This window comes from Methylocystis sp. (genome assembly GCF_050246715.1).
Classification (GTDB): Bacteria; Pseudomonadota; Alphaproteobacteria; order Rhizobiales; family Beijerinckiaceae; genus Methylocystis.
The window spans coordinates 166,187-259,234 of record NZ_JBFWVN010000001.1; the positions used below are offsets into that span (position 1 = coordinate 166,187).

Here is a 93,048-nt window from a genome sequence, read left to right on the forward strand (position 1 = left end):
GGCTCAGAGACCTTTCGCAGCAGCGGGTCCGGAAGCGTGATGATCGGCAGAATGGCCATTAATGTTCGCCGTGGCTCTTTGCGTTTCCGAGTGCGTTTCCAAGAGATAGGCGCGCTTGGAGCGTGCGTCAAACGCAATCGGGAGGCCTTCGCCTAGTTACGACGGCCGTGCCTTTCTATCCAGTCGCGCAACTCGCGGAAAGGGGAGCTCATCGCTGAATTTCGCGCCTTGAGCGTGACAGTGGTCCCTCCCCGCTCGACCGTGATTGTATAGGACATGCTGTCGGGATGCGGCTCGGCGGGCGAGGGAGGCTCGCCCGCCTTGACCGCGGCGTCGATCATTTTGCCGAGATCGCGCGCCGCTTCCGGCGGCAGCGCCTTCGCGTCAACCACGAGGGGCGGCTGCCGCAGGCGTATGCCCGCCGCCAGACCGCCATGCTTGGACAAGGAAACGATCATCGTTCTCCCGCGAAAATCGCGTCAGCGCGCCGCCGACGGCGCCCGGTTCAATTGCGCGTCGAAACGCGCCGCGGCTTGGCGCTGTTCACCTCCCGAGAGAGCGCCGACACCTGTTCCGCGAGCGCCGCGACCTGCCGCGAAAGCGCGGCGAGCGAATCCTCCTCGCGTTGCGCCTGGCCGTTGCCCCGACGCGCCCGTGGCGGGGTCTCCATGCGCGCAACGACCGGAGGGACGCGAACCCCGACTTCCTGCCAAGCGGAAGCAACCGCCTGCTGTTCCCGGCTCCCTGCCCCGTAGAGACGGTCCGCCATCATGAAGGTCAGTTCGGCGAAGCCTCTGAAGTCGGTCGTCGGGCTCGACGCCTTCAGCGATTCATACCAGATGTGCCCGGGCGCTTCCCAGGCGTAGCCGCCGATCTCTGTCGCGACGATGTAAAAGGCCTTGTTGGGAATGCCCGAGTTGATGTGAACGCCGCCGAAGTCGCCTTCTTCCGTATCTGGCAGGTCGTCATATCGGCTCATGTGGTCGGGCTGAGGATCCTTTCCGAATATGTCGTTGTCATAGGCGCTCCCCGGATTCTTGAGCGAGCGGAGCGCGTCGCCGGCGATCGCCGGCGTAAAAATGTCGGCGCCGATCAGCCAGTCGGCGTCCTCGGCGGACTGATTCAAGCTCCATTGCTTCACGAGCGAGCCGAACACGTCGGAGACCGACTCATTCAGCGCGCCGGACTGCCGGTGATAGACCAGCCCGGCGCTGGTCTCGGTGACGCCATGGGTCAGCTCATGGCCGATCACGTCGAGCGAGCCGGTGAAATCGCTGAACAGCATGCCGTCGCCGTCGCCGAAGACCATCTCGCTCCCATCCCAGAACGCATTGTTGTAGTCCCGGTCGTAATGGACGAAGCCATTAAGTCGCATGCCTCGGCCGTCAATCGAGTCTCGTCTGTAGACCTCTTTATAGAAATCGCGCGTCGCGCCGAGACCGTCGAACACTCGGTTAACGGCTGCGTCGGATGACGCCTGCCCTTCCTCGGTGCGCGCGACTCGCGCTCCGGACAGATTGGTCGAATTGCGGCAATCATAAACCGTGCGCTGCGCTGCGCCCATGTTTGAAAGCGTCAGATTCGCGCGAATCGATCTCTGGCCGCGCAAACGGGTTGTCGTCAGCAGGGTGCGCATGGCGATCTGGCGCAACTCCTTTTTGTCGCTCTCGACAAGCCGCAAAAGAATATGTGGCGGAACGATGCAGTTGATGCAGGAACAACGCATAGAAATAACTCCTCTGTAAAAACGCTCCGCCGCCGCAGCGCCCAACGAACGCGATAGAACAACGCGGTCAGCATAAAAAGGTTTCGCGATCGTCCAAACCGCATCTTTGCCTAGGCCGCCAAAGGCGGATAACATGCAGGCGCAAAAAGCGATCGCCGCCGCGCGGAGGCGGCGCGCCACTGGGAGCGCGCGCCATGGCTTTGCTGATATTTCTGGGGCTCATTGCCGCCGTCGGCTTCTGGCTGGTCGGCGTTTACAACGGCCTTGTGTCGCTGCGCCAGCGCAGCAAACAGGCCTTCTCCGACGTCAATGTGCAGCTCAAGCAGCGCCACGACCTCGTGCCCAATCTCGTCGAGACGGTGAAGGGCTACGCCACCCATGAGAAAAGCACCCTCGAAGACGTGGTCAAGGCGCGCAACGCCGCCGTGTCGGCGCAGGGTCCGGCGCAGCAGGGCGCCGCCGAAGGCGTGTTGACCGGAGCGCTCTCGCGGCTGATCGCGCTCTCAGAATCCTACCCCGATCTGAAGGCCAATCAGAACTTCCAGCAGCTGCAGAGCGAATTGTCGGACATTGAGAACAAGATTTCCGCGGCGCGGCGGTTCCTCAACAACACCGTCGCCGAATACAACGCCACGCGGGAAGGCTTTCCTGGCTTCCTCATCGCGCAGCGCTTCGGCTTCGAGCCGCTCGACTATTTCGAACTCGACGAGACCCAGCAGCGCGCGATCGAAACCGCCCCGAAGGTGGAGTTTTAGGCGCGCGCGAATGGCTGACTCTCATTCCCGATGGCCGCGGGCTCGATCGGGATTACAGATTCAGCGGAACCCAGTTCAAGCGCTTGCTTGATTCCCGATCGCGCGCTTCTCGCGCGTCGGGGATGACAGCGACGATTTTGGCGGAAAAGACAATGTTCAAAGCCTACGGCCTTTACTCCTACATTCGCGCCAATGAGCTGCGCTCGGCCTTTTTGCTCGCCGGCTTCGTCGTCCTGCTGCTGGCGCTGATGTTCTCCTTCGCGCTCATCGTCGAAGCGATGAGCGTTCATCCCGGCGCGCCGTTCCGCTACATTTTCATGCTCGCCGTCGACGATTTGAAGCGCGGCTGGCCGATCGGCGTCATCGCGGCCGGCGTCTGGTTCGCCATCGCCTATCTCTTCCACCAGAAGATGATCGACTTCGCCACCGGCGCCGCGAATCTATCTCGCGCCGAGTCGCCGCGAATTTATAATCTGCTCGAAAACCTGTGCATCTCGCGCGGCGTGCCGATCCCGGCGCTGCAGATCATCGAGAGCGACGCGCTCAACGCTTACGCCTCGGGGCTGAAAGAGGGACAATATAAGATCGCTGTGACCCGCGGCCTGACGCGCGAGCTGACCGACGCCGAACTGGAAGCGGTGCTCGCGCATGAACTGACCCACATTCGCAACCGCGACGCCCAGCTTCTCGTGATCGCGGTGATTTTCGCCGGCATTTTCGCCTTCGTCGCCGATCTGACGATTCGCCGCTGGGATTTCCCGTTCGGCTTCTCGCCGCATCGTCCAGAGCGCGACAATGGACGACGAGGAAACGGCGGCGCCGCGCTCGCCATTCTCCTCGCGCTTGTCATCATCGCGCTGAGCTGGGGCGCCTCGGTGCTGATCCGCTTCGCGCTGTCGCGTTCGCGCGAATACCTCGCCGACGCCGGCAGCGCCGAACTGACCAAAAACCCCGACGCGATGATTTCGGCGCTGCGTAAGATCGAGGCGCATGCGGCGATTCCGGCGATGCCGTCGCGCATGCAGTATTTCTTCATCGAATCGCCGGCGCTTCATCCGGGGTCGGGCTGGTTCGCGACTCATCCAAGCGTCGACGCGCGCATCGCGGCCTTGATCGAATTCGCGGGCGGCCGGGATACGTCGGTTGAACTCGGACAGGCGCCGTCAGAAACGATCGACGCGTCGCGCCAAGCCGGAGCCTCCTTCCTGCCCAAGGACGGGCGTGCGCCGCTGTCGCCGCCCCGCGGTCCATGGGGCAGCGCCAGGCGCTGATCGGCGCGCCGGAATCTTTCGTTCGTCTCCGCCAAACTAACACTGCACTTCGTAATTACAATAAATCCAGAATACAGCCTGGATCATTACACGGATTCCAAAACATATGATTTTTACCAGTGCTGAACATGCGATACGCTATGCGCGTCCTTGGCGGCGTTTAGCAATAGAAGAACTGTAAGGAACTTCTCGCGAGCCGCCGATTTCGTCGACTAAATTTCGCGGAAGAGGCGCGGGCATGAGCATCACGGTTATCTTCGGTTCCGACGGCGGCGCGACGAAGGGGGTAGCTTCCAAAATTTCGAAAAAGTGCCAGGGGCGGTCGATCGACATTAAGGACGCGACGACGGACGACTTCGAGAATTGCCATCTGCTGATTCTCGGTTCGCCGACCTATGGCGACGGCACGCTGCAGACGGATTGGGAAGAGAACATCGACAAGCTGCGCGGCGCCAATCTGAAGGGCAAGAAAGTCGCCCTGTTCGGCACCGGCGACCAACAGACCTATCCGCTCTCCTTCGTGGACGCGACGGGCATCCTCTACGACGAAGTGTCGGCGCTCGGCGCAATGGTAATCGGCTTCACCGAAACCGCCGGCTACGACTATGTCGGCTCCACCGCCGAGCGGGACGGCAAGTTCGTGGGCCTCGCCCTCGACCAAGACACCCAATCCGGCATGACAGAAAAAAGAGTGACCGCATGGCTGAGCCAGTTACTTTGATCTGCGACGGCGTTCCGCCCCTCTCGTCCGCGCCCTATCGATCCGTCGAAACCGCGCCGATGCTGCGGCTCATTCACCACAATATCTACGAATATGGGAGAGGCGTTCGCAGCCTGTTTCTGATGACCGTCACTCGACCGGAGCTGGCGCTGGCGCTCGGCAGGCTGGATGCGCATGGCATCCCGCGCTTCGTCCAGGACCTCAGCCCGGTCAAGGCCAATCTCTTCTTTGGCCGGCCCGCCTTCGTCGCCGTGGCGCGCGCCATCGTCACCCGTCCGCTCAATGCGCTCGCCGCGGAGGAAGACTTCATGCTCGGCACGCTGCTCGGCTATGACCGCGAACAGCAGTGCCATCGCTTTCTCACGCGCTCCGGACGGGGCATGCCGGACGAAATGCCTCTGGCGGCCGAATAAGGCGATGGCCGGCGCCAAGCGCGCGGCATGCACCGACGTTTAAACGAGGCGCGCCTTCAGGAATTCGATCGCCTTCGCGCGCGACTCGCGCGCTTCGGGAAGAAAGCTCATCAACTGCCAGGCGTGAGGCACACAGGGCCACATTTCGAGACTTGCGTCCACGCCCGCCTGCCGTGCGCGCGCCACGAGTCGAGTCGAGTCGTCCCGCAGCGCTTCGTCGGCGCCAGCGTGAACGAGCATCGGCGGGAGGCCGGAAAGATCGGCGTAGATCGGCGACGCAAGCGGATTTCTTGCGCTCTCGCGTCCAAGCGCGGCTCTCGCGCCGAGCAATATGTCCTTGCGCGTGAACCAAGGGTCGCGCGCTTCGTTCTCGCGAATTGAGGCGCCGGTCGCGGCGAGATCGACCCAGGGCGAGGACAGCGCCGCGGCAGCGGGTGGCGGCAAACCTTCATCGCGGATACGCAGCATCAACGAGACCGCGAGGCCGCCGCCGGCGGAGTCGCCGACAATGACGAAAGGCCCCGGCCGCGCCTCTGCGAAGGTTTTGTAAGCGCGCAACACATCTTCGAGCGCGGCGGGAAAGACATGCTCGGGGGCAAGTCGATAGGCCGGCGTGAAGACATCGAAGCCGGCGCGGGCGAATTCGCGGGCGGCATAGCGAAAGAGTCGCGGCGAACCAATCAGGAAGGCGCCGCCGTGAAGATAGAACAGCGTTGCGACTGCCCCGCCTGAAGCCTCGAGCCAATCGCCGGGAATTTGCGGCGCAAAGGGCGCGCGCCGTTCGGGAGACAATCTTTCAAGGAGCGCTTGCAGGACGCGCGCCGGCGCCGTCAGCGACTGGACATGCGGCTTGATGAAACGGCGAAGGAAGGCGACGGTTCGCTGCGTCGCCGCGCTCGCGACCTCACTCATTTGTCCGCGGCGGGCTTGCGCGGATCGGACGCGTTCGAGAGATAGTCGAGCGAAGGATCGTTCAAGCCAGCTTCGCGCGACTTGTCGCGCCACTCCCGCGCCTCGGCGAGATTGGCCTCTACCCCGAGCCCTTGCGCGAGGATATGCGCGAGGCGGTTTTGCGCCACGGCGTTGCCCTTCGCCGCCGCTTTGCGAAACCATTGCGCCGCGGCGGCGCGGTCGCGCGGCACGCCGACGCCATTGAACTGCAAAACCGCGAATTCGACCATCGCCGGCGCGAAGTCGAGTTCGGCGCCCCGCTTGAACCAGTCAGCAGCGACACGCTCGTCCTTGGCGACGCCTCTGCCGGTCTTGTAGAGAACGCCAAGCGCATAAAGCGAATCCGCGTTTCCCATTTCTGCGGCGCGCCGGAAATAGTCCGCTGCTTTTCCGAAGTCTGACGGCGCGCCCTCGTTCTCGAGCGCAAGCTCTCCCAGAAGATGCAAAGCTGCAGGGCGATCCTGCGCCGCCGCCTTTTCGAGATAGGCGCGCGCGACGGCGCGGTTCTTCGGAGCGCCGGCGCCATTGAGCGCCGCTGCGCCATAGAGATAGGCCGCTTCCCCATCGCCGGCGTCGGCGCCCCGTTTGAACCATTGCATCGCGAGAGACAGATCACGCGCCACGCCGGCGCCTTCGAGATAAAGCTGCCCCATCAGCGTCAGCGCCGCGGCGTCCCTGGGGTTGGCGTCGATCCGCTTCTTCGCCTCCTTCATCGCGACCGAATAATCGCCGCGCTGGTAGGCGCCGAAGGCGAGATCTGGCGCCGGCGGCGCGTCATTGGCGGCGCGGGCTGCGGGCGGGAGAACGAAGACGCAACATGCGACAAGCGCTGTCATTGCAAGCAAAGCGAAGCAATCCAGCACACGCCGTTCGGCTGCTGGATTGCTTCGGCGCTTCGCGCCTCGCAATGACGCATTCCCTTCCGTGGGGCGAGGACGGCTTGCGGTCATTTGCCTTCTCCGTTGAGCCGCGCCTGCGCCTCAGCCACAGCCGCCGCCGGACCGCGCGCGTCGCTCCAGACGGCGTCGTCGAGCAGAATGAAGTCGGCGCCAGCCTGAACGAGCGGCGCGATGGCGGCGAGCGTAGCGGCGCGGGCGACGCAGGGCGTGTTGAACAGCTCCGCCCACCAGGCGACGCGCTCGATCAGCGCGGCGGTGTCGCGATCCGAAAACATCACATAATCGGCGCCTGCTTCGCCCACGCGCATGGCGTCGTCGCGCGTTTCAACTTCGCCGGCGCCGACAATATAGCGCGGCGAGAGTTTCTTGATCGCTTCGGCGAGCGCATCGCCGCAGCCGGAAACATGCGCGCCGTCGGCGCCGGCGCGCAGCGCGACATTGGGGGAAGCCGCGACAAGAACGGCGACATCCTTTTCCTGCGCCGCCGGCGCCAGCGCGCGAACGATCGTCTCATTCGCGCGGTCGTCCGCGCCCGCAAAACGAATGAGCAGACTCGCGATATCGCCAGCGGCGAGCGCTTCATTGAGCGCAGGCGCAAAACCCGCCGCTTCCGTGAGCGGCGGCGTGGCGAGAGAAAGCCGTGGCGCGACGTCGTCCATCAGGCCTTCAGCCTGTCGAGCCAGGCTTGCGCTGCGGCGCGCACATTGTCAGGCGCCGTTCCTCCAAAGCTCCTGCGGCTCTGCGCCGACTTCTCGACTCCGAGCACGTCGAACACTTCGGCGTTGATGCGGGGCTCGACGGTTCGCAGCTCCTCCAGCGTCAACTCTTCGAGCCCAACGCCGCGCGTTTCGGCGAGCGCCACGATGCGGCCGGTGACGTGATGCGCCTCGCGAAACGGCAGCGACAGCGTCCGCACCAGCCAGTCGGCGAGATCGGTCGCGGTGGCGTAGCCGGCGCCGGCCGCGTCCTGCATCCGCGCGCGGTCGACGCGCATATCGCGGACCATGCCGGCGACGGCGGCGATGCAGAGCGACAACGTGTCGAGCGCGTCGAAGGCGCCCTCCTTATCCTCCTGCATGTCCTTCGAATAGGCGAGCGGCAGTCCCTTCATGACGACAAGCAGCGCCACGAGCGCGCCAATCACGCGGCCCGATTTGCCGCGCGCGAGTTCGGCGGCGTCAGGGTTGCGCTTTTGCGGCATGATCGACGAGCCGGTGGTGAATTTGTCGGAAAGCGCGATAAAGCCGAATTGCGGCGTGGTCCACAGCACGAGCTCTTCGGCAAAGCGCGACAGATGAGTGGCGCAGATCGCCGCTGCGCTTAGCGTCTCCAGAACGAAGTCGCGATCGGAGACGCTGTCGAGCGAATTCGCGGTCGGCCGGTCGAAGCCGAGCGCTTGCGCCGTCATCGCGCGGTCGATCGGGAAACTCGTGCCGGCGAGCGCCGCCGCGCCGAGCGGACATTCGTTGAGCCGCGCGCGGGCGTCGCGGAAACGTCCCCTGTCGCGCGCGATCATTTCGACATAGGCGAGAAGATGATGGCCGAGCGTCACCGGCTGCGCCGATTGGAGATGGGTGAAGCCCGGCATCACGCTCGCCGCCTCTTCCAACGCGCGGTTCGCGAGCGCGAGTTGCAGATCGGCGAGTTCACGATCAAGCGCATCGATTTCATCGCGGATATACAGGCGGAAATCGGTCGCGACCTGATCGTTGCGCGAACGCGCCGTGTGCAGGCGGCCCGCCGCCGGCCCGATCAGCTCTGCAAGCCGTGACTCGACATTCATGTGAATATCTTCGAGGGCGCGCGAAAATTCGAACCGCTCGCTCTCGATGTCCGCTTTGATTCGCTCCAGCCCTTCAATAATCTTCGCCGCATCCTCGCGCGTAACGATGCCGGTTTCGGCGAGCATGGCGACATGAGCGAGCGAGCCGCGGACGTCCTGCAGGCCGAGGCGCTTGTCGAAGTCGATCGAAACATTGATCGCCTCCAGAAGCTTGTCGGTTGCGCTTTCGAAGCGCCCGCCCCATATCTTGCTCTTCATTTTTAGCCCCGGAGCCTGCGCCCGATGTCGAAACCGCCGCACCCCCCGCGATCATTCCTGCTTGTCGTGAAGGCGGCCTTGATCACGATAGCGGCGAGCGTGGCGTTTCTATACGTGATCGGCAGCATGGGCGGCAAGAAACCGCCGGAAGCGGCAGTCGACGAAGGCGCGGGCCAGGGCGGAATGATTGAGCCAACCGCGGCGCCCGCGACCGGCGACGACCCCGCCTGCGCCGCCTCGGCCAAGATCGCTCCCGATCTAAAGGATCTCGCCAAGGGCGAGGTTGCGGCAATGAACATCGCCGCAAAGCCGCAACAGCTCCCTGACTACGCCTTCAAGGGGCCGGACGGCGCCCCAATCAAGCTCAGCGCCTTCAAGGGCAAGACGACGCTCCTCAATATTTGGGCGACCTGGTGCGTCCCCTGCCGCGCAGAAATGCCCGCGCTCGACAAGCTGCAAGAGTCGTTCACGGGAAACAATTTTGAAGTCGTCGCCATTAACGTCGATACGACGCGTCTTGAGAGGCCGAAGGCTTTCCTCGCCGAAGCGGGCGTCAAATCGCTGACCTATTACGGCGATCCCAAGGCTGACATTTTCTTCGAGATGAAGCAGTCCGGCAAAGCGCTGGGCCTGCCGACCACGATGCTGATCGGCCCCGACGGGTGCCAGATCGGGCTGATGAACGGTCCCGCCGCCTGGGACAGCGCGGACGCCAAGGCGCTGATCTCCCGCGCTGTGGAGACGACCCAAAACTAATCGCCAAGTCTGGCGGCCCAGTCTAATCGCCATGTCTGTGTCCGCTCGACGGGCGGGCGCGCCGGCTTAGCGTCGAGAGCGGAAGCGGCTCTTTTCTGAAAGGAGATCGGCGAATGCATGTATCGATCGACCAGGCTCACAAGGCGATTGACGCGGCGCGCCGCAAGGCGATCGAACTCAAAACCCAGATGTGCATCGCCGTCGTCGATTCCGGCGGCGTTCTAAAGGCGTTCGAGCGGATGGACGACGCTTGGGTCGGCAGCATCGACATCGCAATGAAAAAGGCCAAGACCGCCGTCTTCTTCGGCATGCCTACCGGTCAGATCGGCAAACTGTCGCAACCCGGCGGTCCGCTCTACGGCATCGAGCACTCGAATGACGGGCTGATCACCTTTCCGGGCGGCCTCCCGATCGTCGACGCCGACGGCGTCATGATCGGCGCCATCGGCGTCAGCGGTTCAGCAGTCGAAAACGATCACGCCGTCGCGCAGGCTGGCGTCGACACGCTCGGCGTCTGCGACCTTCCCGAACATCCTTGGCGCACCTGAGCCGCGCTCTAAGCTTTTGGAATCGATCACATTGGCTGCATTTGGGCGATTCCGCCCAAATGCAGCTTGATCTAGTGACGCCGCTTCTTCGACTTTTTCCGCTTCTCGCCCGATTCCATGGTCGCGCCCGGCTGTTGCTCAGGTTCGGCGGGCGTTGCGGCCGGGGCGGCGCCTTGGTCAGTCGGCGGGGCGGCCTCGGTTTCGGGCGGCGGCGCGGCATTCGCGGCGTCGGGAGGCGTTCCGCTTTCTTCTACGGGCGGCGCGTCGGGCGCAGCCGGCGGCGGCGGCGAACGCGAGGCGGCGAGCCACCATGAGGCGGCGGCGAGGGTTAAAATGGCGAGCGCCACCAGAAAGGCGATCGCCCCGCCGCCAGCGCCGCCGCGTCGTGGCGGCGGCCGATCAGCATCGGATGCGTCCTTCGGCGGCGACTCGCTCCTCGACGCGCGCGCGAGCCCCGGCGGAGAGGGAGAATGGGGTTGTTCGCCGCGATACTGACTCCATACCCACGCGGCAGGCGGGGACCTGCCGTTGTGCTCATTTTGAGAATCCGACATCAGTCCGCCCTCCAAAGACGCATCGTCCGCGCCACCCCTGCGCGCGCATGTTGACTCGCCGCCGCGCCATCGACAAGTGCGGTTGCAAGCGCGTCGCCCGGCGGACGCGACACAAGGGCGAGAACTGCGCTATCTTGACTGAGCCTCACCTTTACCAGAGCGAGATTGGGCATGACCATCAAAGCTGGAGATCGACTTCCCGACGTGAAGCTCACCGTCATGAGCAAGAACGGACCAGAGCCGGTCAACACAAAGGATTATTTCGCGGGACGCAGAGTGGCGCTCTTTAGCGTCCCCGGGGCCTATACGCCGACCTGCCACAAGAAACATCTGCCGGGGTTCATCGCCAAGGCGGATGAAATCAAGTCGAAGGGCGTGGACGCCGTCGCGGTCACCGCGGTCAATGATATTTTCGCGCTCGACGCCTGGGTGAAGGAATCAGGCGGCGGCGGCAAGATCGAGGCGCTCGCCGACGGCTCGGCGACCTTCGCCAAAGCTCTTGGACTGGAGCTCGATCTCACCGAGCCAGGGCTTGGCGTGCGCGGCAAGCGTTATTCGGCGCTGATTGACGACGGCGTCGTCAAATGGATCAATGTCGAGGAAAATTCCGGCGAAGCCACCGTTTCGACCGCCGAAGCGACGCTTGCCAAATTATAGGTATCCAATCGCAAAGGGCGCTGTCTTGCCCGATCGAACGCCACATTCATCGATAAGGCTCGCCAAACCTGCCTTTCGCGACCGAACCACAGAGACGATGCGCTCCTCAAGCGCCGTGGAGCGCGCGTCATGAACGCGCGTACAGATTTTCGCTTTGTTGCGGTCGCCGGGCGTTTCCGATGACTCGAGGCGTTCGCGGCGACGACGTCGAAGCGTTAAGAGCGCTTCTGCTGGCGCTGGAGAACGTTCAGCGCTCGCCTCCAGAGCCGATTTTCCTCGCCGTCGGCGAGTTGGCGCAGCTCCTGCAAATATCACGGTCAGAGATCATCGAGCGTCTCGATAGGCTCGCCGGCCTGAATTTCATCGAAGGGCCCGGCGCCTATCGCGAAAGCGACTGGCTGTTTCGTCGCCTGACGCGCCGCGGCGAGGCCTTAGCGGAATTGATCCGCGACCCCGACGATTGGCGCGAGGCGCTCGAGACCTATGGTCCGTTCTTGGCGCGCTGATCCCATCTGGCCCGAGCGCGCCGCCACTTTGCCGCGGCTTCCCGACGTTGCGCCTTGATGAGTTGGCTGAGTTCGGTGCGCCACAGATTGAACCGGTCGTTCGGCGCGAGCGCCATGTAGCGCTCGGCGATCTGCGTGATGACGATATCGGGCTTCACGCGCTCGACGAGCCGCCAGTCAACATTGGCCGACCAGACAAAGATGAGTTCGCTCGCCGTTTCGGCGAGCTGCGCCGTCAGACGGTCATGTCCGACGCCGGCGAAGGAATCGCCGAAAAGCAGAATTCGCACTTTGTTGGGCGCTTCTTCATTCCTGTAGACGACATGCGCGCCAACATGGATGTCGCCGCCGTGAAGCGGATTTTCGAGGATACGCGCGACGGCGTTGGCGTAGATTCGTTGCGCGTGGGCGATCCAGTCGATTTCGCGAATTTCCTCCCACCGCGGCGGATCGACTTTGCCGCCGAGATCCATGATTTTGTGAAGCGTGTTGCAAGGCCGCTGGGCCAATCCCTGGTTCGGCGCCAGCTCAAGCGAGTCGCACAAAAGACGATAGGCGAGCAGACTGCCTTCCGGCGTCCAATGGGTGTCGCTGCGCCAGTAGAGTTCGACTTCATCGCGGCGCTCGCGCATCGGCCAGACAAGATCGACCCATCCGGCGGCGCGCGCGTCGCCGTGAAAGAGCTGTTGCAGGCGGATCGCCCGCGCGAGATCGACATTGACGAGCGGCGTGGCCTGCTTGTGCCCGTAGATCGTCAGCTTTTCCGGCGCGACGAGATGGGCGTAGCCGACGCCAAGCGCGTCGCAACGACGCTTGCGTTCGAGAATGGCGTCGCGCCATCGGCGCAGGTTTGTGTCCGGCAGATGCCCGCCGTTACGTTCATAAAGCGTCGTGACGAAATTCGATCCGCCGGTGAGGAACAGCCATCCATCGCGGCCTTCGTGAATGATGAGTTCGGTCACGGCGCACAATTCGCGTTCGGCTCGGCCTCGGCTCCGGGCGCGGGCTTGCGCGCATAAAGTATCGTCGCGGCGGCGAGTTCGAAAAGCTTCTCGCGCGGCAATTCCCGCGCCCAAGGCTTTTCAAGCAGCGGGCCGGGATAGGCGATCAGATCTTCGACGCGCGTGCGCAGGAACTGCTTGCGCGCGCGCGGCGGGAGACCTTGCGCCCAGGATCGCAATTGCCAGGCGATCGCCCAGACCGGGTGCGTGGGATTGGTGACCTCCTGCCGTTCGATGGTCAACCGCCCTTCGAAAAGCGTTCGCAGTCCCTCATGCGTCATGTTGAAATAGTGATGCGGATAGCCGTGCAAAGGTTGAAGAAAGGGCACGCAGCATTTCAGCCATCCGCCCGGCTTGAGCACGCGCGCGATTTCGGCCGCGCAGCGAAACGGATCCTTCACATGCTCCAGAACGGCGATCGAGATGACGCCGTCGAAGGCCCCATCCTTGAACGGCAGGCGATGCGCCGCGCCGACGACGTCGGTCGTCGCATAATCCATCATCTCGAAATTCACGACATTGCTGTAATAGACGGGCCGGTAGCCAGCGCCGACGTCGAGGATCAAGCCGTCGGCGAGGCCTTCGATCAATCCGACGGTTTCGTCGTCATAGCCGTTCTCGCTGATCGGCATGTCATCATCGCCAGCGTCCGCGCCAGGCGCCGCCCCATCGGCAAATATGAATTTGCCCGAATTCGATAGCGGCGTATCGGGATCGAGCAGCAGCGGCCGCACTGCGGCAAGTTTTCGCGCGCGTATGGCAGTTATGCCGCTCGCGCGCCGCTGCCGGCGCCTCTGGGCGCAACCGAGCTGATCGAAATGCGCGCGGCCCGAGGCGAATTGACCAAGCTCGATCGCCTGCCGCACGTCCGCGTTCACCGCCAGATAGCGCGCCTCGTCGAAATTCTCTGGCGTCGCGGGCTCGTCGTCGGCGACCTTCTGCCGGCGGCCCTCAATATGGCCGAATTTCTTGAAATGGCTCCAGCCCGATCTCATTTTGCCGGCGCGAACCGACTCGGCCACATCGGGGTTGACGGCGAGATAGGCTTGTTCATTGAAAGTATGCGGCGTCGGCGTTTCTTGCAACGCCACCGACTCGAAGGGATTTTTCATATAGACGGCGAGATGCTACTCAATAGTCGGCCCGCCAAATTGTTACCACAAGCGGCGGAGGGCGGAAACACGCATTGGAAGATCGGCCAGGGAGCATTGACTCGAATCGCAGCCGGCGCGATGGCGGCGTTCTTCCGATCAACCCAGTTTCGGAACCATTCATGAATTCCAGCGACCAGAGCGATCAAGGAGGAGAGGCGCCGATAACCGTCGAGACCTTCTATCGGTACGGCTACGGGGGTCGCCAGATGCTCGCCATACGCGCGCCCTTTGCGATGGGCGCCGACGGCGCCGACATTATCGGACGCGCCATCGAAACGGACGGATGCCGCTACGTCATCGCCGCGATCGCACGCCAGATCTCCGGCCCGATCCAACGAGGCGAGCCGTTCGGCGTCGAACTGCGCGGCGCCGACGCGCGCGATGAGTCTGCGGCCTGAAGGATGGCTAAGATTTTGGGTCTTGGGCACAGTCATATCGTGGCCATCGCCAAAGGATGTTACGATCTGCAGCATGAGGGATTTAAGCTCGGCGGCGCGCCGCTCGTTTCGAGATTCGTCTATCTCTACGATCCAGAACTCACGCCGACGCTTGGGGAGGAGAACGCCTCTTCGCGCCTCAATCCTCGCCTTCGCGGGATCATCAAAGAGGAGAGGCCTGACGGCATCGTATTGTCGGTCGGCGGCAATGAGCATATTGCTCTTTCGGTAACGCAGACGAACGAGCGTTTCGACTTCATTCTTGGCGCGGAGCCCGAACTCGATCTCGAGCCCGGCGCGGCGGTCTTGCCCGAAGCCGCGGTCCGCGAGACGTTGCGGGAAAAAATGACGCCGACCCTTGCAACCATCGAAGCGATCCGGAACGAAACTGACGCGCCCATCGTTTGCATCGAGCCGCCGCCGCCCCTGCCGAATTCGCGCGTCGTGCAATGTCCGCAGGAATTTTTCCGCAGATCGTTTGATCCGCGCCGACTCTCTGGAGACATCTTTCGCTATAAGATGTGGCGTGCGCAATCCGCGCTCTATCGTGAAATCTGCATGAAAGAGCAAATTCTTTTTGCAGCCGTTCCAGCCGAGTTCATAAGCCCGTCCGGCATGTTGGCGGAGTTCGTTTGGGGCGCTGACGCCTCTCACGCGAATGCGCTGTTCGGCCGGCGGATGATCCAAGCCGCCGTGGAGCTTTTTGAGCCTCGACTCGGCGATGGACGGCAATGAAGACGCATCCCTATTCGAAACGTCCCGACTACGCGCTTTGGCGTCGTGCGGTCGCTGACGTCGCTCCAGGCGAACTTGATCCGGTCGTGGCGGCGCCCTTCCGATTCGGCGTTCGCGAAAAAGTCGCGACGGCAGGGAGCTGCTTCGCCCAGCACATTGGCCGCTATCTGAAGTCGAGCGGCTACAACTATCTCGTCACCGAGCCGCCGCACGCCTTTGTCAGTCCCCAGGCGGCCGACGCGCTCAACTATGGGCTCTATACCGCACGCTACGGCAACATCTACACGAGCCGACAACTGCTGCAGCTCTTCCAGCGGGCGTACGGACGATTTACGCCGAAGGAAAACTACTGGCCAGAACGCGCCGGGCATGTGATCGACCCGTTTCGGCCGCAAATTCAACCGGGGGGGTTCAATTCCGCCCGTGAACTCGATTATGACCGGGAACGCCACTTTGCGGCGGTGCGCAAAGCTTTCGAAACGCTCGATGTCTTTGTGTTCACGCTCGGGCTGACGGAGCTTTGGCGTTCGCGCCAGGATGGCGCGGCGTTTCCGCTCTGTCCGGGGGTTACGGGCGGCGACTACTCGCCTGAGCGACATGAGTTCGTCAATCTTGGCGTCGACGAGGTCGTGGCCGACATGACCGATTTCGTCCGCAGCCTGCGCGCCGTCAATCCTGCCGCGCGAGTCATTTTGACTGTTTCGCCCGTACCCCTCGCCGCCACCGCCGAGGCGCGTCATGTGGTGGCGGCGACCATGTATTCGAAATCAGCGCTGCGCGTCGCTTGCGACGTGCTTTCGCGCTCGCTCAGTCAGGTCGCCTATTTTCCTTCTTACGAGATTGTCGCCGGCGGCTATGCGCCGACGGATTATTTCGCGGCGGACCGGCGTAGCGTCACCCAGGAAGGCGTGGCGCATGTCATGCGGGTGTTCGAGCGGCATTTCATCAAGCGCAGCGTCGCCGGCGAAGCGCTGCGCGGCGCATTGCGCGCGCTTGGCCCCATGCGGTCCGCGTCGATCGAAGACCCGATCGCAGCCGCGATGCGGCTCATGTGCGACGAAGAGGCTCTATCCCTGGAGCGAGTTGAAGCGGAGTCGAGGGACGAGGCGCCGTCGGAAGCCGAGTCGGCGGCTCGGGACGAGTCAGGAGAGGATCCTGCCTCGCAAGCACCGCTCGCCGACAAGCCCGAGCGTGAAGCTGATCCCTCCGACCCAGTAAATCATCGACTTGTTGATTAGCTCGGGGTCGTAGCTCGCGTAGTAGGCGGACCTCAGCCATTCGACGAGCTGCGTCAGAGGATTATACGCCATGTATTCCCGAAGAGACGAGGGAATCATGTTCGGCGGCAAATAGGCCCCGGATATCAAGTAAAGGCCAAGCATGGCGAGGAGGAAAAACAACATAAAGTATTGTCCGACCAGCGCGCACATCATCACGTTGAAAAATCCGAGCCCAATCCCCAAAAACACGGCGGCGACGATCGCTTTCGACGCTTCGGCCGTGTCAGGCGGCAGGATGTCGACGTCGAACAGACTGATCGCAAACATGAACAGCGCAAGCACGATCACGGCGTTGAGCGTTTCGAGGATGCAGCGACTAAAAATGAGGTGGAGCGGCTGAATCACCGGTATGTTCAACAACTGACGATTCTGCGGAATGGCCATCGACAACAGCCGCGCGGGATAGAAGCACAAAATATACGGCACGATGCCGGTCGCCACAAATACTGTAGGGCTGTCGCCTACAGGCGCGATCGATATTCTGAGCAGGTAGACCAGCGTAATGACGCTCATGTGCGACAAGGGCCAACCGATCGCGATCAAATAGCCGATATGGCTGGTTCCGAAACGCGTGCGCATGTCTTGGACTAGGACGGCGCGCATGATGCGGCGAAACTCTACGAGCCGTCCGCGAAGCCTCGAACAGCGCGCGTCCAAAAGCGAGTTAACGGCCAGGCTCATCACTTTGCTGCTCCATCGTCCGTGCAAAGCGAGAAATTTCTCAGGAGATCGGCGGAATAATGACGCCGAGGCGCAAACCGCGCCGCATGGCAATATGCGATCAGCATATTGGTTAATCGGTCGCTTGCGGCAGGCCGCAGTTTGCTCGCTTAGTCGCTAAAGGAGTCGAAATTGTGATACGTTGGCGCCGCAGCATGAAGCCGTGTTCCTGCGCGCGCCCTCATTAACAACGACGATCAGTTGGTCAACGCGGGGCTTTCGCGATAGAGCGACGGGAAGAGCCGCTTGAGATTGTCGATCTTCGGCAAATCATTATAGACGATATAAGGCTGCGTGGGATGGCGGACGAGATAGTCCTGATGATAGGCCTCCGCCGGATAGAATGCCTTCAGCGGTTCGAGCGTGGTGACGATCGGCGCTGAAAAGACCTTCGCGTCGGCGAGCTGCGAGATATAGTCGCGCGCGACCTTTTCCTCTTCGGCGTTCGCGACGAAAATCGCCGAGCGATATTGCGCGCCAATATCCGGTCCCTGGCGGTTGAGCTGCGTCGGATCATGCGCGACGGAAAAATAGACGCGCAGCAATTCGCCAAGACTCACCTTCCTCGGGTCGTAAGTGATTTCGACGGATTCGGCGTGGCCGGCGTCACCCTGCGAAACCTTGTCGTAATGCGCCGTCTCCCTGGCGCCGCCGGCATAGCCGGAAATCGCGCGCGAGACGCCCTTGACGCGCTGAAACACGCCCTGCACGCCCCAGAAGCAGCCGCCGGCGACGACGAGCTTTTGTGCGCCTTCGCGCGACGTCGGCGGATCGTAGAACGGAGCGGGCAGAACGATCGCATGTTCAGCGGCGCCGGCGCGCAGGGGCGTGAGAATGATCAGCGCGGCGGCGACAATGGCGGCGAATCTCATGGCGATTTCTCCTAGGCTTGTCCGCGCCCGACGAAACGCAGCGCGACGCCGTTCATGCAATAGCGCAGGCCAGTCGGCTTCGGCCCGTCGGTGAAGACATGGCCGAGATGCGCGTCGCAGCGCTTGCAGGAGACCGCGACCCGCCTCATGCCGAATGACATGTCGGCGCTTTCAACGACATTGGCCTTCGAAATCGGCGCGAAGAAGCTCGGCCAACCGGTGCCGGAATCATATTTGGTCTTTGAATCGAACAACGCCGTGTCGCAACCAACGCATCGATAGAGTCCCTCGGCGTGATTGTCCCAATAGGGGCCCGTAAAGGCGCGCTCGGTGCCGTCCCTTCGAGTCACCTCGAAGGCGAGCGGCGAGAGTTGCGCGCGCCATTCCGCCTCGGTCTTGACCATCTTTTCGACGCGCGACGGGCCGAGGCTTTTGCCGTTTGCGTCGAAAGTTTCGATCTCGACCTTATCGGCCGCGGCGTGCGCGTTCCGCCCAAAGGCCAGAAAGACGACGCTCGTCAATAGGCTGCGACGGTTCACAGTCGGGCTCCTGCGTTCTCGCCATTAATTCGTTCGCGCGTGCAAAAAAGTTACGTCGCCCGGAAAAATTCGAGTCACCTGCGTCCAAAGAGCTTTTCGATGTCGGCGAGCTTCAGCTCGATATAGGTCGGCCGGCCGTGATTGCACTGGCCGGCGCCTGGCGTCGCCTCCATCTCACGCAGCAGCGCGTTCATCTCCGGCGCCGTCAGCCGCCTGCCGGCGCGCACCGAATGATGGCAGGCGCAGGTCGCCAGCACATGATCGAGCCGGCGCGACAGCCCGCGCGAATCGCCTTCTTCGCTAAGAAGATCGGCGATATTCTCGACGAGCCGCTTGCAATCGATCTCGCCGAGCAGCGCCGGCGTCTCGCGCACCAGCACGGCGCCGGGGCCGAAGGGCTCGAGCGCGAGACCAAGCGCGGCAAGCTCGTCGAGCGCCGGCGCCAGCGCATTCATCCGCGACTCGTCGAGTTCGACCACGGCGGGGATCAGCAGGATTTGCCGCGCGACGCCGGTTTCCTCGCGCTGGCGTTTCAGCTTCTCGTAAACGATGCGCTCATGCGCGGCGTGCTGGTCGACGATGACGAGCCCATCCTGAGTCTGCGCGATGATATACGTTTCATGCAGCTGGGCGCGCGCCGCGCCGAGCGGCGACTCGGCTTCCGGCGAGGGCGCGTCATGGGCGCGCGCATCGGCCATCGGCGGGCCGGCGTCGAAAGCGGCCTGCGGCGTTTCTTCGAAGCCGGAAGGCGCATAGGGCGAACGCGATACGCTCCAATTCGCGGGCGGCGGCGCGCGATAGCGCATGCCATTGGCGCCCGCCAAGGCGTCGATCGCCGCGCGCGCGTTCGTATTGGCGCTGCGGCCGCTCTTCTCGGCGAGCGCCTGTTTCAACGCGCCGACGACGAGGCCGCGCACCAGTCCCGGATCGGCGAAGCGCACCTCCGCCTTCGCCGGATGCACATTGACGTCGACGATGCGCGGATCGCAGTCGATAAAGAGCGCCGCGACAGGATGGCGGTCGGCGCTGAGATAATCGAGATAGGCGGCGCGAATGGCGCCGGCGAAAAGCTTGTCGCGCACCGGCCGTCGATTGACATAGACAAACTGCATCTGGGCGTTGCCGCGACTGTAGGTCGGCAGACCGGCGAGGCCAAAAAGGCGTACGCCGTCGCGCGAAGCGTCGAGTTCGAAGGCGTTCGCCGCAAATTCTTCGCCGAGAATTTGCAAAATGCGCCGCGCCTGATCGGTTCCGCAGGCGGGATAATCGAAGAGCGCGCCGCTGTCGGCGGAAAGCGCAAAGCGCGCCTGCGGATTGGCCATGGCGAGACGCTTGACGACATCGACGATCGCCGAGGTCTCGGTGCGCTCGGTCTTCAAGAATTTCAGCCGCGCCGGCGTCGCCGAAAAGAGCGCACGCGCTTCGATTTTTGTGCCGCGCGGCCAGGCGCAGGCGGAAAGACCGCGCTTGTCGCCGGCTTCGACCCGGATGGAACAGCCGTGCGCGGTGCCCAACGCGCGGGTTTCGATGGTCAGGTCGGCCACGGCGGCAATCGAGGGCAGCGCCTCGCCGCGAAAGCCGAGCGTCGCGATATTGGTCAGATCGCCGTCGGGGATTTTCGACGTGGCGTGGCGCTCAACGGCGAGCGCGAGGTCGCGTTCATCCATGCCGCATCCGTCGTCGATGACGCGGATCAGCCTCTTTCCGCCCGCTTCGATCGCGACGTCAATGCGCGTCGCCCCGGCGTCGAGCGCATTTTCGACCAGCTCCTTGACCGCCGACGCCGGCCGCTCGACCACCTCGCCGGCGGCGATGCGATCGACGAGAATGGGATCGAGGCGGCGAATGGGCATGGGTGAATCGGCTGAGAGAGACTGTTTCGGAGAGTATACTCCATCGCGGCGATTTGCCCCGATCGCTATGGTGGAAATCTAGCTTGCAATTTGTACCATTGGGCGGTACTCTGACTCATCGTCGGGATCTTCAGAATGATATTGAATTTTCGGGACGATTGGTTGCGCGACTTCTTTATCAACGACGTTCGATCGAAGAGAATTCCTCCAGAGCTTGCGGGCCGTTTATTCCGTAAGATTCAGATGATCGATGACGCAACAACGGATCAAGATTTGCGGGTTCCGCCGAGCAATCATTTCGAAAGATTGCGCGGGGAGCTAGAAGGTTGGCATTCAATCCGCGTCAACAAGCAATGGCGGCTTATTTTCCAATGGGATGGCGCGAAGGGCGAAGCAAGAGGCGTCTATCTCGACGATCATAGCTATCGGTGAGGCGAGAATGTTGATCACGAAGCGCAAGCCGGCGAGCGTCGGCGAAATACTGACCGAAGAATTCATGACGCCAATGGGACTCACTCAGGCCGCGCTCGCCGATGCGATGGGCGTGCAGCGCAAGCATGTCAATGAACTCTGCAACGACCGCCGAAGCGTGACTGCGGCTACGGCGCTTATTCTTGCGCGGGTCTTCGCCAACAGCCCGGAATTCTGGCTGAATGTGCAGCGGCGCAGCGATTTGTGGGAGGCGATGCATTCGCCCAAAGAGCGTGAGCGTATCGCCCGCGCGAAGCCGCTGAAATCGGTCGCTTGATATCCCCATGACGGCTAAGGCCAGGAAGAAGTTTCGCAGCAGGATCGCGGAAGCCGCGTATGAGACGGCAAGCGGCCTCAATCGCATCGGCCTCATCGACGCCAGGACGATGCGCGAATTCGACGCCGCGTGCCTCACCACGATCGAACCGCTGACCGGCAAGCAAATCCTCGCGCTGCGCGGGCGCGAAGGCGTGTTCGCCCGCGTGTTGAACGCAAAGCCGAAACTGGTGAGCGAATGGGAGCGCAGTGAAACGAAGCCAAGCGGTTCATCGCTCAAGCTGTTCTCAATCGCGAAAGCGCATGGTCATGCGGCGATAAGTTGATTGCAACAGCTCGACTTTTGGCAAGGCGCGCGGCGAGCCGTTTTTACTCCGGCGTCCATTCGATTGCGGCAAGATCGCGCGCGCCGTCGATGATGCGCACGATCTGTGCGCCATATTCGGTGACGCGGTAAAGCGCCAGCCAGCGCTCGATCACCCATGCCCGCGCGTCCGGCGCGATCTCGGGACGCGCCTGTCCGATTTGCGGATGCTGTTTAAGACTCGAGCAACTTTCCTCGATGCGGTCATAGATCGCGTCGGCAAGCGCCTCGCTATTCCTTGCGGCAATGTAAAGCCAGATATCCAAAAGGTCTTCGCGCGCGCGGCGCGTGTAGTGAATTTTGGCCACTCAGTCAGTCTTTTGCGGCGGCTCGGCGCGCGCGCGCTTCCTTCTTCAATTCGGAAAAGTCCAGTTCGCCAGCGTCGCCGCTGTCGACGCCTTGTCGCCATGCTTCCCGCAACAGCCTTAGTTTTTCAGCCTCCTGCCGCTCGGCCTTCTCCATTATCCGCAGCGCTTCGCGGACAACCTCGCTCGATGAGCTGTAGCGCCCACCCGCCACCTTCGCCTTGACGAATTCCGCCAGTTCGTCGGTCAAGGACACGTTCATATTCATGGGAGATGCCTCCTTCGTAAGCCATTTTGGCAAAAATGCCTAATATTAGCAATTATTGCTATTTTTAGGCATTTCGAGGCAAGGGATCCGCGGGTCCGCGCCGCCGATCCTCACGCGAGCGGCGCCAGCACCAGCGCCAGATTCTCCACCGCCACGACGCGCGCCCTGGCGCCGGGCGCGAGGCTTTCGACGCTGGCGTCTTCGGCAAGCCGCGCCTGCCATTCGACGCCCGACCAGAAGATGACGCCGCGGGTTTTCGTCACTTCATGCGTCGTCGTCACCTCGCGGCCGATCAGATCGCTGCTTTTATCTTCTTCGATGTCGGCGTTCTGAAACCGCTGCAGCGGCTTTCTGCCGACGATGGCGATCAAGAGACTTACGCCGGCGACGATCGCCGTGGTTTCGATGAGCGACGGCCGCCAGCCGCTTACGTAAAGAACCGCGCTCGTCAAAAGCGCGCCGACCGCGACGAACATCACCGGCGAGAGGCCGATCACCACAATGTCGAGGCCGAGCAGGATAAGTCCGGCGATCAGGCTCGCATTGGCGGGATCGTAAAGAAACGCCGGCTCCATGCGCTTATTCTCCCGTCTGCCAGGGCTGCGCGCGGCGCTGCTGCGTCTCATTCGCCGCGCCGCCGGCGTTGACCATTTTGAGCACCGCCATCGCCTTGGCGAGCCAGCCGGCGGGATCGGCGCCGTCGCCCATCAGCACCAGGGAATTGCCGGCCTTGGCGAGGCGGCCATATTGTTCGATGGCGCTTTTCGCGACTTCGAGCTGCACCGCCTGATCGCCGCCGATTTGCGTGATCTGCGCGCGCACCAGTTCGATCGCCTTGGCCTGGCCTTCGGCGCGCAGGATCGCCGCCTGTTTCTCCCCCTCGGCGCGATTGATCTCGGATTGTTTCACGCCTTCCGATTCGAGCACCGCGGCGCGCTTGTCGCGCTCGGCCTTCATCTGCCGCTCCATCGACTGGCGGAGCGATTCCGGCATGGCGATATCCTTGATCTCGTAACGCGTCACATGCGCGCCCCAGAGCTGCGCCGCGTCGGAGACGGCGCGCACGACGCGTTCGTTGATCTCGCTTCTATTCTCGAAGGTCTTGTCGAGCTCCATCGAACCGATGGCGGAGCGCATCGAGGTCTGCGCCAGATTGATGATGGCGCGGCGGATGTCCTGCGCGCCGTAAGCCGCGTCCTTGGCGTTGACGATCTTGTAATAGAGAATGCCGTCAATGGTGACGGTGGCGTTGTCCTTGGTGATCGCGTCCTGCTCCGGCACGTCGATCACCTGTTCGCGCAGATCGAAGGCGTAGGCGACGCGCTCGACGATCGGCCAGACGAAATTGACGCCGGCGCTGAGCGACCGATTGTAGCGCCCGAGCCGCTCGATGACGAGCACGGTCTGCTGGCGCACGAAGCGCACCATCGTCGACAGCGCCAGCAGCGCGACATAGGCGAACCAGAACAGCGGATTTTGGAAGAGGCCGATCGGCAGGCCGAGATTGAACGAGCGATCGAGGAACAAGAGGCCGATCGCGACGGCGCCGACAATAAAAAGCGCGAAACCCATGGAACTCTCCCCTGGACAACGGACGGCCGGAGGCCGAGCGCGCTTCTTAGCCGACGTCGCCGGTCCTGGTTGTGCGCCGCCGCATGCGGCAGCATCATGAGGGCCGCGCGCGCCGAGCGCAATTCGATGACGGGGCGAGACCAGCCGGTCCGCTTACGGGTCTCGCCGAGCGCCGCGATCGAAAACCCAAAGCGGACCGCGAGCCTCCAGGCTCGCTTGCTTGTTCTGCGCGCCTGGAGGCGCGCGGTCCATTTTCCTCTGCGAGCCTGACGGTTTGCAGATCGCGCGCGCTCAATGGTCGCGTCGCCACCAGCTTTCGAGCGTCGGGCCGAACATCGGCGAGGCGTAGTGCGGCAATCGGGCTGGACGGGCGATGTCGGTCGAATGCGCGAGCCACTGTTCGGAGGCGTGAAACAGCGGCACGAGATAAAAGCCGGACAGTAGCACGCGGTCATAGGCGCGCACGGCGGTGACGAAATCGTCATGGCTCTTCGCCGCGAGCAAAGCGGCGATGAGCGCGTCGATCGCCGGCGATGACGCGCCGGCGAGATTGAAGGAGGCTTCCTGATTGGCGCTCGCCGAGCCCCAGCGCATGCGCTGCTCATTGCCCGGCGAGGCCGAGGCGATCCATTGCCCAAGCATCATGTCAAAATCGAATTTTTGGCGCCGGCGCTGATATTGCACCTCGTCGACGAGACGCACGCGGGCGTCGACGCCGATTCGTTGCAATGATGAGGCGTAGTTGAGCGCAAGCCGCTCCTGATTGCGGTCCTTCACCATGATCTCGAAGGAGACCGGCGCGCCGTCCTTGCGCAAGGCGCCGCCCTCGATCGCGTAGCCGGCGCGTTCCAGCAGATCGAGGGCCCGCTTCGCCATCTCGCGATCGCGGCCGGAGCCGTCATTGACCGGCGGGCGCCAGCGTCCCTCCAGAATGTCTTCGCGCACCGCCTTCGGAAAGGGCGCGAGCAAAGCGCGCTCGGCGGCCGACGCCGGGCGGCCGGAGGAGGACAATTCCGATTCGTCGAAGAAGCTTTTGGTGCGCGTATAAAGTCCGGCGTAGAGATTGGCGTTGATCCATTCGAAGTCGAACATCATGCCGAGCGCTTCGCGCAGCCGGATATCCTTGAACAAAGGCCGGCGCATATTGAAGACGAAGCCCTCCATGCCCTTGGGCATGTCGTTCTTCAGCGTCTCCTTCACGACGCGCCCGTCGGCGACAGCCGGGAAATCATAGCCGCTCGCCCAGCGCGTCGTGCTCGTTTCGTCGCGATAGTCGAGAAGGCCCGCCTTGAAGGCTTCGAACAGAGAATTGCCGTCGCGAAAATACTGGATGTCGACCTCGTCGAAATTATTGAATCCGCGCTGGCTCGGCAGATCGGCGCCCCAATAGTCCTTGTTACGGCGCAGCAACAGCCGTTCTCCGACCTTGACGTCGTCGATCACATAGGGGCCGGAGCCGACCGGCTTGGCCAGAGTCGCATCGGAAAAGCGCTCGACGTCGGTCGCATGTTTGGGCAGCACCGGCATTATCGCGAGAATGAGCGGCAGCTCCCGGTCGCCGACGCCGGTAAGATCGTAGCGCACGGTATGCGCGTCCGGCGCGTCGATCGACTTGACCAGCCCGTAGGCGACGCGCTGCTGCGGCCGACCCTTCGTCTTCAAGAGGTCGAAGGAGAACAGCACGTCTTCGGCGGTAATCGGCTGTCCGTCGGAAAAGCGCGCCCGCGGGTCGAGATGGAAGGTCACATGCGCGCGCGCCGGATCGATGTCGATCGATTGTGCGATCAGGCCGTAAAGCGTGAACGGCTCGTCCAGCGAGCGGGCCATCAGGCTTTGGAAAACATTGCCGACAAGCCCCTGGGCCGCGGATCCCGACTTAAGATTGAACGGGTTCAGACTGTCGAAGGCGCCGGCCAGGCCGACGCGAAGCTTGCCGCCCTTCCTCGCCGCCGGGTCGGCGTAGGGGAAGTTATGGAAATTGCTCGGCAGAGCGGGCGCGCCATGCATGGCGATCCCATGCGTCGGGCAGGGCGAGTCTGCCCCTGACGGAGTCGGGACAGCCCCTGCGCAGGGGACGGACATAAGGAGCGACAGGGCGAAGCTGAGCGCGCGGCGCCCCCGCATTCGCTGTTCGCCGCCGCCGGCGGCGGGGCGTCTCGCGGGAATCGGGCAAATCGTCATCGGCGGACCATATTCCACTGTCCTGCCGCCAGAAGCGAGTCGCACTCAAGTGTTCGGCGATTTTTTTGCGACGGTTTTGCAAAAAATGCGCCCTCCCCAAGCATTGAACGCGCTGATCGGCTGGAATTTACTGCGGCGACCATGTAAGAGCGTTGCCGTCGCCTCGTCGGCGTCGCGCAATCGCGCTGGAACATGGGCTGGTCAGGGTTCCACAGCGCCTTGGCGCGAAGGCGGCTTCCCGTTATGACGCGACGCTAAAAACGATCCGGAGCCGGAGGACGCCGGCCAGCAGGACAATCGAAAGGAACTTCCGATGTCTACCCATTTCTCGCGTTATTGCGCGATAGCCCTTGCGGGAGCGTTGCTGTTTATAGGCGCCGGCGCTTGGGCTCAGCAGGCCCCCGCGGCCGGCGCGGCGCAACCGCAGCAGCCCCAGGGCCCGATCGCCGCCGATCTCGTCGCCGTTCAGCCGGACTGGACCAAAGTCTGCGGCTCCGATCCGCAGACCAAAAAGGAAATGTGCTACACGACGCGCGACTTCGGCGTTTCCGCGAAGGAGGGCGAGGCCCCTCAGCCGCTGCTGGCGCTCGCGATTTATGATCCAAAGGGCGACGATCAGAAAATCATCCGTCTGCTTCTGCCGCCGGGCCTCATGCTGAAACCGGGCTTCCGCTTTGCGATCGACAAGGGAGCGCAGGAAAGCGGCACCTTCGAAATCTGCTACCCGAATGGCTGCTTTGCCGAAGCAAAGGTTAAAAAGGCCGTTGTCGACGGCATGAAGAAGGCCGAGAAAATGTCGGTGGTCGTCAAGAACCAGGCGAACAACGAGGTCACCTTCTATCTGCCGCTCGCCGACTTCGGCAAAGCCTTCGACGGCCCTGCGATCGACCCCAAGGTGCTCGAAGCGCAGCAAAAGAAGCTCCAGGAAGAGCTGCAGAAGAAGGCCGAGGAGGAGCGCAAGAAGCTCGAAGCTCAAAAGGGCGCCGCGCCGAAGAGCGCGCCCAAGAAATAAGCCGGAAACAAAACTCCGTCATAAAGACCCGCGCCGGACCTTGTCCGGCGCGGGTTTTTTTGCGTCCATGCCGACGCCGGTCCTGCGTCGAGACGAGCAGATGCGCGTCACTTTGACGCAAAGCGGAGCGCCGGTCTATATAGGGCGGTCAGCCCAAATCGCGGCGAGGTCAATCAGCGCATGTCTATCGCTATCGTCATGGTCCTAGTGGTGGCCGGTTCAATCCTGTTCCATGTGCTGAGTCCATGGCGGGCGACGCCAATCGCTTCGAATTGGGGCTTCATCGACGACACGATGGGACTCACCTTTCTGTTGACCGGCGCAGGTTTCGTCGCGGTCATTTTGTTCATGGCCTATTGCCTCTACCGCTTCCGCCATCAGCCGGGCCGGCGCGCCGCCTATGAGCCCGAAAATCAGAAGCTCGAAGCCTGGCTTGGAATTGTCACGACGATCGCCGTCGTCATTCTTCTCGCTCCTGGGCTGCTGGTCTGGGGCCAGTTCATCACCGTGCCCAAGGACGCGTTGGAGATCGAGGCGGTGGGGGCCCAGTGGAACTGGAGCTTTCGCCTGCCGGGCGCCGACCATCAGCTCGGATCGAGCGACGTTCGGTACATCGATACAACCAATGCCCTAGGCGTGAGCCCGGCAGATCCCAAAGGACGGGACGATCGGGTGATCACGAGCGGCGAACTGCACCTGCCGATCGGCAAACCCGTTAAGGTCCTGTTGCGTTCGATCGACGTGCTGCACGACTTCTACGTTCCAGAAATCAGGGCCAAAATGGACCTCGTGCCGGGCATCGTCACCTATTTTTGGTTTACGCCGACCAAGATCGGCGAATACGAGATCCTATGCGTCGCTTATTGCGGCATAGGGCACCCGCAGATGCGCGGCAAGATGATCATCGAGTCGGAAGCCGGGTTCGAAGCGTGGCAAAGCGCGCAGCAGACGTTCGAGCAGTCGCGCAAGAGCGCCGCAAGCCAGGACAAGCGGGCCTCGGCGCAATGACACTTTCAAAATCCAGTCGTCGCGCCGCTTTGACATTCATCGCCGCCGAGAGGGCTCCGTCGCAGCGGGGCTCGATCAATCGCCGAAAGCGCGATAGAGGCGAAAGGAGGATCATTCGATGACCGACGCCAGCGTACCACAGAACGTCGCGCCGCCGCCGGCGGAAGTGGAAGACGTCGAACTCTACCACGCGCACAGCTGGATCACGAAATATGTGTTCTGCCAGGACGCGAAGGTCATCGCGATTCAATACGCCGGCACGGCCATCACCGTCGGCATTTTGGCGCTGGTGCTGTCATGGGTGATCCGCCTACAACTCGCCTTCCCTGGCGCAATCCCCTTCGTTGACGCGAGCGTCTATTATCAGTCCGTGACCATGCACGGCATGATCATGGTCGTTTATATGCTCACCGCCATCTTCCTTGGCGGCTTCGGCAATTATCTTATTCCGCTGATGGTCGGCGCGCGGGACATGGTGTTCCCTTACGTCAACATGCTCAGCTACTGGGTCTATCTGATCGCGACCCTGGTTCTCGTCGCCAGCTATTTCGTGCCCGGCGGACCGACCGGCGCCGGCTGGACGCTCTATCCGCCGCAATCGATCCTGACCGGCACGCCGGGCTATGATTACGGCATCATTCTGATGCTCGTCTCCTTGATCCTCTTCATCGTCGGCTTCACGATGGGCGGGTTGAATTACGTCGTAACCGTGCTGCAGGCGCGCACAAGAGGCATGACGCTGATGCGCATGCCGCTTACGGTCTGGGGAATCTTCGCCGCCGCGGTGATGGCGCTTCTCGCCTTTCCTGGCCTTTTCGTCGCCTGCGTCATGCTGCTGCTCGACCGCACGCTCGGCACGAGCTTCTTCATGCCGTCGATCGTCGAATTCGGAGATCGTAAGGATTACGTCGGCGGAAGCCCGATCCTGTTTCAGCATCTGTTCTGGTTCTTCGGCCACCCGGAAGTCTACATCGTCGCGCTGCCGGCCTTTGGCGTGGTTTCAGACCTCATCAGCGTCCATGCGCGCAAGAACATCTTCGGTTACAGGATGATGGTCTGGGCGATCGTCGCGATTGGTGTGCTCAGCATGGTGGTCTGGGGCCACCACATGTATGTCAGCGGCATGGACCCCTGGTTCGGCTTCTTCTTCGCGGTGACGACGCTTGCGATCGCGGTGCCGACGGCTCTGAAGGTCTACAACTGGGTGCTGACCCTCTGGCACGCGGACATTCATTTCACCACGCCGATGCTGTTCGCGCTCGGGTTCCTCGTCACTTTCGTCAATGGCGGCATCACCGGCCTTTATCTCGGCAATGTCATTGTCGATGTGCCGCTGTCGAAGACGCTTTTCGTCGTCGCGCATTTCCATATGGTGATGGGCATCGCGCCGGTGCTCGTCATCTTCGGGGCGATCTATCACTGGTATCCGAAGATCACCGGACGGATGATGGACGAGCGGCTCGGCAAGATCCACTTCTGGATCACCTTCCTTGGCGCCTACGCCATATTCTTTCCCATGCATTATCTCGGCGTGATGGGCGTGCCGCGCCGGTTCTATGAATTGGGCGAAACAGCGTTCGTGCCGAGCTCCGCCACGGGGCTCAATATATTCATCACGATAACGGCCCTGGCGGTCGGCTTCGCCCAGACGATATTCTTCTACAATCTGTTCAAGAGCCTCAAATATGGCGCGCCCGCCGGCGGCAATCCGTGGCGCGCGGCGTCGCTTGAGTGGCAAACTCCCGAGACGCCGCCGGGTCACGGCAATTGGGGCAAGAATCTGCCGGTGGTTTATCGCTGGCCCTACGCCTATAGCGTTCCCGGCGCTCCCGAGGATTACCTGCCGCAAAACGCGCCGCCGGTCAGAGGAGAACATTCGCCATGAGCGTGATGGGGCTGTTCTTCATCTTCATCTTTTCCTTTGCGATCCTTTGGCTGGCGCGCCAGGGCGTGTTCGAATCGCATTGGCTCGAGGAAGGCGAGGTCGCGCAGTATCGCCGCGTTGGCGGCGCCGAGCCGCCGCCAGCCACGAAAGTGGCGCTCGCCATCTTTCTCGCTGTCGCCGGCTGTCTGTTCTCTCTGCTCGCCGCGGCATTTTTCATGCGCGGCGACGCGCCCGACTGGCAGATGCCGCCGATCCCGGGCGTTCTCTGGTTGAACACCGCCATTCTCGCGGCGAGCAGCGTCGCGCTGCAGCTTGCGCTCATCGCCGCCCGTCGCGCCGAATTCGAGCGGGTCAAGACGACCCTTCTGATCGGCGCCGCGACGGCAGGCCTATTTATCATCGGTCAGATCTGGGCTTGGCGCGAACTGCTCGAATTGCGATTCTTCGCGTCGAGCAACGCTGCCAACGCCTTCTTCTATCTGCTGACAGGCGCGCATGCGGCGCATCTTGTCGGCGGACTCGTGGCGCTGGCGCGAACGACCGACAAGGTTCGCGGCGCGGGGCGCGTCACCAGGGAGCTGACGACGAGCGTCAAGCTTTGCGCCATTTATTGGCATTTTCTGCTGTTCGTCTGGCTGCTGATGTTCGCCATGCTTATCGGCTGGGCCGATGGATTTGGCGTCGTCTGCCGGCGTCTGCTTTCGTAAGAGGGAACACGCCATGACGGCGGAGCATGTATCGACTGAGCATGTAGCGACTGAAGAAACCCTGCGGAGCCGCGTGCTCGGCGTAATGGCCGACTGGTCCTCGGATCAGCGCTCATTCAAGAGCGCGTCCTGGGGCAAGGCGATGATGTGGATTTTCCTCGTCAGCGACACCTTCGTCTTCAGCTGTTTTCTCATCTCCTACATGACGGTGCGCATGTCCACGACGGTGGAATGGCCGCATCCAAGCGAAATCTTCGCCCTCGACATCGGCGGCAAGAAGATTCCGCTCATCCTCATCGCGATCATGACCTTCGACCTCATCACCAGTTCGGGCACGATGGCGATGGCCGTGAACTTTGCCTATGCGCGCCAGCGCCGGAAGGCCGCGATCCTGATGCTGGTGACCGCCTTCTTCGGCGCCGCCTTCGTCGGCATGCAGGCTTTCGAATGGACCAAACTCATTCACGAGGGCGTGCGGCCGTGGGGCAATCCGTTCGGCGCGGCGCAGTTTGGATCGAGCTTCTTCATGATCACCGGCTTTCACGGATTCCACGTGTCGGTCGGGGTGCTGTTCCTGCTGATCATCGCCCGCGCCGTCTGGCGCGGAGATTATGACGTCGGACGCCCCGGCTTCTTCACGAGCCGCAAGGGCCGTTACGAGATCGTCGAGATCATGGGCCTATATTGGCACTTCGTGGATCTCGTCTGGGTCTTCATCTTTGCTTTCTTCTATCTGTGGTGACGCTTCCAACAGGGAGCACAGGGAGATAAGTATGACGGCGATGACGGATGATACGACGCATGCCCATGCCCATGCCCCTCTCGCGCAAGCGGCGCAGCCCGCGGCGCAGGCGCATGGCCAGCAGCATCCGATCAAGCTCTATCTACTGGTTTGGGGACTGCTCTTCGTTCTGAGCGCCTGCTCCTATCTCGTCGATTATTTCGATGTGCAGGGCTATCTGCGCTGGTTCCTGATCATCGTGTTCATGATGCTGAAGGCGGGATTGATCGTCGCGGTCTTCATGCATATGGCGTGGGAGCGGCTGGCGCTCGTCGTCGCGATCCTGACGCCGCCATTGGCGGTTCTGGTGCTGATGGCGATGATGGCGTGGGAAGGCGAATACACTAATTATTTGCGCGTGTTCTTCTTTGGCGCGTGATCGAGCCGTAAGTCGCCTCCGCGCCATCGCCGGAGAACTGCGCGAATGAGAGAAAACGGTCAGCGCGCCGCCAATAAGGCGATCCTCATCGTCCTATCGGCGCTTTGCGTCGTCATGATCGTTTTTCTAGGCGCCTGGACGCTCGTTGCGCATTTGCGATAAAGAGCTCGCCCCGCCGGCCCAAAAGCTCGCCGCAACGATGCTACGCCTTGCATTTCCCTTTTAATAATGCCGCCTGTCGACGCTGTGACTTTCAGAATGGCTGGCGTGAGTTGGCAGCGGGGAGATTCGGTTGACTCGCGCCAGCCGGCAACTTAAAAGCCCCAGCACATCTCGAAAGAGAAACCGATCCCAGCCGAGCCGCCCGAGAGGCGGCAGGCCAACGCCCGGCAGCGCGACGCGCCCCCGGGCGCGATAGGCTTTGGCGCGATAGGCTTTGGTATGTGCGTATTGCGATTGTGAATAGCGAGTAGGTCGGCCCGCCCTCCGCTCGCTATTCACGACCTCACTACTCACTCTCCCTCAGGAGACAATCATGTTCGAGAGCCTTTCCGACAAGCTCTCCGGCATTTTCGACAAGCTCACGCGGCGTGGCGCGCTTTCTGAAGCCGACGTCAATGAGGCGCTGCGCGAAATTCGCCGCGCGCTTCTCGAAGCTGACGTCGCCCTCGACGTGGTGCGCTCCTTCACTGACAGGATCCGCGATCGGGCGATCGGCGCCGGCGTCATCAAATCGGTGACGCCCGGCCAGATGGTGGTCAAGATCGTCAATGACGTGCTGATCGAGACGCTCGGCCAGGACGCTCAGCCGATCGATCTCGCCGCCACGCCGCCTGTCGCGATCATGATGGTCGGCCTCCAGGGCGCCGGCAAGACGACGACCGCCGCCAAGATCGCCAAGCGCTTGAAGGAACGCTACGGCAAGCGCACGCTGATGGCGTCGCTCGACGTGAAGCGTCCCGCCGCGCAAGAGCAGCTCGCGGTGCTCGGCCGGCAGGTCGAGGTCGACACGCTGCCGATCGTGCCCGGCCAGACGCCGGTGCAGATCGCCAAGCGCGCGATGGAGGCCGCCCGGCTGCAGGGTTACGACGTGGTGCTGCTCGACACCGCCGGACGCACGCATATCGACGAGCCGCTGATGCAGGAGATGGCGGAGATCAAGACCTCCGCCAAGCCGCATGAAATCCTGCTCGTCGCCGACGCTTTGACCGGCCAGGACGCCGTCAATCTCGCTCAAAACTTCGACGACCGGGTTGGTCTCACCGGCATTGTATTGACGCGTATGGACGGCGATGGCCGTGGCGGCGCCGCGCTCTCCATGCGCTACGTCACCGGCAAGCCGATCAAGCTGATCGGCGTCGGCGAGAAGATGGACGCGCTCGACGAATTCTCGCCGACGCGCATCGCCAATCGCATTCTCGGCATGGGCGACATCGTCGCGCTCGTCGAAAAGGCCGCCGCCGCGATCGACGCCGAACAGGCCCGCAAGGCCGCCGAGCGGATGGCCAAGGGCAAGTTCGATCTGCAGGACCTCTGCGATCAGCTGGCCCAGGTGGAAAAGATCGGCGGGCTCGGCGGCATCATGGGACTGCTGCCCGGCATCGCCAAGATGAAGGACCAGATCGCGGCGTCGGGCTTCGACGACAAAATGGTCAGGCGCCAGCGCGCCATCATCCTCTCGATGACGCCGAGGGAGCGGCGCAATCCCGACCTGCTGAAGGCTTCTCGCAAGAAGCGCATCGCCGCAGGCGCCGGCGTAAAGGTCGAGGAGATCAACAAGCTCTTAAAACAGCATCGGCAGATGGCCGATCTGATGAAATCCTTCGGCGCCGGCAAGCGCGGCGGGATGATGGGCAAGGCGGCGCAGATGATGGGGCTCGGCCCCGGCATGCAGATGCCCTCTCAGGAAGAGTTGCAGCAGCTGCAAGCAAAGCTCGGCGTGCAACAGCCGAAAGGCGCGCCCGGCGGCATTCCGGCCGCGCCCCCTCCCGATCTATTAGACAAGCCGAGCCTGCCGGGTCTCGGCGGCGGACTGCTGGGCGGGCTCAACCCGTTCGGAAAGAAGAAGTAGCGGCAGTCGGGCTTCGGCAGTCGGCAGCGGGACCCCTCCGACTGCCGACTGCCGAACACCGACTGCCCTGATATCAACGCAACAGGAAAGAGAACATGTCCCTCAAAATTCGTCTCGCCCGCGGCGGCGCCAAGAAGCGTCCCTTCTATCGTGTCGTCATCGCCGACTCCCGCTCGCCGCGCGACGGCCGCTATATCGAGAAGATCGGCTATTTCGATCCGCTCAAGGAAAAGGACGCGGCCGACCGTCTCGTGCTCGACACGGAAAAGGCGAAGGCTTGGCTGACCAAAGGCGCCCAGCCGACCGATCGCGTTGCCCGGCTGCTCGATGGCCTCGGCCTGATGAAGCGCGAAGCGCGCAACAATCCGCAGAAGGCGCAACCCAAAAAGAAGGCGCAGGAGCGCGCCGCCGCTGCGGCCGAAGCCGCGGGCGCGGCCGCTGCGGAAGCGCCGGCGGCGTAAGTCTTCTGTGCGAGACGCATCATTCGCCCTCATGCTGAGGAGCGCCCAACGGGCGCGTCTCGAAGCGCGAGGGCGGACAGCACGCGCGGCGATTTCCCCCTCCTTCGAGACGCCGCCTGCGGCGGCTCCTCAGGATGAGGAAATCGAGTGAAAGGGCCCGGCAAGGCCCTCGTCCTGCTCGGCCGATTCGGCGCGCCGCATGGGGTGCGCGGCGAAGTTCGGCTGCAAAGCTACACGAGCGATCCGCTGGCGATCGCGGTCTACGACGGACTAACCGACAAACTCGGCGCGTGTAAGTTCAAGCTGCTGTCCGTGCGCCCGCAGGGCAAGGACATGCTTGTTGCTAAAGTCGAGGGCGTCGCCGACCGTACCGGCGCCGAAGCGCTGAACGGCGTCGAGCTCTATCTGCCGCGCGAAAAGCTGCCCGCGCCAGAGGAGGAAGAATTCTATGTCGCCGATCTCATCGGCCTTCGCGCCGAAACACGTGATGGCGCGCTAATCGGCATGATCGTCGCCGTACGCAATTTCGGCGCTGGCGACATGCTCGAAGTCGCGCCCATCGGGGGCGGGGAAACCTTAATGTTCCCCTTCACCAGGGCGGCTGTTCCGGTAGTGAGCGTAACCGGAGGGCGTGCCGTCATCGAGCCGCCGGAAGAGGTCGAAGCGATCGCGAAGGGTTGACGCGCGAGAGGTCATGCCGTCATGAATCCTCGACGTTTTCCTCGGTCCGACTAGTCGCATCGAGGCGCTGCTTCAATTGCGCGATGATTGCGTCCTTCGCGGCGATTTCGGCAAGATGGCCGGCCTGCAGGGCCTCTTCGGCCTTCTGCGCCCTCGACGTCTCTTCCGACAGCGCGGCCGCAAGCGCGGCGCTCTGTTGCCGGAGCTTTACAATCAGGCTCATGTCTTCGCTCTGGGGGTGAAACCTGTCGACCCCCTCGGCTCCCAGGCGGATGACATTGCGGCAAGGAACCAAATCGCTGAGGAATTTGGGCGCGGTTACGTCAGCCTCGTCGGCTTTCGCATAGATTGCGACGAAATCGTTCCACACGTCGCTTTTGCGCTCGGCGATAAAGCATTCGACCAAAGTGAAGGGGTAGCCGCGCGTTCGCGCCAGCGCTTCCAGCGCCTTGCCACTGTCAGGGTAAAAGCGCCAGCAGTCCACGGGGTAGCGATGAAAATAGCCGTTCGAAGGGACGTTGATATAAAGAATGCCGCCGGGCTTCAGAAGTCGGGCCATCTCCAAGAATGAATCCCAGAAGAAGCGATCGTGCTTCAGGACCGAGCTCGAGACGACGATGTCGGCGAATTCATCTCGCAAGGGGATAGGTTTTCCCTCGTCGAGAAAAATATCGACGCTCGGGCCCTTGCCGATGTCGAGGCCAAGATAGGCCGCGCCCTCAGGACAGAAGTCGCGCAGGCTGCCGTTGACGTTGTAGGAGCCATACTCGAGAATTACCTGATTGGATCGGCCGTAAGTCTCGAAAAACAGCCTTCCAATCTCATACGCGGTATCGTGCATGGGTTTTGGCCTCAGGAGTTCCGCACCCCACCGTCCGAGAAATGAGGCGGGATGCGAACCATGAATAGCGGCGGAGGTCAAGGAATTCGCTATCCCGAGTGCGTGCGGCGGCGTCGGTGACGCGCACATATCGTCATGGCATAACCGCCACATGTTCCACGCGACGGTGCTGACCCTCTTTCCCGAAATGTTTCCCGGTCCCCTCGGCCTGTCGCTCGCCGGCGATGCGCTTTCCCGCGGCGTCTGGGCGCTCGAGACCAAACAGATTCGCGAACATGGTCTCGGGCGTCACCGCGCCGTCGACGACACGCCGGCCGGCGGCGGTCCCGGCATGGTGATGCGGGCCGACGTGCTGGCTGCGGCGATCGACGCGGCGGCGCCTTCCGACGATCCGCGCCCGCGCCTGCTGATGAGCCCGCGCGGCAGGCCGCTGACGCAAGCGCGCGCCCGCGAACTCGCGCAGGGCCCCGGCGCCATCATTCTTTGCGCGCGTTTCGAAGGCGTCGACGAACGCATCATCGAGGCTCGCGGGCTCGAAGAAATGTCGATTGGCGATTTTGTGCTGTCGGGCGGCGAGATCGCCGCGCTGGCGCTCATCGACGCCTGCGTGCGGCTGATCCCCGGCGTGATGGGCGAAGAAGCCTCGAGCGTCGAGGAAAGTTTCGAAGCGGGATTGCTGGAATATCCGCATTATACGCGGCCGCGCGACTTCGAAGGGCGCGAGATTCCCGACGCGCTGCTCTCCGGCGATCACGCCAAAATTGCGAATTGGCGTCACGAGCAAGCCTTGGCGCTCACCCGCGCGCGGCGTCCTGATCTGATCGCGCCGCAGCCTAGCCAGGCGTCGCGACGTCGCTGAATCTCCCCGCCCTGCACTATTTTTATCTGGTCCGCCAAGTCGCGCGATCTAGCTAATGAACGGCTTCCCCGAGTTTCAACCTGAAGCCAGGGCGCAAGGAGGCCCCACATGCAGAAAGAAAAAACCCAGATTCGCCGGGACACGGATCGTTCGGCGCTCCACACGCCGACCGATCTCGAAAAACAGTCGACGATGAAGGTCGCCGCGGAAATCAACAAGCTCGTCGCCGACGCCCTGGCGCTTTATCTCAAGACCAAGAATTTTCACTGGCATATGAGCGGCCCGCATTTTCGCGACTATCATCTGCTGCTCGACGAGCAGGCGAGCCAGATCTACGCCGCGGTCGATCCGCTGGCCGAACGCGTGCGCAAGCTCGGTCAACCGACCCTTCGCTCGATTAGCCATATCGCCAAACTGTCGCGCATCAAGGACAATAACGAGGAATTCGTATCGCCCTACGACATGCTTTCCGAACTGCTGGAAGACAATAAGGCGATGGCCGAGTCGATGCGCAACGCGCATAAATTGTGCGACGACAATGACGACATCGCCACCGCCAGTCTGCTTGAAGTCTATGTCGACGAGACCGAGAAGCGGACCTGGTTCCTGTTCGAGGCGGCGCGGGGCGCCGGCCAGGGCGGCCATTGACCGACTTCCGGTTGAACTGTTCGCTTGGGTCGTGTCATTCCCGGCGGGCCGAAGGCCTGACCGGGAATCCAGGGCCAAACCAAGAATGCTGGTTTTGCTCTGGATTCCCGATCGCGCGCAAAGCGCGCGTCGAGAATGACCTCCGCGTGATGCAGAGGGAAAGCGGTATGACGCGCTAACGCGTGGGGATCGGCGTGCCGCTGCGATAATCATAGAAGCCCCGCTGGGTCTTTTTGCCGAGCCAGCCGGCTTCGACATATTTTACGAGCAGCGGGCAGGGGCGGTATTTCGAATCCGCCAGCCCCTCATGCAGCACCTGCATGACCGACAGACAGGTGTCGAGGCCGATGAAATCGGCGAGCTGCAGTGGCCCCATCGGATGATTGGCACCGAGCTTCATCGCCGTGTCGATCGCCTCGACCGAGCCCACGCCTTCGTAAAGCGTATAGACCGCCTCATTGATCATCGGCAGCAGAATGCGGTTGACGATGAAGGCGGGAAAATCCTCGGAAACCGATACCGTCTTGCCGAGCTTGGCGATGAACGCCTTGGCGTCCTCGAATGTCACGTCATCCGTGGCGATGCCGCGAATAAGTTCGACGAGCTGCATGCGCGGCACCGGATTCATGAAATGAATGCCGATGAAGCGCTCGGGCCGGCCGGTCACCGACGCCAGACGCGTGATCGAAATCGACGACGTGTTGGACGCGATAATCGCGTCCGATTTCGTGACCTTGGCGAGATCGGCGAGGATCTTGCGCTTGACCTCCTCGACTTCGGTCGCCGCCTCGATGACGATGTCGGAATCGGCGAAATCGGCGATTTTCGGCGCGCCGCTTATCCGCGCGAGCGCCGGCTCGATCTTGGCGGCGTCGAGCTGGCCGCGCTCGGCGGCGCGGCGCATCTGGGCGGCGACGTCGGCGACGCCAGCGTCGATGCGCTCCTGCGAAATGTCGTTCAGCGCGACGTCATAGCCGGAGAGGGCGCAAACATGCGCGATACCCTTCCCCATCTGGCCCGCGCCGATGACGCCGATCTTGCGAATCTCGAAGCCCATGTTTTGACCACCGTCAGCCAAGCCAGCGCCGGACACAAGCGACGCGCCGCGCTGAGGCGTGCCGCAGTGCAATATAACTTGCGTTCCTCTGCAAGGAAAACAAACAAAAAGCAACTGCGGAGGGATAGATCACGCCGTTTATGGGCGCAATCGCCCAAATGCAGATAACGTTATCGATCTCAAAAGTTTAGACCCCGTTCATGCGAAAAGCCGGGTTCCACTTTTTTTGAGAGCCGGGCCCTGGAAGCTTAGCGCGCCGCCAATTTGGCGCGCGCCACGCCGGCCATCGCAGCCGGAGCGGCGGCGCTTTTTTTGCTCAGCGGCCGAGTTTCGCCAGCTCCGCGTCAAGCTCTGGCAAAGCCGTGAAAAGATCGGCGACAAGGCCGTAGTCGGCGACCTGGAAGATCGGCGCCTCCTCATCCTTGTTGATCGCGACGATCACTTTCGAATCCTTCATACCCGCGAGATGCTGAATCGCGCCGGAAATGCCGGCGGCGATATAGAGATCGGGCGCGACCGCCTTTCCGGTCTGGCCGACCTGGAGATCATTGGGCGCATAGCCGGCGTCGACGGCGGCGCGGGAGGCGCCGATCGCGGCGTTGAGCCGCGTCGCGACGGGATCGAGCACTTTTTGGAAATTCTCCGCCGAGCCGAGGGCGCGGCCCCCCGATAGAACGACCCGCGCCGAGGTGAGCTCGGGCCGCTCGGATTTCGCCAGTTCTTCACGCTTAAAGGCGGAGACGCCGGGGTCGGATGACGCGGCGATCACCTCGACCGGCGCCGAGCCGCCCTCGGGCGCCGCCGCAAAGGCCGTGGTGCGCACGGTGACGACCTTCTTGGCGTCCTTGGCCCGCACGGTCTGGACGGCGTCGCCCGCATAGATCGGCCGCTCGAAAGTGTCGGCGGATACGACTTTGATGATGTCCGAGACCTGCATCACGTCGAGCAGCGCCGCGACCCGCGGCAGCACGTTTTTCGTCGCCGAGGTCGACGGCGCGATAATCACGTCGTAGGAGCCGGCGAGCGAGACGATCAGCGCCGCAACCGTCTCGGCGAGAACATGATCGAGCGAAGCGTCTTCGGCGTAGAGGACCTTGTCGACGCCGGCGAGCTTCGCCGCCTGTTCCGCGGCGCCCTTCAGCCCGGGCCCGGCGACGAGAATGTGAATCGGGCCGCCGATCTCCTTGGCGGCGGTGAGCGCCTTGGCGGTGGCCGGCGCAAGCGCGCCATTGGCGGTTTCGGCAAGAAGCAGAATCGTCATTCTTAAATCACTCCCGCTTCCTTGAGCTTGCCGACGAGTTCGACCACGGAGCCGACCTTGACGCCGGCCTTGCGCTTTGCGGGCTCGGCAGTCTTTACGACTTCGAGGCGGGGCGAAATATCGACGCCGTAGTCGGCGGGCGACTTCACCGCGACCTCTTTCTTCTTTGCCTTGATGATATTGGGCAGCGAGGCGTAGCGCGGCTCGTTCAAGCGCAAATCGGTGGTGACGACCGCCGGCAGCTTCAGGCTGACGGTCTGCAGACCGCCGTCGATTTCGCGGGTCACGTCGACGGCGCCGTCAGCCATCTCGACCTTCGAGGCGAAAGTGCCCTGGCCCCAGCCGAGCAGCGCGGCGAGCATCTGGCCGGTCTGATTGCAGTCGTCGTCGATCGCCTGCTTGCCCATGATGACGAGCTGCGGCTGTTCCTCGGCGACGATCTTGGCGAGAATCTTGGCGACGGCGAGCGGCTCGACGGCGTCATCCGTCTTGACCAGAATGCCGCGGTCGGCGCCCATGGCGAGGCCTGTGCGCAGGGTCTCGTCCCCCTTGGCGGGGCCGATGGTGACCACGATCACTTCCGTCGCCTTGCCGGCTTCCTTCAGGCGCAACGCCTCTTCGACGGCGATCTCGTCGAAGGGGTTCATCGACATTTTAACATTGGCGAGATCGACGCCGGACCCGTCCGCCTTGACCCTGATCTTGACGTTATAATCGACGACCCGTTTGACGGGCACGAGAATCTTCATCGCGCGACCCCTTAAGTCTCCCTTGACCCTATGGCGAGACGGTGTAGGAGCGCCGCCTGCGGGCGCTCCACTTCGGCTAAAGCCGTTGCGCGGTCTGGTAGCGGGGGCGCGCGCGCGAGTCAAACCGCGCGATCGCGACGAAGCCTCGCGATCAGGGCGAATCCTCGCCAGCATCCTGCGGGCGCGCTGAAGAACTGATCGGGCCGCCGCGGTCGAAGAGCCGGTGCCGGCGGCGCTTGAATAGCGGCGTCAGCACCAGACCCGCGGCGATGCCGCCAACATGCGCCATCCAGGCGATGGCGCCGCCCTCGCCCATCGAGGCGTTGATGAGCTGCATCAAAATCCAGGCGCCGACGAACAGCCAGCCGGACGCGACGAAGGAGAACAGCGGCGCACGCAGCCCCAGGATGGACTTCAAGCGCATGCCCGACAGCCAGGCGCCAAGCCAGATCGGCGCGAGCGCCAAAGAGAGCGGCGGAAAGATACCGGCGACGGTCGCGCGGGGATGAAGCAGCAGAAAGGCGGCGCAGACGCCGGAGATCGCGCCGGACGCGCCAACGAGCGGCGTGATCGAATGCGGCGTGGCGTAGATATAGAACACGCCCGAAGCGATGCCGCAGGAAAGATAGAACAATAGATAATGCAGCGAGCCCATCGCGTCTTCGACATTGTCCCCGAAGACGTAAAGGAACAGCATGTTCGAGCCAAGGTGCATCAGCGACGAGTGAAAGAAGAGCGCGGTGACAAGCGTCGCCGCCGCCGGCGGTCCGACGATCCAATCAGCGAGTTCGGCTTCGCCAAACAGCACGCGCGGGATGATCGCGAAGCCGCGTATCACGGTCAGCGGATCGCCGAACACTTCGCTTTGCACGATGAGAAAAACGATGACGTTGAGCGCGATCAGCGTCCAATTCACGATCGGCCGGCGCAGATAGCGCAGCGGCGCGTCGTCATAGATCGGCATCACCATCGGCTAAGCTCCTTTCGACCACGAGCCTAACATATGGCGACGCCGATCCCTTGCGTCATGGGCGGACGAAGCGGCGGCCGAGCCTCGTCGTGACGAGATCGCCCAGCCCGGCGATGTCGAAAGCCACGGTCAAGAGCCCATAGACGCAAGCGCCGACGAAGACTTGCGCAATCAGCGTGAGAATGCCGGGCGTCATCTCACGCAGAGGCGTCAGCGCGAGCGACATCGCGCCGGTCGCCACAAGCGCGGCGAACATGTCCCAGAACGACGGCCAGACCGGCTGCGTGCGCAGCGCGAAATAGACCGTCGCGACAAGCGCCGCGACATAGGCGCCGCCCTGGGCGATGGCGAGATTGGAGGCGTCCTCGCCCCATGGCAGGACAAAGAGCAGCGCGAGGCCAAAGACGACCGCGGCAAGCGCCGCGACGATGAGCGGCCTCGTCTTCTTTTCGATCTGAAACACCGGATTGACGCCAAAGAGCATGACGCCCATCGCGAAGAGTCCCGGCAACAGCAGGCTGAGATAGTGGCCGAAAGGACCGCGATATTGCGCCGGCACGATCAGCGCTTCGATCGAGGGCATGACGAACCAGAGTCCGGCGCAGGCCGGCAACAGAAAGGCGACGACGATTCCAAGATTACGCGCGACCTGCTCCTTCGCGCGGTCGGCGCCATGTCGCTCATGCGCGGCGACGGCGATCTGAAACAGCAGCACGTCGAGCGCGGAGCCGAGCGCCTGCACCGCGCGCAGGCCGAGATCGTAAGCGAGCGCGAACTGGCCGGTCTCGGCGAAGCCGAACACGCTCGCGACGATGGAGCGCGCGGCAAGCGGCATTGCCTGATAGAGAAGATGCGCCGTGACGATCGGCGCGCTATAGGCGGCGAGAACGCGCGCATTTTGACTCGACGCGGCGCGAATGTCGGCGCCGGGATCGAGCAGCGCGCCGCGCCCGAGAATGACCGTGCCGAAGAGGCTTGCGACGCCGCCGGCAAGGGCGACGGCGGCCGACTGAAAAATAAAGGCGCCGCCGCCGATCAGAACAAGCGCCAGCGCATTTTTTGCGAGCATCAGCCGCACATAGGCGCGATCGTGAAAGCGCGCGCGCACCAGCGCGGTGCAATAGTCGAACAGCCCGTTGGCGACCGCGGTCAGCAGCGCGAGCAGAATAAGGTTGGTTTCGAAATCGAGCGGCGGGCCGATCAACGCGTATATTCCCGTCGCCGTTCCGAGGAATACCGTGACGGCGATGAACGACGCGTCGAGAGTCGAGCGCACGACCGGCTCCTTGTCGCGCGTGCGCTTGGAATAAAAGCGCGTCGCCGACAGCCGCAGCCAATCATAGAGCGCGGTCTGCACGACGACTGCGATCGAGAAGGCGAGCGCGAAGCGGCCGTATTCTTCGGGGCCAAGAAATTTCGCGACCGTCAGCCCGATGACAAAATTGACGATCGTATTGGCGAGAAAGGCGAGAAGTACGTTCAAGAGGCGCGATCCCTGCGCGGCGCGCGCGCGCTTACCCCCAAGGGGTTTAGTCGGATGAAATCTTCCATTAGCCCCTTGTCGTGTTCCAATAGCATTCGCAACACGCTCACGCGCCGGCGCCCCACCGCCCGAGCGCGGTCAGCTCGCGTAACGCCAACGCGTCGCGCGGCGTGACGTCGGGATAAACGGAATCCGCTGTGGCGGGATTGAAATATTTCCATGAGCGCGCGCATTTGACGCCGGGCGCGCGTTGCGGAACCACGGCGACGCCTTTCACCTCCGGCAGACGAAACGCGTCGGCGGGCCCTTCGCCGGCCTCGATCGCAATATCGGAAACGATGCAGACTTCGGCGAAATCGACGCCGTCAAGCGCTGCGCGCAGATGGCCGTCGGCGACATAAACGAGTGGCGCCGCCTCGAGCGACGAGCCGATGCGCTTTTGCGCGCGCTCGATCTCCAGAGCGCCGGTGACGACGGAACGGATCGCGCGCACGCCCTCCCATTTCTTCGCAAGCGCCTCGTCGCGCCAATGCGAGGGGATGTCCGGGAAAGTCTCGACATGCACCGAAACCGTGTCCTTATAGCCCGCGAGCCACGTCTCCTCGGCGGTGAAGACGAGGATCGGCGCGAGCCAAGTCGTGACGCTGCGGAAGATGCGCTCGATGACAGCGAGCGCGGCTTTACGCTTCAGGCTGGACGGCGGATCGCAATAGAGCGCGTCCTTGCGCACGTCGAAATAAAAGGCCGAGAGGTCGCTGGTCATGAATGGCGTCAGGAGCGCCACGACTTTCTTGTAATCATAGGCCGCATAGGCGGTGCGAATCTGCGCGTCCATTTCGACAAGCCGATGCAGCATAAACCGCTCGAGTTCTGAGGCGTGTTCGAGCGCCGCGTCGTCGCTTGTCTCATAATGCGCGAGCGTTCCCAGCATCCAGCGCAGCGTGTTGCGCAGCTTGCGATAAAGCTCGACGAAAGTCTTCAGGATTTCCGGCCCGACGCGGAGATCGTCGGCGTAATCCGACGCCGCGACCCAGAGCCGCATGATGTCGGCCCCGGAATCGGCGATGATTTTTTGCGGCGCGACGACATTGCCGAGCGACTTCGACATTTTGCGCCCGCGCTCGTCGAGCACGAAGCCGTGCGTCAGCACGGAATCATAAGGCGCGCGGCCGCGCGTGCCGCAGCTTTCGAGCAGCGAGGAATGGAACCAGCCGCGATGCTGATCGGAGCCCTCGAGATACATGATCTCGTCGTCGCCGCCGTCGCGCTTGCGACTTATGCCGGCGAGCATCGGAAAATGTTGCGGGTCTTCGAGCGTGAAGGCGTGGGTCGAGCCTGAATCGAACCAGACGTCGAGAACGTCGGCGACCTTGTCGTAATCCTCAGGCCTGTAGTCCGGCGACAGAAAACGTTCGGCGGCGCTCGCCTCATACCAGGCGTCGGCGCCTTCCTTTTCGAAGGCTTCGATGATGCGGGCGTTGACGCGCGCGTCGACGAGCGGCTCATGCGCGCCCTTCTTGACGAAGACCGCGATCGGCACGCCCCAGGCGCGCTGGCGCGACACCACCCAATCGGGACGATTGGCGATCATGCCGCGGATGCGGTTTTCTCCCGCCGCCGGCGTCCATGTCGTGCGCGAGATTTCTTCAAGCGCGATCTCGCGAAGGGTCGGCGCGTTTCCACGAGCCTCATCCTGAGGAGCGTGCGAAGCACGCGTCTCGAAGGATGCCGCCGCCGAACCCTCGTCCTTCGAGACGGCGCCTTCGTTCTCGGGCAAGCCCGAGATCGAAGACGCCTCCTCAGGATGAGGGTTCGACTGAGAGAACGCGTTCTCCATCGAGATGGGTTTATCCATCGCGATGAACCATTGCGGCGTGTTGCGGAAAATCACCGGCTTCTTCGAGCGCCATGAATGCGGATATTGGTGTTTGAGCTTTCCGCGCGCGACGAGATTGCCGGCTTGAACGAGCGCGGCGATCACCGCCTCATTGGCGTCGCCCTTGTCGCCCTTGTCGGTGATGACGCGCTTTCCTTCAAAGCCCGGCGCGTCCTTGGTGTAGAAGCCGTCCTCGTCGACCGTATAGGGAATGCGCGCATCGATGCCGCGATCATGCAGCAAGGGCGCACTCGCCATCCAGATGTCAAAGTCCTCGCGGCCGTGGCCCGGCGCGGTATGCACAAAGCCACTGCCGGTGTCGTCAGTGACGTGCTCGCCATCAAAGAGCGGCACGTCGAAATCATAGCCGAGATGCGCCAACGGATGAGCGCAGATCAACTCGCTAAGCGTCGCGGCTGGCACATCGCGCAGCCGCTCATAGCCGTCAACTTTCGCCGCCTTGAACACATCGCTCGCGAGCTTGTCGGCTAAAACGAAAGTCGCGCCGGGCAGCGCCCAATTGCCGTCGGGCGCATGGGTGACGCGATAGAGTCCGTAATCAATCTTCGACGAGAAGGAGATCGCGCGATTGCCGGGCAGCGTCCAGGGAGTCGTCGTCCAGATGAGGACGCGCGCTTCGCTCAATTCGCCCTCTGCGCCGCGCGGGATCGGAAACGCCACCCAAACCTGGTCGCTGGTGTAGTCCTCATATTCGACTTCAGCCTCGGCGAGCGCGGTCTTTTCGACGACGCTCCACATCACCGGCTTCGAGCCGCGATAGAGCAGGCCGTTCGCCGCGAATTTCATGATCTCGCGGGCGATCGTCGCTTCCGCCGGATAGGCCATGGTCGAATAGGGATGATCCCATTCGCCGGCTACCCCTAAGCGCTTGAACTCCTCGCGCTGCACCTTAAGCCAATGTTCGGCATAGGCGCGGCATTCGCGGCGGAAGGCGATCATCGCCTCGGGATGGGCGAAATCCGGCTTCTGCTTGCCCTTGGCCCGATAATTCTCTTCTTCGATCTTCCATTCGATCGGCAGGCCGTGGCAGTCCCAGCCCGGCACATAGACACAGTCCTTGCCCATCATGCGCTGGCTGCGCGTCACCAGATCCTTGAGGATTTTATTCAGCGCATGGCCGATATGAATATTGCCATTGGCGTAGGGCGGCCCGTCATGCAGCGTGAATTTCGGACGGCCCGCGCCAGCTTCGCGCATTTTCCGCTCTAAACCAATGGTTTCCCAACGCTTTAGCAGTTCCGGCTCGCGCTGCGGCAGGCCGGCGCGCATCGGAAAATCCGTGACCGGCAGATAGAGGCTTTTCGAATAGTCCGGCCCCTTGGGGCTGTCGTCGTTCATCGTCGTGAAAACCGGGATCGGGCGACGCGCGGCGGGGAGCCGGCGGGTCCGCGCTGATTAGAGGATTTCTAGGAAGAGCGCCAATCGCGCCGCACCCGGACCTGCGCGAGCGTCTAGCTCCGAGCGCGGCCCGGGACGGTAATTCGAATGGCGATCAGGAAAGGCATCCGATCCTCAATAGCAGCGCAAACTCGGCTAGAAAAGAGGCCGGCTAGCGCAGCCGTTTCAGCCCCAAGAGCCCGGCGAGATAGGCGAAGCCGCCCGCCACGACGGCGAGGACGAGCAACACCAGAAACGCCCCGGACAGCAGCGTGAAGCCGATAAACAGAAACAGCAGCAGCGCCGCGGTGACGATCAGGCTCTGCCAAGGCGATAGCTTGACGACCTTGACCCGGCCGGCGCGCCCGGTCGCGACCCAGATTCGCGAGGCGTCGGTCTCCTCGCCCGGCAAAATGATTTCGACCCGTCCCTTGGGTTCTTCGTCCATGACGCTTCCCTCCTGTCAGGGATGATGTCTGCAAGCTAGATCGCGCGCAAATATGGCGATCGATCAAGAGCGCGGCCCCGCCGCGCCGCTCTCGGCCAATAATTTTCGCGCTTCTTCGACGTCGACGCGCATTCTTTCGACGAGCGCCTCGACGCTATCGAATTTCGCCTCGCCCCTTATGTAGTCATAAAAGGCGACTTCAACATCCTTGCCGTAGAGATCGCCGTCGAAATCGAAGATGAAGACTTCGAGCAGCGGCGCGCCATTGTCGAAAGTCGGCCGCCGGCCGAAGCTCGCGACGCCCCGATGGAGCTTCCCGTCAACTTCGATGGTTACGGCATAGATGCCGTGTTTGAGCCGATTGGCCGGATCGAGCGCGATATTGGCGGTGGGAAAGCCCAATTCGCGCCCGCGCTTGTCGCCGTGGCGCACGACGCCGCGAATGAAATAGGGGTGGCCGAGAAGGCGGCGGGCCAGCGCCGCGTCGCCGCGTTCGAGCGCTTCGCGCGTCGCCGTCGAGGAGACGGCGTCGAGGCTTCCCTCTTCGTCCTGAGTGATGCGGTCGACGATTTCGACAATCATCCCAAGCCTTTCGCCTTCCGCGCGCAAAAATTCCCGTCCGCCTTCGCGGCCTGCGCCGAAGCGGAAGTCATAACCGGCGACCACGGCCGAAAGCCGCAGGCGCTCGTGCAGGATTTTCTCGGTGAAGATTCGCGCCGGGCTTTGCGAGAAATCCTTGTCGAAGGTGAGCACGATCATGCCGTCGAGACCGAGGCGGGCCGCCTGCGCCGCTTTGGCGTCGGGCGGCGTGAGCCGGAAAATCACCGTCTCGCCGGCGAAGACATCCGCCGGATGAGGCTCGAAGGTGAGGAGAATGCAGGGACGCGAAAGTCGGGCGGCGAGCGCCTGGGCGCGGGCGATGACGCCGCGGTGGCCCCTGTGCAGCCCATCGAAATTGCCGATCGCCGCGACGGCGCCCTCTAGTCCAGGCGGCGGCGCCTGGGGGTCGCGCGCGACGATGAAGGATGCGGACAAGGCGCGGGCCGGATATTCAAGCCGAGGCCGGTTTCTCCTCCATGGGCGCTGGCGCCGCAGCGCGGACGACCTGTTCGCGGCTCGGCACCATGACGAAGGCCTCGCCGTCGAGCACGACCTTGCCGTCGACGAGACATTCGCAGTTGAGCTTGGCGCGCCGGCCTTTTTCGATCAGCTCGACGACCTCGACGATGACGGTGATGACGTCGCCGATCTTCACCGGGGCGCGGAAATTCAAGGTCTGCGACAGATACACGGCGCCGGGGCCGGGCAAATACATGCCGATGACCGTCGAGATCAGAGACGCCGTATAGAGGCCGTGAACGATGCGCTCGCCGAACCGCGTCTTCGAGGCGAAGTGATCGGAGAGATGGATCGGATTGCGGTCGCCGGAAAGATCGGCGAAGGCGATCACGTCGTCGTCCATCACCGCCTTCATCAGCGTCTCGCGCATGCCGACGCTCAGATCTTCGAAATAATAGATTTTGAACGGCGTCGACATGAAGGCACCGGAAGTTGCGTCGCTGATCGTGACCTCAGGAACGAGGCCCGCGCAGCCCCTTTTACCAGAAAAGCTCGCGAGCCAAAGCCTTGGGACGTGCGCCGGCGCGCGCGAAGAGCGATTCGAGCGCCGCGTCGTCGAGCGCGCCGCCTTCCCGATGCAGCTCCTCGCGATGCACGCCATGCATGACGAAGAGGAAATCGAGCCCGGCGCGGCCGGCGCCGGCCAGATCGGTGAAGGCGCCGTCGCCGATCGCCAAAATCCGCGATTTGTCGATCGCTCCGCGCAGATTTTTCAGCCGCTCGCAGGCGGCGGCGTAGATCGGCGCATGGGGCTTGCCGAAGGTCAGGACTCGGCCGCCGATCGCCGCATAGCGCTCCGCCAGGGCGCCGGCGCAATAGACGAGATCATTGCCGATCGCGACGACGATGTCGGGATTGGCGCACAGCATCGTCAGGTCGCGCGCCTTCAGCCTCGCCAACAGGTCGTCGTAATCCGAAGGCGTTTCATTATGCTCGTTCAACAGGCCGGTGCAGACGACGTAATCGGCGGCGTCCGGCCCGACGCGCATCACCGGCGCGCCAAGCCGGCGCGCCGCCTCGCGGAACAGCCCGTCGTCGCGCGCCGGTCCAAGGTGGTAGACCGCCTGCCCGACGCGCGCGACGATTTCACGCAGCGCCAGCTCCCCCGCCGACACAAGATCGTCGAAACAATCCTGCGGAACGCCGAGGCCCAGGAGCTGGCGGCGCACCTCGTCGTCTGGGCGCGAGGCGTTGGTGATCAGCACAATCGTTCCGCCCCTGGCGCGAAAGCGCCTGAGCGCATCGGCGGCTTGGGGGAAATGCCGCCTTCCGTCGATCAGCACGCCCCAGCCGTCGCAAAGGATCGCGTCATAACCGTCGGCGAGTTCATGAAGACCGGCGATCAAGGGAACGCGGCGCGTGTCCGATGCGTCCGCCGTCAAAAGCGCGCCTCGGCGAAAGCGGCCGCATAGGCCTTTTCGCAGACCGGTTCGAACGCGCCGGTCGATTCGTCAAGCAGGAACAGGCGGCCGTCCATGATTCGGAACAGCGCGCCGTGCAGCCGCAGGTGCCGGTGATGTTCGAGCACCTGGACCATCGGAAAGGAGCGCAGATTGCGCAGCGTCTGCTTCACGGCCTCGAATTCCAGTCGCTCGACATAGAGACTGTCTTTGGGATTGGGCGCGACGCCAAGGCGATCGGCCGCCGGGCCCAGCATTTTGATCCAGTTGCCGATGAAGTCGCTGTGGCTCAGTCGCGGCGCGTCGGGATCGGCGGCGATTTCGGCATAGGCCCTGACGCCGCCGCACTGGCCGTGGCCGAGCACGACGATATCGGAAACTTTCAAGGCCATGACCGCGTATTCGAGCGCCGCGGAAGAGCCGTGATGCTGATCGTCGGGCTCGTAAGGCGGCGCCAGCGCCGCAACGTTTCGCAGCACGAAAAGCTCGCCCGGGCCGGCGTTGAAAATCGCCTCGGGCGCGACGCGCGAGTCGCAGCAGCTGATGATCATCGTTTTGGGCGTCTGGCCTTTGACCGACAATTCTTCGAATCTGTCGTGTTCGGCGAGGAAACGCCCGCTGATGAAGGATTCGTAGCCCTCTAAGAGAGCTTCCGGAAGACCGGTCGCGCCCGACGACGGCTCGTGATCGGCCATTTAACGTTCCTTCCTGCGCATTGCCTGGGGCGGATGGCGGACCCCGCGGTTATTGTGTAGATCACGCGGCGGGGTCAAGAGAGCCAAATTGTCTCGCCATTGGAGTTTTGAATGATTTCGCGATTGAAGCGCAGCGTGCTGGCCATGCCGGGCTCGAACGCCCGAGCGCTGGAGAAAGGCAAGACGCTCGCCGCTGACGTCCTGATGTTCGAACTCGAAGACGGGGTTGCGGAATCCGCCAAGGCGACGGCCCGCGACCAGGTTGCGGCGGCGGTGGCGCAGGGCGGCTACGGCGCCCGCCAGCTTGTCGTGCGGGTCAACGCCCGCGGCTCGGAGTGGTACAGGCCCGACATGGCCGCTATCGCGCCGCTCGGGCCGGACGCCATCGTTGTTCCCAAAGTCAATTCGCGCGACGAGATTCTTAAGGCGGCCGCGGACCTTGTCGCCGCGGGCGCGCCGCGAGAGACGCGTCTTTGGGCGATGATCGAAACCCCGCGCGCGGTGCTCGACATCGAAAAAATCGCGAGCGCCGCCGACGATCCTGCCTCGCGACTTGAAGTTCTGATCCTTGGCCCCAATGACATCGCCAAATCGACGCGCGCGCGCCTGACGCCGGGACGCCAGGCGCTGCTCTCCTGGCTTTCGGCCGGCGTGCTGGCGGCGCGGGTCCATAACATCGAGATCATCGACGGCATCTACAACGACTTCAACGACCTCGACGGTCTGCGGCGCGAGGCGGAGCAGGGCCGCGATTTCGGCTTCGACGGAAAAATGCTCATTCACCCGAGCCAGATCGGTCCGGTGAACAAGATTTTCGCGCCGAGCGACGAGGAGGTCGATTTCGCGCGCCGGATCATCGCGATGTTCGACGAGCCGGAAAACGCCGACAAGGGCGTGGTGCAGATCGACGGAAAAATGGTCGAGCGTCTGCATCTCGACATCGCCCGCCGCACATTGCAGCTTGTTGAGGCGGCGAGCTGAAATGTCCGCCCGTTTTGCGGGCGCCGAATGCATCAACTATAAGAGGTCGGTAGCGTAAGGATTAGCCAATGGTCTCGCCGGACGACGAAGAACCGAACCGCATCGACCTCTCTGAAGCGCCGCCCGAGACGGCGGAGCCCCCGCCCGAACCGCCGCCGGCCCCTGTCAAACGCAAGCGCCGCTCATTTTTCGGCTCGCTGGTGTCAACGCTGCTGGTTCTCGCCCTCCTCGCAGGCGCCGCGCTTTACGCCGCGATCGCCTTCAAAGACAAGGACGAGCGTTTGAAGGCCGTCGCCGATTATGCGGAGCCTTATGTCGATCAAGGGATTGTCGTCTTCGACGAACTGAAGAACCGGGTCAGCGCGCTGCTTAGCGAGAAGGAGCCGGCGCAAGAGAAAGAACCGGCGCAAGCGACCGCGGCGGCGCCCGAGGCTCCGCCGCCTGAGCCCACCCAATCGGCGCCGGCGCAACCCGCCGAAACGGCGTCCGAACCGGCGGCGACGACCCCGGCGGCGCCCGAGGTTGCACCCGCGCCACCGCCCGCCACGCCGACTGAATCCGCCGAAACGACGCCGGCGAAGCCCGCTGAAACAACGGCTGAACCGACGTTGAACGACCAGCGCCCAGAGCCAGTGGCGAACGCCGCCGGCGAAGCGCAGAACGCAGCCATCGAAGCGCAGAAGGCGGCTGTTGCGGCGTTGCAGGTTCGGCTCGAGGCAGCCGAAGAAGTGGCGCAACGGGCGCTGCGCGCCGCTGAAGCTGCCGGGGCGTCCGCCAATGCGGCTCAGGCGGCGGCAGATGCGGCGGCGAAAGCGCATCCTGCGACCGAAGCCGCCGGAAGCGGCCCTGGAGCCGCGCTCACCCCCAGCGATCAACTGGCCGCGCTCGAAGGGCGCATCGACGAGCTCGGCGAAGAAATGAAAGCGCTGCGCGGGCGGCTTGAATCGCCCAAGGGCGAAACGCGAGCGGCGCCGGAAGCTGCGGCGGCCAAGACGTCCGAAGGACCTGCCGCGCTGGTCGTCGTCGCCTATGCGCTTCAGCGCGAACTCGAAGCGGGCCGACCCTATGTCGTGGAGACCAAGGCGCTGACGCGGCTCGGCGCCGATCCCACCGCTCTGGCGGCGCTTTCGCCCTTCGCCGAAAAAGGCGCGCCGACCGCGGCGCAGTTAAAAACCGACTTCGCGCCCGCCGCCAAACGCATTCACGCGCTCGAAGGCGACGATTCCGGCGATCTCGCACAGCATTTGATGAAAGGCGCGAGCAAGCTCGTGCGCATTCGTCCGTCCGGCGCGCCGGCTGGCGAGGCTCGGTCGGTCGAAGAGAAAGTCGCCCACATCGACGCCGCGCTGGCCCATGGCGACCTTGGTCAGGCCGCCGCGATTTTTGCGACGCTTCCTGAAACGGCGCAGAACGAGGCCAAGGACTTCGGCGCTGCGCTGCGGGCGCGCATCGAAGCGGGACAGGCGGCTGAAGGACTTTTGCATGGCGCGATCGCCGCGCTGGTCGCAACGAAGGAATGAGCGGGATCAATCGCCATGCTGTTTCTCCTCTTTTTCATCATTGCGCTTGCGGCGGTCGCTTATGGCCTCGAACTGCTGATCGAACAGCCGGGCTCGCTGACGCTGGATTTCGCCGGCTATCAGTTCGAGGCGTCGATACCGGTGGCGGTCGGGGGACTGCTGCTGATCCTCGCCGCGACGATCGTGATCTGGGCGATCGTCATGGCGGTGTTGCGCATGCCCGGCCGCTGGACCGGCGGCTCGCGCTTGAAACGCCGCGACAAGGGGTTCGACGCGCTGTCGCAGGGTCTGATCGCGGTCGGGACCGGTGACGCCACCCGCGCCCGCAAGGCGGCGTATATCGCCGAACGGCTGCTGCCAAATGAGCCGCTGACGCAATTTCTGAAGGCCCAGGCGGCGCAGCTCGCCGGCGACCGCAGGCTCGCCGAAGAGACCTTTCATAAGATGACGCTGAAGCCGGAAACCAAGCTTCTCGGCCTGCGCGGACTGCATATCGAGGCGCGCCGGCGCGAGGACGTCGACGCGGCGCATCATTTCGCCAAGGAGGCGCACGCCATCGCGCCGGTTCCCTGGGCAGGCGCCGCCATGCTCGAACATCTCGCCGGGCAGGGCGACTGGCAGAAGGCGCGCGAGGCGATCGAAGCGAGTCTTACCGCCAAGGCGCTCGACGCGCAGACGGCCCAGAACCTTCGCGCCGTCATCGAAACTGCGATGGCGATGGAGAAGGAGCGCGATCATCCGCATGACGCGCTGCATCTCGCACGCCAGGCGTTGAAGCGCCGGCCTGGATTCGCTCCCGCCGCCGTCGCCGCTGCGCGCGTGCTCGTCCGCCACGGCGACAGCAAGCAGGCGCTGAAACTGATCGAAACCGTCTGGGCGACAAAGCCTCATCCCGATCTTGGCGCCGCCTATCTCGAAGCGCTCTCGGGCGAATCGAACGCCGCGAAGCTGGCGCGGGTCGAGAAGCTGGCGCGCGCCGCGCCCCAAGCGCCGGAGAGCCGGCATCTTGTCGCCGAGGTCGCGCTGTCGAACCGCAATTTCGGCAAGGCCCGCGAGGCGCTCGCCCCGCTCATCGCCAGCGGCCGGCATCCGACCGCCCACACCTGCCTGCTGATGGCGGAAATCGAGGACGGGGCGCATGGGCCATCGGGTCCGGTGCGCGAATGGCTCGCGCGCGGCTCGCGCGCGCCGCGCGACCCAGTCTGGATCGCCGACGGCGTCGTTTCGAAGCACTGGCTGCCGATGTCGCCGGTCACCGGAAGGCTCGACGCCTTCGAATGGAAGCCGCCGCCGGACTCAGCCCAACATCTGACCGAAGAAGGCAAGCCCAATATTCCGGCCGCATTCCTGACCCGCCCCGCCGAACCCGTCGCGCTGCCCTCGGGCGACGCCTCGGGGAAAGCGGCCGCCGGTCCGTAAGGATTGCCGCCTATCGCGCCCGGTCGGCCCGCCGGATGCGCACATAGAGCGCGCCTTCGCCGCCGTGGTGGCGGGCGGCTTCGCCAAAGCCCACCACCACGTCGCGCAGATTGGGCGCTTCGAGCCACATCGGCACCACGCGGCGCAGCACGCCACCCTCGTCGCGGGTCAGGCCCTTGCCGGTCACCACGATCGCGACGCGGGCGCCATTCGCCTGACATCGGCGCAGGAACGCCGTCAAGGAGCGCTGCGCCTCGGCCTGCCGCATGCCGTGAAGATCAAGCTTGGCGTCGACCTCGAGTCGCCCGCGCTTGATCTTTGAGAAGGTGCGGGGATCAATGTCGATCGGCCGCGGCGCCGGCTTTGGCGTTGCCGGACGGTCGTGAGCGATGGCGGCGGTCGGCGGCGGCGCGCCCGCATCGACGGCTGGCGCAGCTGGCGACGGCTTCTTGGGACGGGCGCGGGACGGACGGACGTCCGCGGTCACCGTCATCCACAGCTCGGCCTCGGCCTGCGACAGCCGGCGGGCATATCGGCGAGAATTTTCCTCGCTCACGGACCGTCCCCAACATCCTTCGGCAGCAGCGCGATCAACTCGGCTGGGTGCCGAATGTCGCCGGCGCGCCGGCCCGCCGCTTCGCCCGCGCCGAAGAATAAATCGGCCCGTGCAGGTCCTATTATGGCGGATCCGGTGTCCTGCGCGATCATCAGGCGGCGAAATTCCGTTTCGGCCTCACCCTGCCAAGGAATGCGCGCGGCGACCCAGAATGGCAGGCCGTAGCACCAGATCGAGCGGTCGACGGCGATCGACCGAAACGGCGTCAGCGGCGCGCCCTGGCCGCCGATCGGCCCGATTCCGCGCGCCTCGGACCTGTCGATCTCGAAGAAAACGTAGGACCGATTTTCCTGCATCATCCGGCGGCCCGCTTCGCCGGGCCCGGCGCCAAGCTTTCTCAGCGTCTCCTTCGTCAGATCGAGCGACATGTCGGCCGGCTTGACCAAACCCTGCTCGATCATCAACCGGCCTACCGACGTATAAGGCCAGCCGTTGCGCCCAGCATAGGTTAGCGCCATCACGCCGCCGTCCGGCAGCCGCAACCGCGCCGATCCCTGCACCTGAATGAGGAACAATTCGACCGGATCGCGAACATAGGCGAGGGGATGGGCGCTTGGGGCCGCGCCTTCTTCTTCGATCGCGCGCCGGTCAGGATAAGGCACAAGCGCGCCATCGGCCTGACGCCGCGCGCTCGTCAGACTCTCGCCGGAAGGAAGCGAGAGCGGCGCCTCATTGAGCGTGACGAGATCGAGCGGACGCGACAGGACCGGCGTAACGAAGCCGGGCGCCGGCGACAGTCTCGCTTCAACCTCGACCTCATAATAGGCGGTGACGAAGCCCTTGGCCCGGATGCGGTGAGGCCGGAACCAACGGCGAAAGAATTGGGCAGGATCATCGACGCCCTCGAGGGCGCGCTGCGCGACAGGGATCAGCGATTGAGGCGGCGGAACGGCGCTGCGCTGTTCCTTCGCATCGGCGGCGATGATTGTCGCCGAGCGGCGGAAAGCGGCGAACGCCGCGGCGAAATCGTCGGCGGAAAAGCCGTCAATCTCTTCAAAGTCGATTTTTTGAACGAGATCGGAAGCGGAAAACTGCGACGCATTTTTCCGCGACATGCTCAGTCTTCGGCTTGGGTCGCGACGAGCTTCCAGTTGGGATCGCTTGCCTTTGGATCGCGCGCGAAGGTCCAGCGCTCGACGACCTTGCGGGTCTGACCCCCGTCAATGGTTTCGCCGTCGCGATCGCGGCGCACGCTCATCAGCCGGGCGACGAAGCGCACCGTCACTTCGTTGCGGCCGGCGATGGCGCGGGCGGCATCGACCGTCGCCGAATCGATCGCGATGACGGCGGTCTCCATGGTCTCGCCCAGCTGCTCGCGCCGCGCGATCTCCGCCGAGAAGCCGTCAAAAACGTCCTGCGACAGGAGCGGTTTCAACGTCTCCCGCTCTCCCTTGGCAAAGGCGGTAATTATCAACTCATAGGCGCGGCGCGCGCCGCTCAGGAAAGTCTTGCCGTCGAAACTCGGATCGGAGGCCGCGACGGCGTCAAGCCCGCTCCAGGCGGAAGCGACGCCCTTTTCGGCGACGCCGTCCCAGCGCTCGGTCCCGCTGGGGCGCGCCGGCGCTTCAGCGACGGGCGTGGCGCTCGGCGCAGGCGCGACCGTGGCGGGAGCGGGCCGACGCGGCGCGAAACGCGACGGCGGCGGCGTATCGCGATCGACCCGCATGCCGAGCACCGAACGCAGCTTCCAGATGACGAAAACCGCGAGCGCCGCGAAGACGATGAGGGTCGGATCGAACAGGTCGCCGGATGCCGGCATTAGCAACTCCCGAAGAATTCCGTGCTCGGCTATCATGTCGCGCCAGACATGTCACGAATCAAGGGGCGCGCGGATTGCCGCGCCCGAAGCGGCGGAGAAACGGAAAAATTGGTGAATTCGAAGCTTGTCGGTGCAGCCGTTGCGGCCTGGATCGTGCTGGAAATTCTCGCTTTCGCGCTGGTCGTGCGGGCCGTCGGGCTTCTCGCGGCGATCGTGCTCGCCATCGGCGCGTCGCTTCTGGGCCTTGCTGACGTTAAGCGCCTCCTCGACTTCTTTCGTGAGAGAGTCGCCGCCAGGGCGCGCGGCGAAAGCGTCACGGCCGCCGACGGCGCAATGCTTGACGGCGCGCTGCAGGCGCTCGCCTCGATCCTTCTCATTCTGCCTGGTTTCGCCTCCGATTTCGTCGGTCTGGCGCTCAAATCGCCGTCGGTGCGGCAAAATCTGGCGCGGCGGTGGCGGTCTCGCGCCAAGACGGCCGACCCCCGCCTGATCGACCTCGACCCTCGCGAATGGCGGCGGGAAACGCGCCGGCCTCGGCGCAGCGTCGCGAAAGAGAGCTGAGAACGTCGCGCCTTGTTCGCATCTAATAGACGTGTTAGGCGGGCGCGAATTCTCGTTGCAACGGCTCTGCTGGAGGCCCTTAAATGACCGATACGAATGGCAACGGCGCGCAAGGAGCGCCGGGCGGCGCTCCGGCCCTCAATTCGCTCGCTCAATATATGAAGGATTTTTCCTTCGAAAATCCCAATGCGCCCCGCTCGCTTGGACCGCAGGAAAATGCGCCGAACATCGCGATCCAGGTCAATGTCAACGCCAAGCAGCTGGCGCCGACCGATTTCGAAGTGAGCCTGACGCTCGACTGCAAGGCCGGCGAGGGCGAGAGTCTGCTCTTTAAGCTCGACCTCGAATATAGCGGCGTGTTTCGCCTGCTGAACATTCCGGAAGAACAGGTGCATCCGATCGTGATGATCGAATGTCCGCGCATGCTGTTTCCTTTCGTGCGCCAGATCGTGGCCGACGCCACCAGCAAGGGCGGCTATCCGCCGCTCTACATCGACCCGATCGACTTCGTTGCGCTCTATCAGCAAAAGGCCGCCGAAGCCTCAGGCCAGGCGACGGCTTCGGCGAATTAGCCGGAGACGGGCGCAGACGCCGATTCGTCGCTTTCGAGATATCGATCCCAGATCGGCGATTTGATCGTCGCGACAAAGGCGCGGTGGGCCTTTTCTTCCTCGCCGCTCAATCGCGGCGCGAGAGAGTGGGGCCGATTGCGCAAGAGGTCATCCGACGCGGCGATGCGCACGGCGTGCACGGTCTGAAGCGACAGCGCCGCCTGCCGCCCGCCGCAGAGTTCCGCATAGACCTCGGCGAGAAGATTGGCGTCGAGCAGCGCGCCATGCTTGTCGCGCCGCGAGAGATCGATCGCATAGCGTTGGCACAAAGCGTCGAGAGAATTGGGGCCGCCGGGATGGCGGCGACGCGCCATCGCCAACGTATCGATGATGCGCGCGGCGCTTAGCGGCGGTAAATCGATCAGCGCGAATTCGGCGTTGAGGAAGCGCGTGTCGAATTCAGCGTTGTGAATGACGAGCGGAACATCCTCGATGAAGTCGAGGAATTCCGCGACGATCTCCTTGAAGACTTTGTGCTTCGCCAAAAATTCGTAAGAGAGCCCATGCACGCGGAAGGCGTCTTCCGGCATGTCGCGCTCTGGATTGAGATAACAATGAAAGTAGCGGCCGGTCGGGATGAGATTGGAGATTTCGACGGCGCCGATCTCGACGACCCGATGGCCGCTCGACGGATCGAGCCCAGTGGTTTCAGTATCGAGAACGATCTCGCGCATGCCAGGCCAACTTCGGCTGATCCATTGCTCAGGCCGTGTCATTCCCAGCAGGCCGAAGGCCTGACCGGGAATCCAGAGCAATATCCATGAAGACTGTCGCTGCTCTGGATTCCAGATCGCTCGCTTTGCGAGCGTCGGGAATGACATCCGTGCTGTTCGGCAAACGCCGTATCATGTTTCTAAACGCGCCTTAAGTGCTTTCAATATTTTTCGAACCTCTTCGCGGGCCGCGTCCAGGCCCTTGTCGGTATGGACCACGAAATCGGCGCGGGCGCGCTTTTCGACATCAGGCGTCTGCTTTGCCAGAATGGACGCTAATTTCTCCGCCGTCATGCCCTCGCGCGCCAGCACGCGGGTCTTTTGCACATCTTCTGGCGCGGTGACGACGACGATGGCGTCGAAATCCTTTTCGGCGCCGGTTTCGAACAGCAGCGGAATATCGAAGACGACGATGCTGTCGCCTTTGTTGTGGCGTTCTTCGACGAGAGCGTCGCGCGCCGCCCAGACCATCGGATGCACGATGTCTTCGAGGCGTTTAAGCGCCGCCGCGTCATTGAGCACGCGGGCGGCGAGACGTTGACGATCGACGGCGCCGTCGACGACGACGCCGGGAAAGGCCTTCTCGATTTCAGCCGCCGCCGGTCCCTTATAGAGCTCATGCACAAGCCGATCCGAATCGAGCACTTCTATACCTTCGGCGCGAAACATGTCGGCGGTGGTCGACTTACCCATGCCGATCGAACCGGTTAGTCCGACGCGCAGCATCTTCCGTTCGCTCACGAGAGTAGCGCTCCTTCGCGGCGGAGCGCTTCAAGCAGCGCGAGCAGCGGAAGACCCATGATGGTCCAATAATCGCCTTCGACTTTCGAGAAGAGCTGCGCGCCCACGCCTTCGATCTGATAGGCGCCCGCGGAGGTCAGGGCGGTCTCCCCGACCGCCGCGAGATAGGCGGCGATAAATGCGTCGGTTAACCCGCGCATGGTGAGATCAGCGATCACGACGGTCTCAAAAATGACCGCGTCGTCGCGCGCGAGCGCAATCGCCGAATGCAGACGATGTCGCCGGCCCGACAGAAAGCGTAGCAGCGCCTCGGCTTCTCGCATATCCGCCGGCTTGCCGAAAATCCTGCCTTCGCAGCTCGCCACCTGATCCGCGCCCAGCACCAGGCGACCCTTAACGGAAATCGCCAGCGCCTTGGCCCGCGCGAGCGTCGAAGCGATCGTGTCGGCGTCGGCTCCCTTAAGCCGCGACTCAATCGCCCGTTCGTCGACGTCGGCCGGGATCGATTCGAAAGGAACGCCCGAATGCAAAAGCGCCTGCCGTCGACCAGTGCTTTTCGAGGCGAGAATTAGCGGCGCCGATTCGCGCCAGAACGGCGAGGTTGAACGCTCGCTCACATCCACAGCCCTCCCGCACAAGCCAAAGAACGGGGATAAACCGCCGCCGAAAACGCCGTCACTTCGATCAGCGGGAATAGGTCGGCCAAGCGCTCAACAGGCAAAAACCTGTCGACGGAAATCCATATAAAGCGGGCGCAGAAGGGATTCACAGGCGATCCACAGATAGTGGCCTCGAGAATTTTCGATATATCGATGATTCCATTCGGTGTCCGGAATTTTCCCGCGCTTTTCGACGACGCTCGCCGTTCCAGGATACGCTGTGGGTGATTAGTTAATGAAAATTAACCTTCGTGTCGCCCCAGACCAACTGAAGAATCAAATTCCTTTTAAAATGAATTTTGTTTTAACGCGGTTTCGCGCTACGCCGAGTCCAGCGAACAATAAGAACGGATCGAAGGCGATGGCGGAGGAGAAGGCGCTTCTTTCGGTTCTGCGCGGAGAGGCGCGAAAGATTCCGCCGTTGTGGCTCATGCGCCAGGCCGGCCGCTACCTTCCGGAATATCGCGACGTTCGGGCGACGACGAAGAGCTTTCTCGATTTCTGCTATTCGCCTAAGAAAGCGGCGGAAGTGACGCTGCAGCCGATCCGGCGCTTTCATTTCGACGCGGCGATTCTCTTTTCCGACATTCTCGTCGTGCCCGACGCCATGGGTCACCGGGTTTCATTCGAAAGCGGCGCAGGTCCGCGTCTCGAGCCGATCGAAACGCCGCAACAGGCGGAGCGGTTGGGCAAGTTCAATATCGAACATCTTGCGCCGGTCTTCGAGACGATCGAACTGGTGAAGTCGGCCTTGCCGGCCGATGTCGCCTTCATCGGCTTTTGCGGCGCGCCCTTCACCGTCGCGAGCTATATGATCGCCGGGCAGGGCACGCCCGATCAGGCGCCGGCGCGGCTGTTCGCCTATCGTTTTCCCGACGCTTTCGCCGAGCTCATCGAGCGCGTGGTTGAAGCGTCGATCGATTATCTCGCGCGCCAGATCGAAGCGGGAGTCGAAGTCGTTCAAATCTTCGACAGCTGGGCCGGCGTTTTGCCGGCGGATGAATTTATGCGTTGGTCGGCTGAGCCGGTTCGCCGAATCATTGCAGGAGTCAAGGCGCGTCATCCGCAAACGCCGGTCATCGCTTTCGTGCGCGGCGCCGACGCGCATCTGCCGATGCTGACGCAAACGATCGGCGCCGACGCTTATGGGATCGATACGGCGCTCGATCCCGCCTGGGCCGTGGCGCAAACGGCGGCTGACATTGTGTTGCAAGGCAATCTCGATCCGCTGGCGCTTGTCGCCGGTGGCGATGCGCTCGATCGCGAAGTGGATTCGATTCTCGGCGCGTTCAAAGGCCGGCCGCATATTTTCAATCTCGGTCACGGCATATTGCAGCAAACGCCAATCGAAAACGTCGAGCGACTTGTCGCCCGAGTTCGTCGGGCAGGAGGCTGATCATGTATGTCTGGATCAAGGCGCTGCATGTCATCGCCATCATTTCCTGGATGGCCGGGCTTCTCTATCTACCGCGGCTTTTCGTCTATCACGCGAGCGTTGGTGGAGGCGCGCTCTCCGACACCTTCAAAGTCATGGAGCGGCGGCTTTATCGCTACATCATGACGCCGGCCATGCTCGTCGCCTGGATCACGGGACTCTATCTCGCGGTCGAAACCGGGGCGCTCTCGTCAGGGTGGTTTCACGCCAAGGCGACGCTTGTCGTGCTGCTTACCGCGGCGCATCTTCACGATGGCGTGCTCATGCGCCGTTTCGCGCAAGACGCCAATAGTCACTCGCCGCGCTACTATCGGATCGTCAATGAGCTGCCGACGTTGCTGATGATCGGCATCGTGATCCTGGTGATCGTCAAACCGTTCTAACCTGCGGAGGCCAGCCGGGCAGGTGTTGGCGGAGACGGCTGAAAGTGTCGCGGCCCTGGATCGGACCGCCCTTTTTTCAGGACCCGTGCTCGCTCTTGATTCGGTTCTCAAAATTGTCTAAGGGAGCGTTATCCCTCTGAGGCCCGTGTCTGCTTGTAGCGGCATCGCCGGATTTTCCGCCGGCGCTCGGGAATACCCCATCCCCCGCCCCTCCGCTTATCCCCGGCTTCTCTCCACCTGCGCCCAAATACCCAAGGTCCATCCTGAATGCGGGAAATTAAACTCTCGGACTTGAAAGCCAAGTCCGCCGCCGAACTCCTCGCTTTCGCCGAAGAGCATGAAGTCGAAAACGCCTCCCTGCTGCGCAAGCAGGAGCTGCTCTTCGCGATCCTCAAACAATTCGCCAGCCGCGACGTCGAAATCGTCGGCGAAGGCGTCGTCGAAGTGCTGCAGGACGGCTTCGGCTTCCTGCGCTCGCCCGACGCGAATTATCTCGCTGGTCCCGACGACATTTACGTCTCGCCCTCGCAGATCCGAAAATTTGGCCTGCGCACCGGCGACACGGTCGAGGGCATGATCCGCAGCCCGAAGGAGGGCGAGCGCTATTTCGCGCTCTTGAAGGTCAACAGCATCAATTTCGAGGATCCGGAGAAGGTGCGCCATAAGGTGCCCTTCGACAATCTGACGCCGCTCTATCCTGACGAACGCCTCAAGCTCGAAATCGAAGACCCGACCAAGAAGGATTATTCGTCCCGCGTCATCGATCTCGTCGCGCCGATCGGCAAAGGGCAGCGCGCGCTGGTCGTCGCGCCGCCGCGCACCGGCAAGACCGTGCTTCTGCAAAATGTCGCGCAGTCGATCACGACGAACCATCCGGAATGCTATCTCATCGTTCTCCTGATCGACGAGCGGCCGGAGGAAGTGACCGACATGCAGCGCAGCGTGCGCGGCGAAGTCGTGTCCTCGACCTTCGACGAGCCGGCGGTGCGCCATGTGCAAGTCGCCGAAATGGTGATCGAAAAGGCGAAGCGTCTCGTCGAACACGGCCGCGACGTGGTGATCCTGCTCGATTCGATTACGAGACTCGGGCGCGCCTACAACACCGTGGTGCCGTCATCCGGCAAGGTGCTGACCGGCGGCGTCGACGCCAATGCGTTGCAGCGGCCGAAGCGCTTCTTTGGCGCCGCGCGCAATATCGAAGAGGGCGGTTCGCTGACCATCATTGCGACGGCATTGATCGACACCGGCTCGCGCATGGACGAAGTGATTTTCGAAGAGTTCAAGGGCACCGGCAACAGCGAGATCATTCTCGACCGCAAGGTCGCGGATAAGCGCGTCTTCCCGGCGATCGACATCACCCGCTCCGGCACCCGCAAGGAAGAGCTGCTCGTCGCCACCGACATTTTGAAGAAAATGTATGTGCTGCGCCGTATCCTCAATCCGATGGGCACCGTCGACGCGATCGAATTCCTGCTCGGCAAGCTGCGCGAAACCAAGAACAATCAGGGCTTCTTCGATTCGATGAATACTTAGGAAATGGCCGTTCGGCGCGGTTGGGAACCTTCATAAAATGACCGCAAACCTGCGCGCCTGTTGGGTCGCCTGCTCATAGTTCCCGAGAGAACCGATGAATCGTCGCTCGATAAGGCTTCTATCCGCCGTTCTGTTGTTCTCCTCCGGGATCATTGCAGCGCGCGCATTGGAAGAGCCGAGTCAGGAGCGCAAGCCGACGCATAAAGCTGCGCAAAAGGTCGCAAAAATGTCGGGCGGCCACTCGAAAGAAGAGGCGAAGAAGCAGCCGGCGCCGTGCGCACGAGGGACATGGAAGGACGATCCCGTATGTTTCGGGGAAGGGGAGCAGGACGCCTTGCCCTTGCCGTCGTCGAGCGCGGTCGAACACGTAAACCGCTCGCAGGGCCCTGCTATTCAGCCGACAGCCAACCTTAATCCGCGCCCCGCTTCGCCAGGTCCTTATCAAGCGGGCGTGGTGTACCAGTCGAATGGAAATTCGGTCACGAACAATTATGGCGGCGGCGTCAGTCTGCAGCTGCCATTTTAGCGTTCGCCGATCGCAGGAGCGCAGCCTGCGCGATTGAATTCCTGCTCGGCAAGCTGTGCGAGACGAAGAACAATCTGGGCTTGTTCGATTCGATGAATGCGTGACGCTAAACGCATCGGCGGCTTGTTCCGACCAGCGTTGCAGGCGCCCATGTTCTAATCGTTGAAGCGCAACGCCATCAGCGTTTCGTCGAGATAATCGCCATGGCCATTTTTCGCTGAGCGTTCTTCAACGCCATAGGCGCGAAACCCCCACCGTTCGTAAAAACGCAATGCGCGGAGATTCGACGAGACGACGGTGAGCGTCACGATTTCGACCTTCTCTCTCGCTTCCTCGATCAGTCTTTTCATGATGTCGTCGGCGAGGCCTGATCCGCGATGCGCCGCCTTTACATACATGCCGTAGAGCAGCGCCTTGTGGCGCGTTTTGACGCCGTCATTCCATGCGAGTCCGCCGACGCCTAATAATTGCGAATCTTCGGCGCTGAAGACGCCGACGACGAAGTCGCGCTGAAGACGGTCGGCGACAGCGTCCAATGCAAGATGCGCTTCGTCTTCCGGCGCGAAGCGAAAGGCGTGGGGCTCAAGTCTGAAGCCCTCGAGCCGCAGCGCCTGAAAGACTTCGGCATCCATGGCGTTGAGCCGGCGACATATCGCTCGCATTCGCATATGTCCTTGTGGCGGACTGGCCTTGGGAATGCCAGCGGTGCATCTCTGTCGCGGTTGGGTTGTTCGGTGCAGGCGCGTCGTCGTTGCCTTCTTATGCGACAAGCGAATATTTGTGCGCTGCAACATAATCGGCCTCGAGCTGTTGAACATGGGCATGTCGTCAAGAACTCTCGTGAAATCCCCGCGCTTCGCGTCGGCCGTCGTTCCATGACCTCGCCTGACACAATCTTCGCGCTCGGCACCGGCGCGGGGCGGGCGGCGATCGCTGTCATCCGGATTTCGGGGGCGGGGGCGGGGGCGGCGCTCACGGCGCTCGCCGGCATGCTTCCCGAGCCGCGCCGGGCGACATTTGTGGTCCTGCGCGATCCGGCGAGTGGCGACATGCTCGATCGCGGGATTGCGCTGTTCTTTCGTGGACCGGCGTCGTCGACGGGCGAAGACTACGCCGAGCTGCAGCTCCATGGCGGCCGTGCGGTCATCGAGGGGACGCTTGCCGCACTGCAGCGGCTTCCCGGCCTGAGGGCTGCGGAGCCCGGCGAATTCGCCCGTCGCAGCTTCGCCAATGGCAAGCTCGATCTGTCCCAAGCCGAAGCGCTCGCGGATCTGATCGACGCGCAGACTGAAGGGCAGCGCCGGCAGGCGCTGCGCGTGGCGGGCGGCGCCTTGCGGCGAAAGGTCGAAACCTGGCGCGCGGCGCTTGTCGACGCGCTGGCGCTTCTCGAAGCCGAACTCGATTTCAGCGACGAAGGCGATGTCGGCGCCTTTTCGCAAGCGCGGCTCGATGCGCTGTTGTCGCCGCTCGCCGAGGATATGCGCGCCGCGCTGCGCCTCGCCCCGGCCTCCGAGCGCATGCGCGACGGTTTCATCGTCATGATTCTCGGCCGGCCCAATGTCGGCAAATCGACGCTGATCAATGCGCTGACGCAGCGCGATCTAGCGATCGTTTCGGCGATTCCAGGCACCACCCGCGACATGATCGAAGCCCATCTCGACATTGGCGGCCTGCCGGTGACGCTCATCGACACGGCGGGGTTGCGCGAGGCGGCGGACGAGATTGAAAGGATTGGCGTCGACCGAACCTTGGCGCGGATCGAGTCCGCCGATTTGGCGCTGTGGCTGTCGGATTCGGGCGAGGCGCCGCCGCGCAGCGACATCGAGACGTTACGCGTCGCCACCAAGATTGATTTGCGGTCGGCGCCTGAGGGCGCGATCGGAATCTGTGCGCCGAGCGGGGAGGGACTTGAAACCCTCGCCGCCGCGATCGAAGCGCGCGCCCGCGCCTGTCTCGGCGACGGGTCCGAGGCGCTGATCGTCAGGGAAAGGCACCGTTTGGCGCTTGAACAGGCGGCGGAAAGCGTCGATTCCGTCATGAGCCGTGACGCGCCGCTCGAACTTCAGGCCGAGGAGCTGCGCCGCGCCGCTCGCGCGCTCGGCCGGATTGTCGGCGCGGTCGACGTCGAGGAGGTGCTCGATGCGGTTTTCTCGCGTTTCTGTATTGGCAAATGATATGTTTCACGTGAAACAGGCTCAGCGATGAAGCATTTCGACGTGATTGTGATCGGCGGCGGGCACGCCGGCTGCGAGGCTGCGGCCGCGGCGGCGCGCCTTGGCGCGCGCACCGCGCTCGTCACTCAGAATCGCGACAAAATCGGCGAAATGTCCTGCAATCCGGCGATCGGCGGACTGGGGAAGGGCCAGCTCGTTCGCGAGATCGATGCGCTCGACGGTCTGATGGGACGCGTCGCCGACGCCGCCGGCATCCAGTTCCGGGTGCTCAACCGCTCGAAGGGCCCGGCGGTCCGTGGTCCGCGGGCCCAGGCCGACCGAAAACTTTATCGCGCGGCGATGCAGGCGGCGCTGGCTGAGACCGGACATCTGACCATCGTCGAAGCTTCCGTCGAAGATCTTTTGGTGGAGCGGGACGAAATTCGCGGGGTCGTCACGCCCGACGTGCAAATTCAGGCCTCGGCCGTCGTCGTCGCCACCGGCACATTTCTCGGCGGCATGATCCATATCGGCGACCAACGGACGCCCGCCGGCAGGATGGGCGACGCGCCGTCGAACGCGCTGAGCCGGCGCTTGCGGGCGGCGAACTTCGCCGTGGCGCGGCTCAAGACCGGCACGCCGCCTCGACTCGACGGCCGCACCATCCGCTGGGCGGCGCTGGAAGAGCAGTGGGGCGATCCGACGCCCGAGCCTTTCTCCTATCTGACGACGGCGATCGAAAACCGCCAGATCGCCTGCGCCGTCACCCGCACGACGGCGGCAGCGCACCAGATCATCCGCGACGATCTGCATCGCTCGCCCTTGCGCACCGGGGCGATCTCAGGGCCTGGCCCGCGCTATTGTCCCTCGATCGAGGATAAGGTCACGCGTTTCGCCGACCGCGACGCGCATCAGATTTTCCTCGAACCTGAGGGGCTCGAGGACGACACCGTTTATCCGAACGGCGTTTCGACCTCGCTGCCGGAAGCGTCCCAGCGGGCCTTCATCAAAGCCATTCCGGGGCTGGAAGAGACGCGCATTCTGCGGCCTGGCTATGCGATCGAATATGATTATGTCGATCCGCGGGAACTGTCGGCGACGCTCGAAACCAAGCGGATTCGAGGGCTTTTCTTCGCCGGCCAGATCAACGGCACCACCGGCTATGAGGAGGCGGCGGCGCAGGGTCTGCTCGCCGGGCTCAATGCCGCGCGCCACGCAGGGGGAAGGGATGCGATCGTCTTCGATCGGGCCGAAGCCTATCTCGGCGTGATGATCGACGATCTGGTCACTCGCGGGGTCAGCGAGCCCTATCGCATGTTCACCTCGCGGGCCGAATATCGTCTGTCGCTGCGCGCCGATAACGCCGATGAACGCCTGACGCCACGCGGGATCGAGATCGGCTGCGTCGGCGCGCGCCGCGCGGCCCATTATCAGGACCGCGCCGCCCGTCTTGCCGCTGCGCGAAGCCTGCTGCAGACGCGCGAACTCACCTCATCGGCGGCGCTGCGCCAGGGTCTGCCGGTCAATCAGGACGGTCTGCGCCGCAGCGCCTATGCGCTGCTGTCATTCCCCGACATTACGCTCAATCGCCTCGCGTCGATCTGGCCAGAACTCGACGGGATCGATGCCGAAACGGCCGTGCGGCTGGAGACCGAGGCCCGCTACGCGGTCTATCTCGACCGCCAGCAGGCCGATATTGACGCGTATCGACGCGACGAGCGCCTGGCGCTGCCCGAGGGACTCGACTATGCGGCGATCGCCGGCCTCTCGGCGGAATTGCAGGGCAAGTTGAGCTATCTGCGGCCGCGCACCATCGGCCAGGCGCAGCGCATCGACGGCATGACGCCTTCGGCGCTCACGCTGCTGGCGGCGCGGGCGCGCCGGGCGTGACGGGAGAAGCCGGGCGGGAAGAGTCGATCAGGCTCTTCCCGGAGCTCGTACGTATCGAGGCTGAGCTCGTCGCTTACGCGTCGCTGCTGAAGCGCTGGCAGGCGAAGATCAATCTCGTATCCGCCGCGACGCTCGACGACATTTGGTTGCGGCATTTCGCCGATTCGGCGCAGGTCCATGCGGCGGCGCCGCTCATCACGCGCTGGGCGGATATCGGGTCGGGCGCCGGCTTTCCGGGGCTGGTGACGGCGCTGCTGTTGAAAGCAACGCCGGGCGCCGAGGTCCACCTGATTGAAAGCGATCGGCGCAAGGCGAGTTTCCTGCGCGCTGTTTCACGTGAAACAGCGGTGCCAGCCATCATCCATGCCGAGCGAATTGAAAGCGTTCTGCCCGCATTGGCAGGGCAAATCGACGGCGTCAGCGCCCGCGCGCTCGCGCCCCTGACGCGCCTCGTGCACCTTGCGGAGCGCCCGCTAAAAGAAGGCGCGATTGGCGTATTTTTAAAGGGGGAAGAATGGCGAGACGAATTGACCGCCGTTGAAGCGCTCGGTAGTTTCACTTGCGAGTCGGCGGAAAGCCGCACCCGCAAGGGCGCGCGCATCGTCGTGATCAAGCGCAAGGCTTCCCCATCGTGACCGCTTCGTCTTCGCCGCGCATCCTTGTGCTGGCCAATCAAAAGGGCGGCGTGGGCAAGACGACCACCGCCATCAATCTTGGCACCGCGCTCGCGGCGGTCGGCGAGGACGTTCTCGTCATCGACCTCGACCCGCAGGGCAACGCCTCGACCGGTCTCGGCATCGATCGCCAACATCGGCCGATCTCGACCTATGACGTGCTGCTCGGCGAATCGAGCCTCGCCGACGCCATCATCGCCACGGCGGTGCCGCGCCTGTCGATCGCGCCATCGACGCTCGATCTGCTGGGGGTCGAGCTCGAAATCGCCAATGACAAGGATCGCGCCTACAGGTTGAAACGCGCCTTTGCCGAATTGGCGGCGGAACATGATGATGAGCGGCGCTACAGCTATATTCTCATCGACTGCCCGCCATCGCTAAATCTATTAACAATCAATGCATTAGCTAGCAGCGACGCCGTCGTTGTGCCATTGCAGTGCGAATTTTTTGCGCTCGAAGGCCTGTCGCAGCTGCTTTCGACCGTCGAACAGGTCAAGCAGACTCTCAATCAAAAGTTGTCGATCCACGGCGTCGTTCTGACGATGTACGACCCGCGCAACAATCTCGCCAATCAGGTCGCCGCCGACGTGCGCCGATTCATGGGCGAGAAGGTCTATGACACGATGATCCCGCGCAACGTCAGGGTTTCCGAGGCGCCGTCGCATGGCAAGCCGGTGCTGCTCTATGACCTCAAATGCGCCGGCAGCCAGGCCTATTTGAAGCTCGCCTCGGAAGTGATCCAGCGCGAGAAGCGGCTGCGTGCGGCCTAACCAAGAGGAGAGTCTCGACATGGCGGAGGACTCGCGTCGCCGGCTCGGCCGCGGACTGGCGGCGCTTCTCGGCGACGCCGCCGCTGACGCCGCGCCCGCAGAGCGGCCGCGCGGTCCGCGCAAGGCGCCGATCGAATTCCTGCGCGCCAATCCGCGCAATCCGCGCACCTCATTTGGCGAGGAAGATCTCGCCGAACTGACCGCATCGATCCGCGAAAAGGGCGTCATCCAGCCGATCGTCGTGCGCGTCATCGCCGGCGTCGCCGACGCTTATGAAATCATCGCCGGCGAAAGGCGTTGGCGCGCGGCGCAGATGGCGGGCCTCTGCGACGTGCCGGTTGTCATCCATGAGGCCGACGACAAGGAAGCGCTGGAACTCGCAATCATCGAAAATGTGCAGCGCGCCGATCTCAATGCGATCGAGGAAGCGAAGGGCTATGAGCGGCTCGGCGCCGAGTTTGGCTATGCGCATGGCGACATCGCGAAAATCATCGGCAAGAGCCGCTCTCACATCGCCAATACGATACGTCTCTTGAATTTGCCGGAAGCGGCGAAAAAGCTTGTCAGCGAAGGCGCGATTTCAGCCGGCCACGCGCGTGCGCTTCTCGCGGTCGCCGACCCAGCCGCGGTGGCGCGGCGCATCGTCGAACAAGGACTAACCGTTCGTGACGTCGAACGGCTGGCTCAAGAGCAAAGCAAGAAGATTCGGCCGTCGAAAAAATCTGCGCCTGTCGCCAAGGACGCCGATACGCGCGCGATCGAAAAGACGTTGAGCGACGCGCTTGGCTTGAACGTCGAACTGCGGCCGAACGGCGAGAAGGGCGAAATACGGATCAAATATCGCTCGCTCGAACAGCTTGAGGCGCTCTGCCGTCTCCTCAGCGAATAGACTTTCGCGTGCGAACGCCGACGATCATCCGCCCTTTGCAGACTCGCCGACGCCAATGCCGATCAATCAGGCCCTCCGTCGGCATATTCGCCGACAAGGTCTTCGTTATGGCATGCGTTCGACAAGTCGAAATTCGTCAACGCCAGCGGAACCTGTCAGTCATGATCTGCGGTCGTTGACGCGGCGTGGCGGACGGCAGGCGCGGGCAGAAATTTAAATTTCCTGCTCGCGCCTGCGCCTCGATTAATGCTTCGTGTGCATTGCCCAGTGGCCGTGCCCATGGGGTTTCAGCACATGGAAGAGCAGCACGGCGAAACGGTGCTTCTGCGCATCGTCAAGACTGTCGAAGAGCGGTTTCGCTGCGTCCGCGAGCTTGCCGAGCTCTACGCCTCGCGCCGTGAGACCTTGGGATCGCAGCCGCAGTCCTTCAATGACATTGTGATGTTCGTGAATGTCGTCCCATTTTTCGTGCATGTCGGCTCGGCGATCCGCGCGCGCTTTCGCAACTTCGCGTAAAGCGGTTTCGAATGCGGGCCATGATTTCTCCTGCGCCACGGTAAGCTTTAAGCCAACCTTTAAGGCGGCTACCCGTGCGTCCAGGAAAGCCGCGCGATCTTCCGGAGAGAAACCGTGATCACTGGCTTCAGCGGGCTGATCGGTCGCAGGTGGGGCGGCAAAGGCGGTCCCTGACAGACCGGCCGCAGCCAACATCGCCGCGGACATCAAGGTGATGAGTTGTTTGCGCAAGACACGGGCCTCGTAGGTAGGGATGGTTCGTCCCCCCTCATGTATGTTTGCGCCAGCGAACGCCAAATTAAGCTTTGGTAAGGAGTGACGCGCCCGCCGCGACAGTGTGACGTTGCTCTCCGCCGCCTTTGCGTTCTTCGTTTACAGCGCAGATAGCGCCCCTTTGGACGCCATCGCGGACTCCATTTCGCTGCGATTCAGGCGTAGCCTATGCACCAATCCGCCTAGCGATAAGGACGTCGCAGTTCGTCGGATTGCGCCTCTTGGCTGCGAAGTTTAGGCGACAGCATCCGGTGAATGCGGGTCATGAAAGCGACGGCGAAGAGCGGCGTCAGCACATTCAATCCCGGCGTCGCGACGAAGACGGCGATCAACAGTCCGGCGATGAAAAGCCGAAACGCGTGGCGCCGCCGCAGCTCTTCCGACTCTTGCAGCGAACGAAAGCGCGTCGCGGCGAATAGAAAATATTCGCGACCGAAGAGATAGGCGTTGGCGAGGAGAAAGGCTGCGGCGTTTATTCCCGGCACGAACAATAGCAGCAGCGCGAAGAAATTGACGATCGCCGACACGACCGCAAAGCGCAGCGCCATGAAAATCGCCTGAGTCGCGGGAATGGCGCGCCCGCGCTGTCCCTCCGGATAGAGATCCGCTTCGACATGATCGGCGAGATCGTCAAGGAACAGTCCCGATACCAGCACGGAGACCGGCGCGATGAGAAAGGCCATCAGGAAGAACAGCCCCGCGCCGGTGGCATAGGCCAGCGCCGTCCGCAGCCAGGGATGATCGACCATCACGAAGGAGAGAGCGAGCCTGTCGAGACCGGCCCATGCCAAGGCCAGCATCAGAAAGGTCATGCCGAGACTCTTGACGAGCACCGCGCGGAACGGCGGCGTCATGATTTGTCGCAGGGCCGCCAGAGCGGCGTCGAACATTTCGGTCATGGCGAGTCGATCATGGCGAGTGAATTATGGCGAATGAGTCATACGAATTCCGGCTGATCCGTTCGCTTGGGCCGTGTCATTCCCGGCAGGCCGACGGCCTGACCGGGAATCCAGGGCCAATCCAAGAACGCTGTTTTGCTCAGGATTCCCGATCGCGCGCATTGCGCGCGTCGGGAATGACATCCGAGCAGATCAAACGGAATTCGTATCACGGCGGATTGATCATAGCGGCGCCTGAGTCGCGTCGTATCCGCCATGCAGATGGCGTGTCGCGGGACGCAACGCAAGCGCCGCTTCGCTTCATCCGCCGAGCTATTTCGCTAATTGCGCGCCAAGATTGGCGAGGCCTTTCTCGAATTGGTCGCCGAGCATCTTGTCGCGGCTGATGAAGATGTTCATCGCCCTCCCAATCAGGCTGGTTTTGCCCGACATGCTCCATGCGACATGAGTCTTGCCGGTTCCGGAAACGCCGCCAAATCCCAGCGCGCGCGTGAGCCATCCGCTTTCACTCACTTCACCCTCGGGAGAAAGTACAAAGGTTACGTTGCTGGTTGCCACGAATGGCTTGCGCATATCGAGACTGAGGTCGACGCGCTCACTCGGCCGACTGTCGACGATCGTTAGGCGGCCCGCGCCGACTTTTTTGTCGCCGGACCATTCGAAGGCTGCGCCGGGACCGGCGCCGGGACCCTCGTAGCGGGTGTCGGCGTTCGGATCGAGCTTGGCCCAGGGAGACCATGATTCCCAATTGCGAAGATCGTTGATCGCCGCGAACACCTTGCGCGGCGGCGCGTCGATCACCGCCTCGCGTCGCACCATGAAACTGTCCGGCTGAACTAAAATGGCCAATGCAAGCAAAGCGGCGCCGATGCAAATCACGAGAAGTAGAAAGTCGATCATGAATCCTCCTCCGATGGCTGCGCGTGACGAACCCGCGACAAAATTAGCGCGCATGGTTCAGGCTTCAAACGATCGCATTGCCGCAGCCAGCGCAGATGCATGCGCTTCCTCGATGCGAAAATTTGCTTCGCCTAGCGCCGCCGCCGCGATGAAGAAACCGCCGCGCCGCCACTGCGCGACGACATAGTTCTCGCCAGAATCACAGGTAATGACGGGCGGCGACAGTCTGACGACGATGCTGTCGAGTCCCCGCGCCAGTCCGCGCCCGTCGGCCTTCAAGACGGCTTCCTTGAGAGTCCAAATCGCAAAAAAAATTTCGCTCTGCGCGACCGGATCGGATTGAGCGCGTAAAAGCGCCGCTTCTTCGGGCGCGAAGTAACGTTCGGCGACTTTTTGAGCGTTTCGTGGCGTAAGAGCGGATTCGACGTCGACGCCGATCTCGCGCCCCCAGGCGATCGCCACGGCGGCCATGCCGCGCGTGTGCGAGAGGCTGACGCTAAGACCGGCGCGCGGGGCGCATAGAAAGGGCTTGCCGTGCGGCGTCGCGTCAAAACGCCATTCGCGGGGCGAAATGTTGATAGAACGCTCGGAAAGGCGCGCGCGCAACAGCGCATGCGCGGCGACATAGGCGCAGCGGTCGGATTCAAAAGCGAAACGCTGCGCCCGCGCGTCTTCGGATTCATCGAGAAGCGCCGCGAGCTTTGGCCATTCATCGTCGGCGATCGCCGTAACGTCGATGAACGACACATCGACGACGTCGGCGGAGCCTTCGTGAGCAGCGTTGGCCGACGTCAGGAGACTCCGAGCTTCTTTTGAAGATTGGTCGAAGACGTCGTGTATTGGAAGAGAAGCTTCTTGTCGGGATAGATGTAGCGATGCGCCTTCTGTGAAGCGAGCGCGGCTTCATGAAAGCCCGAAAGAATGAGCTTCAATTTGCCCGGATAGGAATTGATGTCGCCGACGGCGAAAATGCCGGGATGACTCGTCTCGAATTTTTCAGTGTCGACGGGAACGAGATTCTCATTGAGCTGAAGTCCCCAATCGGCGACCGGACCAAGCTTCATGGTGAGGCCGAAGAAGGGCATCAGCCGCTCGCAGGCGACTTTCTCTTCGACGCCGTCATTGCCCTTGAGCGTGGCGCTGATCATTTCGCCGTCTTCGCCTTCGACGGCGGTGATCTGGCCGAGCCTGAAGTCGATCTTGCGCGCCGCCGCAAGCTCCTGCATCGCCGCGACGGAATGCGGGGCAGCGCGGAACTGGTCGCGGCGATGCACGAGCGTAAGGCTTTTCGCCACCGGCTGGAGATTGAGCGTCCAGTCGAGCGCCGAATCGCCGCCGCCGACGATCACGACATTCTTGTCGCGGAAATCCTCCATGCGGCGCACGGCGTAAAACACCGACTTGCCTTCATAGGAGTCGATCTTGGGGATCGGCGGCTTTTTGGGCTGGAACGATCCGCCGCCCGCAGCGACGAAGACGACCTTGGCGTGAAAAATCTTGCCGGCGTCCGTGGTCAGCCGAAATTCCGGCTTTTCGGGCGTTCCAAGCGAGACCAGGGTTTCGACCATTTCATTGAAGTGAAAAGTCGGGCGAAACGGTTCGATCTGCTTGAGAAGATTGTCGGTCAGCTCCTGGCCGGTGCAGACCGGCAGGCCGGGAATGTCGTAGATCGGCTTTTCGGGATAGAGTTCGGAACATTGGCCGCCGGCGCGCGGCAGAATGTCGATGACATGCGCCTTGATATCGAGAAGGCCGAGCTCAAACACCGAGAAAAGACCTGCGGGACCGGCGCCGACGATGACGACATCGGTTTCGATCGCGGCTTCTTTAAGTTGGTTCATGGTCAATTCCCAGTAAATGCCTCAAATTGTTGAAGAGGGAAGACGCTGTTGGCGCAGCGTCGCGACTCGGCCCCGCTTGCGGCGAGACGCCTCTTGCGCCCGCCGCCTGAAAATTCAGCGCCGTCTTCGTTCGTCTATCGCATTTGTCGGGAGATTCAAACCAGCGCGGACGCGATATGGAATAATTGGCGTCAGCCCTGCTGGGCAGGGGTCGTGACGACCAGTCCCTCGAGTTCCGGCCTGACGGTGATTTGGCAGCACAGCCTCGAATTCGGCTTCACGTCAAAGGCGAAGTCGAGCATATCCTCTTCCATCTGCGACGGTTTGCCGGTTTTTTCCGTCCAGTTTTCATCGACATAGACGTGGCAGGTGGCGCAAGCGCAGGCGCCGCCGCACTCGGCGGCGATTTCGGGAATGTCGTTGCGGCGCGCGGTCTCCATCACGGTGGAGCCGACCTCGCCCTCGACGGTGCGGGCTTGACCCTGTGAATCGATGAAGGTGATCTTGACCTTTGTCGGCGCGCCGCCACCCGGTTCCGCGCCATAGCGGGTCGCAGCATCCTCAAAGCTCATCTTCGCCATGACGCTCGTCTCTTCCTCGTCCATGCTCAAAGTTCGGGGCGCTTCCGCTCGCCGCTGGGCGGAACGCCGCGACCCTCGTTCGTCCACGCCGCGCGCGGTTCGCCGGCGGGCGCCTAAATCGTCGCCGTCCAGTTACCACCCGTCCGTTTGCGGCGCTAGCCCCTCCGAGCGCGCGCAACCCTGGGCCACATTCCCGCGATTCAGCGGCTTTGAGTCGCAGGAGCTGCGCTAATGGCGGACATCGCTTCGAGCTTCCGCCACGCCGACGGCGCGATGCGGTCCGAGCTGACCCGCTGTCTCGATTTCATGAATGGGACGCCCTTTTTCAAGCGCTACAAGAAGGAGAGCTGGGACGCCCTGCAAATATCGGGACAGGCCGAGATATTGGACGTGGCCTGCGGGGTCGGCTTTGACGTCATCGAACTGGCGCGGCGCTGCCCGCGCGCCGAAATCTACGGGCTCGATCCGTCGCTGGGCTTTCTCGAACTCGCGCGGGAACGCGCGCGGGGCTTGTCGAACGCGCGCTTCGTCGCTGGCGACTCCCGCCGCCTGCCGTTCAACGACAATTGCTTCGACGCGGTCAGGATCGACCGATCCCTGCAGCATATCTACGCCCCCATCGAAACCTTGCGCGAGATGGTTCGGGTGACGCGCAGTGGGGGCAGGATCGTCGTCGCCGAGCCCGATTGGGGAACTTTTTTCGTCTACAACGGCGATCTCGCGACCGGCGCCAAGATCGCCGGATTTTGGGAAAAATCTTTCGCCAATCCCTTTATCGGCAGAGAAGCCGGCGTTCTGCTCCAAGAGTGCGGCGTCGCGAACATCGGCTGCCGGGCGCATGCGCTCATCGTCAGGAACGGCGAGGAGGCGGAGATTATTTTCGATCTGACGCGCGTGACGGAAAATTGCGTGTCGGCGAACGCCTTGACGCAAGAGGAGGCGGATCGCTGGCGCCAGTCGACGCAGGCGGCCTGCCGGAGCGCCGGGTTTCTCGCCTGCCTCAACATCATGCTGTGGGAAGGTTTGGTCTCGAAATGAGCGCTGGCGCGATCTACTTCGCGACGCGCGCCCATTGGCCGATGCGCAGCGACACGCGCGCCGCGGCGTCGCTGAGCGCCCGCGCCGCCTGCGAGCCGACGTGATCCGGGGCCGGCGTCTCTTCGACGAAGATTCGCGCCGCCCGCGCCCGCCCGCCGCCATCGATGAGTTCGACCGAAACTTCAATGACGGCGAGATCGCGGGCAATGTCGATTTCAAAGCGCCGCACGTCGGTCTGCAACTTGATTGGCGCGCCGATGTTGGAAGAGCCTGAAAGGCCGCATTGCCGAAGCGCTTCGATCAGGCGGCGCTGAAAAAGACGCGGCAAAGGGTCGGACCATTGCACGCCGGGAAGAACGGCGACGCTGTCATCGGCCGCGCGAACCACGATTCGATCCGACGAGGTCGGCGCGACCGCCGCAGGCTCGGGAACATAAACCGCGGGGCCGGCGCGTAGCGCGACGCTGCGCAAAGGGCCTGTGTCGGCGGTCAGATCGAAGGTCTCGCGCGGCGCGCTGGCGCAGCCTGCGACGATCAGCGCGAGCAATGCAAGCGCTGTCGTCCGCGTCGCCTTGCGTTGCGTCGACGTGGACGCCGTCAGTTTCATACCGCCCCGTCGCCCCATTTCGCCCGCGCGCCGAGTCGGGCTACGTCCTTCTATCCGATCCGCGCATCGGCTCAAAGCCACGCTTGGCGGCCCTTGATCGCTTAAGCATTTGGACGCGCTCGCCCACATGCGCATGACATGATCGGTCTCAAAACTTAGCGCGCGATTTACGCGAAAAGCAGGCGTCCGCATTTTCGCCAGCCGCGCGTTCGTTTCTTGGTTTGACGCATTTTCTGCGCCGAACCGGCATCCACTTCGGCGGGAAATGCTCTACCGGCCCTGATATTCCGGCACGGAGGGGGACGCTCCGAAGATGAATTGTGAGGGGTTTTTCTCGACCGAACGCAACGTGCGATCGAATGTGTCGACCGCCTTGCGCCCATCGACCGCAAGCTGCTCATATTCGCGAAGGCCCGTCGCGGCGAAGCGGTTGATGCGTTCCGACGCGCCGACGATATTGCCGGTGATCGCCTTGATCTGCTTGGGGTCGATCGACGCGATCAATTTTTCGCCGGCCGCCAGCACCTTGTCGAGTCGCGCCGCCACGGGCTTCATCGATTGCGCGACAGCGGACGCGTCCTGGATGAAGCTTGCGATGGAAGCTGAATTGTCGGCGAGCGACTTGCTGACTTTCTCGGCGTTTTTGAGCGTCGCCGTGATCGACGCGCCATTGTCGTCGATCAGGCTGTCGAGTTTCGTGAGAACCTCGGCGGCCTTGGTCGACAGGTTCTGAACATTGCCGAGCAAATTCTGGATTTCGGAGCGTTCGGCCTGGATGAGAGGATATTTCTGCTCCTTTTGCGCCGTCAGGCGCGGCGCGCCGGGCGTGCCGCCGACCAGCAAAACGTCGGAGACGCCGGTAAAGCCCCGTGTCTCGAGGCGCGCGCGGGTATCGGTCTTGACCGGCGTTCTGCTGTCGATCCTGACCAGCACGTCGACCTTGCTCGGGTCCTGTTCGGAAATTCCAAGATGCGTGACCTCGCCGACCTTCACGCCATTGAACAGCACCGAGGAGCCCCGGGTCAGCCCCGAGACTGAGCCGGTGAAGACGATCTGATAAGTTTCCTGCTTGCCAAGCTGGCTTGGTCCCGAGAACCAGTAGACGAAAAGGAAGGCGGCGACGGCCGCCGCCAGCGTGAAAGCGCCGATCAGGGCGTAGTTGGCGCGGGTTTCCATTCTTCGTCCTTATGCTCGATGCGCGCCGCGGTCAGTCGGCCGCCGCGCACGCCGTGGAAATAGGCTTTCAGCCACGGGTGGTCGGAATCAAGCAAGGTTTCCAAGGGCCCTGCGGCGATGACCCGACCTTCCGCAAGCGCCGCCACCCTGTCGCAGATAGAATACAGGCTATCGAGGTCATGCGTCACCATGAACACGGTCAGCCCGAGAGTCTGCTGCAGCGTGCCGATCAGCTCGTCGAATTCAGCGGCGCTGATCGGATCGAGCCCCGACGTTGGCTCGTCCAGGAACACAAGCTCGGGATCAAGCGCCAAGGCGCGCGCCAGGGCCGCGCGCTTCACCATGCCGCCCGATAATTCTGACGGAAATTTGTCGGCGGCGTCTGGAGTGAGGCCAACCAGCTCGAGCTTGAGCATGGCCAGCTCGTCCATAAGATGCTGCGAAAGTTCGCGGGTTTCGCGCATCGGCATCTGAATGTTCTGCTTGACGGTAAGCCCCGAGAAAAGCGCCCCATTCTGAAACAATACGCCCCAGCGCTGCTCAAGCATTCGGCGTTCGGCCGGCGCCAGGGCGTCCCGATCCTGCCCAAATATCCGAATGGCGCCGCCGCGCGGCGGCACAAGTCCGAGGATCGCGCGGGTAAGGACGGATTTGCCCTGCCCGGACCCGCCGACGACGCCGAGCACCTCGCCGCGGAAAACGTCGAGGTTGAGACCCTTCATGATGGTTTTGTCGCCAAAGCCGACGACAAGGTCGCGCACGCTGATGATGACGTCGCGATTTTGCCGCTGTTGAACGGCGCCGTTGGCCAAGGTCGAGGGGCTGCTCATTCGCGCGCTCAATAGTCGATCGACGCGAAAAATACGGCGAACACCCCATCCATCACAATGACCATGAAGATGGATTTCACCACCGAGGACGTGACCTGCCGGCCGAGCGATTCGGCGGAGCCTTTCGTCGCGAGCCCGTCCATCGAGGCGATAAGGCCAATGACCAGCGCCATGAAGGGCGCTTTGATGATGCCGACGAGAAATGTGTGCAGCGCGATCGCTTCCTTGAGCAGCGAGGCGAAAGCCACCGGGCTGATGCCGCCGTACCACCAGGACACGACCATGCCGCCAAACAACGCCGCCATGTCCGCGATGAAGGTCAGGATCGGCAGCGAGATCACGAGGCCGAGCACGCGCGGCGCGATCAGCACCTCGATGGGCGAAAGTCCCATTACCAGCAGCGCGTCGATCTCCTCGCGCATTTTCATCGAACCGAGTTCGGCGGTGATCGCCGAGCCCGACCGGCCGGCGATCATGATCGACGTGAGCAGAACGCCGAGTTCGCGCAAGACCAGGATGCCAATCAGGCTCACAGTGTAGCTCGACGCGCCAAACTTCAGGAGCTGGAAAATGCCTTGCTGCGCGACGATGCCGCCGACCAGCACATTGATGAGAACGATAATCGGAACGCTACGAAAACCGATGAGTTCGATTTGCGCGATGAGCGAGGTCAGCCTGAACCTTTGCGGACGGCTCGCCACATAGATCATCGACGCAACGAATTCGCCGAGAAAGCTGACGCCGCGATAAAATTCGCGAAGGGCGTCAACGGTCGACTGGCCGAGGTCAGACAACAGGACGATGATGAGATTGAGATTGGGCTGCGGCGGCTCCTCGAAGGTGCGATAATGCGCCTCTTCGAGCAGGGTGGAAAATTCCGGACGGACATGTTCGAGCGCGACGGCGACGTCGCGACGCGCCAGTTCATGCCGCGCGCGATTGATCAGCCATGCGCCGGCGGTGTCGAGTTGCGAAACCTGTGCGAGATCAAAGACCACCAACCGGTCGCGCCTTGCCTCCTCGACAATGCGACGCGCCTCCTCCTCCAGACGATGAGAGGCGACCAGAGTCCAATCTCCCGACAGCGACAGCCGCACGCCTTCCGGCGAAGACCGGCGCGCGAATTGGGGCGGGCGCTCCATCGTCGCGACGGTCATCGGGATTCGCTCTGCGCTAGATCACGCTGCATTTGGGCGGAATCGCCCAAATGCAGATAACGTGATCGATTCCAAAAGATTAGAGCGCGCTTAACGCGAAAAACCGGTTCCCACTTTTTCGCAGCGCGCTCTACCGACAATAATCGGCTCATCGATGGCGTCATCCTATCCGCCGATTATGGCGCGCCGCCGACGCCGGCACGCGCGGCTGAACGAAAAACGTGATAACCCCGTGAATTGACGCCAGCAAGCGCGTCTGCGCACAGCGCGGCGAACGCGGCTCAGGCGGCGCGAGCGTCGGAGAGCGAATTGACGCGAAAATTATCCGTAGCCGTAGAGACTTATCCGATCGCCGGCCGCTTTGTGATTTCGCGCGGGGCCAAGACCGAGGCCGTGGTCGTGACCGCGACTTTGACTGAAAGCCGCGGCGTCGGACGGGGCGAATGCGTGCCTTACGCCCGATATGGCGAAAGCGTCGACAGCGTCGTCGCGACAATTGAAAGCGTGCGCGCCGCGCTTGAGGCCGGCGCCGACCGGGCGGATTTGCAGCGGCTCCTGCCGGCCGGGGCGGCGCGCAATGCGCTCGACTGCGCGCTCTGGGACCTCGAGGCCAAGCTTTCCGGCGCGCCGGCCTATGCGACGGCCGGCTTTGATGCGCTTTCGCCGCTCGTGACGGCCTATACGATTTCGGTCGGCGCGCCCGAGGAGATGCGCGCCGCGGCGGCGAAGGCGGCTGATCGGCCGCTGCTGAAGATCAAGCTTGCCGGAGAAGGCGACGAAGCGCGGCTCGCGGCGGTGCGCGCGGGAGCGCCCGATTCGACCCTGATCGTCGACGCCAATGAATCATGGGATGAGGAATCTCTCCCCCGCCGGCTCGCGATCTGCGCCGACTACGACGTCGCGCTTGTCGAGCAGCCGCTGCCGGCCGGCCGCGACGAAGCGCTCGCGAGCCTTGCGCATGTCGTGCCGATCTGCGCCGACGAAAGCGTGCATGACCGCGCCTCGCTTGCGCCGCTGAAAGGCCGCTACGACGCGATCAACGTCAAGCTCGACAAGACCGGCGGGCTTACCGAAGCATTGGCGCTTTGCCGCGCGGCGCAGGACGTGGGCTTTTCGATCATGGCCGGCTGCATGGTGGGGACCTCTCTCGCCATGGCGCCGGCCGCGCTCGTTGGTCAGATGGCCAATTTCGTCGACCTCGACGGGCCGCTGCTCCTCGCCCGCGATCGCATTCCCGGACTGCTCTATGAGGGTTCGACTCTTCTCCCCCCCGCCGCAAATCTGTGGGGATAGCGCGGGCGCGGTCTGGACTTATTGACCGCCGGAGCTTTGGTAAACTAAAGTTTAAGAGGATGGGGATGGAGTTCCCCGATAACCGCCGAAAGGCTGATGACTCCTACGATCTCGCCGCCGCGTTTGCCGACCGTTGGCGCAGGGTAGGAGTGTCCTCTTGCACCAAGGGCCCGCAGACCGTCGTACGCCTTCCGGCCTGCGCCCGAGCCGCGGGCGAGTCGCCGCACGACCTATCGGCGCGGTTCGGTTCAGCGCGCGGCGCAGACGCGTCTGTTGCGGAATCCCGGTGGCGCTCTTCCTCGCCGGCTGCGCGCCCACCACGCAAGGCGAGCGCGCGCAGTTTCTCGGCGCGCCGGCCATGGAGCGCACGCTTGCAAGGTCCGGGCTCAAAGTCGCCGACGAAACCGCCTGGCCGCGCGAAGAATGGTGGCGCGCCTTCCGCAGCGCCGAGCTCGACGGCGTCATCGACAAGGCGTTGCGCGACAATCAGAGCCTGAGGAAGGCGGAAGACTCGCTGCGGAGCGCCGACGCGCTTGTGCAGGTCGCCGGAGCGCGGCTTCTTCCGGAGGTTCAGGCGACCTTCGGCATGCGGCAGTCGCGCAATCCTCTGCATGGCGTCGTGGCCTCCTATAATCCGGCGCAGGGCGGATTGGAGAAGACCATGGCCTTCATCAATCCGCTGGCGCTGACCTATGAGTTCGACTTCTGGCAGAAGAACCGGGCGCTGCTTGACGCGGCGATCGGCGAGTCGGCGGCGCAGGAGGCCGAACTCGAACAGGCGCGGCTGCTGCTGACCGCCTCGGTCGCGCGCGCCTATCTACGCGGCTACGCCGCGGCGCGCCAGCTGGAAGTGGCGAAAGCCTTGACGCGGATGCGGCGCGATCTGGTGTCGCTCGCCGAGACCCGCTATCGCACGGGTCTCGACTCCTTGGACGGGGTGCAAGCCGCCCGCGGCGAATTCGAGAACGCCGTGAGGCGCGAAGCCGCGGCGCAGGCGCTCCTGAGCTTGCAGCAGGACGCGCTCGCGCGACTCATGGGCGAAGGGCCCGACGCGGCGCGCACCCTTTACGCCGGCCGCCGCGCCCCGGCGCCGGCCTTGCCGCCGCTGCCGCGAAGCCTGCCCGTCGAACTGCTCGTCCATCGCCCCGATCTCGCCGCCGCTTTGCGCCGCGCCGAGGCGGCGGCGGCGCGCATTCACGTCGCCAAGACGCTGTTTCTTCCTTCGGTCGACCTTGCGATCACCGGCGGCTTCGAGGGCTCGGTGACATCGACGAAAATCAGCAAGCTCGCTGGCTATCTCTTCACGCCTTCGGCGATCGGCTACGCCGTCTCGCCCGGACTGCGCCTGCCCGTCTTCCAGGGCGGCAGGCTCAGCGGCAATCTGGAGGGGCAGCGCGCCGATTTCGATCAGGCCGTCGATTCCTACAATGAGACGCTGCTGCAGGCCGCCCAGCAAGTCGCCGACGCCAGCGTCAATCTCAAGCGCGCCTGCGCCGAATATGAGGCGCAGAGCCGCTTTCTGCGCGTGGCGCGTACGCAATACGACCTCGCGCAAACGCGCCTGCGCGACGGGCTGAAGGACCGCCGCGAAATCGTCACGCAGCACGCCGATCTCCTCGAATCCGGCTTCGCGCAACGGGCGCTCGAAGGCGACCGTCTGGTCGCCGCCGTCGATCTTTATCAGGCGCTCGGCGGCGGCTATGCCGGCGGTCCGCCGCCGGACGCGCCGAAGCCGGCGCCCGAGGCCGACCCCTTAACGCCGGCCGTCGAGGCGATCCAGTCGCTTGGCGGCGGCTGAGCGCATCACTTTAAAGAGAAGAACGCGAACCCGGTCGATGCCGCTTTCCCGCAAAAACATCCGCTCCCGCAGAGAATTTCTGCTCAAGATCGTCATTGCGGCGGCGCTGATCGGCGCGGTCATCGCGCTGCTGCAATGGTTTTTTTATGGGCGCGACTGGGTGACGACGGACAACGCCTATGTCGCCGGCAACATCATTCCGGTGCAAGCGGACGCCACGGGAGTGGTCGCCGCGGTTCTGGCGGAAGAAACCCAATTCGTGAAGAAAGACGCGACGCTTGTTCGCCTCGATGGACAGCGCGCGAGAGCGGTTCTTGCGCACGCCGAAGCCGAACTCGGCCGGGCCGTCCGCGCCGTCGGCGCGCTATACGCGCAGCGCCGCCAGGTCTGCCAAAAGGTCATTTCGCGCGCCGCGATCCGGGACAAGACGCGACATGATCTTGCGCGATATCGGCAGGCCGCGGCGAGCGGCGCGTCGTCGCGGCAGGTGCTGCAGAACGCCGAGGATCAGCTCGCCGCGCAGGAAGCCGATCTGCGCGAGGCGCAGGCGGAATATCAGGCGGTCGAGGCGCGGGTCGGCGGCGTGACCCGAATGAACCATCCCGACATCGAGGCCGCCAAAGCCAGATACAATGAAGCCTATATTGAGTTCGCGCGCCAGAACATCCGGGCGCCGGCAAGCGGTTATGTCGCCAAACGTCGCGTCCAGGTCGGCGAACGGGTGCGTCCCGGCGACGCGATTCTCGATATTGTGCCGCTCGACCATCTTTGGGTGGAAGCGAACCTCTGGGAAAACAGAATGGCCCGGGTTCGTCCCGGACAGCCGGCGATCATCACCGTCGACCTCTACGGATCGAAACAGATCTATCACGGAGAAGTGGTCGGACTCGTTCCCGGCTCCGGCGCCGTCTTCGCGACGCTTCCTCCCGATAACGCCGTCGGCAATTTCATTCGAATCGTGCAGCGCATTCCGGTGCGAATTGCTTTGCGGACGGACGAGCTGGAAAAGCAACCCTTGCGTCCCGGCCTGTCCACGGTCGCCTCGATCGACGTATCCGGGCCGCTGGAGTCGCCGAACCACTCAATCGTGAAGACCACCGCGAACGAATATCTGACCAATGTCTACGACAAGGATCTCGCGGATGCGAAGGCGCGCGCGGACAAGATCGTCAAGGATAACATCGCCGGCGCGTCGGATGACGGCGCGCCTTGCGGCGCCGCCGAATAGGCTGCGCAAGATCAGCTTCGACAAAGCGCGCGCCGCTTTCGGCGGCGCTATTGGCGAGCGCCGGATCGCGGCCTAACATCCGATTCGGATATTTTGAAGCAGAACATATGGGAGAGAAGCCATGCCGGACGCCAGCGCGAATTCGTCGGCAGGCCAATCTTCGCCAGCATTTTCCCTGGACCCGACGCAGACGAAAATCGCGCAGCGACTTGAGGCGCTGAAGACGAGCGAACACGGCCTGACGTCTCAGGAAGCGGCGCGACGCCTTGTCGAATATGGCCGCAACGCGCTCGAGGACAGGACCGAAAGCAAATGGCGCCGTCTGCTGAAATATTTCTGGGGACCGCTGCCCTTCCTCATCGAAGCCGCGGCGGTGATTTCCGGCGTGCGCAAGGACTGGCCGGATTTCGGCGTCGTCACCGGCCTTCTCGTCTATAACGCCGTCGTCGGCTTCTGGCAGGACAACAAGGCCGCGAATGCGCTTGCGGCGCTGAAAAAAAATCTAGCGCCCCGCGCGCGCGTGCAGCGCGACGGCGCCTGGACGACGATCCCCGCCGCCGAACTGACGCCGGGCGATATCGTCAGCGTCGCTGCGGGACAGATCGTCCCGGCGGATCTTTTCCTCATCGAAGGCGACTATCTGAGCTGCGATCAGGCGGCGCTCACCGGCGAATCGCTGCCGGTCTCCAAGAAGATCGGCGACGACGCTTATTCCGGCGCGATCGCCAAACAGGGCGCGATGACCGGCGTGGTGACGGCGACGGGCGATCGCACCTTCTTCGGCCGCACCGCGAAGCTTGTCGGCGCCGCCGGCGCGGTTTCGCATTCGCAGCGCGCGGTGACGCAGGTCGGCGATTTTCTGCTGCTGCTCGCCTTCTTGCTGGCGCTGCTTCTCGTCGGCGCGCAGCTCTATCGCGAAGTCATCGCGCCGGATATCTGGCGCTGGGACCGCGTCGGCTCCATCGCCCAATATGTGCTGGTGCTGCTGATCGCTTCAATCCCGGTCGCGCTGCCGGCGGTCATGTCGGTGACGATGGCGATCGGCGCCTATGCGCTTTCCTTGCAGAAGGCCATCGTTTCGCGCCTCAACGCGATCGAGGAGCTTGCCGGAGTCGATGTGCTGTGCAGCGACAAGACCGGCACGCTGACCATGAACCGGCTCACGGTGCAAAACGCCGTTCCCTATGGCGCATTCAAGAGCGACGACGTGCTGCTCTTCGCCGCGCTGGCGACTCAAAGAAGCAGCGACGACGCCATCGACCTCGCAGTGATGGCGGCGTTGCCGGCGCATGATTCGCTCGACGGTTTCAAGCAGAAAGCCTTTACGCCGTTCGATCCCGTCAGCAAACGCACGATCTCAACGATGGCCGACGCCGCTGGCGGCGTCCGCCACTACGCGAAAGGGGCGCCGCAGGCGATTTCCGCGCTCGTCAGGCCCGATTCGCAAACGCTGCAACGCTATCAAAACGAGGTGACGACGCTCGCCGCCAAGGGCCAGCGCGCGCTGGGCGTCGCCATGTCGGAAGACGGCGCCAGATGGTCGCTCGTCGGACTGATCTCGCTCATGGATCCGCCGCGCGCCGACGCCAAGGCGACGATCGCCGAGGCGCGCGCGCTTGGTCTCAACGTCAAGATGGTGACCGGCGACGACGTCGCCATCGGCGATGAGATCGCCGCCCAGCTCGGCATGGGCTCGCATCTTCTCGTCGCCAGCGACGTGTTCAAAAGCGGCGTGAAGGCCGACGCTTTGCCGCGCAGCGTCATCGAAACGGTGGAGCGGGCCGACGGTTTCGGCAGGGTGTTTCCCGAGCACAAATATGAGATCGTCAAGGCGCTACAGTCGGTCGGCCATATCGTCGCGATGACCGGCGACGGCGTCAACGACGCGCCGGCGCTCAAACAGGCCGATTGCGGCATCGCCGTCAGCGGCGCGACTGACGCCGCGCGAAGCGCCGCGGCGCTGATCCTCACGGCGCCGGGGCTTTCCACGATCGTCAACGCGATCCGCGTGTCTCGCCAGATTTTCCAACGCATCGAAAGCTACATCCACTATCGCATCGCGATGACGCTCGACATTATGATCGTCGTGGTCGCCTCAATCGTATTTTTAGAATTTCAGCCACTGACCGCGATCATGATCGTCGCGCTCGCCCTCCTCGACGACATTCCGATCATGACCATCGCCTATGATAATGTTCCGGTCGCGCCGCAGCCGGTCAGATGGGATATGCATCGCATCTTCATTTTCGCTTCGCTGATGGGGCTGCTCGCGGTGGCCGAGACCTTCGGTTTCCTGCTGATCGGCATGCGCTGGATGCTCGACGATTCGCTGCAGTCGATCATCCCGATCGACCCCGGCCAGCTGCAGACTCTGCTGTTTCTGCAGCTCGCCGTCGGCGGTCATCTGCTGCTGTTCAGCGTGCGCACCAAGAAGTTGATTTTTGCGCCGCCCTATCCGAGCGCGAGATTATTCTGGGCGATCGCCGCGACTCAGGTCGCGGCGGTGCTGCTCTGCCTCTATGGCGTTGGCGTCGACGCCGTTCCCGGCGTGGCGATCGTCGGCGTGTGGCTCTACTGCCTGCTCTGGGTTGTTGCGGCGGAAATCGTAAAGGCCATCTATTGGCGTCTGGCGGACCAGCGCGAAAGAGACTTGACGGCCAGCGGCGTCTCTCTTGCCGGTTGATGGAGAGCGACAGAACGGAGGAGGCGGCGCAAATGAATTTTCTAAAAAAATTCCGGGTCGAACCTGGCTCGGATGTCGATCTCGGCTCGATCGATCCCGGGTTCCACGGCGATTTCGTCAAAGATTCGGATGCGGCTCAGGAACTGCAGAACCACTTGACGCGCATCACCGAATTGCAACGCAAGCTCTATGCGGATCGCACGCATTCGCTGCTGATCGTCTTGCAGGGCATCGACAGCGCCGGCAAGGACGGCACCTGCTGGCATGTCATCAGCGCCATGGACCCGCAGGGCGTGCAAGTGACGGGGTTCAAGCAGCCGACTCCTGAAGAGCAGGAGCATGATTTCCTGTGGCGCGTTCATCCGCATGCGCCGCGGCGCGGCTATGTCTCGATTTTCAATCGCTCGCATTATGAAGACGTGCTCGTCGTTCGCGTGCACAAACTCGCGCCAAAGGACGTCTGGAAGCCGCGCTACGACTTCATCAATGAATGGGAGAAGCTGCTCACTGTCGAAAACAAGACGACAATACTGAAATTTTTTCTCTACATCTCGAAGGAGGAGCAGCTCAAACGTTTCAAGGAGCGGCTCGACGATCCCGCGCATCAGTGGAAGATCAGCGAGAGCGATTATTCCGAGCGCGAGAAATGGGATGATTACATCAAGGCTTTTGAAGCCGCCCTGTCGCGCTGCTCGACGGAACATGCGCCCTGGTATGTGATCCCGTCGAATCACAAATGGTTTCGCAATCTGGCGGTGTCGAGCATCCTCGCCGATACGCTCGACAATCTCGATCTTAAAATGCCGAAGCCGACCGTCGACATCGAAGCGATTCGCAAGCTTTATCATCAGGCCAAGAACGAAGAGAAGGGGAGCGAAACGCGGTGACCGCCGCGTCGGCGCGCGCCGCCTCGGTCTTTTCGGCGCTCGACGAAGCGCCGATGACATGGCGTCATTACGCCTATTGGCTCGCCGCGAGCGGGGGCGCATTTCTCGACGGATTTTCGGTATCGGCGCTCGGCGTCGCGCTGCCGCTGCTCAAAGGCGATTTCACGATCAGCCCGCTTTTCGTCGGCCTCATCGGCTCGGCTCTGGTGCTCGGCGCGGTTTTGGGCGCGGCGATCGGCGGTTTGGGCGCCGACAGATTCGGCCGCAAGCGCACATTCATCGCCGACATGGCGATCATCGCGCTGGCATGTTGTATCGGCGCGCTGGCGCCGAACGCCCGATTCATCCTGCTCTCGCAGTTTTTGCTCGGCGTCGGCGTCGGCATCGATTTTCCGACGAGCGGCGCCTATGTGTCCGAGCTCATGCCGCGCAAGGCGCGCAACCGCATGACCGTCGCGACGATCTCGCTGCAATCGGTTGGCATGGCGGCGGCGGCATTCGCCGGACTTGCGATCTTGAAGCTGCGGCCGTCGGCGGAAGACTGGCGACTGCTGTTTGGCGCTGGCGGCGTGATTGCGCTGCTGTTTCTGGTTGCGCGCCTATGGGCGCCGGAAAGCGTGCGCTGGCTGGCGGCTCAGGGGCGCATCATCGAGGCGACGGCGCTGCTCAAGACCCTGTCGATCGAATTCGGCGAGAAGCCTGCAAATCTTGGCGCCGAAGCGATCGCTCGTCCCGCGCCGCCGCCGGAGGCAGCGCCACATGCAACGGACGTCGGCTATATGACGCTGTTCGCAGCGGCCAATCGCGCGCGCACGATGCTCGTTTCGCTACCCTGGATGCTGATGGACGTCGCGACCTATGGCGTCGGCCTTTTCACGCCGGTCATCCTCGGCGCGATGCATCTTGGCGGCACGAAAGCGGGCGCCATCGCCGCCGATTTCGCCGATGTGGAAGGCAGCGCCGCAGTCGACGCCTTTCTCATCATCGGCTTTGCGGCGAGTCTTTGGGCGGTTCCGCGCTTTGGCCGGATCGCCATGCAGGTCGCGGGCTTCAGCGGCATGGCGCTCGGCATGCTGCTGCTGCTTTTCGCCGCGATGACCGACAATGGCGCGAAGGCCCACCTCGCTTTCGTCATCGGCGGCTTCATGCTGTTTAATTTTGCGATGAACGCCGGACCGAACGCCACGACCTTCACGCTCGCGCCGACATTGTTTCCGACCGCGATCCGCGCTTCGGCGAGCGGATTTGCGGCGGCCTGCGCCAAGATCGGCGCCGCATTCGGCACATTCGTCGTGCCGCAATTGCAGGACGCCTGGGGGCTCGTCGGCGTCGTCGCGGTCATGGTCGCCGTCAGCGTCGCCGGGCTATTGGCGACGGCCGGCTTGGCGCATGCGGTCAATGAGGAAGGCGCGCTAGAGGAATAGGCGCGCGGCGCATCAGATCGCGCCGCCATCGGGCGGATGAAGGCCTCGAGGCGAGCGCCTTATTGAGACGCTGGCGTTGTGCGCGTCGGAGTCAGAGCGCCCGATCGAGAAGGTCGGCTCCCCAATTGAAATGATAGTTGACGCCGGCGCGGACGACGACGCCGTCGAACACCACCTTCGTCACCGGAATATTGGCCCAGAGGAGACCGCCCGGCCCGATGCGGTTCGATCCAGACACGCCTCTAGCGCAGGCGCCGGACGAAGTATTCGTCGCCTGGCTTGAACAAGTGGTCGCAAGCGGCGACGACATCAGATCGACGCTGCCGAGATTGTAATAGAGGCCTTCAGCCTTGGCGCTCCAATTATCGGCGAACATCCATTCCACGCCGCCGCCGGCGGCCCAGCCGGCCATGAAACCTGAATAGGAGGCTCCGCCGAACGCAGGCGGATTGGCGTAGTTCCACGCCGTCACGCCCACTTCGTTTTGGCGCTGGATGCTCGAAGCGTTGAAGTGCAACGCCGACGCGTAGGCGTCGCCATAGGCGAGACCGCCCGTGCCATAAGCCAGAAGCGTGTCGGTGACGGCATAGCCGAGCCTGGCGCGCAACGTGCCCATCCAACGGGTTCCCGCGGAGACCGCGCCGCCGCCGATGATTTGGCGGGTCAGCACAAGGGACTCGAGGTCGTCGTCCTCGGGCTTGTCGATATAGCCCGCGCTTTCGACGAGCGCGCCGGCATAGGAGCCCTTGCCGCGAAAGAGCGTTCCCTGAAAATCGGCTTCGAGGCCGAGCACGACATTGGACTCGTCCTGATAGCTCCAGCCGATCTGGCCGCCGCCGATGAAGCCGTTGCGGCCGACATTGGCGTATCCGGTATTGGCTCCCGCGGCCGCGCCGGGCAGGAACATGTTCCACCAGGCGGCGCCGTCGTCAGCCGGTTCCTCCGCGAGGATTTTCGCGTTCCAGAGCCCGGCGAAACGGTCGCCGAAGCCATTGGGCCCGACCCGGGCGCCGGTCTTCCCGCCCCAGCCATAGCCGACGTTGAGGCCGGCATAGAGACCGGCCCATCTGCGCGGGGCGGGCGCATCGGCGCTTGGCCGCGGCGGCTCGTCGGGCGCCAAAGCGAGCCAGCCGGTCGGCTCTCCGCCGAAATTCCATTTCATGCCGCCGTAGAAGGCCGTCGGCGGTCCGACCGACACCATCTTCGGATTATAGAAATTCGCGAAGTTGACGGCGTTGGTTTCGAAAAACGTGCCGAAATTGCGCGACCGCGTATTGGTCACATTCTCGATCAGCGCATAGAGCTGCAGATAGGGCGTCAAATCATAGGACGTGCGCAGGTTCAGAAGGCCATAGGGCGACAACGTGCCGAACTGATTGGCCCAGTCGCCGGCGAGATAGGGACCGCTGGCGTAGACGAAGTCGCCGCCAACCTTCCATTTCGGCGTCACCGAATAATCGACGCCGGTCTTGAAGCGGTGGCGCGCAATCGACGGCAGCGTCGCGCCTGGCTTGACGAGGACGCCTGTCGAACCGACTGCAACCACCGCGGGGTTGTTCGGCGAGCCGAGGATGTTCTCTGAATTGAAATAGGCGTCGGTCAGCGTGTAGTTCACATAGGCCGACAGGCGCTCGTCGGCATAGCGCATCGACAGTTCCGCGCCTTGACGCACGGTGTTGCCGGCGTTGGTGAAATAGCCGCGGCCGACGATCTGGCTCGGAATGCTCAAAATGTCGTCGAAGACATTGGTTCGGAAGATGCCCGCCGACCACTGAAGGGTTCCGGGGAAGCGGCCGAGCAGATCGGGCAGGGCTTCGGCGGGTCTGAAACCGCCGCGCAGGCCCATGTCGATCGTATTCGACGTCACCTGCTTTAAAGGCGGATCGGCCACCAGGAAGGCGTCGATGATGCAAGGACGGTTCGGGTCGGAGCAGCCGAGCTCGAGAGGCGTCGGGGCGCGGTTCGCCACCGAATAGCTGGCGAAAGCGGCGATCTGCGGCGTGATCTTGTAGGTCAGGCCGCCCATCGGATTGATGTGATTGAAAATATGGGTCGAGTTCAACGCCGTGCCCATATTGTCGTAGATCTGAACGCTGGCGCGGTTGAAGCGCAGGCCGCCGGTGGCGGTGAGCTTGTCGGTCAGATCGAGTGAATCGAGCGCATAGGCGCCGAGATAATAGTTCGACACGTTGAGATTGACCGGCGCGATGCCGGCGGCGGGCTCATTGGTGAAATAGTTGATGCCGGTGACCGTGTAGTCGGTGTTGACGATTCCAAGCTCCTCATTCGCCTTGAAGCCGGTGTAACCATGTTCGAGATTGATGCCGAGAGTGAATTTGTTCGGGAAGCCGAGAATCCTGTCGGTGTTGTTGAGCTGCCCGGTGAAACCGAGCGTATTGATCTTCGTCCAGGTGCGGTCGATCGCGCCGAGCGTCGGACCCTGGATGAATTCGTTGCCGGTATTGAAAAAATTCGGGACGCTTGTCGGCTGACCGTCGCCCGTGGTGCAAAATGCTTGGCCGCCCTCGCATTCGAAATCGGTCGTATTGCCGTCGACGCGCGCTTGATTATAGCCGCGATAATGAATGTCGCCGAGCAGCTTTGTCGTCGGGCTGACGTCGACCTGCCCGTTGAGGTCGAACATCATGACCTGATTTTTATAGGTCTGCGGCGTCGTATAGGTCGCGCTCTTGTCGCCCGCGACCAGCTCCACGGGCGCCGGCCCCGAGGCGCCGAAATGATTGGAGCCGAGCGTGGCGTTGGCGTGAATTTCGACGCTTTCCGCGCGATAGCCGATGTCGCCATAGAAGCGCTTGATCTGCGAGCCGGAAAAATAGCGATAGCCTTTGTCGCCCAGCGCCTCGCCGGCGGCGTACATCGCAAAATCCCCGATACGGCGCCCATATTGAAACGCGCCCTGGCGGCGGTTGAAGGAGCCGCCGCGGATATCGAGTTCCGCGCCCTGCCAGGTGAAGCCGTTCTTCATGTCGAGAACGATGGCGCCGCCGATCGCGTTGAGACCATAGAGCGGATTGCCGGTCTCGATCGCGACGCGGTCGATGGCGACGCTCGGGATCAGGTCCCAATTGACCGTATCGCCCCACATTTCATTGATGCGCACGCCGTTCTGAAACACGGCGAGACCCTGCGGCACGCCGGCGTAAGGCGAAGCGACGAAGCCGCGATAATCGACCTGGGGGAAGGAAGGATTGCCGCCGACGTCATTGATCAGCACGCCCGGCGCCGTGCGTTGCAACGCCCCGCCGAGATCAAATTTGCGGCTGTTGGCGATTTCCTTGCTGTCGACGACGTGAACGGAGGACGGGACCTGATAGGTCACGAGCGGCGAGACGTAAGGCGCGGGCGCAGGCGGCGCGGCGGTCGCTGCGCGCGCCGGGCCGACGGCGCGCTGCGGCGCGGGCGCGGCGGTCGGCGCGGGACGGGAAGAAGAGCGCAGCGGCGTGGCGCCGACCTCAATCGTAGGCAGCGCCTGCTGGGCATGGGCCGCCCCAGCGGCGAGCGAGGCGGCGAGCGCGATAAGAGAAACTTGTTTTTTGGAACCGGTCATTTCTGCCCCATGCGTTACCTGGGCAGTTATACTGTCGGAAAAGACGTTCCGTCCCTCGTCAGCCTGGCTGCAGGGCTAATATTTCCAAGGTGTGACATGCTGTCTACACTTCTGAAAAATAACGGTTTTTGCGGGTCATAATCCCGCAACGATCGGGAATTTCTCCCGACGAGAAGGCAGGCGATTTGAAGACTTCAAAGATCGCGCTGATCGGGCGGTGGGTCGGCTTGAATTTCAGCTTGTGACCGACTCGGTCATACCTAAGGGCGCAATCTTGGATGAAATGCCGCTCAACTTTTGCGCGCGCGATGGCCCTGATTTTCAAGGCTTCGGCGGTTGTTGCGAAAGTCTTGCTGCGAAATTTCTATGGAAAGACGCAACTTATTTTGCATTTTTTTTCTTTAAATTCATGATATTTGAGCGATGACTCAGGTTTAAAGCTGCTAAAAATAGAGACAATGTCTGCTCTGACGCCATAGTCATCCTTATTTTTTCAATAAATATCAATAGACTTGGTGCTGCTTTGCGCGCGAGCTTTTACGATATCATTCCAAACCGGTTCGGTTGACAGCCAATACTGCTCTTCAGGCACAGATGGAACCGTAGAGCCGTCACCTTTCCATTCACAAATTATACGGTTATTTGAGGTATGCGATACACCACCATCTACAGAACCAACGACGCCACTTCTTGTGATAATTGGTGCCCTTACATTCCTGTCTTTTTCAATAGAAGAAACGACTTCAACCCTATACTCCGAAGCACCGAGCGCCCTTAGAGCCGATCCGAAAAGTTTGGATTCATGAACAAGACGTTGCACGGGTCAGACGTTTAAGCATGATGCGGATCATAGCGAGTTTGACGAAGGCGGCGACGGTCGTGGCGTAGCGTTCGAAGTCGC

At 63.0% G+C, this 93,048-nt stretch carries 96 protein-coding genes and 1 riboswitch (1 of these 97 running past the window's edge); of the genes, 45 read left to right on the forward strand and 51 right to left on the reverse strand.

Annotation, left to right across the window (positions count from 1 at the left end; genetic code table 11):
* The 3 genes from def to AB7I51_RS00865 form a co-directional block, all read right to left on the reverse strand.
* Nucleotides 1–59, reverse strand: the 5' portion of a protein-coding gene (def, locus tag AB7I51_RS00855; RefSeq protein ID WP_428402546.1) for a peptide deformylase. It extends 508 nt beyond the left edge of the window; only the first 59 of its 567 coding nucleotides appear in the window; the start codon lies at nucleotides 57–59; its stop codon lies off the left edge, out of view.
* A gap of 93 nt (nucleotides 60–152) precedes the next feature.
* Complete coding sequence (locus AB7I51_RS00860) at nucleotides 153–458, reverse strand: protealysin inhibitor emfourin (RefSeq protein WP_428402545.1); 306 nt, start codon at nucleotides 456–458, stop codon at nucleotides 153–155.
* Between the two features lie 47 nt (nucleotides 459–505).
* A complete protein-coding gene (locus AB7I51_RS00865) occupies nucleotides 506–1,726 on the reverse strand; it encodes a M4 family metallopeptidase (protein WP_428402544.1) in 1,221 nt (406 codons plus the stop codon).
* 194 nt (nucleotides 1,727–1,920) lie between these two features.
* Between AB7I51_RS00865 and AB7I51_RS00870 the strand changes: the two genes are divergently transcribed.
* From AB7I51_RS00870 to AB7I51_RS00885, 4 genes are all read left to right on the forward strand, one after another.
* Nucleotides 1,921–2,481, forward strand: a complete 561-nt coding sequence (locus AB7I51_RS00870) for a LemA family protein (RefSeq protein WP_428402543.1) — start codon at nucleotides 1,921–1,923, stop codon at nucleotides 2,479–2,481.
* Between the two features lie 152 nt (nucleotides 2,482–2,633).
* Entirely contained in the window at nucleotides 2,634–3,752 is a 1,119-nt protein-coding gene (locus AB7I51_RS00875; protein ID WP_428402542.1) for a M48 family metallopeptidase, read from the forward strand.
* 238 nt (nucleotides 3,753–3,990) lie between these two features.
* Nucleotides 3,991–4,473, forward strand: a complete 483-nt coding sequence (gene fldA / locus AB7I51_RS00880; protein WP_428402541.1) for a flavodoxin FldA — start codon at nucleotides 3,991–3,993, stop codon at nucleotides 4,471–4,473.
* Nucleotides 4,452–4,886 carry a DUF2023 family protein gene (locus tag AB7I51_RS00885; protein WP_428402540.1) on the forward strand — a complete coding sequence of 145 codons (435 nt, stop codon included), beginning with the start codon at nucleotides 4,452–4,454 and terminating at the stop codon, nucleotides 4,884–4,886. The genes fldA and AB7I51_RS00885 overlap by 22 nt, the downstream gene beginning before the upstream one ends.
* A gap of 39 nt (nucleotides 4,887–4,925) precedes the next feature.
* Here the strand turns inward: AB7I51_RS00885 and AB7I51_RS00890 are convergent, their stop codons facing one another.
* The 4 genes from AB7I51_RS00890 to argH form a co-directional block, all read right to left on the reverse strand.
* Complete coding sequence (locus AB7I51_RS00890; protein ID WP_428402539.1) at nucleotides 4,926–5,798, reverse strand: alpha/beta hydrolase; 873 nt, start codon at nucleotides 5,796–5,798, stop codon at nucleotides 4,926–4,928.
* Nucleotides 5,795–6,673 carry a tetratricopeptide repeat protein gene (locus AB7I51_RS00895; RefSeq protein ID WP_428402538.1) on the reverse strand — a complete coding sequence of 293 codons (879 nt, stop codon included), beginning with the start codon at nucleotides 6,671–6,673 and terminating at the stop codon, nucleotides 5,795–5,797. The genes AB7I51_RS00890 and AB7I51_RS00895 overlap by 4 nt, the downstream gene beginning before the upstream one ends.
* Before the next feature lie 110 nt (nucleotides 6,674–6,783).
* Nucleotides 6,784–7,395 carry a thiamine phosphate synthase gene (locus AB7I51_RS00900; protein ID WP_428402537.1) on the reverse strand — a complete coding sequence of 204 codons (612 nt, stop codon included), beginning with the start codon at nucleotides 7,393–7,395 and terminating at the stop codon, nucleotides 6,784–6,786.
* Nucleotides 7,395–8,777, reverse strand: coding sequence for an argininosuccinate lyase (gene argH / locus AB7I51_RS00905; protein ID WP_428402536.1), 1,383 nt, complete (start codon nucleotides 8,775–8,777; stop codon nucleotides 7,395–7,397). Before argH ends, AB7I51_RS00900 begins: the two co-directional genes overlap by 1 nt.
* Before the next feature lie 24 nt (nucleotides 8,778–8,801).
* On the opposite strand from argH, the gene tlpA reads away from it, so the two are divergent.
* Together tlpA and AB7I51_RS00915 are read left to right on the forward strand one after the other, a co-directional pair.
* Nucleotides 8,802–9,533 carry a thiol:disulfide interchange protein TlpA gene (gene tlpA / locus AB7I51_RS00910; protein WP_428402535.1) on the forward strand — a complete coding sequence of 244 codons (732 nt, stop codon included), beginning with the start codon at nucleotides 8,802–8,804 and terminating at the stop codon, nucleotides 9,531–9,533.
* A gap of 113 nt (nucleotides 9,534–9,646) precedes the next feature.
* Entirely contained in the window at nucleotides 9,647–10,081 is a 435-nt protein-coding gene (locus tag AB7I51_RS00915; RefSeq protein WP_428402534.1) for a GlcG/HbpS family heme-binding protein, read from the forward strand.
* Nucleotides 10,082–10,152: 71 nt separating this feature from the next.
* On the opposite strand, the gene AB7I51_RS00920 is transcribed toward AB7I51_RS00915, so the two are convergent.
* Nucleotides 10,153–10,635: a hypothetical protein gene (locus tag AB7I51_RS00920; RefSeq protein WP_428402533.1), complete on the reverse strand. Its 483-nt coding sequence runs from the start codon at nucleotides 10,633–10,635 to the stop codon at nucleotides 10,153–10,155.
* Nucleotides 10,636–10,806: 171 nt separating this feature from the next.
* Between AB7I51_RS00920 and AB7I51_RS00925 the strand changes: the two genes are divergently transcribed.
* Nucleotides 10,807–11,292: a peroxiredoxin gene (locus tag AB7I51_RS00925; RefSeq protein ID WP_428402532.1), complete on the forward strand. Its 486-nt coding sequence runs from the start codon at nucleotides 10,807–10,809 to the stop codon at nucleotides 11,290–11,292.
* A 179-nt stretch (nucleotides 11,293–11,471) separates the two neighbouring features.
* Entirely contained in the window at nucleotides 11,472–11,798 is a 327-nt protein-coding gene (locus AB7I51_RS00930; protein WP_428402531.1) for a hypothetical protein, read from the forward strand.
* Here the strand turns inward: AB7I51_RS00930 and AB7I51_RS00935 are convergent.
* Together AB7I51_RS00935 and AB7I51_RS00940 are read right to left on the reverse strand one after the other, a co-directional pair.
* Nucleotides 11,774–12,760, reverse strand: a complete 987-nt coding sequence (locus AB7I51_RS00935; RefSeq protein WP_428402530.1) for an alginate O-acetyltransferase AlgX-related protein — start codon at nucleotides 12,758–12,760, stop codon at nucleotides 11,774–11,776. The genes AB7I51_RS00930 and AB7I51_RS00935 overlap by 25 nt on opposite strands.
* A complete protein-coding gene (locus tag AB7I51_RS00940; RefSeq protein WP_428402529.1) occupies nucleotides 12,757–13,911 on the reverse strand; it encodes a class I SAM-dependent methyltransferase in 1,155 nt (384 codons plus the stop codon). The genes AB7I51_RS00935 and AB7I51_RS00940 overlap by 4 nt, the downstream gene beginning before the upstream one ends.
* Nucleotides 13,912–14,072: 161 nt before the next feature.
* On the opposite strand from AB7I51_RS00940, the gene AB7I51_RS00945 reads away from it, so the two are divergent.
* Genes AB7I51_RS00945 through AB7I51_RS00955 form a run of 3 tightly spaced genes read left to right on the forward strand, consistent with a single transcriptional unit; the run spans nucleotide 14,073 to nucleotide 16,363 of the window.
* Nucleotides 14,073–14,351: a hypothetical protein gene (locus AB7I51_RS00945; RefSeq protein ID WP_428402528.1), complete on the forward strand. Its 279-nt coding sequence runs from the start codon at nucleotides 14,073–14,075 to the stop codon at nucleotides 14,349–14,351.
* 3 nt (nucleotides 14,352–14,354) lie between these two features.
* A complete protein-coding gene (locus AB7I51_RS00950; protein WP_428402527.1) occupies nucleotides 14,355–15,125 on the forward strand; it encodes a hypothetical protein in 771 nt (256 codons plus the stop codon).
* The gene (locus AB7I51_RS00955; RefSeq protein WP_428402526.1) at nucleotides 15,122–16,363 is read left to right on the forward strand and encodes a GSCFA domain-containing protein; all 1,242 of its coding nucleotides are present in this window, start codon (nucleotides 15,122–15,124) and stop codon (nucleotides 16,361–16,363) included. The genes AB7I51_RS00950 and AB7I51_RS00955 overlap by 4 nt, the downstream gene beginning before the upstream one ends.
* On the opposite strand, the gene AB7I51_RS00960 is transcribed toward AB7I51_RS00955, so the two are convergent.
* The 4 genes from AB7I51_RS00960 to mutL form a co-directional block, all read right to left on the reverse strand.
* Nucleotides 16,268–17,089 (reverse strand): ABC transporter permease, encoded by an 822-nt coding sequence (locus tag AB7I51_RS00960; RefSeq protein WP_428402525.1) that lies wholly within the window; start codon nucleotides 17,087–17,089, stop codon nucleotides 16,268–16,270. The genes AB7I51_RS00955 and AB7I51_RS00960 overlap by 96 nt on opposite strands.
* A gap of 233 nt (nucleotides 17,090–17,322) precedes the next feature.
* The gene (gene msrA / locus AB7I51_RS00965) at nucleotides 17,323–17,997 is read right to left on the reverse strand and encodes a peptide-methionine (S)-S-oxide reductase MsrA (RefSeq protein ID WP_428402524.1); all 675 of its coding nucleotides are present in this window, start codon (nucleotides 17,995–17,997) and stop codon (nucleotides 17,323–17,325) included.
* 11 nt (nucleotides 17,998–18,008) lie between these two features.
* On the reverse strand, nucleotides 18,009–18,536 hold the full coding sequence (gene msrB, locus AB7I51_RS00970) for a peptide-methionine (R)-S-oxide reductase MsrB (RefSeq protein ID WP_428402523.1): 528 nt from the start codon (nucleotides 18,534–18,536) through the stop codon (nucleotides 18,009–18,011).
* A gap of 74 nt (nucleotides 18,537–18,610) precedes the next feature.
* Nucleotides 18,611–20,389 (reverse strand): DNA mismatch repair endonuclease MutL, encoded by a 1,779-nt coding sequence (gene mutL / locus AB7I51_RS00975; RefSeq protein ID WP_428402522.1) that lies wholly within the window; start codon nucleotides 20,387–20,389, stop codon nucleotides 18,611–18,613.
* Between the two features lie 135 nt (nucleotides 20,390–20,524).
* Between mutL and AB7I51_RS00980 the strand changes: the two genes are divergently transcribed.
* The 3 genes from AB7I51_RS00980 to AB7I51_RS00990 are packed head-to-tail and all read left to right on the forward strand — an operon-like array spanning nucleotide 20,525 to nucleotide 21,462.
* On the forward strand, nucleotides 20,525–20,821 hold the full coding sequence (locus AB7I51_RS00980) for a type II toxin-antitoxin system RelE/ParE family toxin (RefSeq protein WP_428402521.1): 297 nt from the start codon (nucleotides 20,525–20,527) through the stop codon (nucleotides 20,819–20,821).
* A 7-nt stretch (nucleotides 20,822–20,828) separates the two neighbouring features.
* Entirely contained in the window at nucleotides 20,829–21,137 is a 309-nt protein-coding gene (locus tag AB7I51_RS00985; RefSeq protein WP_428402520.1) for a HigA family addiction module antitoxin, read from the forward strand.
* 7 nt (nucleotides 21,138–21,144) lie between these two features.
* Nucleotides 21,145–21,462, forward strand: a complete 318-nt coding sequence (locus tag AB7I51_RS00990) for a helix-turn-helix domain-containing protein (protein WP_428402519.1) — start codon at nucleotides 21,145–21,147, stop codon at nucleotides 21,460–21,462.
* A 43-nt stretch (nucleotides 21,463–21,505) separates the two neighbouring features.
* On the opposite strand, the gene AB7I51_RS00995 is transcribed toward AB7I51_RS00990, so the two are convergent.
* The 5 genes from AB7I51_RS00995 to AB7I51_RS01015 form a co-directional block, all read right to left on the reverse strand.
* On the reverse strand, nucleotides 21,506–21,808 hold the full coding sequence (locus AB7I51_RS00995) for a type II toxin-antitoxin system RelE/ParE family toxin (RefSeq protein ID WP_428402518.1): 303 nt from the start codon (nucleotides 21,806–21,808) through the stop codon (nucleotides 21,506–21,508).
* A gap of 4 nt (nucleotides 21,809–21,812) precedes the next feature.
* On the reverse strand, nucleotides 21,813–22,073 hold the full coding sequence (locus AB7I51_RS01000; protein WP_428402517.1) for a type II toxin-antitoxin system ParD family antitoxin: 261 nt from the start codon (nucleotides 22,071–22,073) through the stop codon (nucleotides 21,813–21,815).
* Between the two features lie 110 nt (nucleotides 22,074–22,183).
* Nucleotides 22,184–22,648 carry an NfeD family protein gene (locus AB7I51_RS01005; RefSeq protein ID WP_428402516.1) on the reverse strand — a complete coding sequence of 155 codons (465 nt, stop codon included), beginning with the start codon at nucleotides 22,646–22,648 and terminating at the stop codon, nucleotides 22,184–22,186.
* Between the two features lie 4 nt (nucleotides 22,649–22,652).
* Complete coding sequence (locus AB7I51_RS01010) at nucleotides 22,653–23,645, reverse strand: SPFH domain-containing protein (RefSeq protein ID WP_428402515.1); 993 nt, start codon at nucleotides 23,643–23,645, stop codon at nucleotides 22,653–22,655.
* Between the two features lie 291 nt (nucleotides 23,646–23,936).
* Entirely contained in the window at nucleotides 23,937–25,769 is a 1,833-nt protein-coding gene (locus AB7I51_RS01015; protein ID WP_428402609.1) for an extracellular solute-binding protein, read from the reverse strand.
* Between the two features lie 370 nt (nucleotides 25,770–26,139).
* Here AB7I51_RS01015 and AB7I51_RS01020 point away from each other — a divergent pair, with 370 nt between their 5' ends.
* From AB7I51_RS01020 to rimM, 9 genes are all read left to right on the forward strand, one after another.
* A complete protein-coding gene (locus AB7I51_RS01020; protein WP_428402514.1) occupies nucleotides 26,140–26,838 on the forward strand; it encodes an invasion associated locus B family protein in 699 nt (232 codons plus the stop codon).
* A gap of 180 nt (nucleotides 26,839–27,018) precedes the next feature.
* Nucleotides 27,019–27,846 (forward strand): cytochrome c oxidase subunit II, encoded by an 828-nt coding sequence (locus AB7I51_RS01025; RefSeq protein ID WP_428402513.1) that lies wholly within the window; start codon nucleotides 27,019–27,021, stop codon nucleotides 27,844–27,846.
* 118 nt (nucleotides 27,847–27,964) lie between these two features.
* The gene (locus AB7I51_RS01030; RefSeq protein WP_428402512.1) at nucleotides 27,965–29,731 is read left to right on the forward strand and encodes a cytochrome c oxidase subunit I; all 1,767 of its coding nucleotides are present in this window, start codon (nucleotides 27,965–27,967) and stop codon (nucleotides 29,729–29,731) included.
* On the forward strand, nucleotides 29,728–30,438 hold the full coding sequence (locus tag AB7I51_RS01035) for a cytochrome c oxidase subunit 3 (RefSeq protein WP_428402511.1): 711 nt from the start codon (nucleotides 29,728–29,730) through the stop codon (nucleotides 30,436–30,438). The genes AB7I51_RS01030 and AB7I51_RS01035 overlap by 4 nt, the downstream gene beginning before the upstream one ends.
* Before the next feature lie 13 nt (nucleotides 30,439–30,451).
* Complete coding sequence (locus AB7I51_RS01040; RefSeq protein WP_428402510.1) at nucleotides 30,452–31,180, forward strand: heme-copper oxidase subunit III family protein; 729 nt, start codon at nucleotides 30,452–30,454, stop codon at nucleotides 31,178–31,180.
* A 40-nt stretch (nucleotides 31,181–31,220) separates the two neighbouring features.
* On the forward strand, nucleotides 31,221–31,598 hold the full coding sequence (locus tag AB7I51_RS01045; RefSeq protein WP_428402608.1) for a cytochrome C oxidase subunit IV family protein: 378 nt from the start codon (nucleotides 31,221–31,223) through the stop codon (nucleotides 31,596–31,598).
* 535 nt (nucleotides 31,599–32,133) lie between these two features.
* On the forward strand, nucleotides 32,134–33,669 hold the full coding sequence (gene ffh, locus AB7I51_RS01050; RefSeq protein WP_428402509.1) for a signal recognition particle protein: 1,536 nt from the start codon (nucleotides 32,134–32,136) through the stop codon (nucleotides 33,667–33,669).
* 95 nt (nucleotides 33,670–33,764) lie between these two features.
* Nucleotides 33,765–34,130, forward strand: coding sequence for a 30S ribosomal protein S16 (rpsP, locus tag AB7I51_RS01055; protein WP_428402508.1), 366 nt, complete (start codon nucleotides 33,765–33,767; stop codon nucleotides 34,128–34,130).
* Between the two features lie 147 nt (nucleotides 34,131–34,277).
* Nucleotides 34,278–34,811: a ribosome maturation factor RimM gene (rimM, locus tag AB7I51_RS01060; RefSeq protein WP_428402507.1), complete on the forward strand. Its 534-nt coding sequence runs from the start codon at nucleotides 34,278–34,280 to the stop codon at nucleotides 34,809–34,811.
* A 19-nt stretch (nucleotides 34,812–34,830) separates the two neighbouring features.
* Here rimM and AB7I51_RS01065 read toward each other — a convergent pair whose 3' ends face one another.
* Complete coding sequence (locus tag AB7I51_RS01065; RefSeq protein ID WP_428402506.1) at nucleotides 34,831–35,652, reverse strand: methyltransferase domain-containing protein; 822 nt, start codon at nucleotides 35,650–35,652, stop codon at nucleotides 34,831–34,833.
* A 151-nt stretch (nucleotides 35,653–35,803) separates the two neighbouring features.
* Between AB7I51_RS01065 and trmD the strand changes: the two genes are divergently transcribed.
* Entirely contained in the window at nucleotides 35,804–36,511 is a 708-nt protein-coding gene (trmD, locus tag AB7I51_RS01070; RefSeq protein ID WP_428402505.1) for a tRNA (guanosine(37)-N1)-methyltransferase TrmD, read from the forward strand.
* A gap of 108 nt (nucleotides 36,512–36,619) precedes the next feature.
* Nucleotides 36,620–37,159, forward strand: coding sequence for a Dps family protein (locus tag AB7I51_RS01075; RefSeq protein WP_428402504.1), 540 nt, complete (start codon nucleotides 36,620–36,622; stop codon nucleotides 37,157–37,159).
* 175 nt (nucleotides 37,160–37,334) lie between these two features.
* Here the strand turns inward: AB7I51_RS01075 and AB7I51_RS01080 are convergent, their stop codons facing one another.
* The 11 genes from AB7I51_RS01080 to AB7I51_RS01130 all read right to left on the reverse strand — a co-directional run bounded on the left by AB7I51_RS01080 (nucleotide 37,335) and on the right by AB7I51_RS01130 (nucleotide 49,615).
* Nucleotides 37,335–38,216, reverse strand: coding sequence for a 3-hydroxybutyryl-CoA dehydrogenase (locus AB7I51_RS01080; RefSeq protein ID WP_428402503.1), 882 nt, complete (start codon nucleotides 38,214–38,216; stop codon nucleotides 37,335–37,337).
* 316 nt (nucleotides 38,217–38,532) lie between these two features.
* Nucleotides 38,533–39,477: an electron transfer flavoprotein subunit alpha/FixB family protein gene (locus AB7I51_RS01085; protein ID WP_428402502.1), complete on the reverse strand. Its 945-nt coding sequence runs from the start codon at nucleotides 39,475–39,477 to the stop codon at nucleotides 38,533–38,535.
* A 2-nt stretch (nucleotides 39,478–39,479) separates the two neighbouring features.
* Nucleotides 39,480–40,226 (reverse strand): electron transfer flavoprotein subunit beta/FixA family protein, encoded by a 747-nt coding sequence (locus AB7I51_RS01090; RefSeq protein ID WP_428402501.1) that lies wholly within the window; start codon nucleotides 40,224–40,226, stop codon nucleotides 39,480–39,482.
* Between the two features lie 151 nt (nucleotides 40,227–40,377).
* Nucleotides 40,378–41,196: a rhomboid family intramembrane serine protease gene (locus AB7I51_RS01095; protein WP_428402500.1), complete on the reverse strand. Its 819-nt coding sequence runs from the start codon at nucleotides 41,194–41,196 to the stop codon at nucleotides 40,378–40,380.
* A gap of 55 nt (nucleotides 41,197–41,251) precedes the next feature.
* Nucleotides 41,252–42,679, reverse strand: a complete 1,428-nt coding sequence (locus tag AB7I51_RS01100) for a lipopolysaccharide biosynthesis protein (RefSeq protein WP_428402499.1) — start codon at nucleotides 42,677–42,679, stop codon at nucleotides 41,252–41,254.
* A gap of 106 nt (nucleotides 42,680–42,785) precedes the next feature.
* Nucleotides 42,786–45,914: an isoleucine--tRNA ligase gene (locus AB7I51_RS01105; protein ID WP_428402498.1), complete on the reverse strand. Its 3,129-nt coding sequence runs from the start codon at nucleotides 45,912–45,914 to the stop codon at nucleotides 42,786–42,788.
* Between the two features lie 211 nt (nucleotides 45,915–46,125).
* Nucleotides 46,126–46,401 (reverse strand): hypothetical protein, encoded by a 276-nt coding sequence (locus AB7I51_RS01110; RefSeq protein ID WP_428402497.1) that lies wholly within the window; start codon nucleotides 46,399–46,401, stop codon nucleotides 46,126–46,128.
* A gap of 63 nt (nucleotides 46,402–46,464) precedes the next feature.
* Complete coding sequence (locus AB7I51_RS01115; protein ID WP_428402496.1) at nucleotides 46,465–47,436, reverse strand: bifunctional riboflavin kinase/FAD synthetase; 972 nt, start codon at nucleotides 47,434–47,436, stop codon at nucleotides 46,465–46,467.
* A 16-nt stretch (nucleotides 47,437–47,452) separates the two neighbouring features.
* Entirely contained in the window at nucleotides 47,453–47,938 is a 486-nt protein-coding gene (locus AB7I51_RS01120) for a MaoC family dehydratase (RefSeq protein ID WP_428402495.1), read from the reverse strand.
* A gap of 61 nt (nucleotides 47,939–47,999) precedes the next feature.
* On the reverse strand, nucleotides 48,000–48,902 hold the full coding sequence (locus tag AB7I51_RS01125; RefSeq protein WP_428402494.1) for a TIGR01459 family HAD-type hydrolase: 903 nt from the start codon (nucleotides 48,900–48,902) through the stop codon (nucleotides 48,000–48,002).
* Nucleotides 48,899–49,615 carry a carbonic anhydrase gene (locus AB7I51_RS01130; protein ID WP_428402493.1) on the reverse strand — a complete coding sequence of 239 codons (717 nt, stop codon included), beginning with the start codon at nucleotides 49,613–49,615 and terminating at the stop codon, nucleotides 48,899–48,901. The genes AB7I51_RS01125 and AB7I51_RS01130 overlap by 4 nt, the downstream gene beginning before the upstream one ends.
* 111 nt (nucleotides 49,616–49,726) lie before the next feature.
* Here AB7I51_RS01130 and AB7I51_RS01135 point away from each other — a divergent pair, with 111 nt between their 5' ends.
* From AB7I51_RS01135 to AB7I51_RS01145, 3 genes are all read left to right on the forward strand, one after another.
* On the forward strand, nucleotides 49,727–50,596 hold the full coding sequence (locus AB7I51_RS01135) for an HpcH/HpaI aldolase/citrate lyase family protein (protein WP_428402492.1): 870 nt from the start codon (nucleotides 49,727–49,729) through the stop codon (nucleotides 50,594–50,596).
* A 68-nt stretch (nucleotides 50,597–50,664) separates the two neighbouring features.
* Nucleotides 50,665–52,116: a COG4223 family protein gene (locus AB7I51_RS01140; RefSeq protein WP_428402491.1), complete on the forward strand. Its 1,452-nt coding sequence runs from the start codon at nucleotides 50,665–50,667 to the stop codon at nucleotides 52,114–52,116.
* A gap of 15 nt (nucleotides 52,117–52,131) precedes the next feature.
* On the forward strand, nucleotides 52,132–53,535 hold the full coding sequence (locus AB7I51_RS01145; RefSeq protein WP_428402490.1) for a heme biosynthesis protein HemY: 1,404 nt from the start codon (nucleotides 52,132–52,134) through the stop codon (nucleotides 53,533–53,535).
* 10 nt (nucleotides 53,536–53,545) lie between these two features.
* On the opposite strand, the gene AB7I51_RS01150 is transcribed toward AB7I51_RS01145, so the two are convergent.
* Genes AB7I51_RS01150 through AB7I51_RS01160 form a run of 3 tightly spaced genes read right to left on the reverse strand, consistent with a single transcriptional unit; the run spans nucleotide 53,546 to nucleotide 55,910 of the window.
* Nucleotides 53,546–54,091 carry a Smr/MutS family protein gene (locus AB7I51_RS01150; protein ID WP_428402489.1) on the reverse strand — a complete coding sequence of 182 codons (546 nt, stop codon included), beginning with the start codon at nucleotides 54,089–54,091 and terminating at the stop codon, nucleotides 53,546–53,548.
* A complete protein-coding gene (mltA, locus tag AB7I51_RS01155; RefSeq protein ID WP_428402488.1) occupies nucleotides 54,088–55,206 on the reverse strand; it encodes a murein transglycosylase A in 1,119 nt (372 codons plus the stop codon). Before mltA ends, AB7I51_RS01150 begins: the two co-directional genes overlap by 4 nt.
* Before the next feature lie 2 nt (nucleotides 55,207–55,208).
* Complete coding sequence (locus AB7I51_RS01160; RefSeq protein WP_428402487.1) at nucleotides 55,209–55,910, reverse strand: Tim44/TimA family putative adaptor protein; 702 nt, start codon at nucleotides 55,908–55,910, stop codon at nucleotides 55,209–55,211.
* A 111-nt stretch (nucleotides 55,911–56,021) separates the two neighbouring features.
* Here AB7I51_RS01160 and AB7I51_RS01165 point away from each other — a divergent pair, with 111 nt between their 5' ends.
* Nucleotides 56,022–56,471, forward strand: a complete 450-nt coding sequence (locus AB7I51_RS01165; protein ID WP_428402486.1) for an FxsA family protein — start codon at nucleotides 56,022–56,024, stop codon at nucleotides 56,469–56,471.
* An 83-nt stretch (nucleotides 56,472–56,554) separates the two neighbouring features.
* Nucleotides 56,555–57,043 (forward strand): protein-export chaperone SecB, encoded by a 489-nt coding sequence (gene secB / locus AB7I51_RS01170; protein ID WP_428402485.1) that lies wholly within the window; start codon nucleotides 56,555–56,557, stop codon nucleotides 57,041–57,043.
* Here secB and dnaQ read toward each other — a convergent pair.
* The 3 genes from dnaQ to AB7I51_RS01185 all read right to left on the reverse strand — a co-directional run bounded on the left by dnaQ (nucleotide 57,040) and on the right by AB7I51_RS01185 (nucleotide 59,153).
* A complete protein-coding gene (gene dnaQ, locus AB7I51_RS01175; RefSeq protein WP_428402484.1) occupies nucleotides 57,040–57,756 on the reverse strand; it encodes a DNA polymerase III subunit epsilon in 717 nt (238 codons plus the stop codon). The genes secB and dnaQ overlap by 4 nt on opposite strands.
* 171 nt (nucleotides 57,757–57,927) lie before the next feature.
* Nucleotides 57,928–58,521 carry a dephospho-CoA kinase gene (gene coaE, locus AB7I51_RS01180; protein ID WP_428402607.1) on the reverse strand — a complete coding sequence of 198 codons (594 nt, stop codon included), beginning with the start codon at nucleotides 58,519–58,521 and terminating at the stop codon, nucleotides 57,928–57,930.
* Between the two features lie 11 nt (nucleotides 58,522–58,532).
* Nucleotides 58,533–59,153 (reverse strand): Maf family protein, encoded by a 621-nt coding sequence (locus AB7I51_RS01185; protein WP_428402483.1) that lies wholly within the window; start codon nucleotides 59,151–59,153, stop codon nucleotides 58,533–58,535.
* A gap of 403 nt (nucleotides 59,154–59,556) precedes the next feature.
* On the opposite strand from AB7I51_RS01185, the gene hemE reads away from it, so the two are divergent.
* From hemE to rho, 3 genes are all read left to right on the forward strand, one after another.
* Complete coding sequence (gene hemE, locus AB7I51_RS01190; RefSeq protein WP_428402482.1) at nucleotides 59,557–60,591, forward strand: uroporphyrinogen decarboxylase; 1,035 nt, start codon at nucleotides 59,557–59,559, stop codon at nucleotides 60,589–60,591.
* Nucleotides 60,592–60,593: 2 nt separating this feature from the next.
* On the forward strand, nucleotides 60,594–61,013 hold the full coding sequence (gene hemJ / locus AB7I51_RS01195; RefSeq protein ID WP_428402481.1) for a protoporphyrinogen oxidase HemJ: 420 nt from the start codon (nucleotides 60,594–60,596) through the stop codon (nucleotides 61,011–61,013).
* Nucleotides 61,014–61,280: 267 nt separating this feature from the next.
* On the forward strand, nucleotides 61,281–62,546 hold the full coding sequence (rho, locus tag AB7I51_RS01200) for a transcription termination factor Rho (protein WP_428402480.1): 1,266 nt from the start codon (nucleotides 61,281–61,283) through the stop codon (nucleotides 62,544–62,546).
* A gap of 681 nt (nucleotides 62,547–63,227) precedes the next feature.
* Here rho and AB7I51_RS01205 read toward each other — a convergent pair.
* Entirely contained in the window at nucleotides 63,228–63,734 is a 507-nt protein-coding gene (locus AB7I51_RS01205; RefSeq protein ID WP_428402479.1) for an N-acetyltransferase family protein, read from the reverse strand.
* A 213-nt stretch (nucleotides 63,735–63,947) separates the two neighbouring features.
* Here AB7I51_RS01205 and mnmE point away from each other — a divergent pair, with 213 nt between their 5' ends.
* The 5 genes from mnmE to AB7I51_RS01230 are packed head-to-tail and all read left to right on the forward strand — an operon-like array spanning nucleotide 63,948 to nucleotide 69,448.
* A complete protein-coding gene (gene mnmE / locus AB7I51_RS01210; protein WP_428402478.1) occupies nucleotides 63,948–65,246 on the forward strand; it encodes a tRNA uridine-5-carboxymethylaminomethyl(34) synthesis GTPase MnmE in 1,299 nt (432 codons plus the stop codon).
* A gap of 27 nt (nucleotides 65,247–65,273) precedes the next feature.
* Entirely contained in the window at nucleotides 65,274–67,115 is a 1,842-nt protein-coding gene (mnmG, locus tag AB7I51_RS01215) for a tRNA uridine-5-carboxymethylaminomethyl(34) synthesis enzyme MnmG (protein WP_428402477.1), read from the forward strand.
* On the forward strand, nucleotides 67,112–67,750 hold the full coding sequence (gene rsmG / locus AB7I51_RS01220; RefSeq protein ID WP_428402476.1) for a 16S rRNA (guanine(527)-N(7))-methyltransferase RsmG: 639 nt from the start codon (nucleotides 67,112–67,114) through the stop codon (nucleotides 67,748–67,750). The genes mnmG and rsmG overlap by 4 nt, the downstream gene beginning before the upstream one ends.
* Nucleotides 67,747–68,559, forward strand: a complete 813-nt coding sequence (locus tag AB7I51_RS01225) for a ParA family protein (protein WP_428402475.1) — start codon at nucleotides 67,747–67,749, stop codon at nucleotides 68,557–68,559. The genes rsmG and AB7I51_RS01225 overlap by 4 nt, the downstream gene beginning before the upstream one ends.
* Nucleotides 68,560–68,578: 19 nt before the next feature.
* The gene (locus AB7I51_RS01230) at nucleotides 68,579–69,448 is read left to right on the forward strand and encodes a ParB/RepB/Spo0J family partition protein (RefSeq protein ID WP_428402474.1); all 870 of its coding nucleotides are present in this window, start codon (nucleotides 68,579–68,581) and stop codon (nucleotides 69,446–69,448) included.
* A gap of 243 nt (nucleotides 69,449–69,691) precedes the next feature.
* Here AB7I51_RS01230 and AB7I51_RS01235 read toward each other — a convergent pair whose 3' ends face one another.
* The 6 genes from AB7I51_RS01235 to AB7I51_RS01260 form a co-directional block, all read right to left on the reverse strand.
* Entirely contained in the window at nucleotides 69,692–70,195 is a 504-nt protein-coding gene (locus AB7I51_RS01235) for a Spy/CpxP family protein refolding chaperone (RefSeq protein WP_428402473.1), read from the reverse strand.
* Nucleotides 70,196–70,419: 224 nt separating this feature from the next.
* The gene (locus tag AB7I51_RS01240) at nucleotides 70,420–71,136 is read right to left on the reverse strand and encodes a sulfate transporter family protein (protein ID WP_428402472.1); all 717 of its coding nucleotides are present in this window, start codon (nucleotides 71,134–71,136) and stop codon (nucleotides 70,420–70,422) included.
* Nucleotides 71,137–71,448: 312 nt separating this feature from the next.
* Nucleotides 71,449–72,036: an SRPBCC family protein gene (locus AB7I51_RS01245; RefSeq protein ID WP_428402471.1), complete on the reverse strand. Its 588-nt coding sequence runs from the start codon at nucleotides 72,034–72,036 to the stop codon at nucleotides 71,449–71,451.
* Nucleotides 72,037–72,093: 57 nt separating this feature from the next.
* A complete protein-coding gene (locus tag AB7I51_RS01250; RefSeq protein ID WP_428402470.1) occupies nucleotides 72,094–72,783 on the reverse strand; it encodes a 4'-phosphopantetheinyl transferase family protein in 690 nt (229 codons plus the stop codon).
* 44 nt (nucleotides 72,784–72,827) lie between these two features.
* Complete coding sequence (locus AB7I51_RS01255; RefSeq protein WP_428402469.1) at nucleotides 72,828–73,877, reverse strand: NAD(P)/FAD-dependent oxidoreductase; 1,050 nt, start codon at nucleotides 73,875–73,877, stop codon at nucleotides 72,828–72,830.
* Between the two features lie 191 nt (nucleotides 73,878–74,068).
* The gene (locus AB7I51_RS01260; RefSeq protein WP_409981572.1) at nucleotides 74,069–74,458 is read right to left on the reverse strand and encodes a 2Fe-2S iron-sulfur cluster-binding protein; all 390 of its coding nucleotides are present in this window, start codon (nucleotides 74,456–74,458) and stop codon (nucleotides 74,069–74,071) included.
* A gap of 231 nt (nucleotides 74,459–74,689) precedes the next feature.
* Between AB7I51_RS01260 and AB7I51_RS01265 the strand changes: the two genes are divergently transcribed.
* Nucleotides 74,690–75,496, forward strand: coding sequence for a methyltransferase domain-containing protein (locus AB7I51_RS01265; RefSeq protein WP_428402468.1), 807 nt, complete (start codon nucleotides 74,690–74,692; stop codon nucleotides 75,494–75,496).
* Between the two features lie 13 nt (nucleotides 75,497–75,509).
* Here AB7I51_RS01265 and AB7I51_RS01270 read toward each other — a convergent pair whose 3' ends face one another.
* From AB7I51_RS01270 to AB7I51_RS01285, 4 genes are all read right to left on the reverse strand, one after another.
* Complete coding sequence (locus AB7I51_RS01270) at nucleotides 75,510–76,103, reverse strand: ABC-type transport auxiliary lipoprotein family protein (RefSeq protein WP_428402467.1); 594 nt, start codon at nucleotides 76,101–76,103, stop codon at nucleotides 75,510–75,512.
* 270 nt (nucleotides 76,104–76,373) lie between these two features.
* Nucleotides 76,374–77,279 (reverse strand): MlaD family protein, encoded by a 906-nt coding sequence (locus tag AB7I51_RS01275; protein ID WP_428402466.1) that lies wholly within the window; start codon nucleotides 77,277–77,279, stop codon nucleotides 76,374–76,376.
* Nucleotides 77,252–78,109: an ABC transporter ATP-binding protein gene (locus AB7I51_RS01280; RefSeq protein WP_428402465.1), complete on the reverse strand. Its 858-nt coding sequence runs from the start codon at nucleotides 78,107–78,109 to the stop codon at nucleotides 77,252–77,254. Before AB7I51_RS01280 ends, AB7I51_RS01275 begins: the two co-directional genes overlap by 28 nt.
* A gap of 8 nt (nucleotides 78,110–78,117) precedes the next feature.
* Complete coding sequence (locus tag AB7I51_RS01285; protein WP_428402464.1) at nucleotides 78,118–79,266, reverse strand: ABC transporter permease; 1,149 nt, start codon at nucleotides 79,264–79,266, stop codon at nucleotides 78,118–78,120.
* Nucleotides 79,267–79,575: 309 nt separating this feature from the next.
* Between AB7I51_RS01285 and dgcA the strand changes: the two genes are divergently transcribed.
* From dgcA to AB7I51_RS01315, 6 genes are all read left to right on the forward strand, one after another.
* Entirely contained in the window at nucleotides 79,576–80,559 is a 984-nt protein-coding gene (dgcA, locus tag AB7I51_RS01290) for an N-acetyl-D-Glu racemase DgcA (RefSeq protein WP_428402463.1), read from the forward strand.
* A 52-nt stretch (nucleotides 80,560–80,611) separates the two neighbouring features.
* Nucleotides 80,612–80,672: riboswitch (Fluoride riboswitch) on the forward strand.
* A gap of 173 nt (nucleotides 80,673–80,845) precedes the next feature.
* Nucleotides 80,846–82,357: an efflux transporter outer membrane subunit gene (locus AB7I51_RS01295; protein ID WP_428402462.1), complete on the forward strand. Its 1,512-nt coding sequence runs from the start codon at nucleotides 80,846–80,848 to the stop codon at nucleotides 82,355–82,357.
* A 37-nt stretch (nucleotides 82,358–82,394) separates the two neighbouring features.
* Nucleotides 82,395–83,585, forward strand: a complete 1,191-nt coding sequence (locus AB7I51_RS01300; RefSeq protein WP_428402461.1) for an efflux RND transporter periplasmic adaptor subunit — start codon at nucleotides 82,395–82,397, stop codon at nucleotides 83,583–83,585.
* 121 nt (nucleotides 83,586–83,706) lie between these two features.
* Nucleotides 83,707–86,268 carry a plasma-membrane proton-efflux P-type ATPase gene (locus AB7I51_RS01305; protein WP_428402460.1) on the forward strand — a complete coding sequence of 854 codons (2,562 nt, stop codon included), beginning with the start codon at nucleotides 83,707–83,709 and terminating at the stop codon, nucleotides 86,266–86,268.
* Nucleotides 86,269–86,300: 32 nt separating this feature from the next.
* Nucleotides 86,301–87,155, forward strand: coding sequence for a polyphosphate kinase 2 family protein (locus tag AB7I51_RS01310; protein WP_428402459.1), 855 nt, complete (start codon nucleotides 86,301–86,303; stop codon nucleotides 87,153–87,155).
* Nucleotides 87,152–88,579, forward strand: coding sequence for an MFS transporter (locus AB7I51_RS01315; protein WP_428402458.1), 1,428 nt, complete (start codon nucleotides 87,152–87,154; stop codon nucleotides 88,577–88,579). The genes AB7I51_RS01310 and AB7I51_RS01315 overlap by 4 nt, the downstream gene beginning before the upstream one ends.
* Before the next feature lie 91 nt (nucleotides 88,580–88,670).
* Here the strand turns inward: AB7I51_RS01315 and AB7I51_RS01320 are convergent, their stop codons facing one another.
* The 3 genes from AB7I51_RS01320 to AB7I51_RS01330 form a co-directional block, all read right to left on the reverse strand.
* Nucleotides 88,671–92,147 (reverse strand): TonB-dependent receptor domain-containing protein, encoded by a 3,477-nt coding sequence (locus AB7I51_RS01320; protein WP_428406096.1) that lies wholly within the window; start codon nucleotides 92,145–92,147, stop codon nucleotides 88,671–88,673.
* A gap of 103 nt (nucleotides 92,148–92,250) precedes the next feature.
* Nucleotides 92,251–92,472, reverse strand: a complete 222-nt coding sequence (locus tag AB7I51_RS01325) for a hypothetical protein (RefSeq protein WP_428406097.1) — start codon at nucleotides 92,470–92,472, stop codon at nucleotides 92,251–92,253.
* 168 nt (nucleotides 92,473–92,640) lie between these two features.
* Entirely contained in the window at nucleotides 92,641–92,967 is a 327-nt protein-coding gene (locus tag AB7I51_RS01330) for a hypothetical protein (RefSeq protein WP_428402456.1), read from the reverse strand.
* Nucleotides 92,968–93,048 lie beyond the last annotated feature (81 nt).

Bases quoted from the DNA above. Each gene is read 5' to 3' on its own strand.
- AB7I51_RS00860 (WP_428402545.1), bottom strand. From the start codon at position 458: ATGATCGTTTCCTTGTCCAAGCATGGCGGTCTGGCGGCGGGCATACGC.
- AB7I51_RS00865 (WP_428402544.1), bottom strand. From the start codon at position 1,726: ATGCGTTGTTCCTGCATCAACTGCATCGTTCCGCCACATATTCTTTTG.
- AB7I51_RS00870 (WP_428402543.1), top strand. From the start codon at position 1,921: ATGGCTTTGCTGATATTTCTGGGGCTCATTGCCGCCGTCGGCTTCTGG.
- AB7I51_RS00875 (WP_428402542.1), top strand. From the start codon at position 2,634: ATGTTCAAAGCCTACGGCCTTTACTCCTACATTCGCGCCAATGAGCTG.
- fldA (WP_428402541.1), top strand. From the start codon at position 3,991: ATGAGCATCACGGTTATCTTCGGTTCCGACGGCGGCGCGACGAAGGGG.
- AB7I51_RS00885 (WP_428402540.1), top strand. From the start codon at position 4,452: ATGGCTGAGCCAGTTACTTTGATCTGCGACGGCGTTCCGCCCCTCTCG.
- AB7I51_RS00890 (WP_428402539.1), bottom strand. From the start codon at position 5,798: ATGAGTGAGGTCGCGAGCGCGGCGACGCAGCGAACCGTCGCCTTCCTT.
- AB7I51_RS00895 (WP_428402538.1), bottom strand. From the start codon at position 6,673: ATGACAGCGCTTGTCGCATGTTGCGTCTTCGTTCTCCCGCCCGCAGCC.
- AB7I51_RS00900 (WP_428402537.1), bottom strand. From the start codon at position 7,395: ATGGACGACGTCGCGCCACGGCTTTCTCTCGCCACGCCGCCGCTCACG.
- argH (WP_428402536.1), bottom strand. From the start codon at position 8,777: ATGAAGAGCAAGATATGGGGCGGGCGCTTCGAAAGCGCAACCGACAAG.
- tlpA (WP_428402535.1), top strand. From the start codon at position 8,802: ATGTCGAAACCGCCGCACCCCCCGCGATCATTCCTGCTTGTCGTGAAG.
- AB7I51_RS00915 (WP_428402534.1), top strand. From the start codon at position 9,647: ATGCATGTATCGATCGACCAGGCTCACAAGGCGATTGACGCGGCGCGC.
- AB7I51_RS00920 (WP_428402533.1), bottom strand. From the start codon at position 10,635: ATGTCGGATTCTCAAAATGAGCACAACGGCAGGTCCCCGCCTGCCGCG.
- AB7I51_RS00925 (WP_428402532.1), top strand. From the start codon at position 10,807: ATGACCATCAAAGCTGGAGATCGACTTCCCGACGTGAAGCTCACCGTC.
- AB7I51_RS00930 (WP_428402531.1), top strand. From the start codon at position 11,472: ATGACTCGAGGCGTTCGCGGCGACGACGTCGAAGCGTTAAGAGCGCTT.
- AB7I51_RS00940 (WP_428402529.1), bottom strand. From the start codon at position 13,911: ATGAAAAATCCCTTCGAGTCGGTGGCGTTGCAAGAAACGCCGACGCCG.
- AB7I51_RS00945 (WP_428402528.1), top strand. From the start codon at position 14,073: ATGAATTCCAGCGACCAGAGCGATCAAGGAGGAGAGGCGCCGATAACC.
- AB7I51_RS00950 (WP_428402527.1), top strand. From the start codon at position 14,355: ATGGCTAAGATTTTGGGTCTTGGGCACAGTCATATCGTGGCCATCGCC.
- AB7I51_RS00955 (WP_428402526.1), top strand. From the start codon at position 15,122: ATGAAGACGCATCCCTATTCGAAACGTCCCGACTACGCGCTTTGGCGT.
- msrA (WP_428402524.1), bottom strand. From the start codon at position 17,997: ATGAGATTCGCCGCCATTGTCGCCGCCGCGCTGATCATTCTCACGCCC.
- mutL (WP_428402522.1), bottom strand. From the start codon at position 20,389: ATGCCCATTCGCCGCCTCGATCCCATTCTCGTCGATCGCATCGCCGCC.
- AB7I51_RS00980 (WP_428402521.1), top strand. From the start codon at position 20,525: ATGATATTGAATTTTCGGGACGATTGGTTGCGCGACTTCTTTATCAAC.
- AB7I51_RS00985 (WP_428402520.1), top strand. From the start codon at position 20,829: ATGTTGATCACGAAGCGCAAGCCGGCGAGCGTCGGCGAAATACTGACC.
- AB7I51_RS00990 (WP_428402519.1), top strand. From the start codon at position 21,145: ATGACGGCTAAGGCCAGGAAGAAGTTTCGCAGCAGGATCGCGGAAGCC.
- AB7I51_RS01000 (WP_428402517.1), bottom strand. From the start codon at position 22,073: ATGAATATGAACGTGTCCTTGACCGACGAACTGGCGGAATTCGTCAAG.
- AB7I51_RS01005 (WP_428402516.1), bottom strand. From the start codon at position 22,648: ATGGAGCCGGCGTTTCTTTACGATCCCGCCAATGCGAGCCTGATCGCC.
- AB7I51_RS01010 (WP_428402515.1), bottom strand. From the start codon at position 23,645: ATGGGTTTCGCGCTTTTTATTGTCGGCGCCGTCGCGATCGGCCTCTTG.
- AB7I51_RS01015 (WP_428402609.1), bottom strand. From the start codon at position 25,769: ATGCGGGGGCGCCGCGCGCTCAGCTTCGCCCTGTCGCTCCTTATGTCC.
- AB7I51_RS01020 (WP_428402514.1), top strand. From the start codon at position 26,140: ATGTCTACCCATTTCTCGCGTTATTGCGCGATAGCCCTTGCGGGAGCG.
- AB7I51_RS01025 (WP_428402513.1), top strand. From the start codon at position 27,019: ATGTCTATCGCTATCGTCATGGTCCTAGTGGTGGCCGGTTCAATCCTG.
- AB7I51_RS01030 (WP_428402512.1), top strand. From the start codon at position 27,965: ATGACCGACGCCAGCGTACCACAGAACGTCGCGCCGCCGCCGGCGGAA.
- AB7I51_RS01035 (WP_428402511.1), top strand. From the start codon at position 29,728: ATGAGCGTGATGGGGCTGTTCTTCATCTTCATCTTTTCCTTTGCGATC.
- AB7I51_RS01040 (WP_428402510.1), top strand. From the start codon at position 30,452: ATGACGGCGGAGCATGTATCGACTGAGCATGTAGCGACTGAAGAAACC.
- AB7I51_RS01045 (WP_428402608.1), top strand. From the start codon at position 31,221: ATGACGGATGATACGACGCATGCCCATGCCCATGCCCCTCTCGCGCAA.
- ffh (WP_428402509.1), top strand. From the start codon at position 32,134: ATGTTCGAGAGCCTTTCCGACAAGCTCTCCGGCATTTTCGACAAGCTC.
- rpsP (WP_428402508.1), top strand. From the start codon at position 33,765: ATGTCCCTCAAAATTCGTCTCGCCCGCGGCGGCGCCAAGAAGCGTCCC.
- AB7I51_RS01065 (WP_428402506.1), bottom strand. From the start codon at position 35,652: ATGCACGATACCGCGTATGAGATTGGAAGGCTGTTTTTCGAGACTTAC.
- trmD (WP_428402505.1), top strand. From the start codon at position 35,804: ATGTTCCACGCGACGGTGCTGACCCTCTTTCCCGAAATGTTTCCCGGT.
- AB7I51_RS01075 (WP_428402504.1), top strand. From the start codon at position 36,620: ATGCAGAAAGAAAAAACCCAGATTCGCCGGGACACGGATCGTTCGGCG.
- AB7I51_RS01080 (WP_428402503.1), bottom strand. From the start codon at position 38,216: ATGGGCTTCGAGATTCGCAAGATCGGCGTCATCGGCGCGGGCCAGATG.
- AB7I51_RS01085 (WP_428402502.1), bottom strand. From the start codon at position 39,477: ATGACGATTCTGCTTCTTGCCGAAACCGCCAATGGCGCGCTTGCGCCG.
- AB7I51_RS01090 (WP_428402501.1), bottom strand. From the start codon at position 40,226: ATGAAGATTCTCGTGCCCGTCAAACGGGTCGTCGATTATAACGTCAAG.
- AB7I51_RS01095 (WP_428402500.1), bottom strand. From the start codon at position 41,196: ATGGTGATGCCGATCTATGACGACGCGCCGCTGCGCTATCTGCGCCGG.
- AB7I51_RS01105 (WP_428402498.1), bottom strand. From the start codon at position 45,914: ATGAACGACGACAGCCCCAAGGGGCCGGACTATTCGAAAAGCCTCTAT.
- AB7I51_RS01110 (WP_428402497.1), bottom strand. From the start codon at position 46,401: ATGGACGAAGAACCCAAGGGACGGGTCGAAATCATTTTGCCGGGCGAG.
- AB7I51_RS01120 (WP_428402495.1), bottom strand. From the start codon at position 47,938: ATGTCGACGCCGTTCAAAATCTATTATTTCGAAGATCTGAGCGTCGGC.
- AB7I51_RS01130 (WP_428402493.1), bottom strand. From the start codon at position 49,615: ATGGCCGATCACGAGCCGTCGTCGGGCGCGACCGGTCTTCCGGAAGCT.
- AB7I51_RS01135 (WP_428402492.1), top strand. From the start codon at position 49,727: ATGATTTCGCGATTGAAGCGCAGCGTGCTGGCCATGCCGGGCTCGAAC.
- AB7I51_RS01140 (WP_428402491.1), top strand. From the start codon at position 50,665: ATGGTCTCGCCGGACGACGAAGAACCGAACCGCATCGACCTCTCTGAA.
- AB7I51_RS01145 (WP_428402490.1), top strand. From the start codon at position 52,132: ATGCTGTTTCTCCTCTTTTTCATCATTGCGCTTGCGGCGGTCGCTTAT.
- mltA (WP_428402488.1), bottom strand. From the start codon at position 55,206: ATGTCGCGGAAAAATGCGTCGCAGTTTTCCGCTTCCGATCTCGTTCAA.
- AB7I51_RS01160 (WP_428402487.1), bottom strand. From the start codon at position 55,910: ATGCCGGCATCCGGCGACCTGTTCGATCCGACCCTCATCGTCTTCGCG.
- secB (WP_428402485.1), top strand. From the start codon at position 56,555: ATGACCGATACGAATGGCAACGGCGCGCAAGGAGCGCCGGGCGGCGCT.
- dnaQ (WP_428402484.1), bottom strand. From the start codon at position 57,756: ATGCGCGAGATCGTTCTCGATACTGAAACCACTGGGCTCGATCCGTCG.
- coaE (WP_428402607.1), bottom strand. From the start codon at position 58,521: ATGCTGCGCGTCGGACTAACCGGTTCGATCGGCATGGGTAAGTCGACC.
- hemE (WP_428402482.1), top strand. From the start codon at position 59,557: ATGGCGGAGGAGAAGGCGCTTCTTTCGGTTCTGCGCGGAGAGGCGCGA.
- hemJ (WP_428402481.1), top strand. From the start codon at position 60,594: ATGTATGTCTGGATCAAGGCGCTGCATGTCATCGCCATCATTTCCTGG.
- rho (WP_428402480.1), top strand. From the start codon at position 61,281: ATGCGGGAAATTAAACTCTCGGACTTGAAAGCCAAGTCCGCCGCCGAA.
- AB7I51_RS01205 (WP_428402479.1), bottom strand. From the start codon at position 63,734: ATGCGAGCGATATGTCGCCGGCTCAACGCCATGGATGCCGAAGTCTTT.
- mnmE (WP_428402478.1), top strand. From the start codon at position 63,948: ATGACCTCGCCTGACACAATCTTCGCGCTCGGCACCGGCGCGGGGCGG.
- mnmG (WP_428402477.1), top strand. From the start codon at position 65,274: ATGAAGCATTTCGACGTGATTGTGATCGGCGGCGGGCACGCCGGCTGC.
- AB7I51_RS01230 (WP_428402474.1), top strand. From the start codon at position 68,579: ATGGCGGAGGACTCGCGTCGCCGGCTCGGCCGCGGACTGGCGGCGCTT.
- AB7I51_RS01240 (WP_428402472.1), bottom strand. From the start codon at position 71,136: ATGACCGAAATGTTCGACGCCGCTCTGGCGGCCCTGCGACAAATCATG.
- AB7I51_RS01245 (WP_428402471.1), bottom strand. From the start codon at position 72,036: ATGATCGACTTTCTACTTCTCGTGATTTGCATCGGCGCCGCTTTGCTT.
- AB7I51_RS01255 (WP_428402469.1), bottom strand. From the start codon at position 73,877: ATGAACCAACTTAAAGAAGCCGCGATCGAAACCGATGTCGTCATCGTC.
- AB7I51_RS01260 (WP_409981572.1), bottom strand. From the start codon at position 74,458: ATGGCGAAGATGAGCTTTGAGGATGCTGCGACCCGCTATGGCGCGGAA.
- AB7I51_RS01265 (WP_428402468.1), top strand. From the start codon at position 74,690: ATGGCGGACATCGCTTCGAGCTTCCGCCACGCCGACGGCGCGATGCGG.
- AB7I51_RS01270 (WP_428402467.1), bottom strand. From the start codon at position 76,103: ATGAAACTGACGGCGTCCACGTCGACGCAACGCAAGGCGACGCGGACG.
- AB7I51_RS01275 (WP_428402466.1), bottom strand. From the start codon at position 77,279: ATGGAAACCCGCGCCAACTACGCCCTGATCGGCGCTTTCACGCTGGCG.
- AB7I51_RS01280 (WP_428402465.1), bottom strand. From the start codon at position 78,109: ATGAGCAGCCCCTCGACCTTGGCCAACGGCGCCGTTCAACAGCGGCAA.
- AB7I51_RS01285 (WP_428402464.1), bottom strand. From the start codon at position 79,266: ATGACCGTCGCGACGATGGAGCGCCCGCCCCAATTCGCGCGCCGGTCT.
- AB7I51_RS01300 (WP_428402461.1), top strand. From the start codon at position 82,395: ATGCCGCTTTCCCGCAAAAACATCCGCTCCCGCAGAGAATTTCTGCTC.
- AB7I51_RS01305 (WP_428402460.1), top strand. From the start codon at position 83,707: ATGCCGGACGCCAGCGCGAATTCGTCGGCAGGCCAATCTTCGCCAGCA.
- AB7I51_RS01310 (WP_428402459.1), top strand. From the start codon at position 86,301: ATGAATTTTCTAAAAAAATTCCGGGTCGAACCTGGCTCGGATGTCGAT.
- AB7I51_RS01320 (WP_428406096.1), bottom strand. From the start codon at position 92,147: ATGACCGGTTCCAAAAAACAAGTTTCTCTTATCGCGCTCGCCGCCTCG.